Source organism: Streptomyces sp. NPDC048671, assembly GCF_055587045.1.
Genome location: NZ_JBVJHB010000002.1, coordinates 453374 through 568716 on the forward strand (window position 1 = coordinate 453374; position 115343 = coordinate 568716).

At 71.4% G+C, this 115343-nt stretch carries 90 protein-coding genes, 1 tRNA gene and 3 pseudogenes (2 of these 94 running past the window's edge); 44 read left to right on the top strand and 50 right to left on the bottom strand.

Annotated elements, in window-relative coordinates; genetic code table 11:
- From ACZ6S6_RS06445 to ACZ6S6_RS06460, 4 genes are all read left to right on the top strand, one after another.
- Positions 1 to 2094, top strand: the 3' portion of a protein-coding gene (locus tag ACZ6S6_RS06445) for an N-6 DNA methylase (RefSeq protein ID WP_469704177.1). 57 nt of this gene lie to the left of the window's left edge; 2094 of the gene's 2151 nt are visible here — the last part of the coding sequence; the start codon falls outside the window, past its left edge; it ends in the stop codon at positions 2092 to 2094.
- Between the two features lie 79 nt (positions 2095 to 2173).
- Positions 2174 to 4288, top strand: coding sequence for a type I restriction-modification system subunit M (locus tag ACZ6S6_RS06450; RefSeq protein ID WP_469704178.1), 2115 nt, complete (start codon positions 2174 to 2176; stop codon positions 4286 to 4288).
- 17 nt (positions 4289 to 4305) lie between these two features.
- On the top strand, positions 4306 to 5532 hold the full coding sequence (locus tag ACZ6S6_RS06455) for a restriction endonuclease subunit S (protein WP_469704179.1): 1227 nt from the start codon (positions 4306 to 4308) through the stop codon (positions 5530 to 5532).
- Entirely contained in the window at positions 5529 to 8711 is a 3183-nt protein-coding gene (locus ACZ6S6_RS06460) for a type I restriction endonuclease subunit R (protein ID WP_469704180.1), read from the top strand. The genes ACZ6S6_RS06455 and ACZ6S6_RS06460 overlap by 4 nt, the downstream gene beginning before the upstream one ends.
- 74 nt (positions 8712 to 8785) lie before the next feature.
- On the opposite strand, the gene ACZ6S6_RS06465 is transcribed toward ACZ6S6_RS06460, so the two are convergent.
- On the bottom strand, positions 8786 to 9043 hold the full coding sequence (locus ACZ6S6_RS06465; protein WP_469704181.1) for a DUF397 domain-containing protein: 258 nt from the start codon (positions 9041 to 9043) through the stop codon (positions 8786 to 8788).
- A complete protein-coding gene (locus ACZ6S6_RS06470) occupies positions 9040 to 9918 on the bottom strand; it encodes a helix-turn-helix domain-containing protein (RefSeq protein WP_469704250.1) in 879 nt (292 codons plus the stop codon). Before ACZ6S6_RS06470 ends, ACZ6S6_RS06465 begins: the two co-directional genes overlap by 4 nt.
- A gap of 120 nt (positions 9919 to 10038) precedes the next feature.
- Between ACZ6S6_RS06470 and ACZ6S6_RS06475 the strand changes: the two genes are divergently transcribed.
- Positions 10039 to 10509 carry an ATP-binding protein gene (locus tag ACZ6S6_RS06475; RefSeq protein ID WP_469704182.1) on the top strand — a complete coding sequence of 157 codons (471 nt, stop codon included), beginning with the start codon at positions 10039 to 10041 and terminating at the stop codon, positions 10507 to 10509.
- A gap of 19 nt (positions 10510 to 10528) precedes the next feature.
- Here ACZ6S6_RS06475 and ACZ6S6_RS06480 read toward each other — a convergent pair whose 3' ends face one another.
- Positions 10529 to 11848, bottom strand: a complete 1320-nt coding sequence (locus tag ACZ6S6_RS06480; RefSeq protein WP_469704251.1) for a hypothetical protein — start codon at positions 11846 to 11848, stop codon at positions 10529 to 10531.
- Between the two features lie 265 nt (positions 11849 to 12113).
- Between ACZ6S6_RS06480 and ACZ6S6_RS06485 the strand changes: the two genes are divergently transcribed.
- The 3 genes from ACZ6S6_RS06485 (at position 12114) to ACZ6S6_RS06495 (ending at position 18461) form a co-directional block, all read left to right on the top strand.
- Complete coding sequence (locus tag ACZ6S6_RS06485; RefSeq protein ID WP_469704183.1) at positions 12114 to 13706, top strand: serine/threonine-protein kinase; 1593 nt, start codon at positions 12114 to 12116, stop codon at positions 13704 to 13706.
- A 49-nt stretch (positions 13707 to 13755) separates the two neighbouring features.
- Positions 13756 to 15894 carry a UvrD-helicase domain-containing protein gene (locus ACZ6S6_RS06490; protein ID WP_469704184.1) on the top strand — a complete coding sequence of 713 codons (2139 nt, stop codon included), beginning with the start codon at positions 13756 to 13758 and terminating at the stop codon, positions 15892 to 15894.
- A gap of 773 nt (positions 15895 to 16667) precedes the next feature.
- The gene (locus ACZ6S6_RS06495) at positions 16668 to 18461 is read left to right on the top strand and encodes a hypothetical protein (RefSeq protein WP_469704185.1); all 1794 of its coding nucleotides are present in this window, start codon (positions 16668 to 16670) and stop codon (positions 18459 to 18461) included.
- 6 nt (positions 18462 to 18467) lie between these two features.
- On the opposite strand, the gene ACZ6S6_RS06500 is transcribed toward ACZ6S6_RS06495, so the two are convergent.
- Positions 18468 to 20681 carry a tetratricopeptide repeat protein gene (locus tag ACZ6S6_RS06500; protein WP_469704186.1) on the bottom strand — a complete coding sequence of 738 codons (2214 nt, stop codon included), beginning with the start codon at positions 20679 to 20681 and terminating at the stop codon, positions 18468 to 18470.
- Between the two features lie 213 nt (positions 20682 to 20894).
- Between ACZ6S6_RS06500 and ACZ6S6_RS06505 the strand changes: the two genes are divergently transcribed.
- Positions 20895 to 22724: an AAA family ATPase gene (locus ACZ6S6_RS06505; protein ID WP_469704187.1), complete on the top strand. Its 1830-nt coding sequence runs from the start codon at positions 20895 to 20897 to the stop codon at positions 22722 to 22724.
- 83 nt (positions 22725 to 22807) lie between these two features.
- Here ACZ6S6_RS06505 and ACZ6S6_RS06510 read toward each other — a convergent pair whose 3' ends face one another.
- Entirely contained in the window at positions 22808 to 23620 is an 813-nt protein-coding gene (locus tag ACZ6S6_RS06510) for a maleylpyruvate isomerase family mycothiol-dependent enzyme (RefSeq protein ID WP_469704188.1), read from the bottom strand.
- Between the two features lie 180 nt (positions 23621 to 23800).
- Here ACZ6S6_RS06510 and ACZ6S6_RS06515 point away from each other — a divergent pair, with 180 nt between their 5' ends.
- The 6 genes from ACZ6S6_RS06515 (at position 23801) to ACZ6S6_RS06540 (ending at position 30497) form a co-directional block, all read left to right on the top strand.
- Positions 23801 to 24526, top strand: coding sequence for a response regulator transcription factor (locus tag ACZ6S6_RS06515; RefSeq protein ID WP_362954284.1), 726 nt, complete (start codon positions 23801 to 23803; stop codon positions 24524 to 24526).
- Positions 24513 to 26660: a sensor histidine kinase gene (locus ACZ6S6_RS06520; RefSeq protein ID WP_469704189.1), complete on the top strand. Its 2148-nt coding sequence runs from the start codon at positions 24513 to 24515 to the stop codon at positions 26658 to 26660. The genes ACZ6S6_RS06515 and ACZ6S6_RS06520 overlap by 14 nt, the downstream gene beginning before the upstream one ends.
- A gap of 125 nt (positions 26661 to 26785) precedes the next feature.
- Positions 26786 to 27181: an RAD23 family protein gene (locus tag ACZ6S6_RS06525; protein WP_362954286.1), complete on the top strand. Its 396-nt coding sequence runs from the start codon at positions 26786 to 26788 to the stop codon at positions 27179 to 27181.
- A gap of 90 nt (positions 27182 to 27271) precedes the next feature.
- Positions 27272 to 27946, top strand: coding sequence for a class F sortase (locus ACZ6S6_RS06530; protein WP_469704190.1), 675 nt, complete (start codon positions 27272 to 27274; stop codon positions 27944 to 27946).
- Between the two features lie 191 nt (positions 27947 to 28137).
- A complete protein-coding gene (gene sph, locus ACZ6S6_RS06535) occupies positions 28138 to 29118 on the top strand; it encodes a sphingomyelin phosphodiesterase (protein ID WP_469704252.1) in 981 nt (326 codons plus the stop codon).
- Positions 29119 to 29285: 167 nt separating this feature from the next.
- Positions 29286 to 30497, top strand: a complete 1212-nt coding sequence (locus ACZ6S6_RS06540) for a hypothetical protein (protein ID WP_469704191.1) — start codon at positions 29286 to 29288, stop codon at positions 30495 to 30497.
- A 47-nt stretch (positions 30498 to 30544) separates the two neighbouring features.
- On the opposite strand, the gene rbsD is transcribed toward ACZ6S6_RS06540, so the two are convergent.
- The 7 genes from rbsD to ACZ6S6_RS06575 form a co-directional block, all read right to left on the bottom strand.
- A complete protein-coding gene (gene rbsD / locus ACZ6S6_RS06545; protein WP_362954292.1) occupies positions 30545 to 30934 on the bottom strand; it encodes a D-ribose pyranase in 390 nt (129 codons plus the stop codon).
- The gene (locus ACZ6S6_RS06550; protein ID WP_469704192.1) at positions 30931 to 31860 is read right to left on the bottom strand and encodes a ribokinase; all 930 of its coding nucleotides are present in this window, start codon (positions 31858 to 31860) and stop codon (positions 30931 to 30933) included. Before ACZ6S6_RS06550 ends, rbsD begins: the two co-directional genes overlap by 4 nt.
- 49 nt (positions 31861 to 31909) lie before the next feature.
- Positions 31910 to 33874, bottom strand: coding sequence for an ABC transporter permease/substrate-binding protein (locus ACZ6S6_RS06555; RefSeq protein ID WP_469704193.1), 1965 nt, complete (start codon positions 33872 to 33874; stop codon positions 31910 to 31912).
- The gene (locus ACZ6S6_RS06560; RefSeq protein ID WP_362954296.1) at positions 33864 to 35402 is read right to left on the bottom strand and encodes a sugar ABC transporter ATP-binding protein; all 1539 of its coding nucleotides are present in this window, start codon (positions 35400 to 35402) and stop codon (positions 33864 to 33866) included. Before ACZ6S6_RS06560 ends, ACZ6S6_RS06555 begins: the two co-directional genes overlap by 11 nt.
- Positions 35399 to 36460 carry a LacI family DNA-binding transcriptional regulator gene (locus tag ACZ6S6_RS06565; RefSeq protein WP_469704194.1) on the bottom strand — a complete coding sequence of 354 codons (1062 nt, stop codon included), beginning with the start codon at positions 36458 to 36460 and terminating at the stop codon, positions 35399 to 35401. Before ACZ6S6_RS06565 ends, ACZ6S6_RS06560 begins: the two co-directional genes overlap by 4 nt.
- Positions 36461 to 36813: 353 nt before the next feature.
- A complete protein-coding gene (locus tag ACZ6S6_RS06570; protein ID WP_469704195.1) occupies positions 36814 to 37200 on the bottom strand; it encodes a hypothetical protein in 387 nt (128 codons plus the stop codon).
- Positions 37201 to 37735: 535 nt separating this feature from the next.
- Positions 37736 to 37823: transfer RNA gene (locus tag ACZ6S6_RS06575), tRNA-Leu, on the bottom strand.
- Positions 37824 to 38070: 247 nt separating this feature from the next.
- Here ACZ6S6_RS06575 and ACZ6S6_RS06580 point away from each other — a divergent pair.
- Complete coding sequence (locus ACZ6S6_RS06580; RefSeq protein WP_469704196.1) at positions 38071 to 39375, top strand: DUF2254 domain-containing protein; 1305 nt, start codon at positions 38071 to 38073, stop codon at positions 39373 to 39375.
- A gap of 225 nt (positions 39376 to 39600) precedes the next feature.
- Here ACZ6S6_RS06580 and ACZ6S6_RS06585 read toward each other — a convergent pair whose 3' ends face one another.
- From ACZ6S6_RS06585 to ACZ6S6_RS06665, 17 genes and pseudogenes are all read right to left on the bottom strand, one after another.
- Positions 39601 to 40800, bottom strand: a complete 1200-nt coding sequence (locus ACZ6S6_RS06585) for a sugar phosphate isomerase/epimerase family protein (RefSeq protein WP_362954305.1) — start codon at positions 40798 to 40800, stop codon at positions 39601 to 39603.
- A gap of 49 nt (positions 40801 to 40849) precedes the next feature.
- Positions 40850 to 42247 (bottom strand): alkaline phosphatase family protein, encoded by a 1398-nt coding sequence (locus tag ACZ6S6_RS06590; protein ID WP_362954307.1) that lies wholly within the window; start codon positions 42245 to 42247, stop codon positions 40850 to 40852.
- Positions 42244 to 43419, bottom strand: coding sequence for a metabolite traffic protein EboE (gene eboE / locus ACZ6S6_RS06595; protein WP_469704197.1), 1176 nt, complete (start codon positions 43417 to 43419; stop codon positions 42244 to 42246). The genes ACZ6S6_RS06590 and eboE overlap by 4 nt, the downstream gene beginning before the upstream one ends.
- A gap of 4 nt (positions 43420 to 43423) precedes the next feature.
- Positions 43424 to 44272 (bottom strand): TatD family hydrolase, encoded by an 849-nt coding sequence (locus ACZ6S6_RS06600; protein ID WP_469704198.1) that lies wholly within the window; start codon positions 44270 to 44272, stop codon positions 43424 to 43426.
- The gene (locus ACZ6S6_RS06605) at positions 44272 to 44970 is read right to left on the bottom strand and encodes an EboA domain-containing protein (protein WP_469704199.1); all 699 of its coding nucleotides are present in this window, start codon (positions 44968 to 44970) and stop codon (positions 44272 to 44274) included. Before ACZ6S6_RS06605 ends, ACZ6S6_RS06600 begins: the two co-directional genes overlap by 1 nt.
- Positions 44971 to 45007: 37 nt before the next feature.
- Positions 45008 to 45865 carry a sugar phosphate isomerase/epimerase family protein gene (locus tag ACZ6S6_RS06610; protein ID WP_469704200.1) on the bottom strand — a complete coding sequence of 286 codons (858 nt, stop codon included), beginning with the start codon at positions 45863 to 45865 and terminating at the stop codon, positions 45008 to 45010.
- Positions 45862 to 46917 carry an SCO3242 family prenyltransferase gene (locus ACZ6S6_RS06615; RefSeq protein WP_469704201.1) on the bottom strand — a complete coding sequence of 352 codons (1056 nt, stop codon included), beginning with the start codon at positions 46915 to 46917 and terminating at the stop codon, positions 45862 to 45864. The genes ACZ6S6_RS06610 and ACZ6S6_RS06615 overlap by 4 nt, the downstream gene beginning before the upstream one ends.
- A 2-nt stretch (positions 46918 to 46919) precedes the next feature.
- Positions 46920 to 48038: an inositol-3-phosphate synthase gene (locus ACZ6S6_RS06620; RefSeq protein ID WP_469704202.1), complete on the bottom strand. Its 1119-nt coding sequence runs from the start codon at positions 48036 to 48038 to the stop codon at positions 46920 to 46922.
- A 120-nt stretch (positions 48039 to 48158) separates the two neighbouring features.
- Positions 48159 to 51875, bottom strand: a complete 3717-nt coding sequence (locus ACZ6S6_RS06625; RefSeq protein WP_469704203.1) for a ThuA domain-containing protein — start codon at positions 51873 to 51875, stop codon at positions 48159 to 48161.
- A gap of 503 nt (positions 51876 to 52378) precedes the next feature.
- Positions 52379 to 53383, bottom strand: a complete 1005-nt coding sequence (locus tag ACZ6S6_RS06630) for a sugar phosphate isomerase/epimerase family protein (RefSeq protein ID WP_362954321.1) — start codon at positions 53381 to 53383, stop codon at positions 52379 to 52381.
- Between the two features lie 12 nt (positions 53384 to 53395).
- Entirely contained in the window at positions 53396 to 54646 is a 1251-nt protein-coding gene (locus ACZ6S6_RS06635; protein ID WP_362954323.1) for a Gfo/Idh/MocA family protein, read from the bottom strand.
- 68 nt (positions 54647 to 54714) lie between these two features.
- Positions 54715 to 55755: a substrate-binding domain-containing protein gene (locus ACZ6S6_RS06640; protein ID WP_362954325.1), complete on the bottom strand. Its 1041-nt coding sequence runs from the start codon at positions 55753 to 55755 to the stop codon at positions 54715 to 54717.
- Between the two features lie 71 nt (positions 55756 to 55826).
- Positions 55827 to 56876 carry an ABC transporter permease gene (locus ACZ6S6_RS06645; RefSeq protein WP_469704204.1) on the bottom strand — a complete coding sequence of 350 codons (1050 nt, stop codon included), beginning with the start codon at positions 56874 to 56876 and terminating at the stop codon, positions 55827 to 55829.
- A complete protein-coding gene (locus ACZ6S6_RS06650) occupies positions 56873 to 58399 on the bottom strand; it encodes a sugar ABC transporter ATP-binding protein (protein WP_362954328.1) in 1527 nt (508 codons plus the stop codon). Before ACZ6S6_RS06650 ends, ACZ6S6_RS06645 begins: the two co-directional genes overlap by 4 nt.
- 216 nt (positions 58400 to 58615) lie before the next feature.
- Positions 58616 to 59797: an ROK family transcriptional regulator gene (locus ACZ6S6_RS06655; protein WP_362954329.1), complete on the bottom strand. Its 1182-nt coding sequence runs from the start codon at positions 59795 to 59797 to the stop codon at positions 58616 to 58618.
- A 255-nt stretch (positions 59798 to 60052) separates the two neighbouring features.
- Positions 60053 to 60310 (bottom strand): annotated as a pseudogene (locus ACZ6S6_RS06660) (FCD domain-containing protein); the annotation flags it as partial.
- A 12-nt stretch (positions 60311 to 60322) separates the two neighbouring features.
- The gene (locus tag ACZ6S6_RS06665; protein ID WP_362954331.1) at positions 60323 to 61273 is read right to left on the bottom strand and encodes a beta-ketoacyl-ACP synthase III; all 951 of its coding nucleotides are present in this window, start codon (positions 61271 to 61273) and stop codon (positions 60323 to 60325) included.
- A 334-nt stretch (positions 61274 to 61607) separates the two neighbouring features.
- On the opposite strand from ACZ6S6_RS06665, the gene fdhD reads away from it, so the two are divergent.
- Entirely contained in the window at positions 61608 to 62456 is an 849-nt protein-coding gene (gene fdhD / locus ACZ6S6_RS06670; protein ID WP_469704205.1) for a formate dehydrogenase accessory sulfurtransferase FdhD, read from the top strand.
- 82 nt (positions 62457 to 62538) lie between these two features.
- Here fdhD and ACZ6S6_RS06675 read toward each other — a convergent pair whose 3' ends face one another.
- Positions 62539 to 63579, bottom strand: a complete 1041-nt coding sequence (locus ACZ6S6_RS06675) for a bile acid:sodium symporter family protein (protein ID WP_362954335.1) — start codon at positions 63577 to 63579, stop codon at positions 62539 to 62541.
- Between the two features lie 110 nt (positions 63580 to 63689).
- On the opposite strand from ACZ6S6_RS06675, the gene ACZ6S6_RS06680 reads away from it, so the two are divergent.
- The 3 genes from ACZ6S6_RS06680 to ACZ6S6_RS06690 all read left to right on the top strand — a co-directional run bounded on the left by ACZ6S6_RS06680 (position 63690) and on the right by ACZ6S6_RS06690 (position 67710).
- Entirely contained in the window at positions 63690 to 64583 is an 894-nt protein-coding gene (locus tag ACZ6S6_RS06680; RefSeq protein WP_362954540.1) for a LysR substrate-binding domain-containing protein, read from the top strand.
- A 334-nt stretch (positions 64584 to 64917) separates the two neighbouring features.
- Positions 64918 to 66717, top strand: coding sequence for an AMP-dependent synthetase/ligase (locus tag ACZ6S6_RS06685; RefSeq protein ID WP_469704206.1), 1800 nt, complete (start codon positions 64918 to 64920; stop codon positions 66715 to 66717).
- A 156-nt stretch (positions 66718 to 66873) separates the two neighbouring features.
- The gene (locus ACZ6S6_RS06690) at positions 66874 to 67710 is read left to right on the top strand and encodes an aldo/keto reductase (RefSeq protein WP_362954338.1); all 837 of its coding nucleotides are present in this window, start codon (positions 66874 to 66876) and stop codon (positions 67708 to 67710) included.
- A gap of 180 nt (positions 67711 to 67890) precedes the next feature.
- On the opposite strand, the gene ACZ6S6_RS06695 is transcribed toward ACZ6S6_RS06690, so the two are convergent.
- Together ACZ6S6_RS06695 and ACZ6S6_RS06700 are read right to left on the bottom strand one after the other, a co-directional pair.
- The gene (locus ACZ6S6_RS06695) at positions 67891 to 68820 is read right to left on the bottom strand and encodes a class I SAM-dependent methyltransferase (RefSeq protein ID WP_469704207.1); all 930 of its coding nucleotides are present in this window, start codon (positions 68818 to 68820) and stop codon (positions 67891 to 67893) included.
- A gap of 38 nt (positions 68821 to 68858) precedes the next feature.
- Positions 68859 to 69812, bottom strand: a complete 954-nt coding sequence (locus ACZ6S6_RS06700) for an AraC family transcriptional regulator (protein ID WP_469704208.1) — start codon at positions 69810 to 69812, stop codon at positions 68859 to 68861.
- An 81-nt stretch (positions 69813 to 69893) separates the two neighbouring features.
- Here ACZ6S6_RS06700 and ACZ6S6_RS06705 point away from each other — a divergent pair, with 81 nt between their 5' ends.
- Positions 69894 to 70760 (top strand): Rossmann-fold NAD(P)-binding domain-containing protein, encoded by an 867-nt coding sequence (locus tag ACZ6S6_RS06705; RefSeq protein ID WP_469704209.1) that lies wholly within the window; start codon positions 69894 to 69896, stop codon positions 70758 to 70760.
- Positions 70761 to 70821: 61 nt separating this feature from the next.
- Here the strand turns inward: ACZ6S6_RS06705 and ACZ6S6_RS06710 are convergent, their stop codons facing one another.
- Positions 70822 to 71580, bottom strand: coding sequence for a class I SAM-dependent methyltransferase (locus ACZ6S6_RS06710; RefSeq protein ID WP_469704210.1), 759 nt, complete (start codon positions 71578 to 71580; stop codon positions 70822 to 70824).
- Between the two features lie 177 nt (positions 71581 to 71757).
- Between ACZ6S6_RS06710 and ACZ6S6_RS06715 the strand changes: the two genes are divergently transcribed.
- The 3 genes from ACZ6S6_RS06715 to ACZ6S6_RS06725 all read left to right on the top strand — a co-directional run bounded on the left by ACZ6S6_RS06715 (position 71758) and on the right by ACZ6S6_RS06725 (position 73726).
- A complete protein-coding gene (locus ACZ6S6_RS06715; protein ID WP_469704211.1) occupies positions 71758 to 72318 on the top strand; it encodes a TetR/AcrR family transcriptional regulator in 561 nt (186 codons plus the stop codon).
- On the top strand, positions 72315 to 72680 hold the full coding sequence (locus tag ACZ6S6_RS06720) for a DoxX family protein (protein WP_469704212.1): 366 nt from the start codon (positions 72315 to 72317) through the stop codon (positions 72678 to 72680). The genes ACZ6S6_RS06715 and ACZ6S6_RS06720 overlap by 4 nt, the downstream gene beginning before the upstream one ends.
- 83 nt (positions 72681 to 72763) lie before the next feature.
- Positions 72764 to 73726: a LysR family transcriptional regulator gene (locus tag ACZ6S6_RS06725; protein WP_362954352.1), complete on the top strand. Its 963-nt coding sequence runs from the start codon at positions 72764 to 72766 to the stop codon at positions 73724 to 73726.
- Positions 73727 to 73743: 17 nt separating this feature from the next.
- On the opposite strand, the gene ACZ6S6_RS06730 is transcribed toward ACZ6S6_RS06725, so the two are convergent.
- On the bottom strand, positions 73744 to 74049 hold the full coding sequence (locus ACZ6S6_RS06730) for a 4a-hydroxytetrahydrobiopterin dehydratase (RefSeq protein ID WP_469704213.1): 306 nt from the start codon (positions 74047 to 74049) through the stop codon (positions 73744 to 73746).
- Positions 74050 to 74112: 63 nt separating this feature from the next.
- Between ACZ6S6_RS06730 and ACZ6S6_RS06735 the strand changes: the two genes are divergently transcribed.
- Positions 74113 to 74919 carry a helix-turn-helix domain-containing protein gene (locus ACZ6S6_RS06735; protein ID WP_469704214.1) on the top strand — a complete coding sequence of 269 codons (807 nt, stop codon included), beginning with the start codon at positions 74113 to 74115 and terminating at the stop codon, positions 74917 to 74919.
- Between the two features lie 23 nt (positions 74920 to 74942).
- Here ACZ6S6_RS06735 and ACZ6S6_RS06740 read toward each other — a convergent pair whose 3' ends face one another.
- The 5 genes from ACZ6S6_RS06740 to ligA form a co-directional block, all read right to left on the bottom strand.
- Entirely contained in the window at positions 74943 to 75686 is a 744-nt protein-coding gene (locus ACZ6S6_RS06740; protein ID WP_469704253.1) for a YoaK family protein, read from the bottom strand.
- Between the two features lie 126 nt (positions 75687 to 75812).
- The gene (secD, locus tag ACZ6S6_RS06745; protein ID WP_469704215.1) at positions 75813 to 78110 is read right to left on the bottom strand and encodes a protein translocase subunit SecD; all 2298 of its coding nucleotides are present in this window, start codon (positions 78108 to 78110) and stop codon (positions 75813 to 75815) included.
- A gap of 32 nt (positions 78111 to 78142) precedes the next feature.
- The gene (locus ACZ6S6_RS06750; RefSeq protein ID WP_469704216.1) at positions 78143 to 78682 is read right to left on the bottom strand and encodes a hypothetical protein; all 540 of its coding nucleotides are present in this window, start codon (positions 78680 to 78682) and stop codon (positions 78143 to 78145) included.
- Positions 78679 to 79497, bottom strand: coding sequence for a rod shape-determining protein MreC (locus tag ACZ6S6_RS06755; RefSeq protein ID WP_362954362.1), 819 nt, complete (start codon positions 79495 to 79497; stop codon positions 78679 to 78681). The genes ACZ6S6_RS06750 and ACZ6S6_RS06755 overlap by 4 nt, the downstream gene beginning before the upstream one ends.
- A gap of 169 nt (positions 79498 to 79666) precedes the next feature.
- Positions 79667 to 81775, bottom strand: coding sequence for an NAD-dependent DNA ligase LigA (ligA, locus tag ACZ6S6_RS06760; protein WP_469704217.1), 2109 nt, complete (start codon positions 81773 to 81775; stop codon positions 79667 to 79669).
- Between the two features lie 278 nt (positions 81776 to 82053).
- Between ligA and ACZ6S6_RS06765 the strand changes: the two genes are divergently transcribed.
- The 3 genes from ACZ6S6_RS06765 (at position 82054) to ACZ6S6_RS06775 (ending at position 84822) form a co-directional block, all read left to right on the top strand.
- Positions 82054 to 83004 (top strand): DUF1996 domain-containing protein, encoded by a 951-nt coding sequence (locus ACZ6S6_RS06765; protein ID WP_469704218.1) that lies wholly within the window; start codon positions 82054 to 82056, stop codon positions 83002 to 83004.
- A gap of 92 nt (positions 83005 to 83096) precedes the next feature.
- Positions 83097 to 83696: a DUF305 domain-containing protein gene (locus ACZ6S6_RS06770; protein WP_469704219.1), complete on the top strand. Its 600-nt coding sequence runs from the start codon at positions 83097 to 83099 to the stop codon at positions 83694 to 83696.
- Positions 83697 to 83769: 73 nt separating this feature from the next.
- On the top strand, positions 83770 to 84822 hold the full coding sequence (locus ACZ6S6_RS06775; protein WP_469704220.1) for a LacI family DNA-binding transcriptional regulator: 1053 nt from the start codon (positions 83770 to 83772) through the stop codon (positions 84820 to 84822).
- 24 nt (positions 84823 to 84846) lie between these two features.
- Here the strand turns inward: ACZ6S6_RS06775 and ACZ6S6_RS06780 are convergent, their stop codons facing one another.
- From ACZ6S6_RS06780 to ACZ6S6_RS06800, 5 genes are all read right to left on the bottom strand, one after another.
- Entirely contained in the window at positions 84847 to 86964 is a 2118-nt protein-coding gene (locus tag ACZ6S6_RS06780) for a phage holin family protein (RefSeq protein WP_362954372.1), read from the bottom strand.
- Positions 86965 to 87063: 99 nt separating this feature from the next.
- Positions 87064 to 87468, bottom strand: coding sequence for a serine integrase family protein (locus tag ACZ6S6_RS06785; RefSeq protein ID WP_362954374.1), 405 nt, complete (start codon positions 87466 to 87468; stop codon positions 87064 to 87066).
- 140 nt (positions 87469 to 87608) lie between these two features.
- A complete protein-coding gene (locus ACZ6S6_RS06790; protein WP_469704221.1) occupies positions 87609 to 89054 on the bottom strand; it encodes a gamma-aminobutyraldehyde dehydrogenase in 1446 nt (481 codons plus the stop codon).
- 72 nt (positions 89055 to 89126) lie between these two features.
- A complete protein-coding gene (locus ACZ6S6_RS06795; protein WP_469704222.1) occupies positions 89127 to 89534 on the bottom strand; it encodes a YybH family protein in 408 nt (135 codons plus the stop codon).
- 42 nt (positions 89535 to 89576) lie between these two features.
- Entirely contained in the window at positions 89577 to 91112 is a 1536-nt protein-coding gene (locus tag ACZ6S6_RS06800; RefSeq protein WP_469704223.1) for a purine-cytosine permease family protein, read from the bottom strand.
- Positions 91113 to 91223: 111 nt separating this feature from the next.
- Between ACZ6S6_RS06800 and ACZ6S6_RS06805 the strand changes: the two genes are divergently transcribed.
- Genes ACZ6S6_RS06805 through ACZ6S6_RS06815 form a run of 3 tightly spaced genes read left to right on the top strand, consistent with a single transcriptional unit; the run spans position 91224 to position 94129 of the window.
- The gene (locus tag ACZ6S6_RS06805; protein WP_362954382.1) at positions 91224 to 92675 is read left to right on the top strand and encodes a PucR family transcriptional regulator; all 1452 of its coding nucleotides are present in this window, start codon (positions 91224 to 91226) and stop codon (positions 92673 to 92675) included.
- 54 nt (positions 92676 to 92729) lie between these two features.
- A complete protein-coding gene (locus tag ACZ6S6_RS06810; RefSeq protein ID WP_362954384.1) occupies positions 92730 to 93512 on the top strand; it encodes an MBL fold metallo-hydrolase in 783 nt (260 codons plus the stop codon).
- The gene (locus tag ACZ6S6_RS06815) at positions 93509 to 94129 is read left to right on the top strand and encodes a DedA family protein (RefSeq protein ID WP_362954385.1); all 621 of its coding nucleotides are present in this window, start codon (positions 93509 to 93511) and stop codon (positions 94127 to 94129) included. The genes ACZ6S6_RS06810 and ACZ6S6_RS06815 overlap by 4 nt, the downstream gene beginning before the upstream one ends.
- Before the next feature lie 115 nt (positions 94130 to 94244).
- Here the strand turns inward: ACZ6S6_RS06815 and ACZ6S6_RS06820 are convergent, their stop codons facing one another.
- The gene (locus ACZ6S6_RS06820; protein WP_362954387.1) at positions 94245 to 95510 is read right to left on the bottom strand and encodes an aminotransferase class I/II-fold pyridoxal phosphate-dependent enzyme; all 1266 of its coding nucleotides are present in this window, start codon (positions 95508 to 95510) and stop codon (positions 94245 to 94247) included.
- A gap of 209 nt (positions 95511 to 95719) precedes the next feature.
- Here ACZ6S6_RS06820 and ACZ6S6_RS06825 point away from each other — a divergent pair, with 209 nt between their 5' ends.
- From ACZ6S6_RS06825 to ACZ6S6_RS06835, 3 genes are all read left to right on the top strand, one after another.
- Positions 95720 to 96874, top strand: coding sequence for a mandelate racemase/muconate lactonizing enzyme family protein (locus ACZ6S6_RS06825; protein WP_362954389.1), 1155 nt, complete (start codon positions 95720 to 95722; stop codon positions 96872 to 96874).
- Positions 96871 to 97899 (top strand): zinc-dependent alcohol dehydrogenase, encoded by a 1029-nt coding sequence (locus ACZ6S6_RS06830; protein WP_469704224.1) that lies wholly within the window; start codon positions 96871 to 96873, stop codon positions 97897 to 97899. Before ACZ6S6_RS06825 ends, ACZ6S6_RS06830 begins: the two co-directional genes overlap by 4 nt.
- Positions 97900 to 97989: 90 nt before the next feature.
- Entirely contained in the window at positions 97990 to 98973 is a 984-nt protein-coding gene (locus ACZ6S6_RS06835; protein WP_469704225.1) for a hypothetical protein, read from the top strand.
- Positions 98974 to 99023: 50 nt separating this feature from the next.
- On the opposite strand, the gene ACZ6S6_RS06840 is transcribed toward ACZ6S6_RS06835, so the two are convergent.
- Both ACZ6S6_RS06840 and ACZ6S6_RS06845 read right to left on the bottom strand, forming a co-directional pair.
- Positions 99024 to 99875, bottom strand: coding sequence for an SMP-30/gluconolactonase/LRE family protein (locus ACZ6S6_RS06840; protein WP_469704226.1), 852 nt, complete (start codon positions 99873 to 99875; stop codon positions 99024 to 99026).
- Entirely contained in the window at positions 99872 to 100645 is a 774-nt protein-coding gene (locus ACZ6S6_RS06845; RefSeq protein WP_362954396.1) for an IclR family transcriptional regulator, read from the bottom strand. The genes ACZ6S6_RS06840 and ACZ6S6_RS06845 overlap by 4 nt, the downstream gene beginning before the upstream one ends.
- A gap of 240 nt (positions 100646 to 100885) precedes the next feature.
- Here ACZ6S6_RS06845 and ACZ6S6_RS06850 point away from each other — a divergent pair, with 240 nt between their 5' ends.
- The 3 genes from ACZ6S6_RS06850 to ACZ6S6_RS06860 all read left to right on the top strand — a co-directional run bounded on the left by ACZ6S6_RS06850 (position 100886) and on the right by ACZ6S6_RS06860 (position 103882).
- Entirely contained in the window at positions 100886 to 102391 is a 1506-nt protein-coding gene (locus ACZ6S6_RS06850) for a phosphatase PAP2 family protein (RefSeq protein ID WP_469704227.1), read from the top strand.
- 234 nt (positions 102392 to 102625) lie between these two features.
- Positions 102626 to 103435 carry a class I SAM-dependent methyltransferase gene (locus tag ACZ6S6_RS06855; protein ID WP_469704228.1) on the top strand — a complete coding sequence of 270 codons (810 nt, stop codon included), beginning with the start codon at positions 102626 to 102628 and terminating at the stop codon, positions 103433 to 103435.
- 93 nt (positions 103436 to 103528) lie between these two features.
- On the top strand, positions 103529 to 103882 hold the full coding sequence (locus tag ACZ6S6_RS06860) for a VOC family protein (protein ID WP_362954401.1): 354 nt from the start codon (positions 103529 to 103531) through the stop codon (positions 103880 to 103882).
- A gap of 67 nt (positions 103883 to 103949) precedes the next feature.
- On the opposite strand, the gene ACZ6S6_RS06865 is transcribed toward ACZ6S6_RS06860, so the two are convergent.
- A complete protein-coding gene (locus ACZ6S6_RS06865; RefSeq protein ID WP_469704229.1) occupies positions 103950 to 105923 on the bottom strand; it encodes a DUF5107 domain-containing protein in 1974 nt (657 codons plus the stop codon).
- A gap of 232 nt (positions 105924 to 106155) precedes the next feature.
- Here ACZ6S6_RS06865 and ACZ6S6_RS06870 point away from each other — a divergent pair, with 232 nt between their 5' ends.
- Both ACZ6S6_RS06870 and folE read left to right on the top strand, forming a co-directional pair.
- Complete coding sequence (locus tag ACZ6S6_RS06870) at positions 106156 to 106509, top strand: DUF6204 family protein (protein WP_362954405.1); 354 nt, start codon at positions 106156 to 106158, stop codon at positions 106507 to 106509.
- A 256-nt stretch (positions 106510 to 106765) separates the two neighbouring features.
- Positions 106766 to 107386, top strand: a complete 621-nt coding sequence (gene folE, locus ACZ6S6_RS06875; RefSeq protein ID WP_469704230.1) for a GTP cyclohydrolase I — start codon at positions 106766 to 106768, stop codon at positions 107384 to 107386.
- Between the two features lie 83 nt (positions 107387 to 107469).
- Here folE and ACZ6S6_RS06880 read toward each other — a convergent pair whose 3' ends face one another.
- Entirely contained in the window at positions 107470 to 109053 is a 1584-nt protein-coding gene (locus ACZ6S6_RS06880; RefSeq protein ID WP_362954407.1) for an amidase family protein, read from the bottom strand.
- 288 nt (positions 109054 to 109341) lie between these two features.
- On the opposite strand from ACZ6S6_RS06880, the gene ACZ6S6_RS06885 reads away from it, so the two are divergent.
- The 4 genes and pseudogenes from ACZ6S6_RS06885 to ACZ6S6_RS06900 all read left to right on the top strand — a co-directional run.
- Complete coding sequence (locus tag ACZ6S6_RS06885) at positions 109342 to 110160, top strand: lytic polysaccharide monooxygenase (protein WP_469704231.1); 819 nt, start codon at positions 109342 to 109344, stop codon at positions 110158 to 110160.
- Positions 110161 to 110351: 191 nt separating this feature from the next.
- Positions 110352 to 110795: pseudogene (locus ACZ6S6_RS06890) on the top strand (carbohydrate binding domain-containing protein); the annotation flags it as partial.
- Entirely contained in the window at positions 110716 to 111024 is a 309-nt protein-coding gene (locus ACZ6S6_RS06895) for a hypothetical protein (RefSeq protein ID WP_469704255.1), read from the top strand. The pseudogene ACZ6S6_RS06890 and the gene ACZ6S6_RS06895, both read left to right, overlap by 80 nt.
- A 54-nt stretch (positions 111025 to 111078) precedes the next feature.
- A pseudogene (locus ACZ6S6_RS06900) lies at positions 111079 to 111357 on the top strand (hypothetical protein); the annotation flags it as partial.
- Positions 111358 to 111620: 263 nt separating this feature from the next.
- Here ACZ6S6_RS06900 and ACZ6S6_RS06905 read toward each other — a convergent pair.
- The gene (locus ACZ6S6_RS06905) at positions 111621 to 113237 is read right to left on the bottom strand and encodes a carbohydrate binding domain-containing protein (RefSeq protein WP_469704232.1); all 1617 of its coding nucleotides are present in this window, start codon (positions 113235 to 113237) and stop codon (positions 111621 to 111623) included.
- Between the two features lie 622 nt (positions 113238 to 113859).
- Between ACZ6S6_RS06905 and ACZ6S6_RS06910 the strand changes: the two genes are divergently transcribed.
- Positions 113860 to 115343, top strand: the 5' portion of a protein-coding gene (locus tag ACZ6S6_RS06910) for a M28 family peptidase (protein WP_469704233.1). It continues 1714 nt past the right edge of the window; 1484 of the gene's 3198 nt are visible here — the first part of the coding sequence; it begins with the start codon at positions 113860 to 113862; its stop codon lies beyond the right edge, outside the window.

Below are 115343 nucleotides of genomic sequence, written 5' to 3' on the forward strand. Positions count from 1 at the left end.
ACGCGTGCCACCGTCAGCAACTGGCGCCGCCGGCACGACGACTTCCCTGACCCGTCGGGCGGCACGGACAGCAGCCCGCTCTACGACCTGGAAGCGGTACGGGGATGGCTGGAGGCGCGCGGCCAGTCGTCCGCCGCCACCCCGTCGGAGGAGCTGCGCACCGTGCTGCGGCTCCACGGCTCGGGTTCCGGCGTCGCGGGCCGCCTGTTCCCTCTCGTCCTGGCGGCTTCACGCCGCAGCGCGGACGAGCTCACCGCCCTCGACGCCCTGCCCGACTCCGACGTCCTCGCCCAGGCCGACAAGGCTGCGGCCGAGCTGGCCGGCTCGGTCCCGGAGACCGAGGCGGTCCGCTTCCGTCAGGACGATGTGGCGGCGCTCCGAGCGCTGATGCGGTGCGTACGCAGTGAGGGCGCGCAGAGCGCGCTCAATGTCCTCGCCGAACGCGAACTGGACGACACGGCCTCCAGCGGTACGTACCAGACGCCCCAGGGCCTCGCGGACCTCATGGCACACCTCCTGCCGGATGGCACGACCCGCATCCTCGATCCGGCGTGCGGCAGCGGCAGCCTGCTCGCGGCGGCGGCCCGCCGGGGCGCGACGGAGTTGTACGGCCAGGACTCCCTGCCCGTACAGGCTCAGCGCAGCGCGGTACGTCTGCTCCTGTCAGCCCCCGACGCCCAGGTCACCGTGCGCGCGGGCGACACCCTGCGCGCCGACGCCTTCCCCGAGCTGAGGGTGGGCGGCGTGCTCTGCAACCCGCCGTACGGCGACCGCGACTGGGGCCACGACGAGCTCGCGTACGACCAGCGGTGGGCGTACGGCGTACCGCCGCGGATCGAGTCGGAGCTGGCCTGGACGCAGCACGCCCTCGCCCACCTGGAACCCGGCGGCCACGCCGTACTGCTCCTCCCGCCGGCCACCGCCACCCGCGCTTCGGGCCGCCGCGTCCGCGCCGAACTCGTACGCAGCGGCGCGCTGCGCGCCGTCGTCGGCCTGCCCGTCGGCGCTTCTGCCCCGCTGCACATCGGCCTGCACCTGTGGGTCCTCCAGCGTCCGGAGCCGGGGGCGACGGGCGGTGCGTCGGTGCTGTTCGTGGATGTGAGCGGAGACCAGCGCGACGGCTCTGCGGGCTCGGGATCGGGCTCGGCGCAGGACACGCGCTCCCGACCCCGGACCCGTCGCGGTGGCGTGGACTGGGACGTGCTGTCGGCCGAGGTCCTGACCCATTGGGCCGCGTACAGGGAGAATCCGGAGTCGTTCACCGACACCCCCGGCGCGGCACGCGCGGTCCCGACGATCGACCTGGTCGACGACCTCGTCGACCTCACACCGGCCAGGCAGGTGCGTGCCGCACCCGGGGACATCGATCCGGCGGAGGTCGCGGGGCACGCGGAGGAACGGCGGGCGCTGCTCGTCGCGTCCCTCGCCCCGCTGGAGAGCGCGGCGGGCTTCGGCCCGTGGGGCGCGGTGGCTGAGTCGTCGCGCGCCTGGCGTACGGCGACGGTCTCCGACCTCGCCCGAGGAGGTGCGCTCTCGTTGCTGCGGGCGGCGGTCCCCGGCAGCCGCACTGAGGCCGCTGCCGGGAATGGCGGGGAGCGCCCGGTTCTCACCGCGTCCGACATCAGCAGCGGCGGGGGCCCGTCTGGTACGTCGGAGGACCTACGCAGCGATGCGGCGCACACGGTCGCGGTGGGCGATGTGCTGGTACGCGGCGTGGCCGGCGGCAACGGCATCATGGCCCGCGTCGCGACCGAGGCGGACGCCGAGGCTCTCCTCGGCCACCACATCCACCTGCTGCGACCGGACCCGGCCCGGCTCGACCCCTGGTTCCTCGCGGGGTTCCTCGGCGCCGAAGGCAACATCGCGGGCGCCTCCACGGGCAGCACCATCCTGCACGTCTCGCCGGGCAGACTGCGCGTACCGCTGCTCCCGCTGGAGGAGCAACGACGGTACGGGGCAGCGTTCCGCCGCACACACGAACTACGCACCGCCGCCCGCCGGACGGCCGAGCTCGCCGAGGAGACGGCCCAGGTGCTCCTCACCGGCCTGACGGCCGGAGCGCTGCTGCCGCCGCCGGAGAGCCCGTTGGCCTGAACGGCAACGCCGTCTTCACACATCCACCACACTGAAACGCAACCGTCCCGACCGGGCCGGGTCCATCGAAGGGAACGCGTTGAACAGCAGTAAGCACACGGAACTGGCGAACAATGCCTGGTCCGTCGCCGAACTCCTGCGCGGCGATTACAAGCAGTCGGACTACGGCAAGGTCATCCTGCCGTTCACCGTGCTGCGCCGCCTGGAATGCGTCCTGGAGCCGACGCGCGACAAGGTCGCCGAGACGGCTACCCGCTTCGAGGGCCAGGACATCGACACGGACCACTTCCTGCGCCGTGCTTCGGGGCACTCGTTCTACAACAAGAGCCCGCTGACCCTGAAGATGATCGCCGCCGACCCGCAGAACGCGGCCGCGAACCTTCAGGCGTACGTAGGTTCCTTCTCGGAGAACGCCCGCGAGGTCCTGGACAAGTACGAGTTCGCGCAGCAGATCAAGCGGCTCGACAGTGCGAACCTGCTGTACCAGGTCATCGGCAAGTTCACGGACCTGGACCTGCGCCCCGAGGCCGTGCCCAACCACAACATGGGCTACATCTTCGAGGAGCTGATCCGCCGCTTCGCCGAGCAGTCGAACGAGACCGCGGGCGAGCACTTCACCCCGCGCGAGGTCATCAAACTGATGGTGAACCTGCTGATCGCCCCGGACAGCGACGCGCTCAGCCTGCCGGGTGTCGTACGCACGGTCATGGACCCGGCCTGCGGGACGGGCGGCATGCTCAGCGCGGCCGAGGAGCACATCAAGGCGCTGAACCCGGATGCCACGGTGGAGGTGTACGGGCAGGAGCTCAACCCGGAATCCTGGGCGATCTGCCGGTCCGACCTGATGATCAAGGAGCAGGACCCGGAGAACATCGCCTTCGGCAACTCCTTCTCGGACGACGGCCACGCACGGGAGAAGTTCGACTACCTGCTGGCCAACCCGCCGTTCGGCGTGGAGTGGAAGAAGATCAAGGAGGACGTCGAGTACGAGTACAAGAACCTCGGCGACTCCGGCCGCTTCGGCGCGGGCCTCCCCCGCATCAACGACGGCTCGCTGCTCTTCCTCCAGCACATGATCTCGAAGATGAAGCCGGTGGACGCGAAGGGCGGCGGCGGCTCGCGCATCGCCATCGTCTTCAACGGCTCCCCGCTCTTCTCCGGCGGGGCCGGCTCGGGTGAGTCGGAGATCCGTCGCTGGATCCTGGAGAACGACTGGCTGGAGGCAATCGTCGCGCTGCCGGACCAGCTCTTCTACAACACCGGGATCTCCACGTACTTCTGGGTCCTGACGAACCGCAAGGACGCCCGGCACAAGGGCAACGTTGTGCTGCTGGACGCGCGCGACCAGTGGGTGAAGATGCGCAAGTCGCTGGGAGACAAGCGCAAGGAGCTGGGCGACGGGTCGGGAAGCAAGCCAACCCACATCGCCGACATCACCCGCTTGTACGGGGACGCGGTGGAGGCTGCGGCGGATGCGGAACACCCGCTGCACGGCAAGGTGAAGGTCCTCGACAACACGGCGTTCGGCTACCAGCGCATCACGGTGGAGCGGCCGTTGAAGCTGCGGTTCGAGCTGACGGACGAGACGCTGGCGGCGCTGCTCGCGTCCAAGCCGGTACAGAAGTGGGCGGAGGAGCGCTTCCTGTCGCGTGAGCCGGAGCTGGCGACGAAGGCGAAGGCCCGGCGCAGGCTGACGGAGGACGAGGAGACGCAGTTCCGGAAGCTGGCAGAGGCCGAGGCTCAGGTTCTCGGGGATGCGTTGAGTCCGCTGCTGGGATCGGAGTGGGCGACCAGGTCCGAGGCTCAGGTGGCCGTGCGCGACGCGATGGCGAAGGCCGGTGTGCCGGGGCCGACGGCGGCGCCCTTCACGAAGGCGTTGCGGGATGCGGTGGGGGTGCGAGACCCGGAGGGGGAGGTCCAGACCGTCAAGGGCAAGTCGGAGCCGGACAGCGAACTGCGCGACTTCGAGAACGTGCCGCTGGGCGAGGACGTGGAGGAGTACCTGACGCGCGAGGTGCACACGCACGTGCCGGACGCATGGATCGACCACGCGAAAACGAAGGTGGGGTACGAGATTCCGTTCACGCGGCACTTCTATGTGTACCAGCCGCCGCGGCCGTTGGCGGAGATCGATGCGGAGTTGAAGGCGCTTGAGGTACAGATTCAGGCGCTACTGGCGGAGGTTACCGAATGAGTTGGCGAGAAACTCGCATGAAACACCTGTGCAGGGATTCTGGCCAGTATGGCTTGAACGTCTCCGCCGACATGTACACCACTTCGGGGACGAGGCTCATTCGAACTTCTGATATCGCTGCGGACGGTTCACTCAAAGCGGCAGGTGCCGGAGTCTACATCGACGGATCACTTGAGCCTCGTCACCAATTGCGCCAGGGCGACATCCTCTTGTCACGCAGCGGAACACTGGGACGCTCATTCCTGGTCTCAGAAAAATCAGACGGCCAAACATTCGCTGGGTTCCTTATTCGATTTCGGCCGACCGACCGCGTGGATCCGCGCTTCCTGCACTACGCAACACAATCCAAAACATTTCAGGGCATCGTGCATTCTGAAGCGGTGTCATCAACGATTCAGAATTTCAACGCCGAACGTTACGCCAACATCCCCATGCGCGCGCCGACTCACAGCGAGCAGCAGCGCATCGCCGACTTCCTCGACGCCGAGACCGCCCGCATCGACAGGCTCTCGGTTCTGCGGAGCGAGCAGCTGACATTGATTCGCGAGAGTCTCATCACTGAATCTGCACACCTGTCCGGACGCACCATGGTGAACAGTGCGCACGGCCTCAAGGAACACGTGGTCCAATTGCGACGCGCGACCTCGGCCGTGCAGACCGGGATCACACCTGCCGATCTGCGCGCCTCGGTGGATGACGTGGCACACGATGATCTCCCTTGGTACACACCTGCCGCCATCGACGAATGGATGTCGATCGCCAAGGCAGAGAAAGTCACACGAGGCGGCAGTGGAATTCCGATATTCCCTTCCGGAAGCGTGATCGTGACGGGCATCGGTGAGTCCCTCGGCAAAGTCGGCTATCTACCTCACGCGGCAACCGGAAATCAGCAGCTCACTTCCCTGTCCCCTTCGTCGGGCGTGAACGGAAGATTCATCGCATGGCAGCTTCGGGCTGCCGAGAAAGAGCTGAGAGAATGGGCTCAGTACTCACGGATTCGCATCATCAATAATGATACGCTGAAATCTTTCCCGATCTATCTGCCGCCTCGTACCAAGCAGGATTCAGCGGTGCGAATCCTTGATTCTGGTCTTTCGCAGGTACAGAAAGCGGAAGCTGCCATCTCCAGGTTCCAGCGCGTTGCGAACGAACGCCGCCAAGCCCTCATCACCGCTGCCGTAACCGGCCAGTTCGACGTCTCAACCGCCAGCGGTCGCAACGTATCGGATGGAGTCCACACGTGAGCCCCGCCCACAGTGAGTCCGCCTTCGGGGACGCCATCGTCGCCTCGATGACCGAGCGTGGCTGGCGCGAGGCGCGGCCCGAGGACTACCAGTCCGACCTCGGGCTGGACACCAACGAACTGTTCACCTTCCTCGGCGAGACGCAGATCAGCGAGTGGAACGAATTGCTCGCCGTCTACGGCAACAACGTCAACGACGCCCAGCACGGCTTCGCCCGGCGCCTGGACAAGGCCATCACCGAGGACGGTCTCCTCAACGTCCTCCGCAACGGTGTCAAGGACCGAGGCGTCCGTCTCCGCGTCGCCTACTTCAGGCCAAACCTCGTCGCCGACGACTCCGTCCTCAATGGCTACCGCGCCAACCGCCTCACCGTCGTACGCGAACTCGCCTACGCCACCAAGCAGGCCGACTGGGGCAACCGGCTCGACCTGGCCCTGTTCCTCAACGGAATCCCCGTCGCCACCGCCGAGTTGAAGAACCCGCTCACCCGACAGGGCGTCGAAGAGGCCAAGGAGCAGTACCGCAACGACCGCGACCCGACCGAGCTGATCTTCACTCGCCGCGTCATCGGAAACTTCGCTGTGGACCCCGATCTCGTCTTCGTAGCGACGCGGCTTCGAGGCCAGAGCACCCGCTTCCTCCCCTTCAACACCGGCTCCAACGGCGCCGGCCTGCCGGGCGGTGCCGGAAACCCGGCCCCGACCGCGTACGGCGCGTACGCCACCTCCTACCTGTGGGAGCAGGTCTGGGCACGGGACAACTGGCTCGATCTGCTCCAGCGCTACGTACATCAGCAGAAGACCAAGACGCCGGGCGGCGGCACCACCAAGTCGACGATCTTCCCGCGCTTCCACCAATGGGACGTCGTGAAGCGGCTGACCGCGCACGCGGCGACCCACGGCGTCGGGCAGAACTACCTCGTCATGGCCTCCGCCGGCTCCGGCAAGTCCAACACCATCGGCTGGCTCGCGCACCGGCTGAGCGATCTGCACGCGGACACCGACCCCCGCGTACTCGCCCCGCAGGCGATCGAGAATGGCCGGCTCAAGCCGGGCGCGCCCGTCTTCGACAAGGTCATCGTCATCACCGACCGTCGCAACCTGGACGCCCAGCTCCGGGAAACCGTCGGCAGCTTCTCGCAGACCGAGGGCCTGGTCGTGAAGATCGACGAGAAGCACGGGGCGAAGAGCGAGCAGCTGGCCCGCGCACTGTCACGCGACACCGGCAAGATCGTCACGGTCACCCTGCACTCGTTCCCGGCGCTCATCGACTACATCGTGCGCAACCCGACCGAGATCAAGGGCACCAAGTTCGCGATCATCGTGGACGAGGCGCACTCCTCGCAGTCCGGTGGCGCTGCCACGGACGTACGGGCCGTGTTGCGTGACCTCGGTCTGGACTCCGACTCGGCGGATCAGGGTGCGACCGCCGTCACCGTCGACGAGAAGCTGAGGAAGAAGGCCACTGAACGCTCGCAGGCCGCGAACCTCTCCTACTTCGCCTTCACCGCCACCCCGAAAGCCAAGACCCTCGAACTCTTCGGCACGGACCACACCGTGGACGGCAAGGCCGTCTACCGCCCCTTCCACACGTACTCCATGCGCCAGGCGATCGAGGAAGGCTTCATCCTCGACCCGCTGCGCAACTACGTCACGTACAACACGTACTGGAAGCTGGTGAACCACAACGCGGACGAGACCGAGGTCGACCCGTCCAAGGCCAACAGCCTTCTCGCCCGGTACGCGCTGACCCATGAGCACACCGTCTCGCAGCACGCCACGGTGATCGTCGAACACTTCCTCGCGCACTCCCGCGGCCGGCTCGGCGGGCGCGGCAAGTCCATGGTGGTGACGGCTTCACGAGAGTCCGCCGCGAAAATGGCACGGGCGATCAAGCGCTACATCGAGGAGCGGCAGTACGACACCAAGTACCCGGACCTGGGGGTCCTGGTCGCGTTCTCCGGCTCGCTGAGCATCGACGACGAGGAGACGACCGAGTCGAAGGAGAACGGCGGGATCGCCGAGAGCGCGCTCCCGAAGGCGTTCGCGTACACCCGTGCCGACGACAAGGCCGTGGCGGCCGGTGGGCGCGGGCAGCAGGAGTACAAGATCCTGGTGGTCGCGGAGAAGTACCAGACCGGCTTCGATCAGCCGCTCCTGACGACCATGTACGTCAACAAGAAGCTGACCGGTATCTCCGCCGTGCAGACGCTCTCCCGCCTCAACCGCACCGCTGACCGCAAGTCGCAGGCCGACCTCGCGGTCCTGGACTTCGCCAACGACGCCCAGGACATCCAGGACGCCTTCCGCCCGTACTTCGAGGAGGCGACGACCCTCCCCTCGGACCCGAACCTGCTCTACACCGCGCAGAGCCGTGTCATGTCGGCGCCGATCCTCTCCGAGCCGGAGATGGACGAGTTCGCTGCCGCGTACTTCGCGGCGAAGGAGAAGGCTGCCGGTTCACAGGCCAAGTGGGAGAAGCTGCACGCCGAGTTGTACCGATTGCTGTCCCCCGCCGTCGCACGGTTCACTCCGCTCCTTGAGAGCGAGGAGGACGACGATGTGGAGACCGCCGAGGACTTCCGCGCCGATCTCAACGACTACGTGCGCAAGTACGGGTTCCTCGCGCAGATCGTGCCCTATCGCGATGCCGAGCTTGAGCGGCTGCACCTCTACGGCCGTTACCTCCTCAACCGACTCCCCCGCCGCGCCGACGGTGGCGTCGACATAGGCGAGATCGACCTCAGCCACTTGCGGGTGGAGAAGACCGGCGAGCACGACAAGTCCCTCACCTCCGAAGGCCCGGCAGAGCTCAAGGGCTTCGGAGAGGGCGCGGGCGGCGCCGCGGAGGCCGAGAAGTCACTGCTGTCGGAACTGATCGAGAAGTTCAACGCCAAGTTCGGCACCGACTTCACCGAGCAGGACGTTATCCAGCCCTTCAACGAGGCCAAGGCCGACCAGAAGGTACGGCTGGCTGCCGTCGCCAACGACGACGTGGAGAACTTCGGCAAGGTCTTCGACCGCGTCTTCGCCGACAAGATGGCCGACCACATCGACACGATCGCCGGCATGGGACGGCAGTACTTCGGGCCCGACAAGGCGTTCAAGTCCAGCCTCGACCGCAGCGCGCGCCGGGCGGCGTGGCGGATGATCCGCCGCGAGGAGAACGTGGACGAGTAGTCCCGCCGCACACGGGAGGACCCCGCCGTTGCGCCTGAGCGGCGCTCGGCGGGGCCCTCCCGGCGTTGTATGCGTCAGCCGGCGACGAGGCCGATGAATCCGGCCCATGCGTCTGGAGCGACCGTCAGCATCGGGCCGCTGAGGTGCTTCGAGTCGCGGATGTGTACGTGGGTGGCTGCGGCGGCAACTTCCACACAATCGCCGCCCTCCGCACCGCTATAGCTGCTCTTGCGCCAGGCGACCTCGACGCACTCGCCGCCGTTCCCTGTACTGTAACTGCTCTTGAACCACGCCAACTCGGTTGTGATCGGCCCGGTGAGTTGAACGGTCATTTCTCTCCCAGAAGCTTTTCAATGAACTCCAAGGACTCACGTGGAGTGAGCGCCTGGGACCGGATGATGCCATAGCGGGCTTCGAGCTCGCGGACCATGGCCCGGCCGGTGTACAGACGGCTGTCCCCCTGCACCTCAGCGTAAGCGAGGCGCTGTCCCTGCGCATTGTCGATAAGCGTGAACGGCCCTCCGAGCGCGGCATGATCCTCCCGGTTCAGGGGCATCACCTGAATCTCAACATTCCGCTTCCTGCCGATGTGAAGCATCTGCTCCAGCTGGCCGTAAAGCGTCGGCCAGCCACCGATCGGCCGGCGGAGCACAGACTCATCGATGATGAAGCTCAACAACGGAGCGGGGCGCCGATCGTAGATCTCCTGCCTGGCCAGACGGGCCGAAACGCCTTGCTCAATGTCCGCTTCGTCGAGCAACGGCCGCTCCAACTCAAAGCCGGCTCGGGCGTAGTCCGCTGTCTGCAACAGGCCCGGAATCGCGTACAAGCCGTACACGCAAAGTCCGACGGCCTTCGCCTCCAACCGCGCCATATCCCGGAAGAACGGCGGATACTGCGCCCGCGCAAGCTCCTCCTTCAACGCCATCAGCAAGCCCCCGGCGTCCAGCACCGCGTCCGCCTTGTCGATGAACGCGGGCTGCGGGATCCGCCGCCCCTGCTCGAACGACGCGATGGACGGGGCCGCGTAGCCCACCAGCTTGCCGAACTCCGCCCGGTCCAGCCCCGCTCGGAGGCGTAACAGCTTCAGCTGACGCCCGAACGCCATCATCACCCCGGATCCCGGCTCGCCCTCCGGCCGTTCCCCGGTCTCCGCGCCCGAACCCGACTCCGCGTCCATGTCCGCGTCGCCCCGTACCACCGTCATCGCCACACCGCCTGTCCCACGCACCGACGTACGTACACGCAGACCGCCTCCGCGTACAAGCAGTCCGCGACGGCGCGTCACCTCTGGTCACGCTACGCCACGTAGCGACACCGTGGAGTCATGAACAGCGATTCCCCACTCCCCCTGCGCCCGCTTCCCACCCCCCAACCCCGCTTCCCCTGGCACCACTTCTCGATGCGCTTCAGCTCCACGCCCCGCGGCGCCCGTCTCGCCCGGCGCCTGGCCGGCGAGAGGTTCGACGCCTGGGGCATCCCGTACGGCAGCGACGCGCACGACGCGCTGACGCTGATCGTCGCCGAGCTGTGCGCCAACGCCGTACGCCACGGGCTCGTCCCCGGCCGCGACTTCCGCCTGCGCCTGTCCGCCGAGGGCGCCGCCCTGCGCATCGAGGTCACCGACACCCGCGGGGAACGCATCCCGGCACTCACCCAGCCGTCGGACGTCCCGGACGGAGACGGCGAGGGCGGTCGCGGCCTGCTCCTCGTGGCCGCGCTCGCGAACCGCTGGGGCTGGTACCCGTGCTCGGACGGGCCGGGCAAGACGGTGTGGGCCGTTCTGGACCTGAGGTAGGCGTCAGAACCCGCGTCCCCTACACCGACACGGGCACCGCAGGGAACACGACCACCGAGCCGTCCTTGTCGCGGGCGATCTCAATCGCCACGTCCGTCGTGCGGCCGTTGACCATGCCGCCGTCGCCGAGCTTGTGAATCAGGTTTGCCGAGCGCATCAGGCGCTCGACTTCACCGGTCGTGAAAACGGGCCGCAAGCCGCTGGGGCGTGCCAGCTCCAGCTGCGACAGGCGTTCCAGGACACCGGCGATGCTCGTTTCCAGTGTGCTGAGACGCTGATGGTCGGCCTTGAGTGCCCGCGCGAAGTTCACGAACAAGTTGTCAGGGTCGCTCTGGGCATGCTCGACGGCCTGGAGGACGATGACCCGCTGCTTCAACGCAATGGCCAGGGCAGCCATTTCGAGGTGGGTACGGAACCTGCCTCCATGGTCGTCGACGCCGGGAAATGACTTGGTCAGCGTGCTGATCTCGACGGCCTGTCCCTCGGGCAGCTTGCCGAGTGCGCTCTGCCACCTGGCCAGGCGGCGGTCAGCGGCGCCCAGTGCCGTGTTGATGGCGTGGACTGCCGAGTCCAGTCCCAGCGAGGCGCCAAGCTTGCCCTGGTCGAGCAGAATGGCTGTGGCCTTGTCGATGGCATCGCGGCAGCCGTCGAGTTCGCTGTGCTCGTCGTCGAGCTTCTGCTCGTGCAGCTGCTCCAGCAGTTCCGTGATGTGCTCGATAGCCTGCTGGCGCTTCTGGTCGGCATACGCGCTCATCCCCACCGCTACGGCCATGAGCACGAGCGGCGCGGCCACGGTGAACGCCACGCTGCCGGTGGCCGCGACGCCGGCTGTGGCACCGGCTCCACCGACTGCGCCCGCTGCTGTCGCTGTGCCGACCGGCACGAAGGCCGCGCCGGCGGCGACGCGGCCCGTTTCCGCATTCACCAAGGGGCCGCGGAAGGCGCAGGTCGCCCCCTTGGCCACCATCGGCCGGATGACACCCTGGCCGAACTGGGCGGCAACCTTCGCCGGAACCACCATGCGGAACAGGCCCTCGCCGGTAGCGGCCGCCCTGGCCGCAGCAGAGGAACTCCGCGCTGACTGCGTGATGAGCTGCGACAGGTGCTGTGCCAACGGGCTCACGGAATCGAGCGGGATGCCTCGGCTGCGGTCGAGCCGGCCGGGCAGCGGATGTGCCTCAAGTGTGGCAATCGGCTTGTCCGCCAGGCCGGCCAGCACGCTGCGCAGTTCAGCCAGGCGCTCAGCTGTCATCGGCTCGTCCCCGGCCACTGCGGGCACCCGGACGTCACCGGTCGCCAGCGTCCACACCGGCACGTTTGCCTTGCGGTAGTCGATCATCGTCTCCCCCTCATTTTCCAGCGACAGACTACGGGTGACGTCCGACAGGAACGGCATGAACCTTGCAGGTTCAAGTACCGGAGTCGCCTCCCGGTGAACCGACGATCCGGCGGCCGCCCCGGCTGACCGGAAAGCGGCGTACCGGACGCCCCTGCCCCGCCACCGCTGGACTGAGGATCGCCCCACCAGGGACACTTGCCCTCCACTCTGCCGAAAGCCGGTGCAGCCGCACGCATCGGCCAGTACACGCACACACGGGGGCAACGTGCCGCAGCAGCAGCCGATCGCAGGTCGGTACGAGCTTCTGGAGCCGCTCGCCAACGGTGGCATGGGGGATGTGTGGCGCGGCTACGACGCCGTGCTCGACCGGCCCGTCGCCGTGAAGCTGATCCGGCAGCAGGCCGTCGGCGGCTCGCAGCAGATGGCGGAGGAGTTCGCCAAGCGTTTCCGCCGCGAGGCCCGCATCACCGCGCGCATCCAGCACCCCGGTGTGCCCCAGGTGTACGACGCGGTGCTCGACGACACGTACGAGCGGCTGTTCCTGGTCATGGAGCTGGTGGACGGGGTGTCCCTGTCCGCGTACGTCCACCCGGACCGGCTGCTTCCCGTCAGTTGGGCGGTGGCGGTGGCGGCGCAGGTCGCCACCGTGCTGTCGTACGCGCACGAGGTGCCGGTCATCCACCGCGACCTCAAGCCCAGCAACATCCTGGTCGCCCGCGACGGGACGGTGAAGGTCCTCGACTTCGGGATCGCGGCGATCCTGCGGACCGATGCCACGAAGCTGACCGCGACCGGCACGCCCATCGGCACGTACCAGTACATGGCGCCCGAGCAGGTACGCGGCGGGCGGACCACTCCGCAGACCGACCTGTACGCGCTCGGCTGTGTGCTGCACGAACTGCTCAGCGGGCGGCTGCTGTTCACGGCTGACAGCGAGTACATGGTGATGCACCAGCACGTGAACGCCGCTCCCACCCCGCTGCGCCTACTGCGTCCCGAGGTTCCGCAGGAGCTGGCGGACCTCGTCCTGCATCTGCTGCTCAAGGCGCCCGAGGCGCGGCCTGTCGATGTGCAGGATGTGTACGAGCGGCTGCGGCCCTTCCTGCCGTCGCCCGGCCGGACGCCCGGACCGGGCGAGGCCGGACCGGCGGGGGCGCCGGACCCGACCGGGGTCTTCCGTAATCCGTACGCGCCCCGCGCCCGCGCGGGTGCGGGCAGGGCCGCTGCCGCGTCCGCCGATCCGGCTGCCGTACAGGCCGCACCCGTTCCCGTTCCCGCGCAGTTGCGTGCGGAGATCGACGAGGCGTACGCGCACTCGGACGCGCTCCTGGACGAGGAGCGGTTCGCCCAGGCCGCGGAGGTGCTCGGGGAGATCATCGAACCCGCCGCCCGTGCGCTCGGCTCGGAGAGCCGGAAGGTCCTGGAGCTGCGGACCCGTCGGGCCGCGATCCAGCTGCTCGGCGGGGACTACCGGGCGGCGCTCCCCGAGTTCGACGCTCTGGCCGACGCGTACGCGCGCACCGACGGCCCGACCGGCGAGCCGGCCCGCGCCTGCCGCGCCCAGGCCGCGCGATGCCGCGCTGAACTCGGCCAGGTCACCGACGCGCTCTCGGCACTGCGTGCCCTCCTCGACGTCGTACGGAACGTCGACAGCGATCTCAGCGAGGAGGCCGTCGAGCTGCGCCGCGACATCGGCATGCTGCTGCTCGCCCAGGGGCGGGCGGTCGAGGCCCACCGGATACTCCGGCCGTTGCACGACGACCTGTGTCTGGTCTTCGGGCCCGGAGACGAGATGACCCAGGAGGTCGGCGAAGCACTGGCGCTGATCGGCCTCGACCTCGACGGTCCGGCCACCTGACCCCGTCACACCCCCTTCTGTTCCGTCCGCCTCCCGGAGAGTCCGCTTCATGCCCCACCTCGCGTTCGACGTCGGTTTCTGCGCCCAGCTCGGCAAGCTCCGGGGCAGCGTCAAGCAGGGGGTGTTCGACGCGTGGGAGAAGTTCGAACGCCTCACCCTGGACCAGTTGTTCAAGGATCCCGGGCTGAAGCTGGAGAGCCTGAAACGCGCCCGTGATCCGCACATCCGGACCATCCGGATCGACCAGGGGACACGGGGTGTGGTCCTCGCACCCGACAGCGGCGACACCTACGTGCTGCTGCGTGTGATGCCGCACGACAAGGCGATCGACTGGGCCACCAAGCAGAAGGCCAGCGTCAACACCGTGACCCGGGCCGTCGAGATCCGCGACATCGCGATGCTCGACGAGCTCACCCCCGCCTACGAACGCATCGCGCCCGCGCCCGATCAGCGGCTCTTCGCGAAGGTGTCCGACGGGGATCTGACAGCGCTCGGGATCGACGAGACCACCCTGCGGCAGGCCCGCGCCCTCACCAACCTCGAGCAGCTGGAGGTCTTCGCGCCGTACTTCCCGCAGGACCAGCGTGAGGTCCTCGAATATCTCGCCGCGGGCTTCACCGTGGAGGAGGTGTGGCGGGACGTGGTGTCCGTCAGCCTCTCCACCGCGCCCGCCGACACCACGCCGGTGGACACCGACGACTTCGCCACCGCCATCCACCGCACCGGAACCCGCATCGCCCTCATCACCGCGTCCGAAGAGCTCCGCGACATCCTCGACAAGCCCTTCGCCGCCTGGCGGGTATTCCTCCACCCTTCCCAGCACAAGGTCGCCTACCGGGCCAGCTATTCCGGACCGGCGCAGGTGACCGGCGGGCCAGGCACCGGCAAGACCGTTGTCGCACTCCACCGGGTACGACACCTCCTGGGGTTCCTGCGCGACGGCGAGCGCATTCTGCTCACCACGTACACGAACGCTCTCGTCGACGCACTGCGCGTCGGCCTCGCGACCCTCGTCGAGGACGCGCACCTGCGCGACCGGGTGGACATCACCACCGTCGACGCGCTGGCCAGCCGGGTCGTCGCCACGTCACGCCGCCCGCTGCGGGCCGGCGAGGAGGACGCCCGCTGGGAACAGGCAGCGCGTTCCACCGGCTTCACCGGAACGCCGCAGTTCCTCGCCCAGGAGTACAGGCACGTCGTCCTCGCCCAGAACCTGCGGAGCCAGGAGGAGTACGAAGCCGCCGACCGGGCCGGGAGGGGCAGCCGGCTCCCCGTTGCCCAACGGCCTGCGGTGTGGCGTACGGTCCAGCTCTTCACCGATCGGCTCGCCGCCGACGGACTCCGCACCTACCTGGGCACGTGCGCGGAAGCGGCCGACCTCCTCGAAGCGCAACAGCCGCTGTACCGGCACATCGTCGTGGACGAGGCCCAGGATCTCCACCCGGCACAGTGGCGGCTGCTCCGTGCCGCCGCTCCGGTGCGCCCCGACGATCTGTTCATCGCAGGCGACCCGCACCAGCGGATCTACGACTCGAAGGTCTCGCTGAAGGCGCTCGGCATCAAGGTCACGGGCCGCTCGACGAAGATGCGGAAGAACTACCGCAGCACTCACGAGATCCTCAGCTGGTCCACCGCCCTGCTCGTCGGCCGGCCCTTCGCGCAGTTGGAGGACGACGACCGCAACGAGACGCTGCTCGGATACCGCTCCGCACTGCACGGGAGCGGACCGGCTCTGCACGGGGCCGCTTCGGAAGAAGCGGAGCTGGACGCGCTCGTCACACAGATCCGCGCCTGGACCGACGCCGGCGTCAGCCCTGCCGAGATCGGCGTCAGCGCCCGCTTCAACAAGACCTGCGACAAGGCGGTCGACCGGCTGACAGCCGAAGGGATCCCCGCCGCACGGTTGCGATCCGGAGCCTCCGATGACGCCCCCGCCGTGCGTATCGGAACCATGCACTCCTTCAAGGGCCTCGAGTTCCGTTGCGTGGCCGTCATCGGCGTGCACGACAAGGCGCTGCCTTACCCGGGGGCCGTGACACCGGCCGATGTGGACCGGCTCCAGCGCGAGGCTGATTTGATGGCTGAGCGCTGCCTGCTCTTCGTCGCCTGCACCCGGGCCCGGGATGGCCTGTACGTGTCCTGGACGGGGGTGCCGAGCCCGTTCCTGGTCGAGGCCGGTGCGGCATGAGGACGAAACACCGTCGTCCGAGCCGGTGCCGACCCCCGACTGCCCTGCGATCGCACTGCTCCAGGAGATGGGTTGTCCCCCAGGCCCCCCTGAGGGACAACCCCCAGGAAAGTCGGGGAGAAACCGAGTCGTGGGGAGGACGCCGGGTCCGTAGGTTCTGGGGTGAAATCCTATTACCGCCCCACACAGCCTCCGGAGGCATCTCGTGACCGCCCCAACCCCTCAGCCGACGCGCACGCCTCACGCGCTTGTCGCGGCCTTCGTGCGCTTCGTGGTCTGCGGCGGTGGGGTCGGGGTCGCCTCCAGCGGGGTGCTGGTTCTGCTCCATGACCGGATGCCGCTGGCTGTGGCGAACGCCCTGGTGACGGTCGTGTCCACGGTGATAGCGACCGAGCTGCACAGCCGGATCTCGTTCCGGAGCGGGCGCCGGGGATGGGGCATCCACCTTCAGTCCGGGCTGACCGTCGCCGTGAGTTACGCCTTCACGACCGGGGCGCTGCTCTGCCTGTACGCGTTCCGGTCCGAGCCGTCGGCGCTGGTCGAGCAGAGCGTGTACCTGTCGGCGTCGGCGCTCGCCGGGGTCGGCCGGTTCGCGCTGCTGCGGGTGGTGGTCTTCGGGGAGCGAAAGGCCGGCCGGACCCGTGCAGGGGCACTCGGCAGGACTTCCGTGGCCGTGGCCGCTGACACGGAAGGGCGGACCGTCCTCCTGGCTCGCGCCTGCCGTCGGCATCGATTGGATATCGTGGATGGTCGGCCGGGCAGTCACGCGGCCCGTGAGTCGAGTGGGCGGGGCGCAGGTGGCACAGGAGCGGGCCGGATGGGTGCGGGTGCCGGTCGGGGACGGTGCCGTGCGGTGGGCCACACGTGGGAAGTGTCTGCGGGTGCTGGTCGTCGTGCACAACGTGACCTCCGCCACGCGGCTCCTCGACGTGCTGCCGCTCTTCGACGGCGATCTGCGGATTCAGCTCCTCGCCACCTGCCCGGAGTCCTCCGCGTTCTCGGCCGGCACGGCCGATCTCCTTGCCGGGACCGGAGTGCCGGTGCTGCCGTGGGAACAGGCCGTCGAAACGCCGGTGGACCTGGCCGTCTCCGCCAGCTTCGGCGGCCAACTGGAGCTTTTGCGTGGGAAGTTGACCATCCTTTCGCATGGTGTCGGATATACTAAGAGGCTGGCTACACCGGACACCAGGTCGGGGTCGGGGGGCGATGTCGCACCCGTGTTCGGTCAGGCTCCGCAGTGGGTGCTGGCCAACGGCGTGCCCATCGCGGACGCCCTCGTTCTCTCTCATCCCGAGCAGTGCGACCGGCTGCGCGCCGCGTGCCCCGAGGCCGCGCCGACCGCCGTGCTCGCCGGTGATCCCTGCTTCGACCGTGTGCTCGCCGCCCGCCCCTACCGCGAGCGGTTCCGCCGGGCGCTCGGGATACGGGCGGGACAGCGGCTGATCGTCCTCAACTCCACGTGGAATCCGGAGTCCTTCTTCGGGGACGGCGGCGCGGGCGGCGACGACTTGCTGCCCGCACTGCTGCCTCGGCTCGCACGCGAGTTCCCCGTGGACGAGTACCGGTTCGCCGCCGTCCTGCACCCCAACATCTGGCACGGCCACGGGCCTGGCCAGGTACGGGCCTGGCTCGACCGGGCGCGGCGCTGCGGGCTGGTGCTGATCGATCCGCTGGAGGGGTGGCGGCAGGCCCTGGTGGCGGCCGACGCGGTGGTCGGGGACCACGGGTCCGTCACCTTCTACGCGGCGGCACTCGGCACTCCGGTGCTGCTTGCGGCGGCTCCGCTGCACGAACTCGATCCCGGGGCACCGGTCTCCGACTTCATGCGGGAGGCGCCCCGGCTCGATCCCGGTGCGCCGCTGCGCGAGCAGATCGACCGGCTCATCGAGCACCATCGGCCGCTGCCGGGGCCCGCCGAGTACACGACCTCTGTGCCTGGTGAGGCCGCGGTCCGGCTGCGGACCCTGTTCTACTCGATGTTGGGTGCGGCGGAGCCGGAGTGGCCCGCCTCGCTGGACCCGTTGCCGCTGCCGGGCCACGAGCCCCTGTCCGTCACGGCTCCCCTTCATGTACTGACCCGGATGCCGCGTCCGGGCGAGGTCGTCGTGACCCGTTGGGCGGGTTCCCCGCCGACCGCCGAGTGCGGCGGCGGGGAGGTTCACATCGCCGTGCACGAGGACACCCGTGACGTGGACCAGTTGGAGCTCGCCGACGTCATCTTCCGGGACGGTCTGCCCGACGATCCCCGCTTCGGGTCTCCGGCTGTCTGGACGGAGGAGGTGTTGCGGCGCCATCCCGGCTGTGCGCTGGCCGCCTTCACGGTCGGCCCTGCCGAGTGTGTCGTCCGGCTGCGGGGCGGGGAGCCGCTGCGTCTGCTGTCCTCGCCGGAGGACGCGGTGGACCCCGCTGCCGGCGCCTCGGCTCTCCATGCGCTGCTGGGGGCCGGGGAAGCCGGCGGCGACGTCACGGCGACGCGGCTCGCGAACCTGTTGGCTGACGGCGGGTTCGCGGTCCGCGTCGGGACCCGGCGGGTTAGGGTGCGGGTCGCCGGCCTCCACCCCGGGTGACGCGGTTCAGCCGGTGCCGCGCTCCTCGGCCTGGCAGCGCTCGCGCATGGACCGCAGATGGGCCACGTGGTACTCGGCGCTCTGGCCGCTCAGCGTCGTGAACGCCGCCTCGATCAGCGGGCGTGCGGCCGCGGTGTCCGACTCGTCCAGCCAGGTCTCGGCCAGGTCGGTCAGGGTCCGGGCCGTGTTGTACGTATCCCTCTGCTCCCGGAAGCGGCTCAGCGCCGTCCCCAGCCGGTCCCGGGACTCCTCGAACCTCCCGAGGCCGCGCAGGGCCCGGCCCCGGTGGCGTTCCAGCAGGGCACGTGCGCGGGGGACGTCGGCGGTCCCTTCGTCCTGGGCTCCCATCGTGATCAGGACGGCGTCCGCCGCCTCGAAGCACTCGTAGGCCTCCTGGAACCGCCACTGACGCAGCCGCAGCAGTCCGAGGAACTCCGTTGCCGACGCGTGGCCCAGCTTGTGGCCCGCCGCCTCCTCGGCCCGCGCTGCCGCGAGTGCCTCCGTCTCCGCCTCGTCCCATTGGCGCAGTTCGGTCAGCGTGTGCGCGAGTTGGGCGTGCAGTGCTCCCGCGTCCGCCGTTCCCGGCAGGTGGGTGTCGGCGAGCCGTGCTCCGATGCGCAGTGCGGGCAGCAGCATCTCGTGGCGGCCGGCCTTGAGTTGCAGCGGCCACAGGGAGCGGCTCAGCCGTACGGCCGAGGCCGGGTCGCCCGATTCCTCGGCGCAGTGGACGGCCTGGACCAGGTTGCCGCACTCGGCGATCAGGGCGTCGAGCGCCTCGCCCCGGCTTTCGAAGGCCGGGGTTTCGAACACCGGGGTTTCGAACGCCGGGGTTCCGGGAGTCAGGGTTCCGGGAGTCAGGCCGCGGCGGTTTGCCGAGGGTGCGGGGACCCGCCAGCTCTCCGGCAGCGCCTGGTGGGCCACGGACGTCGACAGATCGACATACCAGCACAGGGCTCGGGCCATCGCGGCCGAGCACGCGGCGATGCCGTCCTCCTGGACGGCGACGGCCTCGGCGTGTCCGCGGACCGCGGGGCGGTAGTGGTAGCGGGCCTGGCCGTCAGCGGTGGTGTTGCGCTCCAGCAGGAGGCCTTCCGCCAGTTCGTCCAGTCGTCGCGCTGCGTCCTCGGGCGTCGTTCCGGTCGCATGCGCGGCCACCACGGCGTCGAGGGCGGGCCAGTCGCGTACCGCCATCAGGCGGTACACCTTCGCCGTCCCCGGTTCCAGCAAGCGGTAGGTGTCCTGCGCCGCCGCCCGTACGGGGTCGGCGCCGACAGCCGGGCCGGACGCGGGTTCGGTGAGGCGGGGTGCCGCCGCGCGCAGGGCGTACGGCGATCCGCCGCACCGGGCGAGGACGGAGGGCAGGGTGGCGCGGGCCGCGGCGATCGCCGGCTTGTCCAGGAGCTGGGTCAGCAGCCGTACCGCGTCCTTGTCCGTCAGCGGGCCGACGGGAACGCGTACCGCGTCGAGGCCGGGGAACGGACGACGGGCCACCACGATCATGAACACAGCGGGCGCTGAGGTGAGGAGCGGCCGGATCTGGGCGGCCGAGTGCACATGGTCCAGGACGATCAGCAGCTTCCGGTCCGCCACGCAACGGCGGAAGAACTCGCTCAGCTCTCCGGCCGAGGTCGGCATCTCCTCGTCCCGGACACCGAGTTGGCGCAGCAGGCTGCGCAGTACGGTCCCCGCGTCGCGTGCGGCGGCGGTGCCGCCGGCCAGATCCGCGTAGAGCTGCCCGTCCGGGAACATGGCCGCCTGGCGTACTCCCCAGTGCACCGCCAGCGTGCTGGTGCCCATGCCCTCGGCGCCGTGCACCAGGGCCAGTCTCGGCGTTCCGTCCGCACGGCGCGACGCCTCGCGGTCGAGGCTCTTCAACGCCTCCTTGCGGTCGGTGAAGAACCTTATCGAGGCGGGGAGGCCCGGCTGCCCGGTGCCGGGTGCGAAGTCCGCTCCCGGACCTCGGCCGCCACCGCTCACCCGGCTCGCGAACGCCCTCCACGAGGCGGCGAGTCGGGGGTCCTCACGGAGCCGGTCGGACACCATGCGGGCCACCGCGTCCAGTTCGTCCGGTGCGGTGGGCGCCGGGATCTCCCGGCCGGCGATGCGGCGGACGAATCCGCCCGTCGACTCCCACGCCCATCTTCCGGCCTCGTTGGCCATTCCCGAACCGACCGCACCGAGCACCGCCGTGACGGCCGTCAGCGAAATGGGATCCAGCATGTCGCGCACTCCCCGTTCCCGGTGTTCCGCGCGATGCGCCCTCCCCGGCACCGCCGCTGCCACCGTGCAGATGCAATCTACCGAGTCGGGCGGCGCCCCGTGCGGCACCGCGCGACACAGCCGGGTTGGCTATCCTGACGACCGTTCCAAGTGATCACGGTGGCCGTGCGGCCCGCGGCACGGGCCGCGCACTCGCCGGAGGGGGAGAGACACGTGCGGGGTGCAGCGGCGAGCCGGGGCTCGGTCAGGAAGGCCGAGCAGGCGTGGAATCAGGCGATGCTGCTGATGCGGCAGGGGAACACCGCGGGGGCGTCCGCGCAGTTCGCACTGGCCACGTCCCACGATCCGGCCGCCGCCGACGCGTGGCTCGGCCTCCATGCGACCGGGCAGGATCAGCAGCGGGCGCTGGACGCCATGCTGCGGACCTCCGGGGCCTTCGGCGCGCTGCGCACGAAGTCCGGGATGCCCCTCCGGTCCACGTTCCAGATCGGCCATTACGTCACCTTCCGCCTGGAGAACGCACGCGATCTGTGGCTGGCCGCGATGTCCTCGCTGCTGGACAACGGCCGGCTCGACGAGGCCTGGGCCGGGCTGTCCACCGCACAACTGGACTGTGACGAGACGCGGTTCGTCTACGCGCGGTACGCGTTCCTCAAGGAGGACTGGGCCCTGGTACTGAGGTTCGCCACCGGAATCGGTGACGCGTTCCTGCGCGACGAGTCGCAGTTGTACGTCGGTGCGTCGCTCTTCGCCCAGGGCGTCCACCACGAGGCGCTGAATGTGCTCGCTCCGCTCCCCGGGAAGCTGGAGAAGGGGAGCAGGTTCGATGCCGAGACCAAGTACTTCATGGGGCGGTCGCTGGAGGAGCTGGGGCGGAAGGAGGATGCCCTGAAGCGGTACCAGTACGCCTTCCGGTGTTCGCCGGACCTCTTCGACGTGGATGTCCGCGCCCAGGCCCGCCCGGTGCCGCCCCCGGCCGCCCCGCTCGCCCCCGAGGACGCTCCGGACGTCGCTCCCGCGCGGCGCTCCGGTGAGCCGGCGCCGTCCGTTCCGGCCTCGGCCGGCTCTCCCTCACCGCAGACCGGGGTCGGTGGCGGTGCGGAGAGCGGCAGCGTGGAGGGGCCGTCGGAAGAGGAGCGGGCCGCCCTGCTGGCCGAGGCCAGAGAGTCCCTTGACGGCATGATCGGCCTCGAACCCGTGAAGCGCCAAGTGCTCACCCTCATCGCCCAGTTGCGCATGGCCGCGCTGCGGGAGGAGCAGGGTCTTCCCGGGGGTGCCAAGCCCCGGCACTTCGTCTTCGCGGGGCCGCCGGGTACGGGCAAGACGACGGTGGCCCGCATCATCGGCAAGGTCTTCGCCGGGCTCGGCCTGTTGAGGTCCGGTCATGTGATCGAGGCCCAGCGCGTCGATCTGGTGGGGCAGCACCTCGGGTCCACGGCCATCAAGACCACCCAGGTCATCGACTCCGCGCTGGACGGGGTGCTGTTCATCGACGAGGCGTACGCCCTGTCGAACAGCGGATACAGCGGCGGCGACGCGTTCGGGGACGAGGCGATGCAGGTGCTCCTGAAGCGGGCCGAGGACGACCGGGACCGGCTCGTCGTCGTACTCGCCGGGTACCGCGCCGAGATGGCCGGGCTGCTCGCGAGCAACCCCGGTCTGGTCTCCCGCTTCAATACGCGTGTCGACTTCCCCTCGTACTCCGCGGAGGAACTCGTCCTCATCGCCCGGTCCGTGCTGGCCTCCCAGGGCGACGAGCCCGATGCCGGGGCCGTCGATGTCCTCGGTTCGCTGTGCGCGGCGATCGTGGACGGCGGGATGGCCGACACCGTGGGCAACGCCCGGTTCGCACGCGAGCTCTGCCAGAAGGCCTCCGCGCAACGAGACCTGCGGCTGTACGCCGCGCACGCCGACACCACCCCGACCAGGGAGGAGATGGTCACCGTACTCGCCTGGGACGTGGTCGCCGCACACGATGAGCTCATGGAGTCACACGGTCCAGCGGGTGAGACCGAGGAGGGAGCGGGTGGTAGCGGCGTATAGCCGGTGCAGGCCTGCCACCGCCCACCGCCCACTTCTCACGGCGCCGTGCGCCCGCCTCGTCGCAAAGCCGTGCGCCCACCTCGTCACGGCGCCGTGAAGTACTCCGGGAAGCGCGGCCCGAGCCACGGCTTGCGTCCCCAGGCGAGGACCCGTCCCCTGGCCATGGCGCCCACCGGGGCGATACGGCCGAGCGCCATCAGCAGGAACGTGACGGGCTCGATGGAGATCGTGCAGTCCGGGCGGTCCGGCGGCCGGTGGCCCGCCGTCACCGCGCCGTCGGTGAAGGTCACCCCGAAGCGGTCGCCGCCCCACAGCCGGACCGTGTAACGGGCGGTGAGACGCGCCGTGGCCCCGGCGTCGGTCACCCGCGGCATGGCCCGGACGAGGAAGGGCAGGGTCAGCCGGGCCCTGGGCCGGTCGACCATGTGCGGGCGCCTCAGTGCCCTCGCCAGGTCGTAGCCGTGGCCCAGCATGTGCGTCAGGAGGTAAGAGCCGAGGACCGCGCGGTTCATCGGACCCATCGGCGTCATCAGCTCCTCGTCCGCGGGGTGTTCGGCCACCGCGTCGAGGAACGCGGCGCTCTGCGCCACGATCATCGCGGCCAGCGGCTCGCCCTCGCGCTCGCCGAACGCCGCGAGGGCCCGCTCGTTGGCCGCGGCCAGGCCCTGCGGGGTGCCGTCCCCGTAGTCGCGCGGACGTCCGGCGGCCACGTCTGCCATCAGCTGGTTGGCCTGTGCGAGATGCGCCGCCGCCTCCCCCACGGTCCACTCCGACCTGGGGACCGGCAGCCCGGTGTCGGGGGCGTCGCGCAGCAGCGCCGCGATCTCCGTGGCCGTCGCGCGTATCGCGTCGGCCAGCCCCTCGGGCAGCCTGCCCCGTATGTCGTGCCCCGCCACCGGCTCCACCCTGCTACCGCCCTCGTGAACGCCGTGCCCCGTGCGTACGGATCCTGCTCCGTGCCCACGTGCACGGGCCTGCCCCGCACACCTGTTACCTGCGGGTACACAAGAACAGGTCACGGTCCCCGCGGGCAAGAGGTCGGCGGCCGCAGTTCGAACCCCTCTACGATCGACGGCGTGTGCGCAAACGTGATCGTCGCTGAAGACGACGAGAAGCAGGCCGAACTCCTCCGCCGATACCTCGAACGGGAAGGTCACTCCGTCACCCTCGTCGGCGACGGCCTCGCGGCCCTCGACCTGGTCAGACACCGGGAGCCGGACCTGCTGGTCCTCGATGTGATGATGCCTCGTGCCGACGGTCTGGATGTGGTGCGTGTCCTGCGCGCCGAGTGCCGGGAGTTGCCCGTACTCATGCTGACGGCCCGCACGACCGAGGACGATCTGCTGCTCGGACTCGATCTGGGCGCGGACGACTACGTGACCAAGCCGTACAGCCCGCGTGAGCTGATGGCCCGGGTCCGTACGCTGCTGCGCCGCAGCAGACGCGCCACGGGCGCCGAACCGGCCGATGCCGCACTGCTGACGGTCGGAGCGCTCGTCGTCGATCCGACCCGGCACCTGGTGTCGGTCGGCGGCGCGGCCGTGGAATGCACCCCCGGTGAGTTCAGGATCCTCGCCGCGCTCGCGGCCGAGCCCGACCGGGTGTTCTCCCGGCAGCAACTGCTCGCGGAACTCCACGGCTTCGACCGGTACATCAGCGATCGGACGGTCGATGTGCACATCATGAACCTGCGCAAGAAGATAGAACCCGCCCCGCGCCGGCCGGCCCGGCTGCTCACCGTCTTCGGTGTCGGATACAAGCTGACGGACCCGGCGAAGGCTGCGGCACGTGCGTCGTCGTAGCGGAGGGCGCCACCACGACGGGGCGCACAGCGCCTCCCCCGGCTCCGAGCGGCGGGCGCGGCTGCCGTTGCGCAAGAGCCTCTTCGCCCGGCTGCTGGCCGTGTCGGCACTCGTGGCGGCGTGTTCGGTGGCTGCCACCGCCTGGCTCGCCGTACAGACGACGTCCGGCGCGATCAGGCAGGAACAGGGGCAGAACCTCACGGCCGATGCCCGGATCTACCAGAGCCTGCTCGGTTACGCGGCGGCTCATCCCACCTGGGAGGGCGTCGGGGGCACGGTGCGTGAGCTGGCCAAGAAGTCCGGCCGGCGGATCGCGCTGACGACGGAGCGGCGCGATCCGCTCGCCGACTCGGCCGACCCGGAGTCGTCGGCCGCGCTGCCGGCGCAGGCCTCGGCGATCGTCGACCCGCTGTCGGTGGACACCGCGCTGGCGGCCGAGACCGCGGGCGCCTCCGGCGCTCCGGCCGACCGGGTCGATCCGCGAGCGGTCGGGCCGTTCCGGCTGCCCGCATCGGAACGTACGGCGCTGCAACAGATCGCCGACCGGAACGTGGCCTGCCTCAGCGAGTCCGGGATCGCCTCGGACGTGGTCCGCAGCGCGAGCGGTCGCCCTCGCATCCAGGTTGTGGGCAACGACCCCGACCGCCTCCAGGGCGCTCGCTGCATGACCGATGCCCTGGACAGTCCGACGGCGACCGAGAAGAAGGCGCTGAAGTCCCTCAACCAACTGGCCGACGCCTGTCTGAAGCGCCAGGGCCGCGCCGGCGTGCAGCTGAAGCTCGATCTGTCCTGGGGGCAGGCGCCGGAGCCCCGGCCCGCGGAAGCGCGCGCCAGTATGGCGCCGAGCGTGGCGCCCAGTCCCATGCCGACCTCCCCGCCCACGGCCACGCCCAGCGTCTCTCCGGAGTCCCGCCCCTCCTCTGCCGTAGGCAACGGCGAGGACGGCCGGGCCATCGCCTCCTGCGTCGGCACGGCCCGTCGTGAACAGCTCGGTTCGTACGTCGCCTCGCCCGCCCTGCTGTTCATCAGCGACACCGGCGGCACCACGGTGCCCGGTTTCGATCTCTCACCGGCCAACACCGCCAGGATCGCGGGCACCGCGGCTCTCGTCCTCGCTCTCACCGTCGGCGCCTCGGTACTCGTGGGCGCACGGCTCGTACGCCCGCTGCGCGCGCTGACGGGCGCCGCCCAGCGGATGCGGGACGGCGAGGACAGCGTGCCCGTGCTGGTCGCCGCGGACAACGAGATCGGGCGGCTCGCCGCCACCTTCAACGACATGTCCGCCCACCGCGCCCGGCTGGAGGCCCAGCGCAAGGCCATGGTCAGCGATGTCGCCCATGAACTGCGCACCCCGCTCAGTAACATCCGCGGCTGGCTGGAGGCGGCACAGGACGGCGTGGCCGACCCGGACCCGGCGTTCATCGCCTCGCTGCACGAGGAGGCGGTGCAGTTGCAGCACATCATCGACGACCTCCAGGACCTGGCCCAGGCCGACGCGGGCGCGCTGCGTCTGCACCCCGAACCGGTACGGATCGAGGACCTGCTGAACCAGGTCGCCGCCGCGCACCAGGCCCGCGCTGAGACGGCCGGGGTCGCCCTGACGGTGCTCCCCGCGCCACCGGGCCGCCCGGTCCCGAGGCTGACGGCCGATCCGGTCCGGCTGCGTCAGGCCATCGGCAATCTGGTCTCGAACGCCGTCCGCCACACCCCGTCCGGCGGGAAGGTCACCCTGCGTCCGTACGGCTCCGAGTCCGGGGAAGCGGTGCTGGTGGACGTCACCGACACGGGCAGCGGCATTCCGCCCGAGGACCTCGGCCATGTCTTCGACCGTTTCTGGCGCGGCGAGAAGTCCCGCAGCCGCCGTACGGGAGGCAGCGGGCTGGGCCTGGCGATCGTACGGAAGCTCACGGAGGCGCACGGCGGTACGGTCACGGCGGTGAGCGTGCCGGGACAGGGGTCGGTGTTCACACTCCGCCTCCCGGCCGACCGCGGTGGCTCGTCCGGGAACGGTTCGACGGAGGCCGGCTCGACCGACGGCCTCTCAGCCGACGGTCTCTCAGCCGACGGCCTCTCGACCGACGACCTCTCGACCGACGACCGGGATGGCGGCGGGCGCGGCTCCGAACAGCCCTGATGCGATGACCACAGCGTTCTGACAGTTTCTTCATAACTTCGGGACAGCCTGTCGGCACGCCTCGCACCGCGGTGCGATTCCGCATCGCGGCGCCGTCGGGGCCGACCTGGAACGGAGCCATATTCATGTCCCTGCGCTCGTCCTTGCGTACCGCCGTCCTCGCCGCTGTCGCGGCCGGCGCGGTATGTGTACCCGCCACCTCGGCCTTCGCCGACTCCTCCCCCACCCCCGCGCCCGCGGCCACGCCGTCACAGAGCCCCATGCGCTCCGCCCCCTCCGAGGCCCCCTCCGTCGTACCGTCCGAGGCGCCGCGTGGCGGCGTGGCCGCGGGCGACAGCCCCACACCCGCTGTCCGGCCGACGACCGTGCCGCGCGGCGGAGTCGCCGCGGGCGAGCGCCCGGCCGGCACGTCCGGTGACAACACCGCCGCGGTGACGGGTTCCGCCGTGGCGGCCCTCCTGGTCGCGGGTGCCGGAACGGTCGTCCTGCGCCGCCGCTCCACCGGCCGCCGCAACGGCTGACCACCCCTCAGCCGACAAGCCGGCAGTGGCGCCGTCCTGCATCAGGGCGGCGCCACTGCCGTCGGCCGATCTCTTCTGGAGTCTCTTTTCATGCCCCGCACGCCCCAGTTCCTCCGGCGCACCGCGCTGCCGGTGCACGCCTGCCTCGCGCTGACCGCGCTGATCGCGCTGACCGGCTGTTCCGACGCCTCCCCGTCGAAGCCCTCGGCCGCGGCCGGGAGCACGGAGTCGGCCGCCACGGCCGGAACTCCCGCCCCCGGCCCGGGAACCGCCTCCGAATCCGCGTCCGGGTCCTCGTCGTCATCCACATCCGCGAAGTCCGCCTCGCCGCCCGTCCATGTCTCCGTCCCCTCCCTCGGGATCAACAGCGCGGTCATGCGCCTCGGGCTCAACCCGGACCGCTCGGTCGAGGTGCCGCCCGCCGACAAGGGCATGACGGTCGGCTGGTACACCGGCGGCTCCGTACCCGGCCAGCCGGGCCCCGCCGTACTGATCGGCCACAACGACACCCGCTACGGCCGGGCCGTGTTCCACGACCTCAAGAAGATCGCCAAGGGCGCGGACATCGCCGTCCGCGACGACCGGGGCACCGAGATCCACTTCAAGGTCACCGGCCGGGAGACGGCGAGCAAGAAGGCGTTCCCGACCGCACGGGTCTACGGACACACCGAGGCCCGTGCGCTGCGGCTGATCACCTGCGACGGTTCGTTCGACGCCGCGGGGCACCCCGTGGACAACCTCATCGTGTACGCCGAGAGGGAGTGAAGAACGACCGGTGACAGGCGTCCGGAGGTGGCGGTCAACCGGTGACGGGCCTCCCGAAGTGACGGGCACCTGATGGACGGTCGCGGGCAGTGCTCCCGGCACCTGCCGTCTACCCACGGGTAACTCCCCCTGGTTTCATGGGTTCCAGCATTCTCCCGCCCCCCATGCAGCAGCAGAATCAGGAGCACCCCGTGCCGCACTCCGCGCTCCGCCGTATCTCCGGCGCGACCCTGTCCGCCACGCTCACCGCCGCCGCGCTGGTGGCCGCCGCACCACAGGCGTCGGCCGCCGACGCCCCGCCGCTGCGGGTACTCACGTACAACACGTTCTTGATGAGCACGAACCTCTACCCGAACTGGGGGCAGGCGCACCGGGCGGCCGAGATACCGAAGGCCGACTTCTTCCGGGGCAATGACGTCGTCGTACTGGAGGAGGCGTTCGACAACTCCGCGTCGGACGCCCTGACACGCAACGCCTCCGCCCAATACCCGTACCACACACCGGTGGTGGGCCGGAGCAAGAGCGGCTGGGACGCCACCAGCGGGGCCTACTCGTCCGCCACACCGGAGGACGGCGGCGTCACGATCCTGAGCAAGTGGCCGGTCCTCCGTCAGGAGCAGCACATCTACAAGGACGCCTGCGGCAGCGACTGGTGGTCCAACAAGGGCTTCGCCTATGCCGAGTTGGACGTCAATGGGGCGAAGGTGCACGTGGTGGGCACCCACACCCAGTCGACCGACCCGGGCTGTGCGTCGGGCGAGGCGGCCGGGGACCGGGCTCTGCAGTTCCGCCAGATCGACGCGTTCCTCGACGCGAAGAACATCCCCGCATCGGAACAGGTCATCGTGGCAGGCGACCTCAACGTGGACTCCCACTCCCCCGAGTACGCCTCCATGCTCGCGAACGCCGGGCTGACCGGGGCGGACTCCCGCACCGGGCACCCCTACTCGTTCGACACACGGGACAACTCGATCGCCGCCGAGCGCTACCCCGACGACCCCCGCGAAAATCTCGACCACGTCCTGCACCGCACGGGGCACGCGAGGCCGGCGGGGTGGACGAACGAGGTGGTGAAGGAGGATAGCGCGCCGTGGACGGTGTCGAGCTGGGGGACCGACTACACGTACACGAACCTCTCCGATCACTACCCGCTGGTGGCGTCGGGGCGGTAGCCGGCGCGCGGCCCCGGCCGTCCCGGGGCCGCCCGGCTTGCCGGGATCAGGCAGCCAAGGGGCCCTGGGGCTGCCGGTCCCGCTTCTTGATGACGGACCGCACCGCGGCGCAAGCTGGCCGCGCAGGAGTACGGCTGTCGCGATGCGAGGGGGCCCGGATGAGGCACATGCCTGTGTTCCGGTGGGTGCTGGCACTCGGCCTGGTGCTGATCGGGTGTTCGCTGGGCGTGTACCTCGCCGCGCCGGGCTTCCCCGAGCTCCGGCAGGTCGACCTCACCGTCCTCGACGAGGCGGCGGACGGGGCGTGCACGGTGCGCTGGACCGACCCTTTCGACCAGCGCGAACGCGAAGGGCCGTACCGGTGCGAGGCCGGCCGCGACCCAATCCTGAAGGCCCCGGCCTTCGACGCGGGCTCCGGACTCGGCTGGGACAGCGGATTCGTGGTGGCCGAAGGCGCGGACCGAGGTGATCTGTACGCGCTGGATCAGGACTACGGGCCGAGGAACGCGCAGATGCGGACGTCCGACGCGCTGGTGGTGGCCGGGCTCCTCCTGACGATCGTCGGTCTCGTCGGCGGCAACATCCGCGGCGCGGCACGGTTGAGCGGGGTGAGCCCGCGCCTGGTCCGGCGGGCGCAACGGCTCAGCGACGCCGCGGTGGCGGTGGCTGACGACCACGAGCGGGCCGTGGAAGCCGTACGGGCGGCCTGGGCGCCGTTGCACAGGGAGCTGGTGGACGAGCGGCTGGGCAGGCTTCCGGTGGCGCGGCTGCGCTGGGCGGTCAGAGGGCGGCCGGGGGCCGGCGAGTGGGAGAAGAGCGGCATCCGGAGTGTGCGGGACGTACTCGACGCCGGAGTCTGGGAGTTGGGCCGGCTGCCCGGAGTCGGTCCCCGCGCGGCCGAGCGCGCGATTGCCGCCGCGCAGCGGATGTCCGACCGGGCCGACGCCACCGCCGCCGTACGGATCGACACCGGCCGGCCCGAGCCCGGAACCACGGCCCTGCTGGTCGCCCTACAGGTGCTGGTCGAAGGCGGGGCGGCGGCCCGGAGTGCGGCGGAGGAGGGAAGGGCCCTGGCCGAGCGGCTGGAGCCGCTGCTGGCCGACGCCGAGCCGTGCGGCACCTACCAGGCGATGCTGCGTGCCGGACCCGGCCGGCGCGGGCAGGCCCGCACGTCCGTGACGCGGCTGCGTCAGGAGTTGGACCTGGCCGCACGGTCCGGCCTCGCGGACCGGTTCGCGCAGGCGTCGGTGGATCTGCTGCGCGGTCAGAACAGCGATGCGGCCGGGCTGGCCGCACGGGTGGACTTCGATGCCCGCTCCGCGGAGTACTGCCGGGTACTCGTGGATGTCACGGGCCACGGCGTCGTGCCGGCGCGCTGACCGTTAGGTCGTGTCCACGGGCCGGTGCGACCCGCGCGCCGACGGTCTCAGAAGAACACCCCGCACCTCAGCAGCACATTCGCGTACGGCCGTGCCTCGCCCGTGCGGACCACCAGGCGCGCGTCCGCCGTGAGCGCCTTGAGCGCGTCGTGGGGGACGTGGCTGAGTCGCGGAAGGCGTCCGGTCAGGAGGCGGGCCGTCTCCGGGTTGGCCTCCCGGATCTCCTCGGCCGCCGTCGCGCCCTCCACCACCAGTTCGTCCAGCAGGCCGTCCAGCACCTGCGCGAACGACGGGACGCCCGCCCGGAAGGCCAGGTCGACGAGGCGGGGACCCGGGGGGATGGGCATGCCGACGTCGCAGATCAGGACGCCGTCGCCGTGGCCCAGTTCGGCCAGGGCCCCGGCGAGGTGGCGGTTGAGGATGCCTGACCTCTTCACAGTGCGGAGACCTCTTCCGCGGTGGGGAACGACGCCTGCGCGCCCTCCTTGGTGACGGCGGCCGCGCCGACCCTGACGGCGAAGGCCGCCGCCTCGGGGAGCTCCTCGCCCAGGCCGAGCCGCCAGGCCAGGGCCGCCGTGAACGCGTCGCCCGCGCCCGTCGTGTCCACCGCGTCGACCGCGGGGCTCGGTACCCGTACGCGGTCGCCGGTACGGGTGTCGGCGGTCAGCGCTCCCCCGGCGCCCAGGGTGATCACCACCGAGCGGGGGCCGAGCGCGGTCAGTGCCCGTGCCCAGGACTCGGGGGTGGTGCCCGCTTCCGGGCCCAGGATGAAGCGGGCCTCGTGCTCGTTGACCACCAAGGGGTCGCAGGCCGCCAGCACTTCGGCGGGAAGCGGGGCGGGCGGGGACGGGTTGAGGACGAGGCGGGTTCCGGAGGGAAGGACGCGGGCCGTCTCGGCGACCGTGTCCAGGGGGATCTCCAGTTGGACGGAGACGACCCGGGCGGCGCGGAGCAGTGGGGCCGCCGCCCGGATGTCCTCGGGGGTGAGCCGGGCGTTGGCGCCCGGCGAGACGACGATGCTGTTGTCGCCCGACGGGTCGACCGTGATCAGGGCGACGCCCGTGGGCGCTCCGCCGACGAGGACTCCGGTGGTGTCGACGCCCGCCGACCGCTGCGATTCCAGCAGCAGCCGGCCGTGGGCGTCGTCCCCGACGCGGGCCAGCAGCGCCGTGCTGGCTCCGAGGCGGGCGGCGGCCACCGCCTGGTTGGCGCCCTTGCCGCCCGGGTGGACGGCCAGGTCGGAGCCGAGCACCGTCTCCCCCGGTGCCGGGCGCCGGTCGACGCCGACGACCAGGTCGGCGTTGGCCGAGCCGACGACCAGGAGGTCGTACCGGGCGGGACCGGAGTCCTCGTTCTCGTACATCTGTTGCTACCGCCTTCCTTGGACTGCGTGATCAGGGCCCGTGCCGCGGTCAGGAGAAGTCGGCGACGTTCTGCCGGGTGACGACCTTGACGGGCACCTTCACCGTGCCGGCGACCTTCTTGTCCTCGGCCGCCCGGACCGCGTTCTGCACGGCGATCTTGCCGAGCTCCTTCGGCTGCTGGGCGACGGACGCGTACAGCGTGCCCGCGCCGACCGCCTTCAGGCCGTCCGGTGTGCCGTCGAAGCCGACCACGGAGACCGACTTGCCGGCCTTGCTGCCGAGCGCCTTGACCGCGCCGAGCGCCATCTCGTCGTTCTCGGCGAAGACGCCGGTGATGCCGGGGTGGCCCTGGAGGAGGTTGGTCATGACGTCCAGGCCCTTGGTGCGGTCGAAGTCGGCCGGCTGGGTGGCCACGACCTTGACGCCCGGGTACGCCTTGATGCCTGCGGCGAAGCCCGCTCCGCGCTCGCGGCTGGCGGAGGTGCCCGCGGTTCCCTGGAGGACGACGATGCTGCCCTTGCCGCCGAGCTTGTCGGCGAGGGCCTTGGCGGCGAGCTTGCCGCCGGCCACGTTGTCGGAGGCGACGAGCGTCGCCGTGTCCGCCTTGTTGACGCCCCGGTCGGCGGCGATCACGGGGATGCCGGCCTCGTTGGCGCTGCGTACGCCCGGTCCGACCGCGTCGGAGTCCACCGGGTTGACGATGATCGAGTCCACTCCGGAACTGGTGAAGTTCTGGAGCTGGTTGGCCTGTTGCGAGGCGTCGTTCTGGGCGTCGGTGACGGTGAGGTCGATCCCGGCGGCCCTGGCCTCCGCCTGCGCGCCCGCCTTCATCTGGACGAAGAAGGGGTTGTTGAGCGTGGAGAGGGACATGCCGATCCTGGTGTTGCCGCCGGAGGAACCGGAGTTGAAGAACGTCACGGCGGCTATGACAGCCGCCACGCAGACCAGTGCGAGGCCGGCCTTCATCGCTCCCCTGCGGCCCCCTCCCGGTGATCCGGGCCCGGAGGAGGAGCCGGCGCCGGCCGCCGCCCCCGAACCGGCCCTGCGGCGCAGCGTGTCGAGCAGCACCGCGAGGGCGATGACGACGCCGATGACGACCTGCTGCCAGAAGGCGGAAACGGACATGAGGTTCAGGCCGTTGCGCAGGACGGCGAGGATCAGCGCGCCGATCAGGGTGCCGGAGGCCTTGCCCACGCCGCCCGCGAGGCTGGCGCCGCCGATGACCACCGCGGCGATCGCGTCGAGTTCGTACCCCTGTGCGGCCTGCGGCTGGGCGGAGGTCAGACGGGAGGCGAGGACGATGCCCGCGACGGCGGCGAAGAGACCGGACAGGGCGTAGATGGCCAGCTTCTGCTTCTTGACGCGCAGTCCGGAGAGCCGGGCGGCTTCCTCGTTGCCGCCGATCGCGTACATGGAGCGGCCGAGGTAGGTACGGGCGAGGACGAGGGCCGTGATCAGCCCCATGGCGATCATGACGAGGACCGGTACGGGCAGCCAGCCGCCGAGCGTGTCGCCGAGTACGGAGACAGAGTCGGGGAACGCGATCGGGCTGCCCTGGGAGATCACCAGGGACAGACCGCGTGCGATCGACAGCATGGCCAGCGTCGCGATGAACGACGGCAGCTTCCCGTACGCGACGAGGGCGCCGTTGACGAAGCCGCAGGCGATGCCGGTCGCGACGGCGAGGAGGACCGCGAGGACGACGGGGATGCCCGCCGATGTCGCCGACCAGGCGAGGACCGTCGCGGAGAGCGCGGCGACCGAGCCGACGGAGAGGTCGATGCCGGCGGAGACGATGACGAAGGTGACGCCGAACGCGAGGATCGCGGTGACGGCGGCCTGTACACCGACGTTCAGCAGGTTCTGGGTGGTGAGGAAGTCGCCCGAGAGCAGTGACATCGCCACCAGCAGGACGACCAGTGCGGTGAGGGCTCCGTTGTCGAGCAGCAGGCGGCGCAGGCCCGGTCCGGCGGCTCCCGCGCGCGTCTTGCTCGGATGGGTGTCAGTGGCCACGGGGGCTCTCCTCGTCGTTCTCGGTGGGTTCGGCTGCGGCGGCGGAGCTGACGGCGAGGGCCATCACGGCGTCCTGGGTGGCCCGCTCGGCGGGGAGTTCACCGGCGATCCGGCCCTGGGCCATGACCAGCACCCGGTCGCTCATGCCGAGGACCTCGGGCAGATCGCTGGAGATCATGAGTACGGCGTGGCCGGAGGCGGTCAGCTCGTTGATGAGCTGGTAGATCTCGACCTTGGCGCCGACGTCGATGCCACGGGTCGGCTCGTCGAGGATCAGCACCCGGGTGTCCGCGAGCAGCCACTTGCCGATGACGACCTTCTGCTGGTTGCCGCCGGAGAGGGTGCGGACGTGCTGGCCGAGGCCCGCCATCCGTACGCCGAGCTGTTCGGCGATCCGGGCGGCGGCCGTGCGCTGGCCCTTGAGGTCCACGAGTCCGGAGCGGCTCGCCGACCGCAGTGTGACCAGGCCGAGGTTCTCCTGCACGGAGGCGTCGAGCACCAGGCCCTGTCCCTTTCGGTCCTCGGGGACGAGGCCGATCCCGGCGCTCATGGCGGCCGTGACGTCGTGCTTGCCGAGCCGCTCGCCGCGTACGTCGACGGTGCCCGCGTCGTAGGGGTCTGCGCCGAAGACGGCACGGGCGACCTCGGTGCGGCCGGCGCCGACGAGCCCGGCGAGGCCGACGACCTCACCGGCGCGCACCTCGAAGCTGATGTCGTGGAACACGCCGTCGCGGGTGAGCCCGCGCACGGACAGCAACGCCTCCCCGGCATCGGCGCGTTCACGGGGGTACTGCTGGTCGATGCTGCGTCCGACCATCAGCTGGACGAGTTCCGCCTCCGGGGTCGAGGCGGGCACCTGGTCGACGCTGCGGCCGTCGCGCAGGACGGTGACGCGGTCGCCGAGGGCGGCGATCTCGTCCAGGTGGTGGGTGATGAAGACGATCCCGACGCCGTCCTCGCGCAGCCGGCGCACGATGCGGAAGAGTCTGTCGACCTCCTCCGAGGTGAGGACCGCGGTCGGCTCGTCCATGATCAGGACGCGTGCCTCCAGGCTGAGGGCCTTGGCGATCTCGACCATCTGCAGCCGGGCGATGCCCAGTTCGCGGATCTTCGTCCGGGGTGAGACGTGCAGGCCGACGCGGTGCAGCAGCACCTCGGCGTCGGCCTCCATGCGGCGCCGGTCGATCAGTCCGTAGCGGCGCGGCTGGCGGCCGAGGAAGATGTTCTCGGCGACCGTGAGATCGGGGACCAGGTTGAACTCCTGGTAGATCGTGGCGATCCCGAGCTTCTCGGCGTCCTGCGCGCCGTGGATGCGGACTTCCTGTCCGCCGGCGAAGATCCGGCCGCTGTCGGGGCGGTAGGCGCCGGAGAGCATCTTGATGAGGGTGCTCTTGCCCGCGCCGTTCTCGCCGAGCAGGACGTGGACCTCACCGCTGCGCAGATCGAAGTCGACGCTGTCGAGGGCGACCACGCCGGGGAAGGTCTTGCGCACGCCTTCGATGCGCAGCAACTCGACTGGCTCGCTCACGCGTTGCTCCTCGGTTCGGATGCGGGCAGGGGCGGTTCACCGGCGGGCCCGGCGGTGCGCCCGGCGGTGCGCTCGCCGCAGGAGCCGCGTACGACGAGACGGGCGGGCAGGGTGACGGACTCCGGGGGCCTGCCCTCGACGATGTCGACCAGCGCGCGTACGGCCGCGCGGCCGAGTTCGCCGGTGGGCTGGGCGATCGCGGTGATCGGCGGTCCGGTGTGGACGAACCAGGGGATGTCGTCGAAGGCCGCGAGCCCGATGTCCTCGGGAACCCGCAGGCCGTGGGCGCGGATGGCGTCCAGGGCGCCGAGGGCCATGAGGTTGTCGGCCGCGAACACGACCTCGGGCGGTCGCGGCAGGGCGAGGAACTCCTCGGTGACGCGTCTGCCGCTGGCCGCCTGGAAGTCGCCCTGGCCGATGTAGGCGTCCGGCAGCGCGAGCCCGTGCGCGCTCATCGCGGCCCGGAAGGCCTCGACGCGCTCGTTGCCGGTGGTGGTGGCCGCGGGCCCGGCAATGATGGCGAGCCTGCGGTGACCGAGGGCGTGCAGGTGGGCGACCAGGTCCTGGATGGCCCGGTGCCCGTCGGCGCGTACGACGGGGACGTCCACTCCCGGCATCCAGCGGTCCACGAAGACCATCGGGGTGCCGGCGCGTGCGACGTCGTGGAGCAGCGGGGAGTCGCCGTCGGCCGGCGAGACGAGGAGCCCGTCGATCCTGCGGTCCAGGAGCGTACGGACGTGGTGGTCCTGCTGTTCGGGCTGCTCGTCGGCGTTGCCGATGATCACGCTGTAACCGAGGGCACGGGCCTCCTCCTCGACGGAGCGGGCCAGGGCGGTGAAGTACGGGTTGAGCACGTCGCTGATGACCAGACCGAGCGTGCGGGTCTGATCGGTGCGCAGCGAGCGGGCGAGGGTGTTGGGCCGGTAGCCGAGGGCTTCGACGGCGGCTAGGACGCGTCTGCGCGCGTCCGGGCTGACGGAGGGATGGCTGTTGAGGACGCGGGAGACCGTGGCGACAGAGACTCCTGCCTGGGCCGCGACATCCTTGATGCTCGCCATTTCCGGGACCACCTCCTTGTGGTTTCCGTACGCCTCGAAACCAGCAGCCAGGGCCGTGGAATCGATTACACGGATGATTGGAATCGATTACATGGCCGAAAACAAGCCCCCACCCGACGTCCGAGACCGGATCGTGACGCGGGGTGGGGCGGGTTGGCGGGGCGGACGGCCGGGCGGGGCGGGTGGCCGGGCGGCCCGGTCAGGGCCCTGGAGTCCGGCCGGGTTCGCGGGTGGGTGCGCTCCGGGCATGTCCCCGTGGTGGCGGGATTCGTCAAGCACGCGAAGGGCTCTGCGGCTGAGTCGTCCCGGCGGAACCGGTCACCTTCGCCGAGGGGCGTGCGGCTGCGGACCGGTCATTGGGGCTGAGCCGGATTCGCTGCCACCGCACCGGCGATGCGGCGGCTGCCTTGTGACCGGTTTCGGTAGAGCGCCGCGATGACGCGAGGATGTCCGAGCTGAATCGGTGAACCTGTGAGACTGACCGCGTTCCAGACCCGCTCCGCCACCGCGGAGTCTGTGGCGGCCGCCCGCATGGTGGCCCGGAACAGTTCGGCCAGCACGCGTGTGGTCATCGATCCGCTCCCCGGTACCTGAGGAAGAGCCTTGTCCGCCAGCATGGCGAACAGCCAGGGAAGGCGCACTCTCCGCGCCGCGGAGCGGTAGTAACGCCGAGGGAGGCGGTTCATTCCGCGCTCCAGGCATGCGCGGAGCGCCTCGGCTTCCAGGGCTGCCGCGGTCATCCCGGTCCCGCAGATGGGATTGAGGGCGCATACCGCGTCACCGATGGAAGCGCGGTTTGCCAGGATTCCCAGGTCTTGCAGGCGCTGCTCGCCTGATACCCGGTCAGGACCGTGGCGGTGAGGTCGACGACCACCATGTGGGTGTCCGTACCACCCTGCGGTGAGGAGCACGGTGGCCAACGCCTCAGCGTTGGCCGCCACATGCTGCTGGTAGTGCGTGAACGCGCGTCCGGCAGGCAGCCGTACATGACGCGCGAGGCCTCCATGGCGGTGATGGGGCGATCGCTCGAACCGCCGCTTCAAGGCCATCGGCAAGCCTGGAAGAGAACTGGAGTGACAGGACTCCCGTGCTGGGCGAGACTCCGACTGTGCGCGATCACATGGAGACTGCTTCCGGCCTGCTCCTGCGTCGGTGGAGCCGGGCTCGGCCTGTCGTCCGTGGTCCGACCTGGGAAGTCGCCGGGCCGTTGGTCACGCGGTTGGTCACGCCACAGCCCAGAAAAGCAGAAAACCCCTGATGAACAGGGGTTTCAGCTGGTGTCCGAGGGGGGACTTGAACCCCCACGCCCGATAAAGGGCACTAGCACCTCAAGCTAGCGCGTCTGCCATTCCGCCACCCGGACCGGGTGATCAGCCGCGGTCTCCCGCGGCGACAAAGAAAACAATACCAGGGGTTTGGGGTCCGTCTCACCTGCGTATTCGGTGGTCAGCGCACTGGTCACCGGGGTGCGGGCTCACCGCGGAGGCGTTCTCGCCGGCACACCCCCGCCTTTGTGTACGGTACGTTGCCGGTCGCGTACGCACAGTGTGTCCGGAGGGTCGGCGGCGGGGTCCACGCGGGTATGGGCGGGGCGGGTTACGTTCGCCGGCATGAGTGATCGCGGCTATCGGCCACCCCGCGCGCTGTCACCGTTGCGTGAGCATCTGCGCGAGACCTTCTGGTTCGCCCCGACCCTGACGCTGGTCTGCGCCGTCGTGCTCTGGTTCGCCGCCTCGGCGCTCGACGAGCAGCTCGTCGCCTACCTCCGGGACGAGCAGGCGTACGACGAGATCAATGACCTGGTCTCGGTCGCCGAGGACACCAAGACGATCGTCGTCACGATCAGCTCGGCCATGATGACCTTCATCGGTGTGGTCTTCAGTATCTCGCTGGTGGCCGTGCAGATGGCGAGCGGGCAGCTCACTCCCCGGGTGGTGCGGATCTTCGTACGGAGCCGGATCAGCAAGCTCACGCTGTCGGTGTTCCTGGCGACGTTCGTGTTCTCGCTGCTGGTCCTGAGCTCGTACGAGAGCGAGACCGATCCACGCCTTGTCGTGTCCGTGCCGTTTCTGCAGAGTGTGCTGACCGCCGCGCTGGTCGGGCTCAGTCTGTTGCTGTTCATCGCCTATGTGAGCTCCACGCTGCGTCTGATGCAGGTCGGCCCCGTCGTCGACCGGATCACCCGGGATTCCTTCCGGGTGCTGGGGCGGATGCCGGCCGGCCGGCCTCAGGAGGGGCCGCTCGCAGGCGAGACCGGGCAGCTCGTGCACGAGGGGCGGGCCGGGGTGCTGCGGGACGTGAACGTGGCCCGGCTGGTGCGGGCCGCGCGGCACCAGGGCGTCGTTCTGCGGCTGATCCCGCGGCTCGGGGACTTCGTCGTGCCGGGGACACCGGTGCTGGCGGTGCACGGCGGGGCCGCGCCGACCCGGCGCGCGCTGCGGTACACGGTGTCCGTCGGGGTCGAGCGCACCCTGCACCAGGATCTGGCGTTCGGGCTGCGCCAGCTGTCGGACATCGCGCTGCGGGCCCTCTCGACGGCCGTGAACGACCCGACCACCGCCGTGCAGTGCCTGGACCGGATCGTGCAGTTCCTCGCGGCCGTCGTGGATCTGCCCCTCGGCGCCGTTCACCACCGGGACCGCAAGGGGGTCGTACGGCTGGTGCAGGACGTGCCGGGGTGGGCGGATCTGGTGGATCTCGGGTTCGAGGAGATCCGGCGGTGTGCCGCGGACACTCCGCAGGTCACCCGGCGGCTGCTGGCCGGGATCGACGATCTCCTGCTGCTGGCGGCGCCCGAGCGGCAAAAGCCGCTGGTCCGCCATCGTGCCCTGCTGATCCAGGCGGTGGAGCGCACGACGCCGGACGCGGCCGAGCGGGAGTTCGCGCTGTTTCCCGACCGGCAGGGGATCGGCTGAGCCCGGACGCCGCCGCTATGGCACCACGTGGCGGTCCGGGAAGTTGCCCGGCAGGCGCTCGTCCGGCGGGCCGTCCGTCACGGCGCGGACCAGGAGTTCACCTCCGCCGCGGATGCGGGACACCACCCCGAATCCGCGGCCGGTCAGCCGGGAAGTGGTGCAGGTCCGGCCGGCCCGTCCTGCCTCGGACGTCGAGGCAGGACGGGGGCCGGGCCCGCCGATGTCCTACTTGCGCAGCGCCGCCAGTCCTTCGTAGCTGATCCGTGCCTGCTTCAGGGACTGCGCGAGGTCCGTCGAGCTCGGTGCGGTGTCCTGCTCGATCATCGGGTTGCGGTAGTCCGTCTGCCCGACGCGGCGGAAGAACGTCCGGTAGTCGATGACCCCGGTGCCGAAGGGCACCATGTCGTAGCCTTCGCCGTTGGTGGTGTTGACGACGCCGTCCTTGGCGTGGAACAGCGGGTAGCGCTTGTTGTGGCGGCTGACCAGTGCCGCGGGGTCGAAGGTGTTCTCCCGCTGCGATCCGTCACGCGCGGTGTATGTGTGGAACTTGTACTGAGCGACGTGCGCCCAGTAGATGTCCATCTCCAGCCATACGGTCTTCGGGTCGGTGACCTTGAGGAAGTACTCCAGCTTGCGGATGCCCGAGCTGCGGGTGGGGCGCCCCTGTTCGTCCAGCGGACCGCTGTCGAGCAGGAAGCCGTAGGCCGCGTCGTGGTTGTGGGTGTACAGCTTGATGCCCGCACGGTGAGCGGTCTTTCCCAGCGCGTTCCACTTGTCGGCGGCCACGTCCCAGTCGGCGCGGTAGGCGCCGCCGGTGGGGTCGCCACCGGTGCCCATGTGGTCCATGCCGAGGATGTTCGCTATTTCGAGGTGCCGCTTGAACTCGTCCAGGTCGCTCTGGCTCAGCGGCCAGGACGACGGGATGAAGCCGTGGTTGCCCTGGGCGCGCAGACCGTAGTCGTCCAGCCACGAGCGCAGCAGCTTCGCCCCCTGCACCGTTTCGAGGTTGCTTCCGCCGGGTGCGTTGGCGTGCTGGCCGTACCCGGCGAACTCGACCTGCTTGTAGCCGTAGCGGGCCAGCTCCTTGAAGACGGCGCGGAAGCCCGAGGGAAGGCTGGTGCTGAGCGGATCCCGGCCCGTGGCGTCGCGCACGGTGTACAGGATGATGCCGCGCTTCGCCGCCGGGACCAGAGCCTGGCCGGAGCCGTGCCCGTGGTCGTTGCCGTGCCCGTGGTCATGTCCGTGCCCCTGGCCGTGCCCCCGGTGGGAAGCGGGCTGGGCGAAGGCCGGCGATGAGGCGAGGACGGGCGCGGCGATCGCCGTCGCCGCGGCGGCGGTGCAGGTGCTGAGGAAGCGGCGGCGGTTGACGCCGAGGCTGCGGCGCAGGGCGCCGTCCGTTCCGGATTCGTCGTTGTACTCGGTCACGGTCTCTCTCCTTCTCGAAGATGTTCGCAACGCGGTGCACGGACCGGTCTCATGCGAGGCCGGCGAGCGTGAGCAGCAGGGACTTCACTTCGGTGGCCCGGACCGGGCCGTTGAACGCTCGGGGGGTGGAGCAGAGGATGAGCGGACCTTCTTCGTCGCTCAGGGGGAGGCGGCCGTGGCTGCCCCGGATGGGTGACGGGTCCAGGGGGACGACCGCCATGCGGTAGCGCATGCCGAGCTTCTTGCGGGCGACCGCCGTGGCCGCCTTGACCCGGACGTAGGGGTCCTGGGGGTCCAGGAAGAGTTCGACGGGGTCGTAGCCGGGTTTGCGGTGGATCTCGACGAGCTGGGCGAAGTCGGGTGCGCGGTCGTCGTCGAGCCAGTAGTAGTACGTGAACCAGGCGTCCGGGTCCGCGACGGCGACCAGTTCGCCGGAGCGTGGATGGTCGAGTCCGTGTGCCTTCTTGCCCTCGTCGTCCAGGAGCTGCTCGATGCCGGGGAGCCCGGCCAGGGCTTCGCGGGCCGCTTCGAGGTCCTCGGGGCGGCGTACGTAGATGTGCGCGATCTGGTGGTCGGCGACGGCGAAGGCCCTGGAGGTCATCGGGTCCAGGTACTCCATGCCGTCCTGGGTGTGGACCTCCAGGAGTCCGGCCCGGCGCAGGGCGCGGTTGATGTCGACGGGCCGCTCCACCCGGGTGATGCCGTACTCGGAGAGGGCGACGACGGTGCGGCCCTCGCGGCGGGCGTCGTCCAGGAGCGGGGCGACGGCCCGGTCGAGGTCGGCCGCGGCCTTGAAGGCGCGAGGGTCGTCGGGGCCGTAGCGCTGGAGGTCGTAGTCGAGGTGCGGGAGGTAGCAGAGAGCGAGGTCGGGGTGGCGGGTGTCGAGGATGTGCCGGGTCGCGTCGATGATCCACTGCGAGGAGACGAGGTCGGCGCCGGGGCCCCAGAAGTGGAAGAGGGGGAAGGTGCCGAGTTTCGCGGTGAGTTCGTCGTGGAGGGCCGGTGGGCGGGTGTAGCAGTCGGGTTCCTTGCGGCCGTCGGCGTAGTAGACGGGCCGCGGGGTGACGGTGAAGTCGGTGTCGGCGCCCATCGCGTACCACCAGCAGATGTTGGCGACGGTGTAGCCGGGGTGGGCGCGCCGGGCCGCGTCCCAGAGCTTGTCGCCCTCGACGAGCCCGTTGTGCTGGCGCCACAGGAGGACGTCGCCGAGTTCGCGGAAGTACCAGCCGTTGGCGACGATGCCGTGTTCGGCGGGGGTGGTGCCGGTGAGGAAGGTGGACTGGGCGGCGCATGTCACGGCGGGGAGCACGGTGCCGAGCGTGGCGCGGGCGCCGGACCGTCCGAGGGCCTTGAGGTGCGGCATGTGGTCGAGGAGGCGGGGGGTGAGCCCCACGACGTCGAGGACCAGGAGCGGGGTGGGTGAGCTGGTCGTCCCGGCGGTGGTCATGGCAGCTCCTTGAGGCCGAGGTCGACCAGGAGGTCGCGGGCGAGGGTGAGTTCGGCGGCGATGCCGTCGGCGAGCTGGGCGCGGGTGCGGGGGCGCAGCTCGGCCGGGAGTGCCTGCCAGGTGTACGTCTCGACCTCCAGGTGCCGGGTGAGCGGCCGTGCCCCGCCGACCAGGCGGGTCAGCGTGGACCGGAGTACGGGAAGGGTGGAGGTGAGCGGTGGTGCGGGTGGGGCGTGCAGGGGGACGTGGAAGTGGGCGCGCCAGGGGGCGCTGTCGGGCAGGGTGTCGCCGGTGACCGCCTCGTCGAGGTCGTCGGTGCCGCGCAGCCCGGCGGCGGTGGAGATGCGGGTCTGGTGGAGGAAGCGGGGTTCGGCGAAGGCGGCGAGCGCGGTGCGCACCTCTGGGAGGTGGGGTTGTTCGGCGTGCAGGGCGGCGGAGAGCTGCGCCTTGACGGCCGGGATGCCTGCGGCGGCGAGCGCGTCGAGTGCGCCGTCCGGGTCCTCGAAGGAGGTGGCGAGATGGCAGGTGTCGATGCAGACGCCGATGCGTTCGTGGCCGATGGCGGTGAGGGGTCCGATGGCGTCGGCGGTGGTCTCGACAGTGCATCCGGGTTCGGGTTCGAGGCCGATCCGGATGGATTTCCCGGTGAGTTCGGCCAGCGCGTCCAGGCGTTCGCCGAGGGTGGTGAGCGCGGCGAGTGCGGTGCGGGCCGCCTCGGGGTCGCCGGTGTACGGGGTGCGCCAGGCGATGGGCAGGGTGGAGATGGTGCCTTCGGTGACGTCGTCGGGGAGGAGGGTGGCGAGGAGCCGGGCGAGGTCGGTGGTGTGGGCGAGCCGTTCGGGGTCCGTCCAGTCCGGCTTGTACACCCGGTACTTGACCTCTTCGGCGCCGAATCCCTCGTACGGGAAGCCGTTGAGCGTGACGACTTCCAGTCCCCGGTGGTCGAGTTCGGCGCGCAGGGAGCGCAGTTGCGCGGGGTCGTTGACCAGGGTGCGGGCAGCGTCCCTGGCGAGCCAGAGTCCGATACCGAGGCGATCGCGTCCGAGGCGTTTGCGTACCGGTTCGCAGTGGTCGCGCAGTTGGGCGCGGACGCCTTCGAGGGTTTCGGCCGGGTGGACGTTGGTGCAGTACGCGAGGTGGACGACGGTGCCGTCGGGGTGGCGGAAGCGCATGGCCTCACTCCCCGCCGCGGAGGATGGAGTTGCCCTCGTGGAGCGGTTCCGGGTCGGCGGTGTCCAGGTGGAGGCGGCCGCTCTGGCCGTAGAAGGCGACGGGGTTGCGCCAGAGCACCTGGTCGACGTCATCCTCGGTGAAGCCGGCGGCCAGCATCGTGTCGGCGACGCCGCGGGTCTTCAGCGGGTCGCTCTTGCCCCAGTCGGCGGCGGAGTTGACGAGGATCTTCTCGGTGCCGTGGAGCTTGAGGACGGCGACCATGCGGTCCTCGTCCATCTTGGTGTCGGGGTAGATGGAGAAGCCGGCCCAGCAGCCGCTGTCGAGGGCCTCCTTCACGGTCGTCTCGTTGAGGTGGTCGAGCACGACCAGTTCCGGGGCGAGGTGGGATTCGCGGACGACGTCGATGGTGCGGCGCAGGCCGGCGAGCTTGTCGCGGTGCGGGGTGTGGACGAGGGCGGGCAGCCCGTGGTCGGCGGCGAGCTGGAGCTGGGCGGCCAGCGCGGTGTCCTCGGCCGGGGTCATGGAGTCGTAGCCGATCTCGCCGACGGCGACGACGGAGTCCTTGACGAGATAGCGCGGCAGGGCGTCCAGGACGGGGGTGCAGCGCGGGTCGTTCGCCTCTTTGGGGTTGAGGGCGAGGGTGCAGTGGTGCGCGATGCCGTACTGGGCGGCGCGGAACGGCTCCCAGCCGAGCAGCGCGTCGAAGTAGTCGAAGAAGCTGGCGGGCGAGGTGCGGGGCTGGCCGAGCCAGAAGGAGGGTTCGACCAGCGCCCGGACCCCGGCGTCGTACATCGCCCGGTAGTCGTCCGTGGTGCGGGACGTCATGTGGATGTGGGGGTCGAAGATGCGCATCAGGACTCCTCCGATGGGGCCGTTGAGGCCGTGGGGGCGGCAGGACCGGGGGCAGCGGGACCGGGGGCCGTGAGGGCGAGTACGCGGTGCAGGTCGGCGGGGACGGGGCGGCCCGCCGCGATGCGCTCGGCCGCGTAGTCGCCCAGCATCCGGGCGAGTTCCGCGTCGCCGCGGGACCGCCGGGCCAGCTGGTCGACGGCGTCGACGGGGACACCGGTGAAGAGGCATTTGAGGACGGCGTGGCGCCAGTTGTGCTGATCGAGACGTTCGCCGGCGTACGGGCCGACGGCGGCGGCGATCAGTGTGGTGTCGTTGGCGCGCAGGGCGTCCTCGACGAGGGGCACGGCGGTGGCGCCGAGGTCCAGTGCGGGCAGTGCGAGCAGGACCGCGCGCCGTTCGGCGGCGGTGCCCTGTTCGTAGATCCGGGTCGCGGCGGCCAGCCCGGCGCGGGCCTCGGTGAGCAGCAGGGCGCGTACGGAGTCGGCGTGTTCGAGTCCGCAGTGGCGGCCGGCCGCGGCGTACCGCAGCTCCCACGGGGGTACGGCGTAGGCGTTGGCGGAGGGTTCGGTGTCCGGGTGGGCGGCGGCGTGGGCGGCCTCGGCGAGTGCTTCGTCGAGCCAGGCGCGTGCGGCGCCGCCGAGCTGTGCGTCGAGCTCCTTGCGGGTCAGCAGCGGGGCATCCGGCGAGGTCATCGCCATGGCGTTGCTCCCTTCGGCGGTCGGGTGGCGCGGCGGTCTAATGGCTCGACGGTGCGTGCTCGCGGAGGAACTCGATGGATTCCCTGGCGAGTTCGGGCCCGGCGTGGGAGTGGCGGGGCAGCTCGACGACGGTGAGCCCCTCGTATCCGGTGTCTCCGAGGGCGTCGAGGGCGTCGAGCACGGGCGGGAAGTCGATCTCGCCCTCGCCGAAGGGAAGGTGTTCGTGGATGCCGCGGCGCATGTCCTCGATCTGGACGTGTCGCAGCCAGGGGGCCGCCTCACGTACGCAGTCGACGGGCGAGGCGATCTCCATGCACTGGCAGTGGCCGATGTCGAGGGTGAGTCCGAGCGGTGCCGGGTCACCGCACAGCGCGCGGAGGTGGTGGAAGTCGGAGAGGTACGAGAGGAGGTGTCCGGGCTCGGGCTCGACGGCCAGTGGCACACCCGCTCGGTCCGCGGCGTCCAGGACCGGGGCGAGGGCACCGGTCAGCCGCTCCCAGGCGGTGTCGGGATCGGTGCCCAGCGCCATGACCCCGCTGAAGCAGTGCACGGCGTGGGCGCCGAGTTCGGCGGCGACGTCGACGGCCCGGACGAGCAGCCCGGTCCTGGCGGCCCTGGCCTCGGGGTCCGGGTCGAGCAGCGAGGGGCCGTGCTTGCTGCGCGGGTCCAGGACGTAGCGGGCCCCGGTCTCCACGGTGACGCCGAGCCCCAGCTCCTGGAGCCTGGCGGCGACCTTGCGGGTGCGGGCGATGAGGTCCGGGCCCATCGGATCGAGGTGCATGTGGTCGAGGGTCAGCCCGACCCCGTCGTAGCCGAGGTCCGCGAGGAGGCCGAGGGCGTCGCCGAGGCGGAGGTCGGTGAGCCCGTTGGTGCCGTAGCCGAGGCGGATCGTCATGTGGGGCTCACCTTCCGGGCGAGACTGCGGGCGAGCGGGACGAGGCCCATGACGGCGAGCGCCGTGCCGGAGGCGCCGGCACGGGCGGCGAGGGCGGCCTGGAGCGGGATCATCGCCCGGATTCCGCTGCCGACGGCGCGCTGGGTGAGCAGCGGCGACGGGTTGAACGCGGCGTGGACGAGCGGGCGGCCGGCGGTGCGGAGGTAGGCGCCGGTGAGCGCGGTGAGGAGGAGCCGGGCGGGTGCGGTCGTCGCGGTGCGGACCCGCGCGCTCTCGGTGCCGCCGCTCCCGGCGCGGGTGCCGGGCGTGGCGCTGCCGCTTCCTTCGCCGTCCGGCGAGCCGCCGGCCGCTCCCCGCCCCACCCTCTTCCGCTCGCCCTGCCGCTCCCTCTGCCGCTCCCGCACGGCGATGCCGCCGAGCGCGGCGACGGCTCCGAGGGCGGCGAGGGGGGCGGTGGTGGAGCCGCCCTGCGCCTCGTGGCGCGAGACGGCGGTGACCGCGTAGGTGTGCGCCGTCAGGAGGGCGGCGGCGGGCAGCGCGGCCCGGGCCGAAGCCGCGGTGGCCGTGCCGGTGGCGGGGGTGGAGTGCGCGGCCGTGGCCCTGGCCGTCGCCGTCGCCGTCGCCGTGGCGCCCAGGAGCAGGTCCAGGCCGCGGGCCGCCGCCATCGACGCCGGGCCCGCCGGCGTGTGCTTCAGGCGGAGGTCGTACGCCCAGACCGTCGCCGCGAGGCCGGTGGCCACCGTCAGTGCCGGGCGGCCCGCGCGGGCGGCGAGGGCCAGGCCCGCCACGGTCAGCGCACCGGCCGCGGTGAGCGCCGCGCGGGGCGTGATCCGGCCCGAGGGGATCGGGCGGTGCGGGCGGTCCACGGCGTCCTCGTCGCGGTCGGCCCAGTCGTTGAGCGCCATGCCCGCCTCGTACAGGCAGAGCGAGGCGCCCACGGCGAGGGCGGTCGAGCCGTTGGGGCGGCGGCCGACCGCCGCCGCGCCGGCGAGGGCGTCGCCCGGCACGGTGAAGAGTGCGGAGACCCTGAGCAGCTCCGCCCAGGCGCGCACCGTCACTTCTCCCCCCGCAGCCGCTCCGCGAAGTCGAGTAGCGCCAGGTACTGCGCGGACAGCGCGGGAGGTCCGCCGTCCGGGTCCTTGAAGTAGAAGCCGAGTTCGGGGCGCGGGCCGGTCAGGCCCGCTTCGTGGGCGCGGGCCAGCAGCCGTGCCAGGTCCAGCACCAGGGGCGCGGCGAGTGCCGAGTCGCAGCCCTGCCAGGTCGTCTGGAGCACCATGCGCGCGCCGAGGAAGCCGTCGAACGCGATGTGGTCCCAGGCCGTCTTCCAGTCCCCGAGTGCCGGCACGTCGTCGATGTGGACCTCGCCCTCGGGGGCGGAGCCGAGCGTGTCGGCGAGGACGCGTTCCTTGCCGGCGTTCTTGGCGGCGGCCGCGGCCGGGTCGGCCAGTGCCGCCCCGTCCCCGCCGCCCAGCAGGTTGGTGCCGGACCAGGCCCGTACCGGCAGGGCCCGCTGCACGAACATCGGGGCGAGCACGGAGCGCAGCAGCGTCTGGCCGGTCTTGCCGTCGCGGCCCGCGTGAGGAAGGGCGCCGGCCGCGACGGCGGCCTGGAGGGCTGGGGCGCGCAGCCCGGTGGAGGGGGTGAAGTTGACGTACGGACAGCCGGCCCGGAGCGCGGCCGCCGCGTAGAGGGAGCTGGCGGGCAGCCGCTCCGCACCGGGGGCGGGCGCCGGTTCGGTGGAGGCGACGTTCACGACGACGGTCCTGGCCAGGCCGTTGCGGCGGGTGAAGTCGGTGAGGTCGGCGGCGAACGCGGTGACGAGTTCCTCGTCCGTGCGGGTGTCGCCGGGGAGCGGTCCGCCGGGGCGGATCTCCGCGTCGGCCGCGGCGAGTTCGGACCGGACCGCGGAGGGGAGGCCGTGTGGCAGTACTCCCCCGGCGGCGAGTACCTCGGCCCGTTTGGGGAGTGGGCAGTCCAGGGTGTCGTGTCCGCCGAAGACGAGCGAGGCCACGGGTGGCAGGCCGCTCTCGGCGAACGGCGCGGTCTCGGTGACCATGCCGGCGGCCGGGTGGAGGCCCGCCGCGATCGCCGCGCACCCCGCCGTGGCGGTGGTGGCGACGGAGCCGCGTGCTCCGATGAACCAGACTCCGGTACGAACGGCGTGTGCTGACACGGGCTGCCTCCCTGGCTGGGGGTCCTGGCTGGGCAGAGCTGGTGGCGCTGTGCGTGAGGAGGGACGGGCTGCGGACGGCGGGCGGGGCGTGCGGCCCCGCCCGCCGTCCGGTCGGTGGCCCTATGCGGAGGGCAGTTCCTTCAGCTGGATGTCGCGGAAGGACACCTGGTCGTCGGCCCCGTGGTTCTGGAGGCCGATGTAGCCGTCCTTGAGGCTGCGGGCCGGATCGGTGTTGGTGAAGTCGTTGATCTTCACTCCGTTGAGGAAGATCTGGAGCCGTTCACCCTTGACCTTGATCTCGTAGCTGTTCCACTGGCCGGGCGGCCTGAGGACCTGGTCGCGGGCCTTGATGTTGGCCGACTTGAAGGTGTAGACGGAGCCGGTGGTGCGGTCGGGGGCGTCGGTGGCGTCGATCTGGACCTCATAGCCGTTGTCCACCGCGGACCACGGGTCGTCGGACTCCGGGAAGCCGACGAAGACGCCGGAGTTGTCGTCGCCCGCCAGCTTCCAGTCGAGCTTCAGGGAGTACGACTTCAGCTCCTTGGCCTGGTAGGTGAGCAGGCCCATGCCGCCTTCGGAGCGCAGCTCGCCGTCGACGACGTTGAACTTGCCGGGGCCGGCCTGCTTCCAGCCTTCGAGTGTCTTGCCGTTGAAGATCGACCGGTAGCCGGTGTCCGGCTTGCAGTCGGCCTTCACCTGGCCGGCCGCGTACCGCAGCCCGCCCGAGAGGACCTTGCGGAAGTCCGGGTCGGCGTAGGACTCCTTGGTGTGGCCGAGGCCGGTGTAGAAGGAGCGGCCGCCCTGGTAGGTCTGGCACCAGGTGATCGGGTGGTCGCCCTTCATGTTGCCGCCGGTGTAGGTCGTCTCGTCGAGGGTGGCGAGGACCTTGACCTTGTCGCGCGGGTTGGTGCGGTAGTTGTACAGCTCGTCGGTGCGGTCCCAGGCGTCGCCCAGGTGGGCGGTGGCCGGGTTCTTGTGGTCCTCGACGCGGACGGTGACGGGCTGGATGGCGGGGTGGCTGTCGAAGTACGCGCCGACGAGTCCGCCGTAGAACGGCCAGTCGTACTCGGTGTCGGCCGCGGCGTGTACGCCGACGTAGCCGCCGCCGGTGGACACGAAGTTCTCGAACGCCTTCTGCTGGTCGGCGTTGAGCACGTCACCCGTGGTCGACATGAAGACGACGGCGTCGTAGCGGGCCAGGTTGGAGGTGGTGAACTGGCCGGCCTCCTCGGTGGCGTCGACCGTGATGTTGGTGTCCTTGCCGAGTTCCTTCAGTGCGGCGACGCCCTCGGGAATCGCGTCGTGGCGGAAGCCGGCCGTCTTGGAGAAGACCAGGACGCGCTTGGCGGTCTTGTCGGGCGGGGTGTTGGAGAGTTCGAAGTCGTCGATGTCGTAGAGCGCGCCATCGCCGCCCTTGAAGACCAGGAACAGCTCGGTGGCCTTCTTCGGGACGCCGCGCAGGGGGACGTCGATGTCCTGGAAGACCTCCCAGCCGCCGGTCACCGGGACCGGTGCGGAGCCGAGGATCTTGCCGGTCGCCGAGCCGGACCGTACTTCGAGGAAGCCGCCGGCGCCGCCGGAGGCTATCCGGGCGGTGAGCTTGGTGGAGTCGCCGAGGATGTACGGCTTGAAGGAGATCCAGTCGTCGTTGTCGATGTCGCCGACGGTCTTGCCGCCCTCGGCGTTCGCCTTGTCGTAGACCTTGATGCCGGACGAGTCGCTGAAGTGCTCGGCCTGACGGTGGCGCGGCTGGAGCTGTGACTGGTCGTGGCCGGTCAGCGCGGCCTGGCCGCCGCCCCCGCCGTCGGTGTACGAGGCGTCGATGACTCCGAAGATGTTGGCGTTGGGGTCGTGCCCGCCGTCCATGTCGGTCTTGATGGTGCCGGTGCAGCCGTGCGCCGAGGTGATCGGGTGGCCGTGGCTGTCGTGGCCGAGGACGAAGCGGACCTCGACCTTGGAGCAGTCGATCGTGCCGTCCTCGGGATCGGTGACGTTCACCTTGAACGGGATCTCGTCCCCGAAGGTGAACAGCTGTCCGTCACCGGGGAGTTCGAGGCTCACGGTCGGGGCCGTGTTGCCGACGGTCACATGGACGCTCGCCTTGCCGGTGCGTCCGGTGGGGTCCTGCGCGGTGACGGTCGCGGTGTAGGTGCCGTTCTTCTTGTACGTGTACGTGGGGTTGGCGTCCGTGGAGGTACCGCCGTCGCCGAAGTCCCAGGCGTAGGTGAGGGCGTCGCCGTCACCGTCCGCGCTGCCGGCCGAGGAGAACTTCACCTTCAGGGGTGCGGTGCCCGAGGTCTTGTTGGCCGCGGCCTCCGCGATCGGGGAGCGCCCCCCTGTGGCGTTCTCGATGCGGTAGAGCGCGGAGTTCTCGTCGCCGCCGAACCAGGAGAGGCCGTAGTCCAGGACGTACAGCGCCCCGTCGGGCCCGAAGGCCATGTCCATGATCTGGGTGCCGGACCACGGGATGTCGTTGATGGACTGCACGGCGCCGTCGGCGTCCTGCTCGATGCGCTTGATCCACTGCCGGCCGAACTCACCGGCGAAGAAGTCCCCGTCGTACGCCTCGGGGAACTTCACGGGCGAGTCGAGGTCGGCGTCATAGTGGTAGACCGGTCCGCCCATCGGGGACTCGGATCCGCTGCCGAACTCGGGGAGGGAACCGCCGTCGTACGGGATCCAGGCCGCCTGCGCCGGGGGCAGGTCGACGATGCCGGTGTTGTGTGGCGAGGTGTTCTTCGGGGCCGCGCAGTCGAAGGCGGCGCCGGAGGTCTGGGTGGCGAAGTCGTAGTCGATGAACGGGTCGTTGTCACCCGTGCAGAACGGCCAGCCGAAGTTTCCGGGCTTGGTGACCCGGGCGAACTCGACCTGCCCGGCAGGTCCGCGCTTGGGGTCGGCCGCGCCGGCGTCCGGCCCGTAGTCGCCGACGTAGAGGATGCCGGTGGCCTTGTCGACGCTGAAGCGGAACGGGTTTCGGAAGCCCATCGCGTAGATCTCGGGGCGGGTCCTGTCCGTGCCCGGTGCGAACAGGTTGCCGTCCGGGACGGTGTACGAGCCGTCGTCGGCGACCTTGATGCGGAGGATCTTGCCGCGCAGGTCGTTGCTGTTGCCGGCGGAGCGGCGGGCGTCGAACGCCGGGTTGCGGTCGGGGCGTTCGTCGATGGGGGTGAAGCCGTCGGAGGCGAAGGGGTTGGAGTCGTCGCCGGTCGACAGGTACAGGTTGCCGTCCGCGTCGAAGTCGATGTCGCCGCCGACGTGGCAGCACATGCCGCGGGACGTCTTGACGTCGAGGACCTTCTTCTCGCTGCCCAGGTCGAGCGTGCCGTCCTCGTCGAGGACGAAGCGGGAGAGCCGGTTGACGCCGTCGAACTCGGCGAAGTCGGCGGCGGTGCCGGTCTCGGGGGCGTCGCCGTCGGGGGTGTCCAGCGGGGGTGCGTAGTAGAGGTAGATCGCCCGGTTCTCGGTGAAGTCCGGGTCGACGCCGACGCCCTGGAGGCCTTCCTCGTCGTGCGAGTAGACGGGGATGGTGCCGGCGACGCTGGTGTTGCCCGCGCTGTCGGTGAGCCGCAGCTCGCCGCTGCGCGAGGTGTGCAGCACGCTGAGGTCGGGGAGCACGGCGAGTGTCATGGGCTCGCCGGTCTCGGCGGCGCCCTTGGCGAGGGTGACCTGCTGGAAGTCCTCGGCGGCCGGGGCGGGGGCGGGTTCCTCGTGAGCGGCGGCCGTGCCGGGCGTGGCGCCCAGGGTGAGGGTGGCGGCGGCGAGCAGGGCGCCGGTGAAGAGGGCGAGGGATTTACGGACGCGGAGCCTGCTTCTGGTCCTGCTTCGGGTTCTGTGCACGGGTGTCCTCCGGAGAGTGCCGGTTGTACGGGCGGGTACGGGTGCTGCCGTGCCGTTCAGCGCGGGGACTGCCGCGCAGGTCAGCCGGGGCCTGTGCGGCTCCGGTGACGGGGGTTATGTCGTGTACACGTTCTGGACGGTAGCCCTGTTCGTCCGGGACGGAAAGCCCTTGTGCAGCGTTGTTGTTGAACTTTTTCCTTGGTCAGGACAAAGGGGGGTCTGGGCAGGGGGTGCCGTCCCGGCGGCGTTCGCGCTCTGCCGCCGGGCGGGGGCGGATGGCTTCCCCTACCCGCCCCTTCCCGAACCCGGGGCTCCGCCCCGGACCCCGCGCCTCAAACGCCGGCGAGGCTGGATATGACGCCTCGGCCTGCGCCGACCGTGGCGCGCAACGCTGCCTGCAGCGAGGCTGGGGCACTTCGAGCCCCGCCGGCGTTTGAGGCGCGGGGGGCCGGGGGCGGAGCACCCGAGGTGCGCCCCGCCCCCGCTCCCCGCCCCGGAAACGGTCAGTCCTTGCCGCCGAACGCCGCGTCGAACGACGCGCTCGGCGGGTCGAAATCGAACCGCTTCAGCGACGCCAGCGCCTCGGGCGCGCCCGTCAGGCGGTCCATGCCCGCGTCCTCCCACTCCACGGAGACCGGCCCGTCGTAGTCGATGGACCGCAGCATCCGGAACACGTCCTCCCACGGCACGTCGCCGTGCCCGGCCGAGACGAAGTCCCAGCCGCGCCGCGGATCGCCCCACGGCAGGTGGGAGCCGAGCCGGCCGTTGCGGCCGTCCAGACGCTTACGGGCCTCCTTGCAGTCCACGTGGTAGATCCGGTCCCGGAAGTCGTACAGGAAGCCGACCGGGTCCAGGTCCTGCCAGACGAAGTGGCTCGGGTCGAAGTTCAGCCCGAACGCGGGCCGGTGGCCGACGGCCTCCAGCGCGCGGTGCGTGGTCCAGTAGTCGTAGGCGATCTCACTCGGATGCACCTCGTGGGCGAACCGCACCCCCTCGGCGTCGAACACGTCGAGGATCGGGTTCCAGCGCTCGGCGAAGTCCTCGTACCCCCGCTCGATCATGTGCGGCGGGACCGGCGGGAACATCGCCACCAGGTGCCAGATCGACGAGCCGGTGAAACCGATGACCGTGTTCACACCGAAGGCTGCTGCCGCCCGCGCGGTGTCCTTGATCTCCTCGGCGGCCCGGCGGCGCACCCCCTCCGGCTCCCCGTCGCCCCAGATCCGGGCGGGCAGGATGCCCTGGTGACGCTCGTCGATCGGGTTGTCGCAGACGGCCTGCCCGACCAGGTGGTTGGAGATCGCCCAGCACTTCAGCCCGTACTTGTCGAGCAGTTGGCGGCGCCCGTCCAGGTACCCCGGATCGGCAAGCGCCTTGTCGACCTCGAAGTGGTCGCCCCAGCAGGCGAGTTCCAGCCCGTCGTAACCGAAGTCGCGGGCGTACCGGCAGACGTCCTCCAGTGGCAGGTCGGCCCACTGACCGGTGAAGAGGGTGAAGGGACGGGGCATGTACAGGACCTCCTAGAGCTGTGCGGTGGTGTGGACGGGGGTGTGCACGGAGTTCTTCGCGGCGCTCTCCTCCACCGCCGCCAGCACCCGCTGCACCTGGAGCCCGTCCGCGAACGACGGTGTGGGCGCGGTCCGTTCGGCGATCGTGCGGACCACGTCACGGGCCTGGTGGATGAAGGTGTGCTCGTATCCGAGCGCGTGCCCCGGCGGCCACCAGGCCTCCAGGTAGGGATGCTCGGGCTCGGTGACCAGGATGCGCCGGAAGCCGGCCGTCGTGGCGGGCTCGGTGTGATCGTGGAAGGACAGCTCGTTGAGCCGTTCCAGGTCGAAGGCGAGCGAGCCCAGCTCCCCGTTGATCTCCAGCCGCAGCGCGTTCTTGCGCCCGGCCGCCATCCGGGTCGTCTCGAAGGAGGCCAGCGCGCCGGAGGCGAGCCGGCCGGTGAAGAGCGCCGCGTCGTCCACCGTCACCGCCCCGCGCGCACCGGCGTCCGCCACTGCGGCCAGACCCGCCGACGGCCCGGCTTGCAGGGGCCGTTCGCGTACGAAGGTCTCGGTCACCGCCGACACCCCGACCAGCAGCTCCCCCGCCAGGAACTGGGCGAGGTCCACGATGTGCGCCCCTAGGTCGCCGAGGGCGCCCGAGCCCGCGTGTTCGCGCTCCAGCCGCCAGGTGAGCGGGGACCCGGGGTCCACCAGCCAGTCCTGGAGGTAGGTGGCACGGACGTGCCGCAGGGTCCCGAGCCGACCCTCGGCGATCAGCTTCCGGGCGTAGGTGATGGCGGGGACCTTGCGGTAGTTGAAGCCGACCACCGCCACCTGGCCGCGGGCGGCGGCGCGCTCCGCCGCCTCGGTCATGGCCTCCGCCTCCGCGACCGTGTTGGCGAGCGGCTTCTCGCACAGCACGTGCTTGCCCGCCTCCAGTGCCGCGATGGCGATCTCCGCATGGCTGTCGCCGGGGGTGCAGATGTCGACGAGCTGCACGTCGTCCCGGGCGATCAGGGCCCGCCAGTCGGTCTCCGCGGCGGCCCAGCCGTGCCGGTCGGCGGCGGCCTCGACCGCCCTGCGGTCGCGTCCGCAGATCGCGGCGAGAGCCGGTCTCATCGGCAGCTCGAAGACATGGCCGGCGGTGCGCCACCCCTGCGAGTGGGCGGCGCCCATGAACGCGTATCCGACCATGCCGACCCCGAGCGTGGGTGCGCTCTGCATCGGCCGGTACGTCGGCGGCGCCGCCGCCTCCTGCTCCGTCTCTTCCCTACGGGCCATCCGGGCTTCCTCCTCATCGGTGGTTCGGTGGGTGCGGCAGGAGGGTCAGCACCCTCCTGCGGGGCCGATCAGTTGAAGCCCGTCGGCAGGTACTGATCGACGTTGTCCTTGGTGACCACCGCCGAGTAGAGCGTGAGGTTGGTCGGGATCTCCAGCTCGGAGAGGCCTGCGACACCCTTGCCCTGGCCGAGTGCGCGGGCCAGGTCGACGGCCGACGCCGCCATGGTCGGCGGGTAGAGGACGGTGGCCTTCAGCACGCTGTTGTCGGCCTTGATGGCGTCCATCGCCGACTTGGCCCCGGCGCCGCCGACCATCAGGAACTCGTCCCGGCCGGCCTGCTGGATGGCGCGCAGCGCGCCCACGCCCTGGTCGTCGTCGTGGTTCCACAGGGCGTCGAACTTCTTCTGCGCCTGGAGGAGCTGGGACATCTTCGCCTGGCCGGACTCGACGGTGAAGTCCGCGGCCTGACGGGCCACCAGTTTGATGTTGGAGTAGTTCTTCAGGGCGTCCGCGAAGCCCTGGCTGCGCTGCTTGGTGAGCTCCAGGCTGTCGATGCCGGCCAGCTCGACGACCTTGGCGTTCGGCTTGTCCTTGAGCTGCTCGCCGATGTACGTACCGGCGTTGAGACCCATGCCGTAGCTGTCTCCGCCGACGTAGCAGCGGTAGGCCTGCGGGGAGGCGAAGACACGGTCCAGGTTGACGACGGGAATGCCCGCCCGCATGGCCTCCAGGCCGACCTGTGTGAGCGCCTTGCCGTCGGCCGGGAGGATGATGAGGACGTCGACCTTCTTGTTGATGAGGGTCTTGACCTGGCCGATCTGCGCGGCGGTGTCGTTGGAGCCCTCGGTGGTCTCCAGGGTCACCTCGGAGTACTTCTTCGCCCGCGACCTGGCGTTCTCGTTGATCGCGTTGAGCCAGCCGTGGTCGGCCTGCGGACCGGCGAAGCCGATGGTGAGGGCCTTGCCCGGCTTGTCGTCGGCGGCGGGCACGTCGCTCTGTGCCGCGGTGTCCTTCTCCTTCGGGCTGTTGCTGGTGCAGGCGGTCAGGAAGGCGCCCGCGGAGACTGCTGCGGTACCGAAGAGCAGTCCTCTGCGGCTGGTTTCTGGCATGGCTGTCAAACCCTTCATCCGGTGCGTGGGCATACGGAACAGGCAGGAGCTGAACGGAAGGTGACCTGCGGTCAGGTTTCCCGGTGGGCCGACGTGCGGCCCTGGACCAGAACGGCGGCGACGATGATCGCGCCCTTGGCGATCTGCTGGACGTCGCTCTGCAGATTGTTGAGCGCGAAGATGTTGGTGATCGTGGTGAAGACGAGGACGCCCAGCACGGAGCCGACGATGGTGCCGCGGCCGCCGGTGAGCAGGGTGCCGCCGATGATCGCGGCGGCGATGGCGTCGAGTTCGTACAGATTGCCGTTGGTGTTCTGGCCCGAGCCGGACAGGACGATCAGCATGAAGGCGGCGATGCCGCAGCACAGTCCGGACAGCAGGTAGAGGTAGAGGCGCTGGCGCCGTACGTCGATGCCTGCCAGCCGGGCCGCCTCCGCGTTGCCGCCGACGGCGACCGTGCGGCGGCCGAAGGTCGTACGGTTCAGCACCAGCCAGCCGACGACGGTGACCGCGGCGAACATCATGACGAGCGGCGGGATGCCGAGGACGTAGGAGCCGGGCAGGCCCAGGTCCAGGACGGACTTGACCGTGACGATCTGGGTCTTGCCGTCGGTGATCAGGAGGGCCATGCCGCGGGCGGAGGCGAGCATCGCCAGCGTCGCGATGAACGGCACCAGCCGGCCGTACGCGATGAGCACCCCGTTGACCAGTCCGGCACCGAGGCCGACGATCATCGCGGTGAACAGGATGCCGGCGAAGCCGTACTCCTGGGTGGCGAGTGTGGTGGCCCAGACCGAGGCGAGGGCGACCATGGCGCCGACGGACAGATCGATGCCGCCGCTGGTGATGACGAAGGTCACCCCGACGGTCACCACACCGATGACGGACGCCTGGGTCAGGATCAGCTGAAGGTTCCCGGTGTCCAGGAAGGCGTCGGGCTCGGTGATGCCGCCGACGACGATCAGTACGGCGAGGACGCCGAGCAGCGAGAGGCTGCGCAGGTCCACGCGGAGCCCGAGGGCTCGCGGGGATCTGTCCTTCTTCGGGGACGCGGGGACGGATGCGGGCGCGGCGCCCTTGTCCGGCCCGCTCTGCTGTGCCGAGGAGACGGGCTGCGTCATGACGTCGGGCTCCCTTCCATCACGAGGTCGAGTACGCGGTGCTCGTCGAGCTCCCTGGCGTCCGCCGTATGCACGACGTGACCCTCACGGAGCACCAGCACCCGGTCGGCGAGGCCCAGGACTTCGGGCACTTCGCTGGAGACGAGCAGTACGGCGAGGCCTTCGTCGGCCAGCCGGCGGATCACGGCGTAGAGCTCGGCGCGGGCGCCGACGTCCACCCCGCGGGTCGGTTCGTCGAGCAGCAGCACCCGGCAGCCGCGCAGCAGCCAGCGGGCCAGGACCGCCTTCTGCTGGTTGCCGCCGGAGAGGGTGCGGACGGGGGTGTCCGGGTTGTCGGGGCGCAGCGAGAGTTCGCGGGTGGCGGCGCGGGCCGCCTTGCGCTCGGCGCCCCGGTCGAGCCAACCGCCCCTGGAAAACCGGGACATGGAGGAGACGGAGACGTTGCGGGTGACGGATTCGAGCATCAGCAGGGCCTGCGCCTTGCGTTCCTCGGGGGCGAGGCCGATGCCGGCGGCGACGGCGGCGCGGACACTGCCGGGCCGCAGCGGCCGGCCGGCGACGGTGACCTGTCCCTCGGTGGCGCGGCGGGCGCCGTAGATGGTCTCCAGGATCTCGGAGCGCCCGGAGCCGACGAGTCCGGCGAGGCCGACGATCTCGCCGGGCCTGAGTTCCAGGTCGACGGGGGCGAACTCGCCCTTCCTGGTGAGGCCTTGAACCTTGAGCACGGGCTCGGCGCCGGTGCCCGCGCGGCCGGCCTCGGGTCTCGGCGGGAAGACGTACTCGACATTGCGGCCGGTCATCATGGCAACGATGTCGCGCGTCGGTGTGGACTCGGCGGGGAGGCCGCCCGCTACGGCCCGGCCGTCCTTGAGCACGGTCACCCGGTCGCCGATCCGGCGGATCTCCTCCAGCCGGTGGGAGATGTAGACGACGGCGACCCCGTCGGCGGTCAGGGCGGCGACGATCCGGAAGAGGTTGGCGACCTCGTCGGGGTCCAGGGCCGCGGACGGCTCGTCCATCACGATGAGCCGTACGTCGTGGGAGAGCGCGCGGGCCATCGAGACGATCTGCTGGTGGGCCGCGGAGAGTTCACCGACCGGGCGGGCCGGGTCGATCTCCGGATGCCCGAGGCGTTTGAGCAGTGCGGCGGCCGCGGTGCGGCCCTCGCGGGTGCGGACGACGAAGCCGGCACTGGTCGGCTCATGGCCGAGGAAGACGTTCTCGGCGACCGACAGCCCTTCCACCAGGTCGAGTTCCTGGTAGATGGTGGCGATCCCGAGACGCATCGCGGTGATGGGCGTCTTGAGCACGGTCGGTGAGCCGCGCCAGGTGATCTCGCCGCCGTCGGGCTGGTGGGCCCCGGCGAGCACCTTGATGAGAGTGGATTTGCCGGCCCCGTTCTGGCCGAGCAGGCAGTGGACCTCGCCGGCCTGTACCTCCAGGTCGACGCCGTCGAGGGCGCGCACACCGGGGAAGGACTTGGTGATGCCGGACATGGTGAGCAGGGGTGGTTCTGGAGCCATGGCGAATCCCCTCGGCGGGTGCCGGTGAGCGGGCAGGGCGCAGTGCAGTCCCGGGGTGTCCCCGGACCCCGGCCGCCGGCGCGGGGGCAGTGCCTTGTTGCTGGCCGGCCGAGGATCGGTCCGGCGGGAGGCGGATCGGACGGGAGAACGATCAGGCGGGTGGTACGCGGCTCTTGCACGGTGCTGCGACCCGGTGAGCGGGCCGGTGGTGCTGGGTCAGGCCGGTGAGAAGAGGTGGTCGCTGATGAGCCTGGCCGCGCCGATCACTCCGGCGGCGGGTCCCAGCTCGCCCAGCACGATGGGAAGGTTGCCGGTGGCCAGCGGCAGCGACTGCCGGTAGACCTGGGTCCGGACGCTGGCCAGCAGGGTGTGACCCAGTCCGGTCACCCCGCCGCCGATCACCACCAGACCGGGGTTGAAGAAGCTGACAAGCCCCGCGATGACCTGACCGACCCGGTTGCCGCCTTCGCGGATCAGGTCGAGCGAGGTGGCATCGCCCGCGGCCGCGGCCGCGGCCACATCGACGGCGGTGAGTTTCCCGGACACCGCCAGCCGGGCCGCGAGCTCCGCGGACTGTCCGGAACGGGCCGCGTCCTCGGCGTCTCGGGCCAGTGCGGCGCCGCTGAAGTGTGCTTCCAGGCAGCCCCGGTTGCCACAGGCGCAGGGGCGCCCGTCCGGTTCGACCTGGATGTGGCCGATGTCGCCCGCACTGCCCGTCGTACCGCGGTGGACCTCTCCGCCGACGACGATGCCGCAGCCGATACCGGTACCGATCTTGACGCAGAGGAAGTCGCCCACGGAGCGGGCGACGCCCGCGTGCTGCTCCCCCATCGCCATCAGGTTCACGTCGTTGTCGACCATCACGGGGCAGCCCAGCTCCTGGCTGAGTGCCTCGCGGACCGGGAAGCCGTCCCAGCCGGGCATGATCGGCGGTGCGACCGGAATCCCCTCGGGGAAGCGGACCGGTCCCGGTACGCCGATGCCCGCGCCGTCGAACCCCTCGGCGAGCCCGGAGGCCCGGAGCTTGGCCGCCATGGACAGCACCTGCTCGAAGATGGCGACGGGTCCTTCGCGTACGTCCATGGGGTGGTTGAGGTGGCCCAGGACCTCCAGCTCCGCGTTGATGACCGCCACATCGACCGAGGTGGCGCCGATGTCGACGCCGAGGAAGCGCAGTGCCGGGGCGAGCCGGATGTTGTGCGAGCGACGCCCGCCGCGGGATGCGGCGAGTCCGTCGGCCACCACAAGGCCGGTCTCCAGCAGTCTGTCCACCTCGACGGCGAGCTTGGAGCGGGAGAGATCGACCTGATCCCCCAGCTGTGCCCGTGAGTTGGGCCCGCCGTCGCGCAACAGCCGGAGCAGTCGCGCCTGATGCGCATTCGCGGGTCGTGCCGTCATACGTCTCACGCGCCCCTCCCCGCCACATCGGCCTGTCCGTCGGGCTTTGGAGGGGAACGTAGCAGCGCTCGCCCGGAGTGGGAAGAAGTTGCGCAGGAATCCACCACAACTTTCTCCACCCTGAGGACAAAGGGGTGCGCGGGGTGGTGCCCGAGGACGGCGCCGGGCACCGCCGGCGCCGGGCACGACAATGCCCCCGATCGCCGGACGGGCTGATTTCTCAGCCGGCGTTCGAGGGCGGGGGAAGCGGCGGGATCAGCTCTCTTCCCGCTCGCGGCAGGTCCGGCGGGTGTGCTCCGTGTGCGCCCGCATGATCGCCGTGGCCTGCTGCTCGTCGCGCGAGGAGCTCGCGGCGATCAGGGAGCGGTGCTCGGTCCAGGACCGGGTGCCGCGCTGGCGGGCGACCGGGGTGCAGTACCAGCGGACCCGGCGGTCCACCTGGCCGGCGAGCTCGGCGAGTACGACGTTGCCGGCCAGCTCCATGACCTTGGCGTGGAAGGCGGCGTTGACGGAGCGCAAGGCCCCTCAGGGACAGCGGATCACCTGACCCGCGTAACTGAGGTTCCCGCCGAAGCCGAAAAGCAGCGCCGGGGCTCCGGTGGCGACCTCGCCCCGCTCCACCAGCTTGGACAGGGCCATCGGGATCGAGGCGGCCGATGTGTTGCCGGAATCCACAACGTCCCGGGCGATGACGGCGTTGACCGCGCCGATCTTCCTGGCGACCGGTTCGATGATCCTCAGATTGGCCTGATGCAGCACCACCGCGGCGAGATCCTCGGGGGTGATACCGGCCTTCTCACACACCTTGCGCGCGATGGGCGGCAGCTGGGTGGTCGCCCAGCGGTAGACCGACTGCCCCTCCTGGGCGAAGCGCGGCGGCGTCCCCTCGATCCGCACCGCGTCCCCCATACCGGGCACGGAACCCCACAGCACCGGCCCGATCCCGGGCCGGCCGGCCGCGCCGGAGTCGGCGACGACGACCGCCGCACCGGCGCCGTCACCCATCAGCACACAGCTGGAGCGGTCGGTCCAGTCGACGATGTCGCCCATCTTGTCGGCGCCGATCACCAGCGCACGGCTGGCGGCGCCCGCCCGCACGGCGTGGTCGGCGGTGGCGAGAGCGTGGGTGAAACCGGAACAGACCACGTTGATGTCCATCACCGCGGGCGAGGCCATGCCGAGGCGGGCGGCGACCCTGGCCGACATGCTCGGCGACCGGTCGATCGCCGTGGAGGTGGCGACCAGGACCAGGTCGATGTCCGCGGGCTGGAGCCCGGCGGCAGCGAGGGCCTTGGCCGCCGCGTGCGCGGCAAGCTCGTCCACCGGCTCGTCGGGGCCGCCGAGGTGGCGGGTCTTGATGCCGACGCGGCTGGTGATCCACTCGTCACTGGTGTCGACCATGGCCGCCAGGTCATGGTTGGTGAGCACCCTGGCGGGCTGATAGTGGCCGAGCGCCACGACACGTGAGCCGGTCATATTCAGGTTCCCCTCGCTACATATGGCAGGAACCATTCAGTCTTGGTCGCTACTGACCGGTACAGAGACACGTGATCCCACAGGATTCGCGGCCGACGATTGGAGGCTTGACGACAGCCTTGACCGTCCAGACCGCATATTGTCGACAATATTCTGTCGACTGGGCAGTGTCTCCTGCTCCCTCCCCGCACTCCTCCCCCATGTCGCGCTCCCTATGCAGGACAATGAGATCGACAAGGTCACCTCGCCGCACGACAGCCCGGTGACCCACGGCATCCTCCGTATCCAGGGCCGCTTTCGGCTTCCACCACGTACAGAATCGGGTCCAACGGTCATGGGACGGGTCACCGAGCGCCGCCGCACCATCCGCATCCGGGACGGGGTCGTCACCACCCGCCCCGACACGCTCGTCGCCGAGGAACCCCTGGAGATCCGGCTGAACGGCAAGCCGCTCGCCATCACGATGCGCACCCCGGGCGACGACTTCGCGCTGGCGGCGGGCTTCCTGGTGAGCGAGGGCGTGCTCGGCGAGGGCCACGAGGTGCAGTCGATCGCGTACTGCGCCGGGGCGACGGCCGACGGGGTCAACTCGTACAACGTGGTGGACGTACGGCTCGCACCCGGCGTCGTGGTCCCCGACATCACGCTGGAGCGCAACGTCTACACGACGTCCTCCTGCGGGCTGTGCGGCAAGGCCAGTCTGGACGCGGTCCGCACCACGACCCGGCACCCCGTCGCCGACACTCCCCCGGTCCGGGTCGAGCCGTCGCTGCTGGCCACGCTCCCCGGCCTGCTGCGCGCCTCGCAGCAGGTGTTCGACCGGACGGGGGGTCTGCACGCGGCGGCGCTGTTCTCCGAGACGGGCGAGCTGATGGACATCCGGGAGGACGTGGGCCGGCACAACGCGGTCGACAAGCTGGTCGGCCGGGCCCTCACCGACAACCGGCTGCCGCTGTCCCGGTCGATCCTGCTGGTCTCGGGGCGGGCCTCCTTCGAGCTGGCGCAGAAGGCGGTGATGGCGGGCATCCCGATGCTGGCGGCCGTCTCGGCGCCGTCGTCCCTCGCCGTCGATCTGGCGGCCGAGACCGGTCTGACGCTGGTCGGCTTCCTGCGGGGCCCTTCCATGAACGTGTACGCGGGTGAGCACCGCATCGCCCTGGAGGCGACGGCCGTCCAGAGCTAGGGACACCAGCCCTGGGCGTCCTGCCCGCCGCACGGGTCCGGGGTCCGGCCGGCGGGGAGCGCCCCTGCACCGGCCGCCGGCCTCAGCCCGCCACCACGGTTCCCGTCAGGTCACCGTGACGGGCTCCCGCGCCGTCCGTACCCGCCTCCCGCGGGTCCCGGGCGCGCCGTTTCGCGATCACCGCGCACACCATGAGCTGCATCTGGTGGAAGAGCATCAGCGGCAGCACGGCGAGGCTCGCCTGCGCGCCGAACAGGACGCTGGCCATCGGCAGGCCGGAGGCCAGGCTCTTCTTCGAACCGGCGAACTGGATGGCGATGCGGTCCTCCCGGCCGAAGCCGAGCCGCTTCGCCCCGTACCAGCTCAGCGCGAGCATCAGCGCGAGGAGCACCGCCTCGGCAGCGAGCAGCGCCCCGAGCCGGGCCGGGGTGACCTGGTGCCAGATGCCGGCGACCATGCCCTCGCTGAACGCGGTGTAGACGACCAGCAGGATCGAGCCCCGGTCGACATAGCCGAGGATCTTCTTGTGCCGGGCGATGAAGCCGCCGATCCAGCGGCGCAGCAGCTGTCCCGCGACGAACGGCAGCAGCAGCTGGACGCCGATCCTCAGCAGCGCGTCCCCGGAGAACCCGCCGCCGCTGTTGCCGAGCAGTGCGGCCGCGAGCAGCGGGGTGATGAAGATTCCGGCGATCGAGGAGAAGGAGCCCGCGCAGATCGCCGCGGGGACGTTGCCGCGGGCGATCGAGGTGAAGGCGATCGACGACTGGATGGTCGAGGGGACCAGGCAGAGGAAGAGGAAGCCGCTCTGGAGCTGCGGTGTCAGTACGTACGGCACGAGTCCCCAGCTCGCCAGCCCCAGCAGCGGGAACGCGACGAAGGTGCAGGCCAGGACGGTGAGGTGGAGCCGCCAGTGCCGCAGTCCTTCGAGTGCCTCGGCGGTGGAGAGCCGCGCGCCGTAGAGGAAGAAGAGGAACGCGACCGCACCGGTGGAGGCGTCGCCCGCCACCTCTGCGGCCGCGCCGGAGGCCGGCAGCAGCGCCGCGAGTACGACGGTGCCGATCAACGCCATGATGTACGGGTCGATCGGCAGCCAGGACGGCAACTGCGGGGTGCGGCGGCTCATGTGCTCCACGTGTTCTCTCGTTCATGGTCGTGCCCTGCCCATCCTGCTCGCGATCACCGACATCGGGAATCCGGTATACCGCTCTTACTGTGATCACGGTTCGCGATAACGTGTCGGGCATGTACGACCCCGCGCAGCTGCGCACCTTCCTCGCCGTCGCCCAGACACTGAGCTTCACCCGGGCCGCCCACCGGCTCGGGGTGCGGCAGTCCACCGTGAGCCAGCATGTGCGGCGGCTGGAGGAGGCGGCCGGGCGGCAGCTGTTCACCCGTGACACGCACCGGGTCGATCTCACCGTGGACGGCGAGGCGATGCTCGGTTTCGCCCGGACGATCCTGGCGGCCCACGAGCGGGCGTCGGCGTTCTTCACCGGCACCCGGCTGCGCGGGCGGCTGCGGTTCGGGGCCTCGGAGGACTTCGTGCTGACGCGGCTGCCGGAGATCCTCCAGTCGTTCCGCCGCGACCATCCGGAGGTCGAGCTGGAGCTGACCGTGGAGCTGTCGGGCACGCTGCACCAGCGGCTCGCGGCGGGCCGGCTCGATCTGGTGCTGGCGAAACGGCGGACCGGTGACACCCATGGGGAGCTGGTCTGGCAGGACGCGCTGACCTGGATCGGGGCGCCGCGACTGCGGATCGACCCGGACCGGCCGGTGCCGCTGATCCTCTTCCCGCCGCCGGGCATCACCCGGGCCCGCGCGCTGGAGGTGCTGGAGGGCCAGGGCCGCTCCTGGCGGGTGGCGTGCACCAGCGGCAGCCTCAGCGGACTGATCGCGGCCGCCCACGCGGGGCTCGGCGTGATGGCGCACAGCCGGGGCCTGGTACCGCCCGGACTGGTCCCGGTGCCGGCCAGGGCGGGGCTGCCGGAGCTCGGCGAGGTGGATTTCGTCCTGCTGCACGGCCGCCGCCGGGACGGTGCGCAGCAGGCCGCGGACGCGCTCGCGGCGGCGATCCTGGCGGGCGGCGACCGGCTGATCCGGCCGCCGGGGATTGCGGGACAGCCCTGAGGGGGAGAATGAACGCTACGCGGCGCTCGCCGCAGGGGGCGGCCCAACCCGGTCAGGCCCGGCGGCTGCGGATCAACCCCCCGTAACCGCACGGAACGGCAGTGATCGCGGCGTACAGATTCGGTGGAGATTCCCGCGCGAGCCACTTACTCCTTGGTCGGAAGCGCGCCCGAGCCTTGCCCATCTGGCCGGATTTCAGCCCCTGACCAGTGCAGACGCCATGTTTTACGGGCCGCTTCGGGCCCTCCCCCCGCCGCGCCCGGTGGGGTAGCGTCACGGCGCTGTGCGGAGCGCCACAAGGAGCAGGTCATTGCGCGAGTTCACTGTCCCACCCATGGCGGCCGCGCCCCACGTGGGCGGGCTCGCTGATGTGGTTTTCGACTACGCCGAGGAGGATCCGCACCGGGTCGCGCTCGGTCGCAAGGACACGTCCGGACGCTGGCTTGATGTCACCTCTGCGACGTTCCGCGACGAGGTGCTCGCACTGGCCAAGGGGCTGATCGCGCACGGCGTGCGGTTCGGCGACCGGGTCGCGCTGATGTCGCGCACCCGCTACGAGTGGACGCTCTTCGACTTCGCCCTGTGGGCGGTCGGCGCGCAGTCCGTGCCGGTCTATCCGACGTCCTCGGCCGAGCAGGTCCTGTGGATGCTCCACGACGCCGACGTCTCGGCGGTGATGGTCGAGCACGAGGACCACGCGATGACGGTCGCCTCGGTCATCGACCAGCTTCCCCAGTTGAAGCGGCTGTGGCAGCTGGACACCGACGCGGTGTCCGAGCTGTTCTCCGCGGGCGTCCACGTCGAGGACGAGGTGGTGCACCGGCACCGGCGGGCCGTGACGCCCGACTCGGTGGCGACGGTCATCTACACGTCGGGCACGACGGGGCGGCCCAAGGGCTGTGTGATCACGCACGCCAACTTCATGTTCGAGACGGACACGATGGCCTCGCGCTGGGAGTCGGTCTTCCACTCCAGGCGGGGCGACGAGGCCTCGACCCTGCTCTTCCTGCCGCTGGCGCACGTCTTCGGGCGGATGGTGGAGGTCGCGGCGATCCGCGGCCGGGTGAAGCTGGGCCACCAGCCGGAGCTGTCCGCGAAGGCGCTGATGCCGGACCTGGTGACGTTCCGCCCCACGTTCATCCTGGCGGTGCCGTACATCTTCGAGAAGGTCTTCAACGGGGCCCGCCGCAAGGCCGAGACGGAGGGCCGGGCCGGCCCCTTCGACAAGGCCGTGGACATCGCGGTGAAGTACGCCGAGGCGATGGAGGCGCGGGCGTTCGGGACCGGTCCCGGCCCGTCCGCCGGGCTGCGGATGCAGCACCAGTTCTTCGAGAAGGCCGTGTACAGGAAGGTGCGCGAGGCGATGGGCGGCCGGATCCGGCACGCCATGTCCGGCGGCTCGGGGATGGAGCGCCGGCTCGGGCTGTTCTTCGCGGGGGCCGGTGTCACGGTGTACGAGGGGTACGGGCTGACCGAGTCGACCGCGGCGGCCACCGCCAATCCGCCGGAGCGCACCCGGTACGGCACGGTCGGGCAGCCGATCCCCGGCACCACGGTGCACATCGCCATCGACGGCGAGATCTGGGTGCACGGCAGCAACGTGTTCTCCGGGTATCTGGGCGACCCGGAGTCCACCGACGCGGTGCTGAACGACGGCTGGCTGGCCACCGGGGATCTGGGTGCGCTGGACGACGACGGCTATCTGACGATCACCGGGCGCAAGAAGGAGATCCTGGTGACGTCCGGCGGCAAGAGCGTCTCACCGGGCGGTCTGGAGGAGCGGGTGCGGGCGCATCCGCTGGTGGCGCAGTGCATCGTGGTCGGCAACGACCGGCCGTACATCGCGGCCCTGGTCACCGTGGACCAGGAGTCCGTGGAGCACTGGCTCGCCATGCGGGGACGGCAGCGGATGTCACCCGGCGAACTGGTGCGGGACCCGGATCTGGAGATGGAGGTCCGGCGGGCGGTGGTGGCCGCGAACACGGCTGTGTCGCAGGCCGAGTCGATCCGGACGTTCCGGATCCTGGCGCATCAGTTCACCGAGGAGCACGGACTGCTGACACCGTCGCTGAAGCTGAAGCGCAAGGCGATAGAGACCGCGTACGCGGCCGAGGTGGACGCGCTGTACCGCTGAGCCGGCGGCCGGGCGCACGGTTCGCGGGGAGTGCCCCGCCCGCGGATCCCTCGGGGAGTACCGTTCCGGGAGAATCGGCCCGGAGACGGGAATGCGCGGGCCGTCTTGATCGTTGACATGTGGAGTCCCACCCCCCAACGTAAGGATCGACCGCTCGTGAGCCAGGTCCCCTCCCTCACCCTCAACAACGGCGTCGAGATGCCCCAGCTCGGTTTCGGAGTCTGGCAGGTGCCGGACGACGAGGCCGCGAAGGCGGTCGCCATAGCCATCGAGTCCGGGTACCGGAGCATCGACACCGCCGCGATCTACGGCAACGAGAGTGGCACCGGCAAGGCCATCACCGCCTCCGGTGTCGCCCGCGAAGAGCTCTTCGTGACCACGAAGCTGTGGAACAGCGAGCAGGGTTACGACTCGACGCTGCGCGCCTTCGACGCCTCGCTGGACAAGCTCGGTCTCGACTACGTCGACCTGTACCTGATCCACTGGCCGACCCCGGCCAAGGACGCGTACGTGGACTCCTACCGGGCGTTCGAGAAGATCTACGCCGACGGCCGCGCGAAGGCCATCGGTGTGTCGAACTTCCTCCCCGAGCACCTGGAGCGGCTGCTCGGCGAGACCTCCGTCGTACCGGCGGTCAACCAGATCGAGCTGCACCCGCAGCTCCAGCAGGCCGAGTCCCGCGCACTGCACGCCAAGCACGGCATCGTGACCGAGGCCTGGTCGCCGCTGGGTTCGGGCAAGGGCCTCCTGGAGGTCCCGACGGTGGTCGCGGTCGCGCGGAAGCACGGCCGCACGCCGGCTCAGGCGGTGCTCCGCTGGCACCTCCAGACCGGCCATGTGGTGATCCCCAAGTCCGTGACCCCGTCGCGGATCGCGGAGAACATCGATGTGTTCGGCTTCGAGCTGGACGACGACGACCTGGCCGCGTTCGCGGCGCTGGACGAGGGCAAGCGTCTGGGCTCGCACCCGGGTCAGATGAACATCGGCGCCTGAACATCGGCGCCTGAGCCTCGGCGTTCCGCCGCTGATCCACCCGTAACCGCCGTCCGGCCCCTGGCCGGGCGGCGGTTCGCCGTTTCGGTGGCGGAACCGGGCCGCGCGGCGGACCCGGGATGCGCTCAGGCCGTACTCGGACCGCGCTCAGACCGCGCTCAGGCCGTGCTCAGGCCGTGCTCAGGCCTTCCGGCCGAGGTGGAACGTCCGGGCCATCAGCAGGAACGTGTCGGTGCGCCGGTGCAGCCCGGCCGGGTCCCCGGGGTCGGTCAGCCGGCCGAGCACCGCGTTGTCCTCGGCGTCGAGCCGCTCGCCGAGGCCCGCGCGGCGGCGGGCGAAATCGGCGATGACATGGTCCCGTGCCACGTCGCTGAGGGGTGCGGGCAGGTCGAGCAGGAAGCTGCGGGTGCCCTGCGGATCGAGGCCCACCGAGGTGAACAGGGCGGCCCAGTTCTCGGTCTCCCGCTTGGTGTCGGGCAGGTCGGCCCGCATCTGCTCGAAGACCTCGGCCTGGACCACGTCGAGCCGCTCCTCCAGACCGGGCCGGCCGAAGCCGATGTCGCGCGGGAGGTGGCGCGGCTGGAGCCCGCCCTCGACGAGTGCGACGGTGCCGCCGGGACGCAGCAGCCCGGCGAATCCGGCCAGCGCGGCGCGCTGGTCGCCCATGTGGTGCAGGGCGTTGCCCGCCCAGATCAGGTCCGCCTCGCCCGCGCGCCCCAGCTCGCCGGGCAGGTCGGCGTGCAGGGTGGTGACGCGGTCGGCGAGCCCGAGCCGCTTCGCGCGGTCTCGGGTGCGTTCCAGCAGGGCCGGGGTGCCGTCGACGGCGACGACCTCGGCCTGCGGGAACACCTCGGCGAGCAGGCAGGCGATGACGCCCGGTCCGCTGCCGATGTCCAGGACCCGGCGGACGTTCGGCGCGTCGGGCAGAGTGGCGATCCAGCGGGCCGCCTCCGTGTACTGCCCGGTGCTGAGCTCGGCGTTCCGCTCCAGCAGGGGGCCCATGACGTCCCAGTCGAGATCGGCGGGGTCGTGATGGTGGGCATGGCCGCTGTCGTGCCGGTGACCGTGGCTGTTGTCGTGGTGATGACCGTGACCGGTGTCGTTGCTCATGTGGACAGCCTCACCACACATCAAGCCACAGGCAAACTTTATTGCCACTCCGGCAAGCCTCGGCCGTTGCGGTAGTCCTGCGGGGCGACCCCGCGGACCCGTTTGAAAGCGGTGCTGAAGGCGAACGCCTGGCTGTAGCCGACCTTCCGGGCCACCGCCTCCACCGTCGCGTCCGTCTCCCGCAGCAGATCCGCCGCGACGGCGAGGCGCCAGCCCGTCAGATACGCCATCGGGGGCTCCCCCACCAGCTCGGTGAACCGCCGGGCGAGCCCGGCCCGGGAGACCCCGGTCCGGTCGGCCAGGGCAGCGACCGTCCAGGGGCGGGCCGGCTCGTTCTGAAGCAGCCGCAGCGCCCGGCCGACGACGGGGTCGCCCATGGCCCGGTACCAGCCGGGGGCCTCGGCGCCGGGCCGGGAGAACCAGGTGCGCAGCGCGTCGATCAACAGCAGGTCGAGCAGCCGGTCCAGCACCACGCTCTGCCCCGGCTCGTCCCTGGCGATCTCGCCGTCCAGCAGCGTCAGCAGGGCGCTTATCCGGCCGTCGCCGGGGAGGAGGAGCAGCGCGGGCAGAGCGTCGAGGAGCCGTCTGCTGATCTCGCCGTCCAGCAGATAGGTGCCGACGAGCATGGTCGCCGCGCCGTCCGGGGCGTTGCCCCAGGTACGTACGCCCAAGTGCATGGACCGGGAGAGCGGTTCGCCGCGCAGGGTGGTGCAGGTGCCGCCCGGACCGATCCGGGTCTGCGGCGCGGTACCGGGCCGGTCCGCGACGGTGTACGGCTCCGGGCCACGCGCGATGGCCAGGTCACCGGGGCGCAGCAGCACCGGTTCGGCGCCTTCGGCGGGGACGACCCAGGCCTCGCCCGCGGTCATGGACATCAGGCAGAGCGGGGCCCGGTCCTCGATCCGTACGGACCACGGCGGTTCCATCACCATCCGCAGCAGAAAGGCCCCCCTGGCCCGCGGCCCGTCCAGAAGTCCGGCAAGTGCGTCCATGGCCGGCAGCGTAGACGTTCGCGTAGGGAGCTGAGCGGCTGAGGGATGGAACGGGCGGGGCCGTGCGGCGAGCCTTGAGCCATGACAAAGGACATGGCGAACCAGCAGCAGGAGACCCGCACGGCCGGCCCGGTGCTGGTGACGAGCGGAACGGGCAAGACGGGCCGCCGGGTGGTGGAGCGGCTCACCGCGCGCGGGGTGCACGTGCGGGCCGGATCACGCGGCGGCGGGGTTCCCTTCGACTGGGCGGACGAGTCGGGCTGGGAGGCCGCGCTGCGGGGTGCGGACGCGGCGTACATCGCGTACTACCCCGATCTGGCGGCGCCCGGCGCCCCGGAGGCGATGGCGGCCTTCGGACGGATCGCGCGGGGTTGCGGGGTGCGGCGGCTGGTGCTGCTGTCGGGTCGCGGCGAGCCGCGGGCGGTGGTCGCGGAGGAGGCGCTGCGCGCGGCGGCCGGGGACGCCGAACTCACCGTTGTGCGCTCGGCGTTCTTCGCACAGAACTTCAGCGAGGGCGCCCTGCTCGACGGCGTGCTGGGCGGCGAGCTGGTGTTCCCGGCCGGCTCCGTCGCCGAGCCGTTCGTGGACACCGGTGACGTCGCCGACGTGGTGGTCGCGGCGCTGTGCGGGGAGGGCGGCGCGGGCCGGGTGCACGAGCTGACCGGCCCCCGGCTGCTGACCTTCGCCGAGGCGGCCTCGGAGATCAGCCGGGCGGCCGGGCGCGAGGTGCGCTACGTCCCGGTGACGGGTCCCGAGTACGCGGCGATGCTGGCGGAGTACGGCGTGCCGGAGGCCGAAGCGGGCTTCCTGGCAGAGCTGTTCGCGATGCTGCTGGACGGGCACAACGCCACGGTCACGGAGGGCGTCAAGCAGGCCCTGGGGCGCGATCCGTCGTCGTTCACCGCCTTCGCCGCCGAGGCCGCGCGAGGCGGGGCCTGGGACGCGTAGGGCGTGTTCCGGAAGTCCCGCTCTGTCTCGCGAGGCGCGGCACGGGTGAGAGCTGGGGGCGTCACGCTCGGGGCGGGCCCGGCCGGCGGCGGAACGCCAGCAGCCGGTACTCCGGTTCGGCACGGCAACGGTCGGGTCCGGGCAGCGCGGCCAGGGCTTCGACGAGCCGTTCGGCCGCCGTCCCGGGCAGTGCCAGGCGCGAGGCGTAGTAGCCGCGACGCAGGCCGCGTATGGCAGCGGTCGGCGTCCCGCCCTGCCCGTGCCCGCGGAAGACGGCGCTCCCCACCACGTCGAGACCGCACTCGGCCCCGTACCCGATGACCCGGTCGGTGGCGTCGGACGGGGAGGGAGCCAGGTACGGGGCGAACACCTCGTCGATGTCACTGGCCACATCGTGCGACGCGTCCTTGTCGACGGTGGTGACGAACGTGCCGCCGGGCCGCAGCACCCGCGCCGCCTGCGCCACCACGGCTCGCACGTCGCCCGTCTCACGCAGCAGGTGCAGCAGCCAGACGGCCGCCACCGCGTCGACCGCCCCGTCCCGCAGGGGCAGCCGACGCGCGTCGGCCAGCACCACGGCACCGATGCGCTGTCGCGCGATCCGGGCCATGCCGGGGGCGGCGTCGGAGCCGGACACCCGCAGACCGGGCCGGCCTTCCGCGATCCGCTCGGTGACCAGCCCGGTGCCGCAGCCGATGTCCAGCAGGGAGCGGGCACCGGGCGGGATGAGGCCGAGCACCGAGGCTGCGGCGGCCTCCGCCCGGGGCACGCCGCCGCGCGTGGAGTCGTAGCCGGTCGCCTCGTCGTCGTAGTCCAGCATTCGAACAACTCTAGGACACCGCACCGACGCGGCACGGTGCGACGGCTGTGCCCGTATCGCCGAGGTCGCCGGCCGGCGTGCCCCTTGCGCGTGCGGGGCTCACTCCCTATTATCCCGAACATGTTCACTGAACACGTTCAGTCAAGGGCTGCGCAACGGAGGGCGACGCGGAGCAAGGTGCTGTCATCGGCCGAACGGCTCTTCCGCGAGCAGGGATTCGGCTCCAGCACGATCCGCCAGATCGCCACCGACGCCGAGGTGAGCACGGGCACTGTCATGTCGGTCGGTGACAAGGACGCGCTGCTCGTCGCCATCTTCGACACCTGGATCGCCGCCGTGCACCACGGCCGGGAGGGCCCGCACGAGCAGGGCGACGCGACCCCGCTGCCCGCCGAGGCGGCGGCCCGGCAGGTGCTGAATCTCGTCGAACCCTTCATCACCTACTTCGCCCTCGACCTCGAACTGTCCCGGGAGTACGCCGCGGTCATCGTCCGCGGCACCCATGAGTCAGAGGTCTTCCAAGGCCTCGCCCAGGCCCTGCTCACCGAACTTGAGGCCCTCCTGGCCCGTACGCCGCTCACCACCACCGAGGCGGGCGCCGGCGCACGCACCCTCTACTTCGCCTACCTGGGCATCCTCATGACCGTCGGCAACGGCGCCCTCGACCAGCGGGCGGCGGTCGCCCAGTTCCGAGAAGTCATCGGTTTCGTCGTCCACCACGAAGGAAGTCAGCGATGATCAGCACTCCCGACCCGTGGTGGCCGACCGCACTGCTCGCCGTGGTGCTGTTCTCCGACGCGATCATGTCCGTGCGCCCCCCGATGTTCATTCAACGGTGCCTGGACGGGGTGCGCTTCCCCCGCGACTGGTGGTGGGCGCTGGTGGTCGTCAAGCTCCTGGCGGCGGCAGGGCTGGCCGCCGGACTCCGGTACGAGGGTGTCGGCGTGACGACCAACGTCGCGGTGATCACCTACTTCCTGTGCGCCGCCTACGCCCACTACCGGGCCCGGTTCCTCAAGCAGGAGTTCTGGCTGAACTGCCTGGGCATGCTCGCGTTGTCGACAGCCGTCCTGTTCCTGTCGCACACCTCCGCGCTCTGACGGGAGCCGCCCCCAAAAGCGATCGGGGCCGGGTCCACCCGGTCACGATTGCCAGCGAGCCACCTGGGCCATAACTTGCGCTTATGGAGCTGGAGTTGCGCCATCTGCGAACCGTACGTGCCATCGCCGACACCGGAAGTCTCACCAAGGCGGCCGCCGCGCTCGGGCTCGCACAGCCTGCCCTGAGCGCGCAGTTGCGGCGCATCGAGAAAGCGCTCGGGGGCCCCTTGTTCGACCGGGACCACACGGGCGCGCGGCCCACACCCCTGGGCGAACTGGTGCTGGAGCGGGCCCGGGTGGTGCTGCCCGCGGTCAGCGAGCTCCAGGAGGAGGCGGTGCGGTTCGCCAACGCGCGGGGGGCCATGGAACGGTTCCGGCTGGGCGGCACGCACGGACCGCTGCTCGGCGGCCTCGTCGACCGGCTGGCCGCGGCGCACCCGGACGCGCTGGTGTCCACGTACACCTCCTGGTCGGTGGCCGAGCTGGCTGCCCAACTCTTCGACGGGCGGCTGGACTTCGCGCTCATCGGCGCCTGTGGCGAGAGCTCGCCGCCGCTCGCGGACCGGCTGACGTGGCAGGCCGTCGGGATCGATCCGGTCTTCGTGATGCTGCCGGAGAGCCATCCGCTGGCCGGGGAACCCGAGCTGGAGCTCGCCGCGCTGGCGGACGAGTACTGGGCCGACGTGCCCGGCGAGGGCTGCTTCACGGACTGTTTCGTGGCCGCCTGCGCGCGGGCGGGCTTCAGCCCGGCGTCGGTGTACGAGACGGACACCGCGTCCTTCGTCCATCTGGTCCAGGTGGGACGCGCCGTCGGGCTGTGCCGGGCGACGTTCCCGCCGACGCCCGGCGTGGTCACCCGTCCGATCACCGGGTCGCCGCTGAGCTGGCGCCATCTGCTGGGCTGGCATCCGCGCTCGGCGGCCGCGTCGGCGGCGGCCGGAGCGGTGGGCGGACACACCCGGGCGGCGTACGCCGAGGCGGTGGAGCGCAGCGACAGCTGCACGCGCTGGCTGGCCGCGCATCCCCGCTTCGGCATGACGCCCTGACGGTCCGCCGGCCGCGTCTACCGCGCCCCGTGGCCCGGCGCGACGGCCGCCACCCTGGCGGCGAGGGTCAGATCCTTCTCGGTGACCTTCCCGCCCGCGTCGTGGGAGTTCACCGAGAGCGCGACGGTGTCGTACCCGAGCGTCAGATCGGAGTGGTGGTTCAGCTCGTCCTGGATCTGGGCGACATGGACGGTGAGCCCGGCGGCGGCGAAGTGCGACGGGAGCCGGTAGGTGCGGGTGATGCGGTCACCCTCCAGCGTCCAGCCGGGCAGTTCGCGCAGCTGGCTCTCGATCTCGTTCTGCGGCAGTGGTGCGGCGGGCATACGGTGGCTCCCTCACTCGTGGTCGGTACCGGTCGGCGGTGCCGGTGACGTTACGGTCTCCGTATGACGACTGTCGCGCTTGACACGGGGGTAGGGCCGCTGCTGCGCAGCTGGCGGGAGCGGAGCCGGATCAGCCAGCTGGAACTCGCGCTGCGGGCCGACTCCTCGGCCCGGCACATCTCCTTCATCGAAACGGGCCGCGCCCGCCCCAGCGAGGAGATGGTCCTGCGGCTGGCGGAGCACCTGGACGTACCCGTACGGGAACGCAACGCCCTGCTGGTGGTCGCCGGATACGCCCCCCGCTACACGGAGACCGCTCTCGACGATCCCGCGATGGGGGCGCTTCGCGAGGGGTTGGACCGGCTGCTTCAGGGGTACGAGCCGTATCCGGCGCTCGTCGTGGACGGCATGTACAACGTGGTGGCGGCCAATCAGGGGATCGCCCGGCTGACGGACGGGGTGGCGGAGCATCTGCTCGCCCCGCCGCTGAACGCGATGCGGCTCACCCTGCACCCGCAGGGGCTGGCCCCCCGGATCCACAATCTGCGGGAGTGGCGGGCCGATCTGCTGGCGCAGATGGAGCGTCAGATCGCGCTGGTCCGTTCGGCGGAGCTGCGTGAGCTGTACGAGGAGGTCGCGGGCTATCCGGTGGGGCCGAGGGCCGGCGGTCAGGAGTGGGACGAGCCCTCGTCGTCGGTGCCGTTCGCGCTGCCGCTGCTGATCGAGCAGGACGGGCGGCTGCTCTCCTTCATCTCGTCCATCGCCACGTTCAACACACCGATGGACGTGACGGTCGCGGAACTGGCCATCGAGACGTTCCTGCCCGCCGACCCGGAGACCGCGGCGTATCTGCGCTCGCTCGTGCCCTGAGGACGTACGGCCGCGGCCGCCCGCTACTTCTTGACGACGGGCAGGGTCCACGGGCCGTCCGCCCGCGCCAGGACCTGCGCGGCCAGGCACACCACCGCGAGGATCGCCACGGCCAGGACCAGCGGCAGGGTCGGATGTCCGTGCAGCACGGCCACGGCTCCGACCAGGGCACCGGCCAGCATGGCGGCGGCCGAGAGGATCCGGCGGCCGGCCTTGCTGCCGCCGCCCCCTGCGAGCCGTCCGTCGGAGGCGATGCCGGTGATGGTCAGGGTCAGCACGGTGGTGGTGAGGTCGGGTACGGCGAGTGCCCGCGAGACGGCGTTCTGCACACCGAGGCCCAGGGCGAGCAGCACGATGAGGGCGAACCGCACGCCGCCGTCGTACGGGCTGCCTGAGATCAGCGTGACAACGAGGGCGGCCAGTACGCACAGGGTCTCGACGCACAGCGCGTGCAGCAGCATGCGGCCGCGGTGGGCGTGGGAGTGGTGGACGATCAGGCCGCCCGCCAGCGCCCCGGCCGCGAACGCGCCGAGCGCGATGAGCGAGGCGGCCAGGGAGAAGCCGGGGGCTCCGGCGAACGCGAAGCCGGTGAAGACCACATTTCCGGTCATGTTCGCGACGAAGACCCGGCCCAGTTGCAGGTAGCTGACGGCGTCGACCAGTCCGGTGACGACCGTCAGGGCGAGCATCAGCGGCGGCAGCGGCCCGTGCCGGTCGTTCATGTCCGGTACGAGGGTGGTCCATGCCTCACGCAGCACGACGGGCACAGGCACGCTCCGATCACGGGGTTATTGATCAGGATTGTGCCGTTGTGCCCGGTGCGAATGCCACGACCGACGCGCGTCGCCCCCGCACCGCTCTGCGGCACGGGGGCGACGGGCGTAGCGACCGGATTACACGCGCGCCCCGTTGTCGAGCGGGTCCCGGCGCTTGGCGCCGGATTTGCCGCGCGGCGCGCTCTTGCGGACCGGCGGCGGGGCCTTGCTGCCGCGCTCCAGAAGAAGTGCGGCCGGCACCGCGGTCATGACCGAGGAGTACGTCCCGACGACGATGCCGATCAGCAGGGCGAGGGCGAAGTCCGCGAGCGAGTCACCGCCCAGGACGGCCAGCGCGACAAGGATGAACAGGGCGCCCATCCCGGTGTTGACGGTTCTGGGAACCGTCTGCAGCACGGCCCGGTTCGCCACTGCCCCGAGCGGCTTCTTGCGGGCCTTGGCCCACAGCTCCCGGACCCGGTCGAAGACCACCACCGAGTCGTTGACGGAGTACCCGATGACGGTGAGGAGCGCCGCCAGGAAGATGCCGTCCACGGTACGTCCCAGCCAGGCGAAGGCACCCACCAGAATGATCACGTCGTGGACCAGCGCCCCGACCGAGGCCACCGCGAACGTCCAGCGGAACCGGACGGCCAGATAGACCAGCTGGACGAGGACGGCGATGCCCAGCGCGATCAGGGCGTTGCGCCGTAGCTCGTCGCCCAGGCTTGGGCCGATGAGTTCGTCCCGGACCTTGGTGGTCTCGCCGCCCTCCTCGGTCAGGGCCGCGCGCAGCGTTTGTTCGCCGGCGTTGTCGAGTTCCCCGGTCCGTACCGAGATGTCGCCCGCACCCGCCGTGGTGACCTCGGCGTCGCCGAAGCCCGCGCCGGCCAGCGCGGAACGGGCGGTCTCGACGTCGACGGGGCGGCTGGTCGAGTACTCGACGAGGCGGCCCCCGGTGAATTCGACGCCGAGGTTGACCCCGCGCACCAGGATGCCGGTCACCGCCACGGCGATCAGCACCGCGGAGACCATGAGCCAGCGGCGCGGGGACCGCATCAGCTGCGGATTGCGGCGGTTCAGCCAGGTCCGTACCCGGCCGGGGCTGGCGATGCCGTTGATGCCCCGGTAGTCGCCGACGAACTTGGAGCCCGCGGCGATCTCGGTGAGGGCGCGGGCGATGACCAGTGCGGAGAACATCGACGCGAGGACGCCGATGCCGAGCGTGATGCCGAAGCCCTTGACCGGGCCCGAGCCGAGGAAGAAGAGCAGTCCCGCCGCGATCAGTGTCGTCATGTTGGAGTCGGCGACGGCGCTCCAGGCGTGCCGGAACCCGGCGGTCAGGGAGGTGCGCAGGGACCGGCCCGGATACTGGGCGTATTCCTCTCTGGCCCGTTCGAAGACCAGCACGTTGGCATCGACCGCCATGCCGATGGCCAGGACGAATCCGGCGAGTCCGGGCAGGGTGAGTGTGACGCCGAGCGCGACGAGCGCCGCGTACGAGATCACTCCGTAGGCGCCGAGGGCTACGGCGGCGAGCGCGCCGAAGAGCCGGTAGACGACGGTGATGAACAGTGCCGTGGCCGCGGCGCCGATGAGGGCGGCGCGGGCGCTGGCGTCGATGGCGTCGGCCCCGAGCGTCGGGCCGACGGTCCGCTGCTCGACGATCTCGACGGGCACCGGCAGCGCTCCGCCCTGGATCAGCAGGGCGAGCTCGCGGGCCTCGTCGGCGCTGAAGGAGCCGGTGATCTGGGTGGAGCCGGAGGGCAGACCGGTGTTGCAGCCGACGGTCGGGGAGACCTGCGGCGAGGAGATCACCTGCTTGTCCAGGACGATGGCGACGCGGCGCCGCTCGTCCTGGACCGGGTTGCAGGCGGCCTCCCCGGTCAGCCGGGTCCAGTCCCGTCCGGCGTCCTTGTGGAAGTCCAGGGAGACGGACCAGCCGGCGCCCTGCTGGGCGTCGAACGAGGCGGAGGCGTCCTTGACGCCCGCGCCGGAGAGCGCGGCAGGGCCCAGGGCGAGGCGGCTGCCCTGCTCGTCGGGGAGCGTCAGCCCGTCCTCGGTCCCCGAGCCGGCGGGTGCTCCGGGGCCCTGCACGGCGTGGAAGGTCAGCTGGGCGGTTCTGCCGATGACCTCGGCGGCCTTGCGCGGGTCCTGCACGTCCGGGAGTTCGACGATGATCCGGTCCTCGCCGGAGCGGGTCAGGGTCGGTTCCGCGACACCGAGTGAGTCGATGCGTTTGCGCAGCACCTCCAGGGTGCGGTCGGTGCTCTCGCGGTCCGCCTTCGCGGTGCCGGAGTCCTTGGCCTGGAGCACCATTCTGGTGCCGCCCTGGAGGTCGAGGCCGAGCCTGGGGGACATGGTCAGCGTGATGAGCACGGCGACGAGCGATACGGCCAGAGCCAGAACCGCCCGCACCATGGTGGCGCGAGTCATGCGTTTCCTCCGAGGGGCGCCGGGCCCCTCGGTCAGGGCGCCGCGGCAGGGGTGCGGGACGGGACCGGTGACAGGTCCCACGGCCGGTGAACGGCCGTACCCGGAGGCCCGCGCACACCGGGGAGCGCCGCGCGGAAGCGGTCGGCGCCGGCCGGGGGTCCACCGACGGTGCATCCGGGGACGGGATGCGGCAGCGGGAGGCCGGGCGGGCACGGCAGCAGGGAACCGGGACCGGACGGCGGGAGGTGCTGAGGGGGACGGGGGTGTTCGGCGGCGACCCACGGCTGGGGCACGGTCTCCGGCCCCGGCCGCAGGCTCCCGGCGGCGGCGCGGGTACGGCCGCGGGGTACGTCGTGGATGTCGTGGGCGCCGGGGGACGCCGGACCGGCCGTGGACCGGGCGGGGAGCCCGGCTCCAGCGGCCGCGGGCGCGCCGCCGGCGACGGTGAGGACGGCGAGGAGCAGTGCGGCGAGGAACCGCCGCGCCGAAGCCGCGCGACGGCGGTGCGCCGGGGTGTCCGGCCGGTCCCGCGGGTGCGCGTCGCCCCGGGACGCCCCCGGGAGGGGGGTCACCCGGCTCGGCCGGGCAGGGCCGGTGCGACCGCGGAGTGGCGGAGCACGGAGCTGAGCAACAGCCCGGCCCCGCGTACGACCGTGGTCGCCGGGTCGTCCGGGAGACGGACCGGAACGCCGAGGCGGAGCGCGATCCGGTTGGTGACGTCCGGGCGCAGCGCACCGCCGCCGGCGAGCAGCGGGCCCTTGCGCAGGGCGCCGAGCACCGCGCCGTGGCGGTCCTGCTGCCACATCGTCATGATCATGTCCAGGACGGCCCGGACGACAGCGGTGGGCGGATCGCCGGGTTCCAGATCGCTGAGCCCGGTCTCGGCCAGCCGCGCGTCGCGGACCAGCCCGTCCACCAGGAGCGTCGCCTCGGTCAGTTCGGCGCCGATGTCGACGACCAGCAGCGGGCCGCCGTCCTGCGGGCCGGCGCATGCGGCGGTGGCCCTGGCGCTGTCCAGGACGATGACGCTCGAAGGGCCGAGCGTGGCCAGGATCTCCCGTGCGGCGGCGCGGTGTTCGGTGCCCGCGAGCACGGGGTGGCTGAGGACGATCACGGTGTCGCTGCGGTCGGCGCCCAGTGCCGTATCGGTGATACGGCCGAGCATCCGCCCGCAGGACTCGGTGTCGACGATGCGTCCGCGCCGTACCGGGCTGCCCTGGCCGTACTCACCGCCGGGGCCGTCTCCGGTGTCGACGACGACGCCCTGCCCGGGGACCCAGGCGCGGGTGCGCGAGCTGCCGAGGTCGAGCGCGAGCCCCCGGGTCACTCCCCGGTGCTGCCGGTGGACGGAGCGAACGTGTCGCTGTCCGTCGCGCAAAGAACGCATCGCCCCTCACCCCCGGTCTGCTGGCGCAGCCGTGCACACACCCATTGACCCGCTGATAGCGAGGCATGGCCGATCCCTCACTATGCAATAGGTAGGCAAAGAAAGCCACTCCCACGCAAAATCCAAGGGCCCGTCCTCACTCCTGGGCGGACACGGCCGGGGACAGCCCTCAGGACGGCAGGAACTCCTCGATCAGCTCGGCGAACTCCTCGGGGGCGGCGATCCGGACACTCAGGCCCTCCGCCTTGGTGCGCTTGGACCCGGCCTTCTCGCCGGCCACCAGCAGCGTGGTGCGCTTGGAGACGCTGGAGGAGGCCTTCCCGCCCGCCCGCTCGATCAGCTCGTTCATCTCATTGCGCGAGAGCTTCTCCAGCGCGCCCGTCATGGCCCCGGTGACCACCACGGTCATCCCGGCCAGCGGCCGCCCGTCCGCACCCTCGTCGCCCTCGCCTCCGGAGCCGTCCGCGTCGGCCCCCTCGCCCGGCTCCGGGGGCGGGGTCGCACCCGGCTCCGTCATGTTGACCCCGGCGGCGACCAGCTTCTCGATCAGCGGGGCCAGCTCCACCAGCTCCGCGACGACACCCGCGGCCTTCTCCTTGCCGATGCCGTCGACGAGCTGGAGCGTCTCGGCGTCGGCGGCCCTGACGCGGTCCATGTCCGCGAAATACCGGGCGATCCGCCGCGACATGGAACGTCCGGTGCCGCGCACCCCCAGGGCGCAGAACACCCGCGAGAGCGGCTGGGCGCGTGCCGTGTCGATCGCGGCCAGCAGATTGTCGGTACTGGTGTCGCCCATCCGCTCCAGTCCGAGCAGCTGCCCGCGCTCCAGTGCGAACAGATCGGCGAAGTCGGTGACCAGACCGGCATCGACGAGCTGGACGACCCGGGTCGCGCCGAGGCCCTCGATATCGAGCTGGTCGCGCCCCGCCGCGTACGAGACGGAGGCGACGAGGCGGCAGTTCCGGCCACGGACGCAGCGCCAGCGCTGCTCGCTCGTGTCGATCTCGGAGCCGCACTGCGGGCAGGCCTCGGGGAAGACGACCGGCTGCTCCTCACCGGTCCGCAGATGGGCGACGGGGGCCTCGACGCGGGGGATGATGTCGCCCGCCTTGTAGACCATCACGTGGTCGCCCAGACGCAGATCGCGGCGGGTGATGTCGGCCGGGTTGTGCAGGGTGGCGTAGCCGACGGTCGATCCGTCGATCTCGACCGGCTCCAGCACCGCACGCGGCGCGATGATGCCGGTGCGGCCCACGTTCCACTCGACGCCGAGGAGGCGGGTGACCTTCTCGACGGCCGGCAGCTTGTACGCGATGGCCCAGCGCGGTGCCCGGGTGCCCGAGCCGGCGTCGTGCCGGTCGGCGGCGAGGTCGGCCTTGATCACGATGCCGTCGATCCCGAAGGGCAACGAGGCGCGCAGCGCCGCGATTTCCTCGACCCGCAGCTGGACGTCCTCAACGGTGGTGACGGTGCGCGGCGCCACGTCCGTGTCCGCGGCGGTGTGCACGCCGAGCTCCGCCGCACGGCCGAGGACCTCGCTGTGGGACAGCTCGGCCAGGGTGCCGGCCGGCTCGCCGGAGCCGGGCAGCGGCAGGGCGCCGTACGCGAAGAACGTCATCTCCACGGTGTACGGGCGGTCCTTGGCGCGCAGGGTGCCCGCCGCGCCGTTGCGCGCGTTGGCGAAGGGGGCGCCGCCGTGTTCGGTGCGGACCGTGTTGGCCTGTTCGAACTGCTCGGCCGTCATCAGGATCTCGCCGCGCACCTCGATCGTGACCGGCTCGGCGAGCTGACCGGGAAGCCCGACGACGGTGCCGATCGCGTGCGAGACGTCCTCACCTGCCGTGCCGTCGCCGCGGGTGATCAGCTGCTCCAGCCGGCCCTCGCGGTAACGGGCGGCGACCGCCAGCCCGTCGAGCTTCGGCTCGACGCTCCAGGCCGCGACCGGCCTGCCTATCCGGCGCTCCAGCGACGCGGTCCAGGTCACGAACTGCTCCGCCGAGAAGACGTTGTCCAGGGAGAGCATCGGCACCGTGTGCGGCACATCCCCGACCGCCGCGCCGCCCGCCACCTTGCCCGTCGGCGAGTCGGCCAGCACCTCCTGCGGGTGGGCCCGCTCGTACGCGGCGATCCCGCGCGCCAGCCGGTCGTACGCGTCGTCGTCGAGCGTGCTCTCGCCCGTGGCGTAGTACGCGGCGGCGGCCTGCGACGCCTCTTCGACCGCGACGGCGTAGGCCGCGGTATCGGCGAGCACAACAGCTGAGTTCGTCATGCCCTCCATCCTGCCGCCCACCACTGACAATGCCCCGGCAGCGGGGGTGCGGCCGCGCCCGCGAACCCCCTCGGACCGCCGGCCGCCCCTGTATGTGACGGCTTCCGTGGAAACCGCACACGAGAGAGCGCCCTCCCAACCCAGAGGCGCCTCAACTAGCTTCAAACAGCAGCGAGTTGGATCCATGCGCCCTCTATTGACATGCCCGGAACACCCTTTTACGTTCCTACGAGAGAGCGCTCTCTCGCACGATCAAGGAACCCCCACTTCCTCCGAACAGGAGTGCCGTGCTCTTCTTCCGTCATCGACGCACCGGCGAACAAAGCCACCGCAGAACCCTGCCGCCCCGGCGGTACCGCATCGCGGGGCTCGTCGCCGCCGCGCTCGCTCTGTCCTTCCTCCAGTCCGCCACCGGCAACGCGTCCGCCGCGCCGGACGCGGGCACGAACGCCTCAACGGCCCCCAGGGCCGCCGCGGACGTCGTCCGGGTGGCCGAGTTCCTCGCCGAGTGCCCGTACACCCACCGGGCACCCGACGACCCGATCATCTTCCCTGGCCTGCCCGGCGCCTCGCACATGCACAGCTTCTTCGGCAACGACTCGACGAACGGCAACTCCGACCTGGCCTCGCTGGAGCAGGCCAGGAGCAGCTGCTCACCGGACACGGACCTGTCGTCGTACTGGGTGCCCACTCTGTACGACGGCGACAAGGAGGTCGAACCCACCGGCACCACGTTCTACTACCTGGGCGAAGGGGTCCGGGACGACGTCATCCAGCGGATCCAGCCCTTCCCCCGAGGGCTGCGCATCGTCGCGGGGAACGCGAAGGCGACCGGTCCCGACGACAACACGATCTCGCGCTGGTCGTGTCTTCACCACGGGGAGGTCAATCCGTCGCACGACTTCGTGAACTGCCCGGCGGACGCGATGCTGGAGTCGTACCTGGACTTCCCGCAGTGCTGGAACGGCACGGATCTCGACTCCGCCGACCACAAGAGCCACATGGCGTATCCGGTCAACGGCGAATGCCCGTCGACCCACCCGGTCCCGGTGCCCAAGCTCCGTCAGGTGCTCCGCTACCCGGTCAACGGCGACCCGGCCCGGTTCCGTCTGGCGTCAGGCCCCGGCTACACCATGCACGGTGACTTCTTCAACGTGTGGCCCGAGGCCGAGATGGCTCAGCGGGTCCGCGACTGCATCAACGCCATCGTGAAGTGCGGGGCCGACGGCACCCCCTGACCGGCCACCGCCCACCGGAGAGCGGCCGTTGTCCGTCCGATGCCTGTCCGGGGCCCCACGCCCCGGGCGGGCCTTCCCCCGAGGATCTCGTCATGAAGGCGGCCCGCAGCACCGCAGCGCTGTCCCTGCTCCTCCTCCTGGCCGGATGCGCGGCCCCGGCGGACGCGGAGCGCCCGGCCACGCCGGTCCCCTCGGTCTCCGCCGTCGCACCCCCCACCGCCGCGGGCCCGGCCGATCCGACCGATGCCGCCTGGGCCCAGCTGATGACCCCGATGAACGAGCAGGCCGTGGCGCTGCTGTCGCTCGCCGCGCAGCGCGCCGGCGATCCGCGGGTGCGGAGCTGGGCGGCCGGACTCCGTACCGCGCAGAACGGCGAACTCGCCCGGCTGCGACCGCTGCTGGCCCGGATGGGGCTGCCGGACACCAATGTGCACGAGGGACACGACATGCCGGGAATGGTGACGGAGCGCATCCTCGAACAGGCCCGCGCCGTCGAGGGCCGCGCGTTCGACCACCTCCTCACGGCCCGGATCCGTGACCATCTGCGCCAGTCCGCCCAGGTGTCGCGCTCCGAGACGGAGTCCGGGACCAGGCCCGACGCCAAGCGGCTCGCCACCGCCCTGGTGTCGGCGCGCAAGGCCCAACTCGCCGAACTCGACCGGCTTCCGGACCCGTCCGGGAGCGCCGGCTGACACCCCGCCCCGCACGGCCCCGGTGCTCCGTACGCGTTTCCGGACCGGTCGTACCCCCCGGTATAAAGGCTGCATGACTGCCGACGCACCGCTGCCCGCCCGCCCCGCCACCCTGGAGGACGTGGCCGGTGTGGCGGGTGTGTCCCGGGCCACGGTCTCCCGGGTGATCAACGGTGCGACGACCGTGGACCCGGCGCTGCGCCGGGTGGTCGAGGAGGCCGTGGACGCCACCGGGTACGTGCCCAACCGCGCGGCCCGTTCGCTGGTGACCCGGCGCACCGACTCGGTCGCGCTCGTCGTCTCGGAACAGGAGCGGCGCCCGGTCTCCGAGCCCTTCGTCGGCCGGATGTTCTCCGATCCGTACTTCGGGCGGGTGGTCAGCGGGCTGCTCGAAGTGCTGCGCCCGGCCGGCATCCAGCTGGTGCTGATGCTGGCCGACGACCGGCCGTCCCGCGACCAGTTGCTGTCGTATCTGCGCCACGGCCATGTCGACGGGGTGGTGCTCATCTCCTCGCACGCGGACGACCCGCTGCCGGGGCTGCTGCACGACACCCGGCTGCCCGCCGTGCTCGCGGGCGAGCCCCGCCGGCCCACCCCGCTCACCTATGTCGAGGCCGACCAGCGGGCGGGGGCGCGGCTGGCCGCCGACCACCTGGCCTCGCTGGGCCGCCGCCGCATCGGCACGGTGTCGGGCCCGCAGGACATGCCGGCCAGTCAGGCGCGGCTCGCGGGTTTCCTGGACGCGCTCGCGGTGCACGGCATCCGCGACGTGGCGACCGCTGAGGGCGACTTCACGCATGCGGGCGGCGCGGCGGCGATGAAGCGGCTGCTCGGTGAGCGGCCGGGTCTGGACGCGGTGTTCATCGCCTCGGACCTGATGGCGCTGGGCGCGCTTCCGGTGTTGCTGCGGGCCGGCAAGGAGATTCCCGAGGACGTCGCCCTCGTCGGGTTCGACGACAGCAGTGCGGCCACCGCCTGTGATCCGCCGCTGACGACGGTCCGGCAGCCGGTGGAGGAGATGTCCGCGGAGATGGCCCGGCTGCTGCTGAAGCAGATCGGCAGGCCGGGTGAGCCGGTGCCGTCGGTGATCTTCCATCCGACGCTGGTGCGGCGGCGGTCGGCCTGACGCCGCCACCGCTGTCGCGGGCGGTCAGTCCCGCGCGCCGGTGCCCGCGTCGGCGCCGCCCGCCCTGTCCCGCTGTCCGACGGGCACCTGCGGCCCCGAGACGTCGTTCAGCCAGCGTCTCAGGACCCGGTGCACGGCCTCCGCTCCGACCAGCTCGGCCGGCGGCTCCTCCCCCTCGGCGGCTGCCGCGTCGAGCGGGTCCGTCAGCCCGCTCGGCCAGAGCAGGAAGGGCCGGGACTGTTCGCCGCCCAGGCCCCCGTGCGAACCGATCTGCTCCTCGAAGGCGTGCACGGTGCCCGTTTCCGGGTCGTGCATCGAGTTGACCATCACATCGGCGACGTGCGGGAAGGTGTCGGTGCGCCGGACCGCGGCCGCCGCGCCCGTGCCGAAGGGGGCCAGCGGCCCGTCCCCGTCGCGCAGTTCCGCCACCGGGATCCGGGTGCCGCCGTGCCCCAGCACCACCGATCCGTGGGTCTCGCTGCGCACCAGCAGGAAGCCGATGCCGGGGTGGTTGGCGAGCGTGCTGAGCAGCGCGGGGTGGCGGCGGTCGAGCTGCTCCATGGAGGCGCGTCCCGCGATGTCGGGGAAGGAGATCAGGCCGAGGTTGCCGGAGGCGAGAACGACCGGGTCCGAGGGGTTCGCCGGATTCTCCGGCCGGTCCCCGTCGACCGGCCGGTGGAGCGCGATCCGTACCGCGTCCCGCGCCTCGGAACCGCTGCGGGTGCGCTGCGCCCGGCGGGGCACCGGCAGCCCGCTGCCCGCCCGCACCAGGTCCTTCAGCGTCAGCCCGTACACCCCCGCGAAGGTCTCCCCCGGGCTCTGGCCGTGGTCGGACAGGAGCACGATCCGGTACGTGCGCGGGGTGTGCTCGGCGACCTTGACGATCAGGGCGAGTGAGCGGTCCAGCCGGGCGAGTACCTTCTCCGCGTCCCGGCTCCGCGGTCCGGAGTGGTGGGCCACCTCGTCGTACGCGACCAGGTCGGCGTAGACCGCGGTCCGTCCGGCGAACATGTCACCCATGACGGCGGCGACCACCACATCGCGTTCGACGACGGTCGCGAAGGCCCGGATGAAGGGGTAGAGGCCGCCGCGCTTGATCCGGGGCGTCTCCTCGCGGATACGGGCCCGGGTCGACTGGCCGATCTCCCTGCCGACCTCGGCGACGAACGACAGCGCGGTACGGACGGCGTTGGCCGGGTCGGAGAAGTAGGCGAAGTAGCCGGCACGGGAGCGGCGTCCCTTGCCGCGTCTGGCGGCCATCGACAGGACGAGCGCGAGCTGGTGGGCGCCGCCGCTGAAGAGGTTGCCGCGGCCGGCCCCGTCGAGGGTGAGCAGTCCGCCGTCGTTGGTACGCACGACGGCCCGGCGCTGCATTTCGAGGGCGCTCGCCGGTCTGCTGGAGACCATGACGTCGCCGGTCTCCTTCTCGTACCAGCGGAAGGCGGGGACGTCGAAGTTGGTGCCGTGCAGGATGCCGAGCTGGCTGGCGCCGGTCTGGCTGGACCAGTCGGTGCGCCACGGGGTGAGCCGGTGGCCGGCCCCGTCGGCCAGCCAGTGCGCGACGGTCGGCATCAGGCCGTCGGCGGCGGCCTGCGCGAGGACGTCGTGGCCGACTCCGTCGAGCTGGATGAAGACCGTGCCGGGCGACCCCCCGTCCGCGTCGTCGCCCCTGCCGCTGCGGCGGCGCCGCCGGTCCGCGAGGCGCGACAGCCGGCGGCGGTAGGCGTTGTCGTCACGGACGGCGAGCGCGGTGGAGGTCGCGGAGGCGACGGCGGACATCACGGCCGCGACGACGACCGCCATCTGCGGGTCGGCCGCGCCGCGCCCGTCCGGTATGAGCCGCAGCGCTATCAGCAGCAGCGAGCCGTTGAGGAAGAAGACCAGCATGCCGAGGACCAGGGCCGGCACGATGAGCAGGGCCCGTACCAGCACCGGCCAGACCAGTGCGGAGAGCAGACCGAACGCGCCGGCGCCCCAGGCCGCGGTGAACGCGGTCTTGGTGATGCTGTCGCCGTCGTTCGACTCGAGCTGGAAGTCCGGCAGAATCCCGGCGAGCACAAGCATCGTGAGCGTCGAGACCGCCCACACCACAATCACTCGCATCAGGGCGCTGCCGGCTGTTCGCCATCGCCCGTCACCCACGCCGCTGCCACCTCACGTCCGGGCCACGCTGTTCCGGGCCCTGCCTCAGCTTTTCACAGCGGGGCGGCTGGCTCCGCCGGCGAGCTCCGGCCGGGCAGGTCAGCAGCCGTCGTAACCGGCGGTCGGCATGGAGAGCCTGCGGTGCACGCCGGCCTTGGTCCGGGAGCTGTAGAGCGGCTCGTCGAGGCCGGCGATCTCCAGGCGTACGCCGCGCCGCTCGCACTCCTCGGTGAAGCGCGGCACCGATGCGACGGCCCGTGCGAGCACCCGGTCGTTGGGCGCGACGAAGAGTTCGACCTCCCCGCCCTCGACATCGGCCCAGAGCGCCTGGTGGTCGGGGCGCAGTCCGTAGAGGCGCAGCTGCCGGGTGACGACGTAGCCCTTGTCGGCGGCCCAGCGGGCGCACATGTCCTGCTGGCTGCGGGTGTCCACGAGGAACGGGTCGCTGTCGAGTTCCTCCAGCGGCGTGAGACTGGCGATGGCCGCCACCCGTACGTCCCCCATGGCCGTTCCCCCCGTGCTAGGCGTCGCCCGACCCTACGCCCCCGGTTCCCGTACAAGAAGGCGCATGTCAGGACGGGAGGGGGCGCACGGAAGCAGGTGCGCCGGCCGCCGGGAGCGGGGGCGCACCTGCCGGTGGGAGGTCAGCCGTCGAGCGAGGTCATGACGTGCTTGATCCGGGTGTAGTCCTCGAAGCCGTAGGCGGAGAGGTCCTTGCCGTAGCCGGACTTCTTGAATCCGCCGTGCGGCATCTCCGCGACCAGTGCCATGTGTGTGTTGATCCACACACAGCCGAAGTCGAGGTTCCTGGACATCCGCATCGCGCGGGCGTGGTCCCTGGTCCACACCGAGGAGGCCAGGGCGTAGTCGACGCCGTTGGCGTACGCGACGGCCTGGGCCTCGTCCGTGAACGACTGGACGGTCATCACGGGCCCGAAGACCTCGTTCTGGACGATCTCGTCGTCCTGCCTGAGGCCGGAGACGACGGTGGGGGCGTAGAAGTAACCCTTCTCACCGACCCGGTGGCCGCCCGCCTCGACCTTGGCGTGCTCGGGAAGCCGCTCGATGAAGCCGCTGACCTGGGCGAGCTGTCCGGCGTTGTTGAGCGGGCCGTAGAGCACGTCCTCGTCGTCCGGCTGCCCGGTCCTCGTGCCGGCCGCCGCCTCGGCCAGAGCGGTGACGAACTCGTCGTGGACGGACTCGTGGACCAGGATCCGGGTGGCGGCGGTGCAGTCCTGCCCGGCGTTGAAGAAGCCGCCGACGATCAGGTCCTCGACCGCCTTCGCCAGGTCCGCGTCCTCGAAGACGACGGCGGGCGCCTTGCCGCCCAGCTCCAGGTGGACCCGCTTGACGTCGATGGCCGCGCTCTGGGCGACCTGGATGCCGGCCCGTACCGAACCGGTGATGGAGGCCATCGCCGGGGTCGGGTGCTCGACCATCAGCCGGCCGGTCTCGCGGTCGCCGCAGACCACGTTGAAGATCCCGCGCGGCAGCTCCAGCGACTCCAGGACCCCGCCGATGATCTCCGCGATCAGGGCGGTCGACGCGGGGGTGGTGTCGGACGGCTTGAGGACCACCGCGTTGCCCGCGGCGAGCGCCGGGGCGAACTTCCAGACGGCCATCAGGAGGGGGTAGTTCCACGGGGCGACCTGGGCGCAGACACCGACCGGCTCGCGGCGGATGATCGAGGTCATGCCGTCCATGTACTCGCCGGCCGAACGGCCCTCCAGCAGCCGGGCGGCGCCCGCGAAGAAGCGGACCTGGTCGATGGCGGGAGCGAGCTCCTCGCTGCGGGTGAGGTGCAGCGGCTTGCCGGTGTCCCGGCTCTCGGCGGCCACCAGCTCGCCGGCCCGCGCCTCCATGGCGTCCGCGATCCTCAGGAGGGCCAGCTGGCGCACGGCGGGGGTGGTGTCGCGCCAGACGGGGAAGGCGGCAGCGGCGGCGGCCATCGCCGCGTCGACGTCGGCCGCTCCGGAGAGCGGGGAGGTCGCGTAGACCTCGCCGGTCGCCGGGTCCACGACATCGAGTGTGCGGCCGTCCGAGGCGTCCGCGGGGACACCGTCGATGAAGTTGCGGAACGTGAGGGGCATACGGGGTAAACCGGTTTCTCTCGTGGTCGGGCGGCGTTGCGGGCCGGGAGCCGGGCGGCGGGGCCGCGCGGGTCAGCCGGCCGTGCGGGCGGACAGGTGCTCGTGGACGGCGGGCCAGCTGCCGTCGTCGGCGCGGGCGAAGACGATCGTCTCGCGCTCGTGGACCGTGTCCCGGCCGTCCTTGGTGGAGACCGTGGTCTCCACGTCGTGGCTGAGGACGGCGGTGGAGCCGAAGTGCTGGATCAGCTGTCCGGTCGAGACGCAGTCCAGGACGCGGAAGTCGTCCTGGTCCACCCACTCCTGCCAGAGCGCTCGGTACTCGGCGGTGGAGCCGAGCCGCCGCGGGGTGGAGTGGAAGACGAAGGTCGCGTCGGGGGCGAAGGCGCCGAAGTAGTCGTCGAGGCGGCCCTCGGCGAAGGCGGCGACGAGCGCGTCGGCGGCGGCGCGGATCTGCTCGGTGTCCCGGACGGGCGTGCTCATGGACGTCTCCTGGATACAGGGGGGCGGGGAAGGAGGCCGGGGTCAGAGCGCCGCGGCCGGTTCGGGGGCGGGTTCCTCGTCGGTGCTGGTGATCGGCGGGACCGGGGTGTCCGAGGCCCGGACGAAGCGGGGCCCGTCCGGCCCGTACACCGCACGCGGCTCGGGGAACACGGTCAGCAGGCCGAGGTAGAGCACCGCCGCGAGGATCAGGCCGACCGGCAGCGAGATGTCCGTGCCGTTGGCGAGGTCGCCGAGCGGGCCGACGAACTGGCCGGGCAGGTTGGTGAAGAGGAGCGCCACCGAGGCGGAGACCAGCCAGGTGGCGAGACCGCGCCAGTTCCAGCCGTGGTTGAACCAGTAGCGGCCGCCGGTCTGCCTGCGGTTGAAGACCTGGAGCGCGTCAGCGTCGTACCAGCCGCGCCGGGTGACGTAGCCCAGGGCCATCACGATCATCCACGGGGCGGTGCAGGTGATGATCAGGGTCGCGAACGTGGAGATGGACTGCGCGAGGTTGAGTGCGAACCGGCCGAAGAAGATGAAGGCGATCGACAGGGCTCCGACGAAGAACGTCGACTGCACGCGGCTGAAGCGGGTGAACACGCTGGAGACGTCGAGGCCGGTGCCGTACAGCGCGGTCGTGCCGGTGGAGAGGCCGCCGATCAGGGCGATCAGGCAGAGCGGCAGGAAGTACCAGCCGGGCGAGATGGCGAGCAGTCCGCCGACGTAGTTGGGAGCGTCCGGGTCGATGTACTTCGCGGCCTTCGTGGCGATGATCGACGCGGTGGCGAGGCCGAAGACGAAGGGCAGCAGCGTGGCGAGCTGGGCGAGGAACGCCGCGCCCATGATCCGGCGGCGCGGGGTGTCGGCCGGGATGTAGCGCGACCAGTCGCCGAGGAAGGCGCCGAACGAGACGGGGTTGGACAGCACGATCAGCGCGGCGCCGACGAAGGACGGCCAGAACAGCGGGTCGGCGGTGGAGGCGAAGGAGCCCGCGTACCCGGCGTCGAAGTCCCCGGCGAAGGCGAAGGCGCCCAGGACGAACAGGGCCGAGGCCGCCACCACCGCGATCTTGTTGACCAGCAGCATGAAGCGGAAGCCGTAGACGCACACCACCAGGACGAGCCCGGCGAAGATCGCGTAGGCGATGCCGTACGTGATGTCGGTCTCGGGGACGTCCACGAGCCGGTGCGCGCCGCCGACGAGCGCGTCGCCCGACGACCAGACCGAGATCGAGAAGAACGCGACCGCGGTGAGCAGCGAGAGGAACGAACCGACGACCCTGCCGTGCACACCGAGGTGGGCGGAGGAGGAGACGGCGTTGTTGGTGCCGTTGCGCGGGCCGAACAGCGACATGGGGGCGAGCAGCAGCGCACCGGCGAGGAGACCGAGGACGGTCGCGGCGAGGCCCTGCCAGAAGGAGAGGCCGAAAAGGATCGGGAAGGCGCCCAGTACACAGGTCGCGAAGGTGTTGGCGCCGCCGAAGGCGAGCCTGAAGAGGTCGACGGGGCGGGCGGTGCGGTCCGTGTCGGGGATCCGCTCCACTCCATTGGTCTCGACTTCGGTGATCGAGGTAGTCACGGACGCTCCACCTGCTGTTCGTGCTGTTCATGCGCGGGACTGGCCCCTCAGTGTGTGGGTACCGGCCACGGTGGGCAATTGTGAAAGTCACAGAGGGATACCCTGCTTTCTGTGGCTACCAACAAACTGACGGTCGAGGATCTGCTCTCGTTCCCGGCGCTCCAGCTCACCGTGCGGGCCGGCAGCGGCGGTCTCGGCCGGTCCGTCTCCTGGGCCCACGCGAGCGAGCTCGCCGATCCGACACCGTGGCTGCTCGGCGCCGAGGTGATCATGACGACGGGGCTCGCGGTGCCGCGTACCGCCGCGGGTCAGCGTGCCTATCTGGAGCGGCTGGACGACGCCGGTGTCTCCGCGCTGGCGCTCTCGGCGCAGCTGCACATGCCGCCGCTGCACGACGCGTTCTTCCGGGCGGCCGAGGAGCGCGGCTTCCCGGTCCTTGAGGTGCCGCTCGCGGTGCCCTTCATCGCCGTGTCCCAGGAGGTGGCCGCCTCGGTGCAGGAGGACGCCCGGCACCGGCTGGGCGCCCAGTTGCAGGTGTTCGGTTCGCTGCGCTGGCTGGTCGCCGAGGATCTGGACACCCCCACGCTGCTGCGCCGTCTGGAGCGGCTGTCGGGGTACGACGTCTATCTCTGCACTCCGCAGGGGCGCCCGCTGCTGCCGGGGGTGCCGGTGCCCGATCCGGGGGTGCTGCCCGACTCGGCGGACGCGCCGCCGACCGTTCCGGGCGGTTTCGTGCTGCCGGTGCCGGCGCCGGGCGGTCCGGCGGGCTTCCTGGTGGCGTACGAGCGGGAGGGCGCCCAGCCCGCGGGGCTCGCCGTCGTCCAGCACATCGCCACGGTGGCGGCGCTGCGGGTCGCGATGGTGCGCACCGAGCGCGAGACGCTGCGGCGTGAGGGCGCGGAGACGCTGGCCGAGCTGCTGCAGGAGGTGCTCGACCCGGAGACGGCGCGGCGCCGGCTGGCGCGGCACGCGATCGAGGGCGACACGGTGCTGATCGTGGTGCGCGGCGCCACGGACGAGGCGCTGCTGCGCTGCCTCCAGGACCAGCCGCATCTGCTGCTGACCTGGGGCGAGGACCGTTATGTGCTGGGCTCCGGGGAGCTGGCCGCGGAGATCGGCGCGCTGCCCGATGTGGCGGCCGGGATGAGCCGCCCGTTCCTGCCGGGCGCGGCCCTGCGGGTGGCGCAGCGCGAGGCGCTGTGGGCGGTGTCGAAGGCCGTCGAGTCCGGCCGGCCCGTGGTCCGCTACGGCGACGACTCGACGGGCCGCTGGCTGCCAGACGATCCGGCGGTGCTGACGGCGCTGGTCGAGCACGTGCTCGGTGAGGTGCTGCGCTACGACGCGTCCCATGACTCGCAGCTGCTGGTCTCGGTCCGCACCTGGATGGAGCGCGACCGCCGAACGGAGACGGCGGCGGCCGCCCTCCATATCCACCCGAACACCCTCGCGTACCGGCTGCGGCGCTTCGGTACGCTGGCGGACCGGGACCTGGGGTCGACGGGGGCGCTGGCCGAGGTCTGGCTCGCGATCCAGGCGGCGGGCACGCTGGGCCTCACGGACTGAGCGCGACGACTGCCCGTAGGCTCGACAGCGGGTCCGGGGAACAGGAGGCGGCGCGTGCCGGTGGAAGTCACCTGGTGGGGTCATGCCACCTGCACGATCGAGGACTCCGGGGTCCGGGTCCTGACCGACCCCCTCTTCGTCCGGCGCATCGCGCATCTGCGCCGCCGGCGCGGTGAGCTGCCCGGCCCGGCGGCCGCCGTCGCCGACGTCGTCCTCATCTCGCATCTGCACTCCGACCATCTGCATCTGCCGTCGCTGGCCCGCATCGCCCCGGGCAGCCGGCTGATCCTGCCGCTGGGGGCCGTCCGGGCGGTTCCCGGGCTGCGGCTGCTGCGCAGGGTGCGCGGGCTGCGGATCACCGAGGTGGCGGCCGGCGACGAGGTGCGCGTCGGTGAGGTGCGGATCCGGGCGGTTCCGGCACTGCACGACGGGCGGCGCCTGCCGGTGGGCCCGCACCGCTCCCCCGCGCTGGGTTACGTCGTCGAGGGCGCGTCGCGCACCTACTTCGCCGGCGACACCGGCCTGTTCGACGACATGGCGCGGGTGGTCGGCCCGGTGGACGTGGCGCTGCTGCCGGTCGGCGGCTGGGGGCCGTATCTGGGCCACAGCCATCTCGACGCGGGGCGCGCCGCCGAGGCGCTGGCCCGGCTGTCGCCGCGCTCGGCCGTGCCGGTGCACTACGGGACGTACTGGCCGATCGGGATGGACGGTATCCGGCCGCACGAGTTCCATTCGCCGGGTGACGAGTTCGTCCGTCAGGCGGCGCTGCTGGCGCCGCGGGTGGCGGTGCACCGGCTGGAGCACGGCGAGCATGTCCGGCCGGAGGCCGACGGGTGATCCACGAGGTCGTGAGCCGGCTGCCGCCGGAGTCGACGCAGCAGGCGGTCGGCTATCCCTCGCTGTTCCTGCTGGTGGCGCTGGGCGCCCTGGTGCCGGTGGTGCCGACGGGTGCGCTGGTCAGCTCGGCGGCGGTGGTGGCGTTCCACCAGTCGTCACCGTTCGCGCTGCTGTACGTCTTCGCGGCCGCCTCGGCGGCGGCGTTCCTCGGGGACATCTGCCTGTACTGGCTGGGTCAGCGCGGGGTGGGGTCGAAGAACGGTTCCAAGTGGCTGCGGGTGATCAGCGAGCGGGCCGCTCCGGAGCGGCTCGCGCAGGCGCAGCGGAAGCTGGACGAGCACGGCGCGATGGTGCTGGTGCTGTCCCGGCTGGTGCCGGCCGGGCGGATCCCGGTGATGCTGGCGTGTCTGCTGGGCCGGATGCCGATGCGGAGGTTCGCCCGCGGGGATGTGCCGGCCTGTCTGGCGTGGGCCGCCACGTATCAGCTGATCGGCATCCTGGGCGGCTCGCTGTTCCCCGAGCCGTGGCAGGGCGTGGTGGCGGCGGTCGGTCTGACGCTGCTGATCAGCGGGGCGCCCGCGCTGTGGCGCCGGCTGCGGGTGCGGTTCGGCCACTGACGGGTGGCCGGCCCGTCGCCCCGGCGGATCGGCAGGCGTGCGTCAGCCGAGTACGTCGCGGGAGTACGCCACCCGCGGTACGTCGCCGAAGACCGCAGTACGTCGTCAAAGTACGTCAGCGGAGTTCGTCGAGTGCGGCCCGGAAGACGCCCAGGGCTGCCGCGACATGGGGCAGTTCGAGGGGCTGCGCCGCGGTGAGGGACTGCATCTGCTGGTCCGGGGTCGATCCGAGCAGCGGTCCGGTGCCCAGCCTTACCCGCAGCGCCCCGAGTTCGTCGCCGAACCGGTGGCCGCCGGGGACCGGTGCGCCGAGCCTCTCGGACAGGTACTCCTCCAGCTCCAGCGAGTCCGTGACGCCGCGGGCGGCGAGCCGGGACCTGAGCGGGCCGAGGTCCGCGTACAGGTGGCGGCCGGCCTGCGGGGGCCGGGCCAGTGCGCCCGTGGCGAGCACCGCCCGGTGGGCCTCGGCGGCGATCCGGGCCTGCATCGCGGCGGCCCGGCGGACCCGCTCCGTGACGGCGTCCGGTTCGCGCAGCGCGTGCGCGGCGGCCGCCGCGACCGGTCCGGCGACGAAGGCGCCGAGCGCGGTGAGGATGTCGAGGGTACGGGCGTGGCGGACCGCCGCCCGGCCGGTGTCCGGGAACCGGGCGACCGCGACCGGCCAGGCGGACGGGGTCAGCGCACCGGCCAGGTCGGAGATCACCGTCACGTCGTCGGGGCACATCTCGGCCGGGCTCAGCAGCACCGTGTCGTGCGGCCGGTGCAGGGTGTCGCGCCAGGTCTCGTCGCTGACGATGTGCAGCCCCTCGGCGACGGCGGCCTCGCATGCCTCGCGCACGAGTTCCGGCGGGGCGACGGTGGCGGTGGGGTCGTCGACGACGGAGATCAGCAGCAGCCGGGGACGGCCGCCCTCGGCCCGCACCCTGCGCACGGTCTCCAGCAGCGCGTACGGGTCGGGCACGCCGCCGCACTCGGCGGGCGTCGGCACGTGGTAGGCGGGTCTGCCCAGCAGCCGGGCCTGCGGGATCCAGGCGGCGGGGCAGGGGCGCGGCATCAGCACATCGCCGCCGTGCGCGGCGATCAGGGCGAGCAGCAGCGCGGAGGTGCCCGGCGCCGCGGCGATGTGTTCGGGGCCGCCGCGCAGTCCGCGCCGGTCCCAGTAGGCGCGGGCCGCCTCGCGCAGGTCCGCCGAACCGCCGGCCGGCTCGGGCAGTCCGCTGCCGGCCGCCGCCGCCAGCACCTCGGCCAGTTCGGGCAGGACCGGCAGGCCGGGGCCGGGCGCGGGCGGTCCGTACCGTACGGGCCCGCGGTCCTCCCGGACTCCGGGTGCGCCGCGCCCGGCCCGCCCGCGTCCCTGACGCCCGGTCCGCTCCCGGCCCATCCGGGCCTCCTTCGCCGCCGCTCGGTCACCCGGCCCGTCGACCGGCCGTGTCCGCCCCTTTATACGAGGGAATGGAGCGCGGCGCCCGGCGGGCCGGGAACCGTACCGGCCGTGACGGCCCCATTGACACCCGCCCCGCCGCGTCATTACGGTCGCGCCAGCATTTCGAACGAGTGACGATATATCGAACAAGTCGAGGGGCAGCTTCCTTGCGCATCACCGGAATCAGTACGCACGTGGTCGGAACGCCCTGGCGCAACCTCACCTATGTGCGGGTGCACACCGACGAGGGGCTCACCGGTGTGGGCGAGACGCGGATGCTCGGCCGCACCGATGCGCTGATCGGCTATCTGCGCGAGGCGGAGGCCAACCACGTCGCCGGTTCGGACCCGTTCGCCGTGGAGGACCTGGTACGCCGGATGAAGTACGGCGACTACGGACGGGCCGGCGAGATCGTGATGTCGGGCATCGCGGTCGTCGAGATGGCCTGCTGGGACATCAAGGGCAAGGCGCTCGGCGTCCCGGTCTGGCAGCTGCTCGGCGGAAAGGTCACCGACCGGGTCAAGGCGTACGCCAACGGCTGGTACACCACCGAACGCACCCCCGAGGCGTACCACGAGGCGGCGTCCGCGGTCGTCGCACGCGGCTACCGGGCGCTGAAGATCGACCCGTTCGGCACCGGCCACTTCGAGCTGGGCCAGGAGGAGACCCGGTACGCGGTGTCGCTGATCGAGGCGGTCCGGGACGCGATCGGCCCCGACACCGAACTGATGCTGGAGATGCACGGCCGGTTCAGCCCCTCGACGGCGGTGCGGATCGCGCACGAGATGGCGCCGTTCCGGCCGGCCTGGCTGGAGGAGCCGGTACCGCCGGAGAACCTCAAGGCGCTCGCCAAGGTGGCCGGCCGGGTCGATGTGCCGATCGCGACGGGTGAGCGCATCCATGACCGCGTCGAGTTCCGCGAGCTGTTCGAGTCGCAGGCCGCCGACATCATCCAGCCGGACGTCGGTCACATCGGCGGCATCCTGGAGACGCGGAAGCTCGCCGCGACCGCCGAGACCCACTACACGCTGATCGCCCCGCACAACGTGGGCGGCTCGGTGCTGACGGCGGCCAGTCTCCAGGTCGCGGGCTGCACCCCCAACTTCAAGATCCTTGAGCACTTCAATGACTTCGCCGACGCGGACATCAAGAACGTCGTGCGGGGCGCCCCGCAGGTCGACCCCGCGACCGGCTGCTTCGAACTCTCCGACGCCCCCGGCCTCGGGGTGGAGCTCGATGTGGACGCCGCCGCCGAATTCCCGCAGCAGCGGGCGCGGTTCGATCTCTGGTCCGACGGCTGGGAGAAGAGGCAGCCCAAGTGAGCGGCGGACCCGCCCGCTCGCGGGCGATCACGGTCGACCGGCCGGGCGAGCACCGGCTGACCGACGGCCCGGTTCCGGAGCCCGGCCGGGGCGAGGTCCGGGTACGGGTCGCCGCGGCCGGGATCTGCATGAGCGACCGGGAGGTGTACGACGGTCATCGCGACCCCCGCTACGTGCGCTACCCGGTGGTGCCGGGACACGAGTGGTCCGGAGTGGTCGAGGCCGTGGGCGCGGGCGTCGATCCGGCCCTGACCGGCCGCCGTACGGTCGCCGAGGGGTTCCGCTCCTGCGGCGGCTGCGAGCGGTGCCGAGGCGGCGAGACCTCGCTCTGCACGGCCGGGTACGACGAGACGGGGTTCACCCGGCCCGGAGCGTTCGCCGACCATGTCGTGGTGCCCGCGCGGCTGCTCCACCCGCTGGCCGGCGACGCCGACCTGCGCGCGGCCGCGCTGCTGGAGCCCGCGGCCGTGGTCGCGGCGGCGGTGCGGGCGGGCACGCCCGAACCGGGCGAGCGGATCGCGGTGGTGGGCGCCGGGACGCTCGGGCTGCTCGCGGTGCAGCTGCTGGCCGCGGTGTCGCCCGGTGAGCTGACGGTGATCGATCCGAGGGACGAACGGGCGGGCCAGGCACTGGCGTTCGGGGCGAGCGAGGCGCTGAGCCCCGAAGAGGCCGCGGAGATGCGCGGCCGCTACGACCTGGTCGTGGAGACGGCGGGGGCCCCGACCACCGCCGCCGACGCCTGCCTCCTCGCGCGGCGCGGCGGCCGGGTGGTCCTCACCGGGATGTTCGCCGCCGGGGCCACCGGTATCGACCCGGTGCATCTGTCGCTGAGCCAGCTCACCGTGCGCAGCGTGTTCGGCGCCTCCTCGGCGTCCTGGTCCTACGCGGTCCGGGCGTTCAGCGCGGGGCTGCTCGATCCGGCCGCGCTGATCACGCACGAGTTCCCGCTGGAGCGGTTCGCGGACGCCGTGGCGCTGGTCGGGGGCGGCGCACCGGGGACGGGCAAGGTGCTGATGCGTCCCTGAGGGCTGTCGCGTGATCCCCGGCGGGCGGCCGGCCCCCGCATCCCCCCTTTCCCGAACCTCGTCCGACCCACCGAACACGAAAGGTCGCTCATGACCTCCGCTTCCCCCGCCCCGTCCGGATCCCGCCCCGGCGTCCGGCGTCCGGGCGAGCCCGCGCTCACCGCGCTCGGGCTCGGCGCCCCGGCCGTGGACCCGGCCGACGCCTCCCCGCACACCTTCCCCGACGGCGGCACCTGGCGGACCGAGATCCCGTCGGTGGAGGGGCCCGAGGCGCTCTCCGTCGTACTGAAGGAGAGCGCGCGGCTCGATGTCCCCGTCCACCGGATCAGCCAGGGCAGCGGGATCTGGATGCTCAGCGACGCCGAGATCATCGAGATGGCCGGAGGCTGCGCCGAACGCGGCATCGAGCTCTGCCTGTTCACCGGTCCGCGCGGCAGCTGGGACACCGGCGCCTCGTTCCGCACCGACTCGGGCGGGGCCGGGCCGCGCGCCCGCGGCCATGACGCCCTGGCCGGCTGCGTCGAAGACGCCCTGCGGGCATCGGAACTGGGCGTGAAGTGCCTGCTCGTGGCCGACGAAGGGGTGCTCTGGACCCTGCACCGGCTGCGCGCCCAGGGGGCGTTGCCCGCCGACACGACATTCAAGGTGTCGGCCCTGATCGGTCCGGTGAACCCGGCCTCCTACGCCGTCCACGAACAGCTCGGCGCGGACTCGGTCAACATCCCGTCCGATCTGACGCTCGCTCACTTCACCGAGATCCGGCGGGTGTCGGCCGCGCCGATGGATCTGTACATCGAGGCTCCGGACGACCTCGGCGGCTATGTGCGGATGTACGAGGCGGCCGAGCTGATCCGGCGCGGCGCCCCGCTCTATCTGAAGTTCGGGCTGTCCAGGGCGCCCGGCATCTATCCGTACGGCGCCCAGCTGCGCGATGCCGCCCTGGACACGGCCCGTGAGCGGGTCCGGCGCGGCCGGCTCGTCCTGGACCTGCTGGCCCGGCACGGCGCCGACGGGAACATGTCGCCGCTGGGCTCCCGGCTGCCCGGCACGCTGCGCCGCTTCCCGACGCCGTGAGCCGCCGCCGGGCGGGGCCGTATCGGGGCCCGCCCGGCGATCCGGGTGCCTCAGCCCGCGAACGCCGTGCCGGGCATTCCCTGGCCCGCGTCCGGCAGGACCAGCAGCGAGCCGGAGAGCGGGTGCGGGGCGTCGAGGCCCGCGCGGGCCGTGGAGATGTACAGGTCTCGCAGCTCCCGGCCGCCGAAGGCACAGGCCGTCGGCCGTCGTACCGGCAATGCGACGGTGCGCTCCAGCGTGCCGTCCGCCGTGTAGCGGCGCAGCGCGGCCCCGTCCCACAGGGCGACCCAGACGGCCCCCTCCGCGTCCACCGTCAGCCCGTCGGGGAAGCCGGCCCCCTCCTCCACGGTGGCGAACGGGCGGCGGCCGACGACCTGTTCACCGTCCACGTCGAAGACGTCGATCCGGCGGGTCGGCGTGTCGATGTAGTACATCAGCCGGCCGTCCGGGCTCCACCCGGTGCCGTTGCTGCACGCCACCAGGGGCAGCACCCGGGCGGCCGTGCCGTCGGGTGCGACGCGGGTGAGGCTCCCGCCCACCTCCGTGTCGTCGTAGCGCATGGTGCCCGCCCACAGCGACCCGTCCGGCGCCACCGCCGCGTCGTTGCCGCGCCGTCCCGGTTCGGCGTCGTGGACCAGCCAGCGGAAGGCGCCGTCCGCGTCGTACAGCCCGATACCGTCGCGCAGATTCACGACCAGGCCGCCGCCCGCCCGTGGCTTGGCCGCTCCGACGTGCTGTTCGGTGGCCATGACCGTACGCCGGCCGGTGGCCGGGTCGTAGGTGTGGATCCGGGCGGAGAGGATGTCGACCCAGATCAGCCGGCCGGTGGCCGGGTCCCAGGTCGGGCCCTCACCGAGGGCGGCGTGCTCGCGGACGGCGACATCGAGACGCGGGCGGCTCACTTCCGGCCCCCGTGGTGTCCGAGCCGGCCGGAGAGCGCCTCCGCGCCGTCGGCGGCGAGAGAGGCCAGCTCCTGTTCCCGCTCGTCGCTCCAGCGGATCATGGGGACGGAGATGGAGAGCGCGGCGACGACCCGGCCCGCCCGGTCCCGTACGGGCGCGGCCACACAGCTCACATCGGGGTTGGACTCCCGGTGCTCCACGGCGATGCCCCGCTCCCGGACAGCGGCGAGCGCGGTACGCAGCTCCCCTTCGTCGGTGATGCTGTCCGGGGTCATGCCGGTGAGTTCGAGGCCGTCGAGGCGGGCGTCGAGTTCCCGGTCGGGCAGGGCCGCGAGCAGCATCTTGCCGACGGACGTGCAGTGGGCGGGCAGCTTGCGGCCGGCCGCCGAGACCATCCGGACCGCGTGGGTGGAGTCCACCTTGGCGATGTAGATGACGTCGGTCTCCTCCAGGATCGCCACATGGACGGTCTCCCCGCACGTCTCGGCGACCTGCTGGGCCACCCGCCGGCCCTCGGCTGCGAGGTCGAGCTGCTCGGCGTACCGGCTGCCGAGCTGGTACGTACGGACGCCGAGGCGGTAGCGGCCGGGCTGGTCGGGGGTGGTGACCAGGTAGGAACGGGCGGCCAGCGTGGTGAGCAGCTCATGGACGGTGGTGCGGGGCAGCTGGAGCTTGCGGGTGACCTCGGGCGCGGAGAGCGTACCGTCGCCGTCGAGGAAGAGTTCGAGCACGTCCAGCGCCCTGGTCACCGCTGGGACAAGTCGTCCCATGGTCGTGCACCACCCTCTCGCGTTCGACATTCCGGCCAGTGACCGGCATCACGAACACAGGCTAAGGGCGGCGCGCTTGTCCGGGCAATGACGACGTGACGTCCGGCACCCGAACCATGCGTGATTTCACCGCGATTCTCCCGTTATGTCACTGGGTGTGGGGCGGGTGGCGCCGTCCGGACCGTGCGGTCCGGGCGCGCCTGTTGATTCGGGGAGGCCGGGCAGGGTATTCGGTGTCCCATGTCGTCACCGAGCAACCCTTCACACCTGCCGAGCTCCGCCGGACTGCGGAGCCTGCTGCACCGATGCGATCTCGCCGTGTTCCAGGAGCTGGCCCGACGGCACTGGCCGGCCGCCGCACCCGTGCTGCCCCGGCTCAGCCGCAGCGCCAATCACGGGCTGCTGTGGGCCGGCGCCGCGGCGGGCATGGCCGCGTTCGGCGGCAGTGCCAGGGCCCGGCGGGCCGCGGTGCGCGGGATCGCCTCGATGGCGGTGGCCTCGGCCGCGATCAACACGGTCGGCAAGGGCGCGGTCCGCAGGGAGCGGCCGATACTGGACGCCGTGCCGGTGATACGACAGCTCAAGCGTCAGCCGTTCACCACGTCGTTCCCGTCCGGGCACGCCGCGTCGGCCGCCGCCTTCGCCACCGGGGTGGCCCTGGAGTCGAAGGGCTGGGGAGCGGTCGTCGCGCCCGTCGCGCTGTCCGTGGCCGCCTCCCGTATCTACACCGGCGTCCACTACCCGAGCGATGTGCTGGCCGGTGCGGCGCTGGGCATAGGCGCCGCGTTCGCCCTGCGCGGCGTCGTACCGACCCGGGGGCAGTTGCCCGCACCCGGCAGGCCTCCCGCCCATGCCCCCTCGCTGCCCGACGGGCAGGACCTGGTCGTCGTGGTGAACGAGGCGTCCGGGACGGCCACGGCCACGGCCGCGCTGGTCCGGGACGCGCTGCCCAACGCCGAAGTGGTCGAGTGTCCCCCCGAGGAGCTCTCGGCCGAGCTGGAGAAGGCCGCGGGGCGGGGCCGGGCGCTGGGTGTATGCGGCGGTGACGGCACGGTCAACCAGGCGGCGGCGGTGGCCTCCGTGCACGGTCTGCCGCTGGCCGTATTTCCCGGCGGGACGCTGAACCACTTCGCGTACGACCTGGGCATCGAGACCGTGGCCGACGCCTGTGCCGCGATCGGCGCGGGCGATGCGGTCCGGGTGGACCTCGGCCGCTTCCGGCCGGGCCCCGACGGACCCGGCGGCGCCCACGGCTACTTCCTCAACGCGTTCAGCATGGGCGTCTATCCGGAGCTGGTCCGGACGCGCGAGCGCTGGTCCCCGAGGATCGGCGGCTGGCCGGCCGGGGTGCTGGCCGCGTTCCAGGTGCTGCGCGGCGAACGCCCCCTGGAGGCCGAACTCCAGGGACGGCGACGGCCGCTGTGGCTGCTGTTCGTCGGCAACGGCCTGTTCCAGCGGGTGGGCCCGGCGCCCGGCCGTCGGCACAACCTCGCGGACGGGCTGCTGGACATACGGGTGGTGCACGGCGGGCGGACTCCGGGGCTCCGGCTGCTGGCGGCGGCCGTCGCCGGCCCGCTGACCCGCTCCCCCATGCATGCCGCCGTCCGCCGTCACCGGGTGCGGATCTCCGGGCTCAAGCCCGGGACACCGTATGCGTACGACGGTGAAGTCGCCCACAGCCAGCGCGAGTTGATGATCGACAAGCTGCCGGAGGCGCTGACGGTGTACTGCCCGATGCAGGTGTGAGACCGGCCAGGACCGGGTGACCAGGGGCGGCCGACGCCACGTCGGCCGCCCCTTCGCATGCCCGCGCCACCGACCAGAACTGTCCCGCATCGCAAGATGGCCATCTCATTATTCGGCATCCGGGCGTACCGTGGCCGTACCGATCAGCGCTTCGCGGTTCACGTTTCGAGTTTCGCCGTTCACGTTTCGCGGCTCACGTTTCGAGTTTCGAGTTTCGAGAGAGGATCCACGGTCATGCCGAAGGAGACCGCCGTCTACACCCACGGCCACCACGACTCGGTGCTGCGCTCGCACCGCTGGCGCACCGCCGCCAACTCCGCGGGTTACCTCATCGGTGAACTGCGCCCCGGCATGAACGTGCTGGACGTGGGCTGCGGGCCCGGCACCATCACCGCGGACCTCGCCGCACTGGTCGCCCCCGGCCGGGTGACCGCCGTCGACACCACCCGCGAGATCCTGGACCAGGCCGCCGCGGTGGCAGCGGAACGCGGCCTGGAGAACCTGGAGTTCGCCACCGCCGATGTGCACGCCCTGGGCTTCCCCGACGACACCTTCGACGTGGTCCACGCCCACCAGGTGCTCCAGCATGTCGGGGACCCGGTGCAGGCGCTGCGCGAGATGCGACGCGTCTGCCGCCCCGGCGGTGTCGTCGCGGCCCGCGACAGCGACTACGCGGCGATGACCTGGTTCCCCGAGGTGCCGGTCATGGACGACTGGCTGGGGCTGTACCGCCGGGTGGCCCGCGCCAACGGGGGCGAACCGGACGCGGGCCGCCGGCTGCTCTCCTGGGCCCGGCAGGCCGGCTTCACCGACATCACCCCGACAGCCGCCGCCTGGTGCTTCGGCACCCCGGAGAGCCGGGACTGGTGGAGCGGCCTGTGGGCGGACCGTACCGTCGGCTCGGTCTACGCGGAGCTGGCGGTCGACGGCGGGCACGCGTCGGCCGAGCAGCTGACCGCGATCGCCGAGGCGTGGCGCAGCTGGGGTGCGCGGGACGACGGCTGGTTCATGGTCCCGCACGGCGAGGTGCTCTGCCGCGCATGAGCGCGCCGCCCCCGGCCGATGCCGGTGATTCGGGGGCGGCCCCCTCGGCCGAATCGATCACACACCGCTGACCGGCCAACTACCCTGTTCCGCATGGAAATCCTGGGAACCACGCTGCGTATCTGCGTCGACGACCTGGAGGCCGCGGTGGCCTTCTACGAGAACCTCACGGGCAGTTCGGCGCTGCGTTTCGAGCGCGGCGGGGTCTCCGTGGCCGCCATCAGCTGCTTCCTGCTGATGAGCGGCCCCGAGGCGGAGCTGGAGATCCTGCGCAAGGTGACGGCGACGATCGCGGTCAAGGACGTGGACGAGGCCAACGCCGCCCTGGCCCGGGTGGGCGCCCGGGTCATCGCCGGCCCCGTCCACACGCCCGCCGGCCGCAATCTGATCGCCGTCCACCCGGACGGTTCGGTCTTCGAGTACGTCGACCGGAACCTGGCGGCCTGAGTATCCGTCAGGCACGCATGAAACGACGGTAGTTCCACCCCCCATCCCTCCGGCAACAACCCACCCGTCAGGTGCGCGGACGCATCCGGTAGTTGTACATGTCCGGCAGCGGCTCGTCGTCCGTCAGCTCGGCCCACACCTCGTCCAGGATCTCCGCGCCCTCGCGGAGATCGGCGACCTCGAAGCCCTCGTCGAACAGGGCGCGGGCGGCAGCGCGGTCGCCCTGCGCGATCAGCAGCCTGGCCTCCAGCAGACGGAAGCGGCCGCGGCGGCGGATCTCCGGGAGCAGCCCGTCCCAGACAGTGCGGGCCGGTCCGGCCCGGCCCACTGTCAGCAGCGCCTCGATCGCCTCCCGGCCGAGGGCGGCGGTGGCCTCGGTCCAGGTGTCGCCGTCGTCCCGGCGTTCGGCGCACAGGTCGTCGAACGCCTCCGTGTAGTGGTCGGCCGCCCGCTCCCACTGACGGCTCTCCTGGGCGGCGACCGCGAGGCAGCGCAGCAGCGGCCAGCGGGACGGGGCCAGGGCCAGTCCGCGTTCCCAGCTGCGAACCGCCTGGGCGCGGTCGTCGGCGTGCCACTGAGCGATGCCGAGGTGGTACTCGGTGAGCGGTTCGGCGGAGGCCGTCTCCAGCATGTCGCGCCAGTGCGGGGAGACCAGGGAGGGGCCGGGCGGCGCCACCCGGCGCGGTTCGGGGAAGGTCCCCTGCTCCAGCAACTCCAGCCAGGGCGCCTGCTGTTCGCCGAGCGTGGACGCGGCGAAGGGAGTGCCGGGCAGCTTGTACCCGGCACGCCGTACTTCGAGCGCGCCCCAGCCGGACCCGGTGGCGAGGACCTCGCCCGGTTCGGTGTCGGCGCAGCGGCGCCAGGCCTCGTACGCGGCGTCCACATCGGCGCGCGGCAGCGCGGCGGCGAGCCGCTGTTCGGTCTCCGCACGGGCCGCGGACCAGTCGTCCCCGTGCACGGCCGCGGGGTCCGCCGACAGCGGTCCGTAGGACTCCAGCCAGCTGAACTCGCCGCCGGGCTCGAGCGGCACGTGTTCCAGCTGGGTACGGGCGAGTCCGGCCTGGATCTCCGCGTAGCCGACGGTGCCCGGCTCGGTGAGCCACTCCTGCCAGCGGCGGCCGCCGGGGCCGCTGCCCCAGAGGAAGAGCTTGCGGCCGCGCAGCAGGTCGGTGGAGGTCTGGACGAGCCCATGGCCGTTCTCGTCGAGGGAGGCGATCCAGCGGCGGGCGCCGTCGGGCACCTCGTAGAAGTAGTCGGCGGGGAAGTCGCTGCGCAGCGGGTACGTCCGGTCGACCGAGCCGCTCTCGGGGACCGGGACCCGGGTCAGCGTCCGCTCGTAGCCGAAGTGCCAGGCCTCGTCGGCCGGGGCCACCACCCGGGTGCGCTCGCCCTCCGCCACGGCGATGTTGGACCACCAGTAGACCGGTGCGGGGTGCTCGTGCGGATTGCGTATCCGTACGCCGACATGGAGGAAGTCGGAGTCGTCGGGCAGCCACAGGTCCACCTGGAACGGCAGGTCGCGCAGCCTCTCCCATTCCCAGAGCCGGACCATCTCGCCGCCGTCGGGCGCCGGGACCAGGGCGGCGTGCACCGGGGCGCAGGACAGGGTGGTGTGGCCGGTCGCGCCGATGTTCCACTCGATGCCGCCGGAGAACCAGGCGCCGTTGAGCGCGAAGTCGGCGGGCTGGAGCACGGGGTTGACGTAGACGAGATCCCGGCCCGTGGGCTTGTGGAGGAGGGAGTGGATACGGCCGCCGAACCCGGGCAGCACGGTGGCCCGCAGCCGGTCGTTCTCGATCACGATCACATCGAGGTCGGTGGGGGTGCGCTCACGTCCGTAACCGTCCAGGACGGCCACGGGCAGGACCGTGGCAAGGGGCTCGTGGCCGATCTGGCGGGCCATGTCACGGGGCAGATCGGCCCGGTCGCGGTCGTCGACGACATGCATCTCGTCGAGGGGCCGCAGCGCGGGCAACGGATTCTCCGGTCCCGTCGCCGCTGCGGGCAGGGTCAGTACGGCACGTCGTACGGTGGTGGCCAAGGCAACCTCGCTCCTCGCGCGGGCCGCCGCAGGTCCGGGCGCCCCCCGATGACCATGGAACACGCTGAACGCCGCACGGGCCAGGGGGTCGGCCGTCCGTCTTCGGTAAAAGCACCGGCCACCGGGTCGGTGAGCGGGGAGCCTGCCGAATAATCCGGGTGCGTTCCGTCCTCCCGACCGTAGGCTTGCCCCTCGGACGGTTTGCGGCAGGCGACAGAGACGGTGAAACACGATGACCACGCAGCACACCTACCGAGTGATCGTGCGCGGCACCTGGGAGGGGCTGACGGACGGGGCGCGCGAGAGGCTGCTGACGGAGGTGGAGCAGCACGGTCTGGCGGCCATGCAGTTCACCGAGGAGGGGTCGCTCACCTACGACCGCGTGCTCAAGCACTTCAGCTTCCGGTACGTGGTGGTGTCGGACGCCGAGGACGGCGAGGAGATGGCGTCCGCGATCGCCGAGGACCGTGCGGAGACGGCCCTGCGGAAGTCAGGCTACGGACACGGTGAACTGCGTTCCACCGCGACGGACATGGACACCATGAAGATCAACTTCAAGGGGCGGCGGGGGCCGGGGGCGGCGTGACGGCGGACCGATGGCTGCCTCAAGGACGCTGATCAGGCATTTCTCTTCTTTCAGCTCTGTCACGGCTTACCGGCTTGCACGCCGGGTCGTCCCGCGAAAGTCCCTCTGACAGAGCTGAAAGTCCCTGCAAAGTCCCTGGGCTGCCTCCCCGTCGTTCCTGGTTCTTGAGGCGGAGGCGTCCGGCCGCCAGGCGGCCACCGGACTGGGCATAGTTAGTGCCGCGGCAGGCAACGTTTGCCCCGTCGCGATGCCCGGCATGGCCCAGCAGCCCATCGCCGCGCCGCCCCCGCCGGCGGCCCTGCGGGTGGTCCCGACCGGGCAGGAGCCGGACCTGATGGCCACCGAGCAGGCCGCCGGGCAGTTCCTGCGGGCCCTCGGCATCAGCACCGACTCGGAGAGCCTGCGCGGCACGTCCGGCCGGATGGCCCGCGCCTACGCCGAACTCTTCATGCCCCGCCCGTTCGACCTGACCACGTTCCCGAACGACGAGGGTTACGACGAGCTGGTCCTGGCCCGCAGCATCCCGCTGCGATCCGTGTGCGAGCACCATCTGCTGCCCTTCACGGGCACGGCGCACATCGGGTACCTCCCCGGCCGGCTCATCCTGGGCCTGTCCAAACTCGCCCGCATACTGGAGCACTTCGCGTGCCGCCCCCAGGTTCAGGAGCGCCTGACCAACCAGGTGGCGGACTGGCTGCAGACCCAGCTGGAACCGAAGGGGGCCGGGGTGGTCATCCAGGCCGAGCACACCTGCATGACCCTGCGCGGAGTCCAGGCCACCGGCACCACCACGATGACCTCCACCCTCCTGGGCCTCCTCCGCACGGTCGCCCGCTCCCGCAGCGAGTTCCTCACGCTCACCGCGCTGCTGGGGTGAGCGGTGGCCGGCCCCGGGGGTTGGGGCCGGTCACCGTCGCGGAGAGGCCGGGCGGGGCGCTCGCCGAAGCCGTCGCGCGTGCGTCAGCCGGCGGCCGGGAGCGTCGGCAGGTAGCGGGGCGCGTGCCGGCCGTCCAAGCGGTGCTCGACGGCCGCGCCCAGGGTCAGCAGGTCCGCGTCCCGGCCGTTGCCCGCCATGAGGAGCAGGCCCACCGGCAGTTCGCCCACGAAGCCGGCGGGCACCGACAGCGAGGGGTAGCCGGCCACGGCGGCCGGCGTCGACGACGGGATCACGTCGTTGTCGCCGCGCGCACAGTCCGTCGTCCACGCGGGCGGGTTCGCCGGCGAGGCGATCGCGTCCAGGTGATGCTCGGCCATGACCTCGTCGATGGAGCGGCGGGACAGATCCGTCAGCTCCGCACGCATCGCCCGGTACTCCGGGTCCGTGGTGGGCGGCGCGACGAGGGCCTGTTCGAACAGTTCCTGGCCGGCGAAGCAGGTCTGCTCCCGCGGGTGCGTCCGGTTGAACTCGATCAGTTCGGCGAGGTCGCGCGGGCCCTTCCGGGTCGCGAGGTAGGCGTCGATGTCCCGGTGGAACTCGCTGAGCAGGGCCGGGAACTCGAGTTCGCCCAGCCGGTCCTGGTACGGGAGGTCCACCTCGACGACCTCGGCGCCCGCGCCCCGTAGCCGCTCGGCGGTGCGCGTCATGACGGCGTCCACCTCGGTGCCGAGCACCGGCAGCCGCCACAGGCCGATCCGCTTGCCGCGCAGCGAGCCGGGGCGGGCCGCCGCCTGCGCGAGGTCCGGGGCCACGGGGGTGCCCCCGATGACCGACAGGGTGAGCGCGGTGTCGACGACGTTACGGGCCATGGGGCCGGCGGTGTCCTGTTCGGCGGAGATCGGCACCACGCCCGACTGGCTGACCACGCCGAGGCTCGGCTTGAGGCCGACGACGGCGTTCATCCCTGCGGGACAGACGATGGAGCCGTCCGTCTCGGTACCGATCGCCACCTGCGCCAGCGAGGCAGCTAGGGCGGCGGCCGAGCCGGCGGACGAGCCGCACGGGTTGCGGTCCAGGACGTACGGGTTGCGGGTCTGACCGCCCACCGCCGACCAGCCGGAAGTCGGACTGGCGGCACGGAAGTTGGCCCACTCGGAAAGGTTGGCCTTGCCCAGTATCACCGCGCCGCCCGCCCGCAGCTTCGCGACGAGTTCGGCGTCGGACCTCGGCGGCTTCCCGGCCAGGGCCAGGGACCCGGCGGTCGTCGGCATGTCACGGGTGTCCACGTTGTCCTTGAGCAGGACGGGGATGCCGTCCAGCGGACCGCGTGTCCGGCCGAGGCGGTGCCTGATATCGCTGGCCGCCGCCTGCCCGAGCGTCGTCGGGTTGGTGCGCAGAACCGCGTTGATCTTGGGGTCGATGGCCTTGATCCGCCGCAGATAGGCGAGGGTCAGCCAGACCGAGGACAGCGAGCCGTGGGCCATGCGGTCCTGCAGTTCGGGGATGGTGACCGTGTCGAGGTCGATGCCGCCGACCAGCGTCGATTCGGCGGATCGCGCCGAGCCGCCGGGGCGGGACTGGGCGGCCGCCGGGGAGCCGGGCGCCGCCGCGACCAACGGGGCCACGACCAGGATCGCGGTCAGGGCCGCCATGCTTCTCATCTTCATGGCGCACACCTCACTACACGGGGGCCGTGGGACACAAGGGGCCCTCGCCGTTCGCCGCGCCGCCCGTCCGCAAGCCCGCCCGTATGGCCCAAGTCCGGGCGCGTAGAGGGGTGTTCACCAGCCGGACGGGCGCCACGGCGCGGCGTTCGCCCCCTTGACGGACCCCACCCCTTCGCTAAGGTCTAGACCTACAGGCGTCGGTCTAGACCTTCGCAAGTGAGGTTGCCCCATCGGCAACGTCGTACGTTCACCTGGGCGGACCCGGCATGCACGGAAGGAATGAATGTCATGCACATGAAAAGAATGTGGGCCGCAGCCCTTGGCGTCCTGGTCGCTCCCGCAGTGGCCCTGAGCCTCCCGGCGCCCTCGGCCAGCGCCCACGGCTGGGTGGTCTCGCCGTCGAGCCGGCAGGACCAGTGCGCCAACCACGTGGTCCAGTGCGGTCCGATCAAGTACGAACCGGCGAGCGTCGAGGGCCCGAAGGGGCTGCGCACCTGTAGCGGAGGCGACCCCCGCTGGGCGGACCTGAACGACGACAGCAAGGGCTGGAAGACCACCCCTGTCGGCACCACGGAGACCCTCACATGGACGATCGAGGCGCGGCACGCCACGAGTAACTGGCAGTACTTCATCGGCGACCAGAAGATCGCCCAGTTCAACGACGGCGGCCGCATCCCGGCCGCCTCGGTCAGCCACCAGCTGGACTTCAGCGGGTTCAGCGGCAAGCAGAAGGTGCTCGCCGTCTGGAACATCGCGGACACCTCCAACGCGTTCTACGCCTGCATCGACGTGAACATCGGCGGCGGTGACGGCGGAACGGGCGGCGGAGACGGCGGAACGGGCGGCGGTGACGGCGGAACGGGCGGCGGTGACGGCGGAACGGGCGGTGGAGACGGCGGAACGGGCGGCGGTGACGGCGGAACGGGCGGTGGAGACGGCGGAACGGGCGACTGCACGGCCGGGGCGTGGGACGCCGGCAGCATCTACAACGGCGGCGAGACCATCTCGTACAACGGTCACAACTGGCGCGCCAAGTGGTGGGTGACGGGCGAGGAGCCCGGCACCACCGGCGAGTGGGGCGTCTGGGAGGACCTCGGCGCCTGCTGATCCCGCAGCGGCCCTGATCCACCCGCGTCCCCGGGCGCGACCGCTGGAGCACGACCGGCCGGCGCAGACCCCGAAGGAGCCTGCGCCGGCCGTTTGCGCATCTTCCCCGCATCGGAGCACCGACCCCCACCAGGAGACAGCGTGAGAACTCGGCATCGCCTGCTCGCCTGCTCGCCTGCGCCACCGCCGCCATGCTCGCCGGCGCCGGCGCGCTGATGGCCCCCGCCACCGCGCAGGCGGCCGGCCTGCTGACCAACCCCGGCTTCGAGTCCGGCACCCTCGCGGGCTGGTCCTGCGCCGGGAACACGGGCTCGGTCGTGAGCAGCCCCGCGCACGGCGGCACCCGCGCGCTGGCCGGGGCCGCGAGCGACTCGGACACCGCGCGGTGCGCCCTGACGGTGTTCGTGCGGCCCAGCACGCGGTACACCCTCTCGGCCTGGGTGCGCGGCTCGTACACGTACCTCGGCGTCCAGGGCGGCACGTCCACCTGGACGGGCTCCGCCTCCGACTGGAAGCAGCTGACGGTCTCCTTCACGACCGGGTCCTCCCAGCAGAGTGCCGAGATCTATCTGCACGGCTGGTACGGCCAGGGCACGTACTACGCGGACGACATCAGCCACCGAGGGACTGAAGGCCAAGCTCGCCTCCACCTTCGGCTGGACCGACCAGCAGGCGTACAACCACATCGGCATCTCCGGCATGAACGACTCCAGCGACGCAGGAGAGGTCACCACGCCCCAGATCTGGACCCAGATCCGCGACTGGGCCAACAACCACGACCTCGGCCGACTCGCTTTCTGGGCCGTCAACCGGGACCGTCCGGCGTGGCAGTTCACCTCCATCACGGCGGGCTTCACCGGCTGAGCCACCCGCCGGCGGGCTCCTTCATGCGGGCGTACCGCTTGACGGTGTTCAGGCTCCGAGGAGGACATCGCCCGCACCCTGGTCGAGCTGCGCAATGACGCCAAGGACGTCGTCCGCGCCGGAATGACGCCGGAACAGGTCGCGGAACTGGAGGCCCGCAACCAGAAGAAGTACGGCAACCCGCTCGGCCCGACAGCGGACCAGCTCTACATGAAGTACGGCTTCTGGGAGAAGGTCACCGACGCCGCCACGCGTTCGAGTGCGGCCGTGGACCAGGAACTCGGTCTGGAATTCCGGCGCTGCTCCTGCGAGGTGCTCCGGGCGGCCGGCTGACAGCGGCCCGGCACGCCCACGCTGACACCACCAACTCCTGCACGCGCACTACGCGCGCGGCGCCGCCTCCTCCCGGACTTCGATCCCCGAGAACTGTGGAGTCCGTCGTCCTACGCAGCCGGCCCCCTGGTGGGGCCTGCCCAGAGGCTGCCGCCCCGCTCCTGACGAGCCTGTGCGGGGCGGCGGCAGAAGGCCCGCGTTCCAGGAGGGAACGCCGTTGCCTCACCCACCACCGCCCCGGTTCCTGGTCGAGGAGGACGGGCCTAACGGTTCTGAAGGGCCTTGATGTTGTCGCCGAATGTCCAACCCCTCGAGCCGTCCCAGTTGAGGGACCACGTCATGAGCCCCTTCAGCGAGCCGTTGAACGTGTTCCACGCCTGGCTGACCTGACTGGGCGCCATGTAGCCGCCCCCAGCGCCGGGCTGGGCCGGGAGACCGGGTACCTGCTTGTCGTACGGCACCTTGATCGTGGTGCCCTGGATGGTGAGGCCGTTGTTCAGGCACGTGGTCTGCGCGGCGAAGCCCGCCACGGTGCCGGCCTCGTACGAGTCGCCCGAGCATCCGTACATGCTGCCGTTGTAGTACTGCATGTTGAGCCACCAGAGGCGGCCGTTGTCCACGTACTTCTTCACAATCGGCAGGTACGCGCCCCAGATCGACCCGTACGTGACGCTGCCACCGGTGACGTACGCGGTCTCGGGTGCCATCGTCAGACCGAAGCCCGCGGGCATGCGGGCCAGCACGCCGTCGATGATGCGCTCCAGGTTGGCCTGGGAGGCGGACAGCGTGTTGATGTCGCCGCTGCCGGACAGGCCGGTTTCGATGTCGATGTCGATTCCGTCGAAGTTGTACTTCTTGAGGATCGGGACGACCGTCTCCACGAAACGGTCGGCAACCTTGCTCGACGACAGATCGATGCCGGCGGCCGCACCGCCGATGGACATCAGGATCGTGGCCCCGTTGGCTTTGGCCTCACACATCTCCGCCGGTGTCGACACCTTCACTCCGACGTCCATGCCGTCCTGCCACTGGACGGTTCCGTCCGAGAGGATCACCGGGAAGGCGGCGTTGATGACGTTGTAGCCGTGCCGGCCGATCCTGCTGTCGGTGATGGGAACCCAGCCGAGACCGGGGTGGACGCCGTTCGCCGCGCCGTCCCAGTTCTCCCAGTATCCCTGGAGGACCTTCCCGGTCGGCTTGGGCTTCGTGGCACATGTGTCGGAGCCCGGAGGCGTCGTCGGCGGAGGCGTCGTCGGCGGAGGCGTCGTCGGCGGAGGCGTCGTCGGCGGAGGCGTCGTCGGCGGAGGCGTCGTCGGCGGAGGCGTGGTGGGCGGAGGCGTGGTGGGCGGAGGCGTGGTGGGCGGAGGCGTGGTGGGCGGAGGCGTGGTGGGCGGAGGCGTACTGCCTCCGGGGCCGGTGAGCGATACGTCGTCCGCGAGATACGCGGGCGTCCCGTACCAACCGTGCAGGTAGACCGTCACCGATGTCGTGTTCGCACCGGTGGTGAAATCGAGACTCAGTTCGGTGTAGGACGAAGCACTGGGCGTCCAGGTCGACGGCTCGCTGGTGGCACCGGTGCCGGTGGCGCCGAGGTAGACGTAACTGCCCTGGACGTAGGCGCTCAGCGTGTACGTGGAGTCGGGCTGCACACTGATGGTCTGGGTGCACTGGGCGTTGTCCAGGCCTGACGGTGTGGCCTTCAGCGCGGCCGCGCCTGAGTGCGACGGACTGCTGACGACCGCGCCGGAGCCGGTGGCGCAGGACCAGCCGGAAAGTCCGCCCTCGAAACCGGAGTTGGTCACCAGGTTGGTCGTGGCGGCCCCTGCCGCACCGGAACCGACCAGCGTGACGCAGGCACCGAGGACGGTGGCGGCGCTCACCCCGGCGAGTGTCCGCGTCAGGACGGTTGAGCTACGTCCTGCCCTGACTGCGTGACGCACGCGGGACGCGCGCTCCTCGACCGCCCGCGGGACGCCAGGAGTTGAGGGCGGCACACTCCCCCGCGGGCCGCCGCTACCGCTACCGCGACCAGCACTCGCTCGCGAGCGCCAAGCACCTGACAGGCGCAGAGTACGGAACCTCCGACGGAACATGCTGTGCTCCATTCTCGCCACGTGCCGCGAACGTGAGCGTGCGTGAGGGGGCGTGCGTGGGCGTGCGGGGGCGTCCGGGGCGTTGGCGTCGGCCCCGGATGAACTGGAGAGATGCGGTGCGGCGATCGACGGGATCGTAGAAGGGACGACGAGGCCCGTCAATAGGTCTGGACCAAAGACAGGCGAGCGAAGGGCATGTCACTTGCCAGAACTTGACAGACCTGCCGGCGCCCGTCGAATGGCTTGAAGACGAGTCGGGTCCGGTGTGAGGGTGCGGCCAGTCCGGCAGCACGTCACGCCGTTCGGGCGAGAGAGGCCGGACAACCCCGGTCGCTCACCTGGAAGTTGCATTTGTCATACCCACGACAACCCCGTGGTCGCTTCTCCGTATCTCTCACAAGGAGCCCTGATGCTCAAGAAGTTGGCGGTGGCCGGCATATCCCTGGCCGTGACCCTGGGAGTGGTGGCACCGGCGTCCTTCGCAGCGGCCGCCCCCGCCTCCTCGCCCCCGGCGAGTGAGCCCAGACCCTCCCCCATCGCCGCCGCGGTGGCCGCCGCGGACCGCGCCACGGGCAGCGGCGTGGACTCGCTGGCGAAGGGGCCTGCCGAGCGCTACGACCGGCGCCAGGTCATCCCCTGGGCCGAGAACCTCTACGCCGTAGCCTACGAACGCACCTACAACGGCTTGCCCGTCGTAGGTGGGGACGCCGTGGTTCTGGCCGACGGCGACGGCACGGTCCACTCGGTGCAGTCCGCGACCACGGCCAGGATCTCCGTGCCGACCACGGCCAGGATCAAGGCGAAGCAGGCCGCCACGACCAGCCGGGCCCGGTTGGCGGAAGTGGGGAAGGCCGATGACCCGCGCCTCGTGGTCCGGGTCGGGAACGACCACCCCGTCCTCGTCTGGGAGACCGTACTGACGGGGCGGACGAAGGCACACAAGCCCAGCAAGCTGCATGTCTTCGTCGACGCGCGCACCGGCGAGGTCGTCGACTCGTACGATGACGTGCGGGCCGGAACGGGCCACAGCGAGTGGAACGGGCCGAACCCGCTCACCATCGACACCTCCCGTTCGGGGAGCCAGTACGCGCTGCGCGACACCACCCGGCCCGGCCTGCAGTGCTCGAACTACAGCGGCGGCCTGTTCACGAAGTCCCAGGACGACTGGGGCACGGGCGACGCCTCGAGCCGCGAGACCGGTTGCGTCGACGTCATGTACGCGGCGCAGAAGCAGTCGGACATGCTCGGGGCCTGGCTCGGACGCAACGGGCACAACGGCAACGGGGGCAGCTGGCCGACCCGCGTGGGCCTCAACGACCTGAACGCCTACTGGGACGGCTCCACCGTCACGATCGGCCACAACAGCGCGGGCGAGTGGATCGCCGGCATGGATGTCGTCGCCCACGAGTACGGTCACGGGCTCGACTCCAACACGCCTGGCGGCGCCAACCACGAGAGTGGCCTGGGCGAGGCCACCGGCGACATCATGGGGGCGCTCACCGAGGCGTACGCCAATCAGCCGTCCGGCTACGACACACCCGACTACACCGTCGGCGAGATGATCGACCTTCAGGGCCGCGGTCCCATCCGCAACATGTACAACCCCGGTGCACTCGGCCACCCGGCCTGCTACTCCTCCTCCATTCCCAACACCGAGGAACACGCGGCAGCGGGCCCGCTCAACCACTGGTTCTACCTTCTGGCGGAAGGCTCCAGCCCCGGAGGCGGCAAGCCGTCAAGCTCCACCTGCAACGGTTCCACCGTCACCGGTGTCGGCATCAAGGACGCCGGCCGGATCTTCTACGGCGCCATGCTGCTCAAGACCAGTGGCATGACGTACAAGCGCTACCGGACCGCCACCCTGACCGCGGCGAAGAACCTCGACGCGAGCTG

Coding starts and splice junctions, on each gene's coding strand:
- ACZ6S6_RS06455 (WP_469704179.1), top strand. CDS start 4,306: ATGAAACACCTGTGCAGGGATTCTGGCCAGTATGGCTTGAACGTCTCC.
- ACZ6S6_RS06465 (WP_469704181.1), bottom strand. CDS start 9,043: ATGACCGTTCAACTCACCGGGCCGATCACAACCGAGTTGGCGTGGTTC.
- ACZ6S6_RS06470 (WP_469704250.1), bottom strand. CDS start 9,918: ATGACGGTGGTACGGGGCGACGCGGACATGGACGCGGAGTCGGGTTCG.
- ACZ6S6_RS06475 (WP_469704182.1), top strand. CDS start 10,039: ATGAACAGCGATTCCCCACTCCCCCTGCGCCCGCTTCCCACCCCCCAA.
- ACZ6S6_RS06480 (WP_469704251.1), bottom strand. CDS start 11,848: ATGATCGACTACCGCAAGGCAAACGTGCCGGTGTGGACGCTGGCGACC.
- ACZ6S6_RS06490 (WP_469704184.1), top strand. CDS start 13,756: ATGCCCCACCTCGCGTTCGACGTCGGTTTCTGCGCCCAGCTCGGCAAG.
- ACZ6S6_RS06500 (WP_469704186.1), bottom strand. CDS start 20,681: ATGCTGGATCCCATTTCGCTGACGGCCGTCACGGCGGTGCTCGGTGCG.
- ACZ6S6_RS06525 (WP_362954286.1), top strand. CDS start 26,786: ATGTCCCTGCGCTCGTCCTTGCGTACCGCCGTCCTCGCCGCTGTCGCG.
- ACZ6S6_RS06530 (WP_469704190.1), top strand. CDS start 27,272: ATGCCCCGCACGCCCCAGTTCCTCCGGCGCACCGCGCTGCCGGTGCAC.
- ACZ6S6_RS06540 (WP_469704191.1), top strand. CDS start 29,286: ATGCCTGTGTTCCGGTGGGTGCTGGCACTCGGCCTGGTGCTGATCGGG.
- ACZ6S6_RS06550 (WP_469704192.1), bottom strand. CDS start 31,860: ATGTACGAGAACGAGGACTCCGGTCCCGCCCGGTACGACCTCCTGGTC.
- ACZ6S6_RS06565 (WP_469704194.1), bottom strand. CDS start 36,460: ATGGCGAGCATCAAGGATGTCGCGGCCCAGGCAGGAGTCTCTGTCGCC.
- ACZ6S6_RS06570 (WP_469704195.1), bottom strand. CDS start 37,200: ATGACCGCGGCAGCCCTGGAAGCCGAGGCGCTCCGCGCATGCCTGGAG.
- ACZ6S6_RS06580 (WP_469704196.1), top strand. CDS start 38,071: ATGAGTGATCGCGGCTATCGGCCACCCCGCGCGCTGTCACCGTTGCGT.
- ACZ6S6_RS06590 (WP_362954307.1), bottom strand. CDS start 42,247: ATGACCACCGCCGGGACGACCAGCTCACCCACCCCGCTCCTGGTCCTC.
- eboE (WP_469704197.1), bottom strand. CDS start 43,419: ATGCGCTTCCGCCACCCCGACGGCACCGTCGTCCACCTCGCGTACTGC.
- ACZ6S6_RS06600 (WP_469704198.1), bottom strand. CDS start 44,272: ATGCGCATCTTCGACCCCCACATCCACATGACGTCCCGCACCACGGAC.
- ACZ6S6_RS06605 (WP_469704199.1), bottom strand. CDS start 44,970: ATGGCGATGACCTCGCCGGATGCCCCGCTGCTGACCCGCAAGGAGCTC.
- ACZ6S6_RS06610 (WP_469704200.1), bottom strand. CDS start 45,865: ATGACGATCCGCCTCGGCTACGGCACCAACGGGCTCACCGACCTCCGC.
- ACZ6S6_RS06630 (WP_362954321.1), bottom strand. CDS start 53,383: ATGCCCCGTCCCTTCACCCTCTTCACCGGTCAGTGGGCCGACCTGCCA.
- ACZ6S6_RS06635 (WP_362954323.1), bottom strand. CDS start 54,646: ATGGCCCGTAGGGAAGAGACGGAGCAGGAGGCGGCGGCGCCGCCGACG.
- ACZ6S6_RS06640 (WP_362954325.1), bottom strand. CDS start 55,755: ATGCCAGAAACCAGCCGCAGAGGACTGCTCTTCGGTACCGCAGCAGTC.
- ACZ6S6_RS06645 (WP_469704204.1), bottom strand. CDS start 56,876: ATGACGCAGCCCGTCTCCTCGGCACAGCAGAGCGGGCCGGACAAGGGC.
- ACZ6S6_RS06650 (WP_362954328.1), bottom strand. CDS start 58,399: ATGGCTCCAGAACCACCCCTGCTCACCATGTCCGGCATCACCAAGTCC.
- ACZ6S6_RS06655 (WP_362954329.1), bottom strand. CDS start 59,797: ATGACGGCACGACCCGCGAATGCGCATCAGGCGCGACTGCTCCGGCTG.
- ACZ6S6_RS06665 (WP_362954331.1), bottom strand. CDS start 61,273: ATGACCGGCTCACGTGTCGTGGCGCTCGGCCACTATCAGCCCGCCAGG.
- fdhD (WP_469704205.1), top strand. CDS start 61,608: ATGGGACGGGTCACCGAGCGCCGCCGCACCATCCGCATCCGGGACGGG.
- ACZ6S6_RS06675 (WP_362954335.1), bottom strand. CDS start 63,579: ATGAGCCGCCGCACCCCGCAGTTGCCGTCCTGGCTGCCGATCGACCCG.
- ACZ6S6_RS06685 (WP_469704206.1), top strand. CDS start 64,918: ATGGCGGCCGCGCCCCACGTGGGCGGGCTCGCTGATGTGGTTTTCGAC.
- ACZ6S6_RS06695 (WP_469704207.1), bottom strand. CDS start 68,820: ATGAGCAACGACACCGGTCACGGTCATCACCACGACAACAGCCACGGT.
- ACZ6S6_RS06700 (WP_469704208.1), bottom strand. CDS start 69,812: ATGGACGCACTTGCCGGACTTCTGGACGGGCCGCGGGCCAGGGGGGCC.
- ACZ6S6_RS06705 (WP_469704209.1), top strand. CDS start 69,894: ATGACAAAGGACATGGCGAACCAGCAGCAGGAGACCCGCACGGCCGGC.
- ACZ6S6_RS06710 (WP_469704210.1), bottom strand. CDS start 71,580: ATGCTGGACTACGACGACGAGGCGACCGGCTACGACTCCACGCGCGGC.
- ACZ6S6_RS06720 (WP_469704212.1), top strand. CDS start 72,315: ATGATCAGCACTCCCGACCCGTGGTGGCCGACCGCACTGCTCGCCGTG.
- ACZ6S6_RS06725 (WP_362954352.1), top strand. CDS start 72,764: ATGGAGCTGGAGTTGCGCCATCTGCGAACCGTACGTGCCATCGCCGAC.
- ACZ6S6_RS06730 (WP_469704213.1), bottom strand. CDS start 74,049: ATGCCCGCCGCACCACTGCCGCAGAACGAGATCGAGAGCCAGCTGCGC.
- ACZ6S6_RS06735 (WP_469704214.1), top strand. CDS start 74,113: ATGACGACTGTCGCGCTTGACACGGGGGTAGGGCCGCTGCTGCGCAGC.
- secD (WP_469704215.1), bottom strand. CDS start 78,110: ATGACTCGCGCCACCATGGTGCGGGCGGTTCTGGCTCTGGCCGTATCG.
- ACZ6S6_RS06755 (WP_362954362.1), bottom strand. CDS start 79,497: ATGCGTTCTTTGCGCGACGGACAGCGACACGTTCGCTCCGTCCACCGG.
- ligA (WP_469704217.1), bottom strand. CDS start 81,775: ATGGAGGGCATGACGAACTCAGCTGTTGTGCTCGCCGATACCGCGGCC.
- ACZ6S6_RS06770 (WP_469704219.1), top strand. CDS start 83,097: ATGAAGGCGGCCCGCAGCACCGCAGCGCTGTCCCTGCTCCTCCTCCTG.
- ACZ6S6_RS06775 (WP_469704220.1), top strand. CDS start 83,770: ATGACTGCCGACGCACCGCTGCCCGCCCGCCCCGCCACCCTGGAGGAC.
- ACZ6S6_RS06785 (WP_362954374.1), bottom strand. CDS start 87,468: ATGGGGGACGTACGGGTGGCGGCCATCGCCAGTCTCACGCCGCTGGAG.
- ACZ6S6_RS06790 (WP_469704221.1), bottom strand. CDS start 89,054: ATGCCCCTCACGTTCCGCAACTTCATCGACGGTGTCCCCGCGGACGCC.
- ACZ6S6_RS06795 (WP_469704222.1), bottom strand. CDS start 89,534: ATGAGCACGCCCGTCCGGGACACCGAGCAGATCCGCGCCGCCGCCGAC.
- ACZ6S6_RS06820 (WP_362954387.1), bottom strand. CDS start 95,510: ATGGGCCGGGAGCGGACCGGGCGTCAGGGACGCGGGCGGGCCGGGCGC.
- ACZ6S6_RS06835 (WP_469704225.1), top strand. CDS start 97,990: ATGACCTCCGCTTCCCCCGCCCCGTCCGGATCCCGCCCCGGCGTCCGG.
- ACZ6S6_RS06845 (WP_362954396.1), bottom strand. CDS start 100,645: ATGGGACGACTTGTCCCAGCGGTGACCAGGGCGCTGGACGTGCTCGAA.
- ACZ6S6_RS06850 (WP_469704227.1), top strand. CDS start 100,886: ATGTCGTCACCGAGCAACCCTTCACACCTGCCGAGCTCCGCCGGACTG.
- ACZ6S6_RS06855 (WP_469704228.1), top strand. CDS start 102,626: ATGCCGAAGGAGACCGCCGTCTACACCCACGGCCACCACGACTCGGTG.
- ACZ6S6_RS06860 (WP_362954401.1), top strand. CDS start 103,529: ATGGAAATCCTGGGAACCACGCTGCGTATCTGCGTCGACGACCTGGAG.
- ACZ6S6_RS06870 (WP_362954405.1), top strand. CDS start 106,156: ATGACCACGCAGCACACCTACCGAGTGATCGTGCGCGGCACCTGGGAG.
- folE (WP_469704230.1), top strand. CDS start 106,766: ATGGCCCAGCAGCCCATCGCCGCGCCGCCCCCGCCGGCGGCCCTGCGG.
- ACZ6S6_RS06880 (WP_362954407.1), bottom strand. CDS start 109,053: ATGAAGATGAGAAGCATGGCGGCCCTGACCGCGATCCTGGTCGTGGCC.
- ACZ6S6_RS06885 (WP_469704231.1), top strand. CDS start 109,342: ATGCACATGAAAAGAATGTGGGCCGCAGCCCTTGGCGTCCTGGTCGCT.